The following is a 115,343-nucleotide window of genomic DNA, read 5'->3' as shown; positions in this document are numbered from 1 at the left end:
GGAGACGCTCACAGTAAGAATTGAAAGAAAACAAATAAAAAACCCATATTATTTGTTAATATTGCGTGATATTAAGTAAAAGTAGATTTTTATGTGTCAAAAACTTGTCAATTTCTGCAAATAGTCCAAAAAAAATCAAAATTATGACATTTAATCAACATATTACCTGAAAAAGAAATAGCCAGGTTTTGCGTAGGAATGGTTTTAGGATGTCAGTGGCAAGCAGTGAAGCGTTTGGGGTAGGGCAGTACGGTGCTCTTCAGAAAAACCCCATGGAAAAGCAGAGCATCCGGGACGTTATTTCATCGTTGCGCGGATGGCTTCTGAGTGTCGCCGGCATCAGTCTCGTGGTGAACCTGCTCGCCTTTACGGGGCCGCTCTTTATGCTTCAGGTGTACGACCGTGTGCTTGCCAGCGGCTCGGTGCCGACCCTTCTCGCGCTCGGTTTTCTGACTCTCGTGCTTTACTTGTTTTTCGGTGTCCTGGAAGGTTTGAGATCGAGGATACTGCTGCGTATCGGGCAGCAGGTCGACGTCGATCTTTCCGCTCAAGCATATGCCTTGTCTACCAGGGTTCCGGTAAATTACGGGGCGAGGGGGCATTCTGTCAGACCAGTGCAGGATCTGGATAGCGTCACGGCGTTCATGTCCGGCAGCGGACCCTCGGCGGTTTTTGACGTTCCCTGGCTGCCTGTTTATCTCAGCGTGATCTTCCTCTTTCACACGACGCTTGGAGTGGTCGCGCTTTTGGGCGCGATCGCTATTTCGCTGCTTGTCGTGCTCAACGAATTTGTGTCCCGCACCGCTTCCGCGGATGCAGCGCAAACGAGGACACGGCGCGCGACGCTGGTCGAAGAGAGCAGGACCAACGCCGAGGTCGTCACGGCGATGGGCATGCAGAATGCGCTTTCGGAAAGGTGGAACGCCGAAAACGACATTTACCTTGCCGGGCAGCGTGCCGCCGCCGATTGGAGCGGTTTCTTTGCAACGGCTATCAAGACAGTCCGGTTCGTTCTGCAATCCGGCATTCTGGCCGTCGGCGCATGGTTGGCGATCAAGCAGGAAATCTCCCCAGGTGTAATGATCGCATCTTCGATCATGATGTCGCGCGCACTGGCGCCTGTCGAGCAGGCCGTCTCGCATTGGCGCGGGTTCATCGGGGCTCGGCAAAGTTTCCGCAGGCTGAAGGAGTTTATGGAGCTTGCTCCGAACGTGGAGCAGGTTACGCAGCTTCGCACGCCGAGCAGTAACTTGAAGATTGACAAGCTCTACTGTGCACCGGCTGGTGTGCGTGAACCCGTAATTATGGGTGCGTCGATGGCCCTGAACGCCGGAGAGGGGATAGCCGTTCTGGGGCCTTCAGGCTCCGGCAAATCCACGCTCGCCAAAGCGATTGTGGGGGCTGCAACGATTTCCAATGGCGAGGTCCGGCTGGATGGTGCCGCACTTGACCAGTGGGACGACGAAGCCCGCAAGCGCTTTGTGGGATATCTGCCGCAGGACCTTCAGTTGTTCGATGGAACGGTGGCCCAGAACATCTCCCGTTTCGATTCCGGCGCAACATCCGACGAGATCGTTGCGGCGGCGACGCAGGCAAATGTGCATGAGCTTATCGTCGGGCTGCCGAAGGGGTATGACACCCTGATCGGCGCGCAAGGCGTCGCCCTTTCAGGCGGCGAGAAACAGAGGATTGCGTTGGCCCGCGCCCTTTTCCGAAACCCGTTCCTGCTGGTTCTTGACGAACCGAATTCAAATCTTGACGCAGACGGCGAGGCCGCGCTGGCGGACGCGCTTTTGGCCATGCGGCAACGCGGATCAATCATCGTGCTCATTGCGCATCGTCCGCGGGCGTTGGCTTCGGTCGACAAGGTGCTTTTGTTGAAGGAAGGGCGGGTCGCCGCAATTGGTCCCAAGGAAGAGGTCCTGCGGAGTTCGATCGCGCCGGTAAAGGCGAGCCAGCAATGTTGAATGCACTTATTTCGAGATTGGGGCGTTCGAGCCCGGGCGCGACGACCAATGCGGACAGCATACGAAATCATGTCCGGATTGCCGGCGCGGTTGTCCTGATCCTGGTTTTCGTCGGCGGGGGGTGGACGGTTTTCACCAGAATCTCGGGCGCCGTCATCGCAACCGGCAATATTGTTGTTGAGAGCGAGGTCAAGCAGATCCAGCACCGCGAAGGGGGGATTGTGCGTGAAATCCTCGTCCGCGAAGGATCGGAAGTCGAGGCAAGCGACCTCTTGATCCGCCTTGATGACACCACGGCAAGGACGAACCATTCGATCATTCGCAACCAGCTTGCAGAGCTGAAGGCGAGGCAGGCGCGGCTTCTGGCGGAGCGTGACGGCAGCGAGAAAATCGAATTTCCCGAGCGCTCTGAAAACCTTCCCGCCGAAGAATATGCGAAAATCGAACATACCCAATCTTTGTTGTTGAGTGCGCGTCGCGGCAGCCTGGAAAAGCGCAGGGAGCAATCAGAGGATCAAGTTGCGCAATTGACCAAACAGATCGAGGGGCTTGAAGCGCGCCTTGGCACAAAGAACGACGAGCTCGCACTCGTGGACGATGAATTGTCGGGTGTGGAACAGCTGTTTGAGAAAAAACTGGTCACGAAGAATCGCGTCACGCAGCTCAAGCGCGACAAGACCCGCGTTCAGGGGGAAAACAGCGAACTCCTGTCGCAGATCGCCGGCGTGCGGGAAACGATCAGCGAGCGGCAAATGCAGATGCTCCAGGTGGAAGAGGATACACGCGAGGAAATCCTGCAGGAGCTGCAGGACGTTACCTTGAATATCTCGGAACTGGAGCTCCAGAAAGTCAAGGCTCAGGATGAGCTCCGGCGATTGGAGATACGAGCCCCGCAAGCAGGTTTTGTGCATCAACTCGCCGCCCATACCGTCGGCGGGGTTGTGCCGCCCGGCGCCACATTGCTGCAACTTGTACCCAGGAACGACACGCTTGTTGTCGATGCCAGGGTGACGCCGACCGACATCGATCAGGTGCAGGTGGGGCAGTTAGCTGAAATCAGGTTTCCGGGCCTTGACCATCGCACGACACCAAAACTGTCGGCGCGGGTCCGGACCGTTGCCGCAGACCAGACGCATGATGAAAACACACAGCAACGCTATTATCGGATCAGGCTGGGGATACCGAAGGATGAGCTGCAGAAACTGGCTGGGCAAGAACTCGTGCCCGGAATGCCGGTCGAGGCATTTGTAACGACTGAGGACCGCACCGTTCTGAGTTTTCTTACGGAACCGATCGTCGATCAGATAGCCCATGCGATGCGCGAGAGCTGAAGCGCAGGCAATTGAGGAACGAAGGGGAAGGGCCCCCGGCAATGTCGACCATTGAAACCGGGTTGCGCGAACTTAGCCGGCAGTCACCAAAAGACCTCCGGTGCTGTATGCTTCAGAGTGTCACGACACCGAATGGTGCGATCGAAACGATCTTCATGGAAAAATAGAGCCTCCGATTCCCGTCTCATTCCATACCGGGTTCCCGGTCAGCCGACGGTGAAATTCGTCATCATTCCTGAATCCTCATGTTCAAGATTGTGACAATGCGCCATAAACGGCGCCTCTTTGCCCGCAGGGTGGTCAAATCGAATCTGGATTGTGCACGACCCGCCCTTCAGAACAGGTGCAATATCCTTCCACCCCGCCATGTGTGCCGGAACCGCGGCACCATTCAACTCGAGTATTCGAAACTGACATCCGTGGATATGGACCGGATGGTACATGCTGTCCGTTCCTTCGGAGATTTTCCAGCGTAGATCCGTTTTCAGCGGAGCCGAGAACGGAACGGTGCCGAGTTCGAAAGGCTGGCCGTTGACCGCGTTGGCGCTTAGTTGCGTCTTGAGCGGAAGTGCCGGTCCATCTGTGATCAGGTTGTTGACGGCCTTGATGATATTCGGATCAGCCTTTCCTGATTGCGTCATTTCCATCAGACCTGCCGCCTTGAACGCGCCCATGCCCTGGTCATCCATATTCATCTCCATAACGAGTTCCTGGCTGACCGGCGGCTGGTTTTTGACCAATGGAGGAACCTCAACCAGCGTGTCCGGCAGCGCGCCCGCAATGTCCACGCCTTCGGGATTGACGGTTACCAACCGGAGCGGGGCATGGAAGGGAGGCAGGCTCATGGCCATCTGGTCGACCGGCAGTGTCATCATGTCGAATGGAACGCCATCACGAGCATCGACCATCACCTCGTAACGCTCGCCGGAATAGATCGTCAGTTCCTTCAGTTCGACGGGTTCCGCCAGCAATCCTCCGTCTCCCGCAATCACAAACATCGATCGTCTGTCGCTGGCGGCCAGGCGGTATGTCCGGGCATTTGAACCGTTGAGAAGGCGCAGGCGCAACCAACCGCGCGCGGTCCTTGCGACCGGATCGTGGGCGCCATTGACGAGCATGGTGTCGCCGACATAGCCGGTTGTCACTGCGGCAAGGTTAAAACGGTGAAAGAAGGTTCCGTTGGAATTGAAACGCCGGTCCTGGATTATGATCGGAATATCGTCGACGCCCCATCGCGACGGCAGGCCAAGAGTATCGGTTTCATCGTCGTCAATAATGAACAGGCCGGCAAGGCCTTTGATGACCTGCTCAGCGGTGGTCGGGTAGAAGTGCGGGTGGAACCAGCATGTGGCGGCCGGCTGGTCGATATTGAGTGTCGGTCTCCAGGTGTCGCCGGGTTTGATAACGGTGTAAGGACTTCCGTCGACATCGCCTGGTATTTTCAGACCATGCCAGTGCATGGTTGTATTCTCGTCGAGACCGTTGGTCACATTCATCGATATCTGATCGCCGCGCCGCACTCTTATGGCCGGACCGAGAAAGGGTCCATTGATACCGTAGGTCGGCGTCGTGATGCCGGGGAGAAACTGACCTGTGCCGGCTTCGGTCCGCAGCGCGATTGATCCGCTGGAGTCTGCCCGCAATTCGGGGGGGACTGGCATGGTAGGGCGGTCAGATGCGCGGGCCGCTGATACAAGCGAAAGGCCCGCCAAGCTCCCAAATCCCGCTGCAACCGACAAAAAGGCCCGCCTCGAAAGTCCGTACATCTTCCGGTACCCTCCTCGTATTGCGAACGTGACAATCGGAGCCGTATTGACAGTCAACTCGGGAACAATTTTTTCAAAACTATGAAAGTTTGATTCTACGGCTTAGGGAGTTACGCATTCTCCAGACAATAGCACGAACAAGTTCCGTAAAAATTTGAAATATAAAATATAATGTGACCAGCGTATCGAACTTCACATGACAAATGTCTCATCGGCTTGTTTCTGAGCCTCCCGCATTGAAGTGGTCCGCGGTTATGGCTAGGCAACGGGGCAATGGAGGTGGTTTGCATCTTCATTTGAAATTCCGGTTCAGGGCGTCTTTTCTTCGAGATATTGACATCGTTGGAGGAACCGCATGCTTGAAGGTGCAATGATCACCTGGTTTGTGCTCTCGGTTGCCAGCCTTGCTTTTGTTATCTGGGATTCCGTATTCAACGGTGTCACGAGTTGGGTTCAGCGCGCCGCATGGATACTCGTGGTCGCATATACAGGTCCAATCGGCTGTTTTCTGTATCTGATGGCCTGCCGCAGGCCATTTCCGGGTGCTCACGATGCATTTACGAACAAGCCCTGGAAACAGGCGCTTAACAGTGAAATGCACTGTCTTGCGGGCGATGCGACGGGCATCTTGATTGCAGCGTCAATCGTTCCGGTGCTCGGCCTTACGAATGGATGGGACAGTATCCTTGAATATACTGCCGGTTTTGTTGTCGGTCTGTTTGTTTTTCAGGCTATGATGATGCGCGGCATGTATGACGGAGACTACTGGAAAGCGGTTCGAAAAACCCTTTTTGCGGAAACGGTTTCGATGAACTGCGTGATGGCCGGAATGCTGCCGACAATGGTGGTTTTGGCAAGTTTGTGGCCAAACTCCACCGATCCCTTGTCTGCGGAGTTCTGGTTTCGCATGAGCCTGGCATCTATTGTCGGCTTGGTCACCGCTTTTCCGGTGAATTACTGGCTGGTGGCATCGCATCTCAAGCACGGCTGCATGACCCTTCCCGGCAAGGATGTGCCCCACCTGGGTCATCGATCTCCCGAGATAAACCCGGAAATGTCCGGGACGGTGAGCAAGGCTCATCTTGACGAGCAGATGTCTCATCAAGGGCACTCCGGCGGGCATGATTCAATGTCAATGAAGAGCTTGCCGCTTGCTGTGCAAATAATTCTGGTCGCGGTTTCGTTTCTGTTGCTGCTTCTCGCGGGGACCGTCACGAACGTATTCGTGCCGATCCATTTCTGAGTGTCTGCGGGCAATAGAACAAAATGCACAAAAACCAGGCTTAAGATCACCACCGGGAACACTGTCATCGCAACATCTGCCGCCCAAAGTATTGGACGGGCAAGCGTTGGGCGTTTGGCGACCCTGTCCGCGCAAGTTGGTGTGGCAGACGTCAATAGCGGTCGGAGGAATTTGCGGCCGGCTGCAACACGTGGCTGAACTCAGCTGATCGGACGTTTTTTCAGGTTGTGACCATTTCAAGGACCTGCTGCGGTTTTTTCAAACCGGATTGCGATCTGAAACCCGTCGATCATCTCCGTTGCCAGTGGTTCAATCGAGGCGGCTGGAACGCTTTCAATCTCCGTCGCCAGGGTCTCGCTGGCGATCTGCTCGGCATGTTCTTCAAAGGCCTCGACCAATCCGTCGGCAAGCCCGAGTTGCAAATGTATCCGGTCCGAAACGTCGAGCCCGGCATCCTTGCGTGCCTGTTGCACACTTCGAATTATGTCCCTCGACCATCCCTCGCGCTGTAATTCGGGCAGGATGACCGTATCGAGGGCGACTGCACCGCGGCCGCCGTCGATAGGTGCCGCCGCTATGCCCTCATTGACCGCGATCCTGATCTCATACTCATCCGATGCAACCTTCACTCCGGCAATTCGTAATGTGCCATCGTCGGATATCTCGTAAAGGTTGTTCTTTTGAGCGGCCAGAACATCCTTCATGCGTGCCCCAAGCCTTTTGCCCAAACGCGGATCAACACGAACTTGCGGAACACCAAGTTTTTCGATCTCCGTTTGCAGTTCGACCTGTTTGACATTCACCGCCTCCTGCATGAGAGAAAGATGCTGCCCAAGCGCGTCTGCCTCAGCATGTGCCACGACAAGCTTTGCGAGTGGCAGACGCAACCGAAGCCTGGCGTTCTCTCTGATGCTCAAGGCGCCCGCGCAGGCTTCGCGCGCGAGGTCCATCGATCGCACGAGCGTTTGATCCCGCGGCAGATCCTCCGTATCCGGCCATGGTGCCAGATGAACGCTTTCATCGTCGGTGAGGGACACATAAATATGCTCGGCCAGAAGTGGCATCAGCGGCGCTAGCGCCCTTGCTGACGTGGTCAACGCGGTGAAGAGGGCGTCGAAGCTGCCTCGATTTTTCGGCCCGGCTTCCCAAAACGCGCGCCGCTTGCCACGAATGTACCAGTTATTCAGGGCATCAACGAAACCGGGAACGACGGCATAGGCACCCGGCAGGTCGTAATTGTCGAGGCAGGCCTCCAGGTCGGTCACGAACTCGCGGGTTTTTGCAAGAATGTAGCGATCAAGAACGTCATCGGCGTCTTTGACGATCTCTCCCCGCATTGCTCCGGCGTTGGCATAAAGTGAAAAGAAGGAATAGGCACTCCAGAGGCGAATAATCGCAGCGCGCATCGATTTGGCAATGTCCTTGCCATCACGCCGCATGCTCAGATTGCCGCCTGTCATCAGTGGAGATGCAAGTATATGCCACCGCAGCGCATCTGCACCGTAGGTATTGAACACGTCGACGGGATCTGGATAGTTGCGCAGTCGCTTGGAGAGTTTTTGTGAATTTTCGTCGAGAACCACGCCGTGGCAGATGCAGTTCCTGAACGGTGCGCGATCAAAAAGGGCGGTTGCCATTACCATCATGGTGTAGAACCAGCCACGGGTCTGAGCCACGTATTCGACCACGAAATCGCCCGGAAAATTGCGATCAAACCGGTCCTTGTTCTCGAAGGGATAATGAAGTTGCGCAAAGGGCATCGAGCCGGATTCGAACCAGCAATCCAGCACTTCCGGCACCCGGCGCATTGTGCTTCGACCGGTGGGATCATCCGGGTTCGGGCGCGTTAACGCGTCGATTTCGGGTCGATGAAGATCGGTCGGCCGAATGCCAAAATCACGCTCGATCTCATCAAGGGATCCGTAGACATCTGTCCTTGGATATGCAGGATCGTCGCTTTGCCAAACAGGGATGGGCGATCCCCAGAAGCGGTTCCGGCTGACATTCCAGTCACGCGCATTGGCAAGCCAATTGCCGAACACGCCATCCTTCACGTGGGCCGGTGTCCAGTTGATGTGCTGATTAAGTTCGACCATCCGGTCGGCAATCGTGCTGACTTTGATGTACCAGGATTGGACTGCCATGTAGATGAGCGGTTCATCGGTGCGCCAGCAATGTGGGTAGGTATGTCGGTACTGCTCGTGACGTACGACTTTGCCCATGGCCTTGAGATCGCGGATGATAGCGGGATTAGCCTCATGAATGACGTTTTGCCCCTCGTAGTCCGGCACAAGGCTCGTGAACGCACCCTTGGCGTCAACCGGCACGATCAGGTCGATGTCGTTTTCCTGGGCGACCTCCAGGTCTTCCTCACCGAATCCAGGCGCAATATGAACGATACCTGTCCCGTCCTCGGCTCCGACGAATTCACCAAGCAGAACGCGGAACGCATTTTCCTGCTTTGCGAAATAGGGGAACAACGGCTCATAAGTCCTCCCCGACAACTCGGAACCACTCATTTCGCCGACAAGCGAATAGGCCTCCAGCTCACGCTCGTAGCGCGGCACGGCATCCTTTGCCAGGACAACAAGATGCTCATCGTATCGCATGAGCGCATAGGAAATGTCCGGATTGACACAAAGGGCCAAGTTTGAGGGCAAGGTCCATGGTGTTGTCGTCCAGGACCATATCTGCGCCTTCAAACCGTCGATCGGGTCCATGAGTGCAAAGCGGACCGTCAATGCGGGGTCATCGCGATCACGGTAGGAATCATCCAATCGCGTTTCGAAGTTGGACAGTGGCGTTTGGACGGCCCAGGAATAGGGGACCACACGGTAGCCTTGATAGACCAAGTCCTTGTCCCACAGGGTCTTGAACGCCCAGATGACACTCTCCATGAACGACAGGTCCATGGTCTTGTAATCGTTGTCAAACGAGGCCCAACGTGCGGCGCGCGTGACATACCACTCCCACTCTTCGGTATAGCGCAGGACCGATTCCCGGCATTTTTCGTTGAACGCGCGCATGCCATAAGCAAGAATTTCTTCCCGGCCGGACAAGTCCAGTTCCTTTTCAACTTCCAGCTCGGCCGGAAGCCCGTGACAATCCCAGCCGAAACGGCGTTCGACATGCCGTCCGCGCATGGTCTGATAGCGGGGAATGAGATCCTTCACGAAACCCGTGGCCAGATGACCATAGTGGGGCAGGCCGTTCGCGAAAGGCGGCCCGTCATAGAAAACGAATTCGTTTGTCCTGCCGTCCGGTGTTGCGATGGGTCTTTCGCTGACGGAGCGCTCAAAAATACGGCTCTGTTTCCACCGTTCGAGGACCGCCTTTTCGATCTCCGGAAAACTCGGGTTGGGATTGACGAGCGGATATATCGTATCTGATGCCATAACCTTCAGCCGGCGGATGCCGCTCCATGCACGCCACGCTCTGAGGCGGGCTCAAAGGTCCTTGGTGCCGCGTCTTTTGTGAAAACTATTGGCGAAAGTTGACCGTTTCAGCTCAGGCAGGAATTCCTGAACTGGCTCGGTGTGATGCCGTAGGTCTTCTTGAAGTGCTTGTTCAGTGCACTTTGGTCGTAGAAGCCGACAGCCAATGCCGCCTCTGCGAACGACACGCCCCGTTTGAGATGTCTGCATGCCGTCTTCAAACGGATTTGCGTCAAATAGGCGTAGGGCGAGATTCCCATCTGCTTGGTGAAAACGCGAATCAAATGGAAAGGCGTCACGTCCAGATCGTCGGCAATATCGTCCAGTGAAACCGGTTGGCTGTAGTGCTCGTTCAGCATTTCGACCGTTCGACGAACAATCAACGGCTCTTTTCCTGCCCGTTTGCTGGGCAACTCCGCGTCGGAATGGCGGTCAAACAAACGGGCGAAAGATGTATAGATCAGCTGTCGCGTCTTGGACGGTTCCGTGCCCTCATCCATGGAGCGGTGCAAATCGAGAAAACGGCGGGACAAGTCGGGATCCGATAGGGCGTTGCGGGTAAAGAATGGCAGACGCTCGGAGCCAAGACCTTTGCAAATGGCCATCATGGCACGGTCGGTCAGATAGAAGGAACGGTAACGCCAGCGTTTGCTCGCTCCCATCCACCCGGAATGCGGTTCTCCCGGATTGAAGACGAGGAGACGTGACGTCTCGGCATGATCGACAACGCCCCGACTTTTGAACTCAGCACCGCCTGCAACGGTCGTTGCAATTACGTAAGCATCATGAACATGGGGTGCGTATTCGTGAGTCGTGAAGTCTGCCCACAAACAGGACAATCCCGGCACGGAAGGATCCTGCCAGTAGCGTGAATTGTTTCTCGTGTCCGATCGTGCCATGTAAATTAAATTTACGTATTATTTATGTGAAGTCAGGCGTTTAAGCGCCAATCTTTGAGCCGCTTCAAGGGTGGACACGTTCCATTGCTCGGCAGCAAGAAAAACCTGCTTCAGTGTTTTCCCGATCGACCGGACTTTCTGTTCCACCCATTCGGGGTCAAAACCGCGGCGTTCAGAATCCACCCGGATCAGTCCGGCGGCATTTATTATATAGTCCGGTGCGAACAGAATACCACGATCCTGCAGTGCCTGTGCATGACAGTCGCGGGCGCATTGATTATTGGCTGCACCGGCTATGACCCTGGCCTTGAGGCGATTGACCGTCGAGTCATCAATGATCCCGCCAAGCGCGCATGGTACAAAGACGTCCATCGGCTCATCGTAGATCCGGCCGGGTTCAGCGACACTGGCGCGAAACTCGACAACCGCCCTCTCGATCCGTTCCGGGATCGTGTCGCTGACGATCAATTCGGCACCCTGCCGTGCAAGGCTGTCGGCGACGTGCCAGCCGACATCGCCGAGACCCTGCACGGCAATGCGCGCATCGCGCAGGTCCGTGGTCGCGAATGCATGGCCTACCGCCGCGCGAATGCCAATAACGGTTCCCTCAGCGGTGGTTGCCGAGGGATCGCCGCTTCCGCCTTCTGTTTCGCTAAGTCCTACGACATACCGGGTCGCCTTGCGTATCTCGCTCATATCCGCCACTGACGTGCCGACATCCTCCGAGGTGATGTAACGTCCGCACAATCGGTTGACGGCCCGACCCATGGCCTGCAGCAGTTCAGGCGTCTTGGCCCGACGCGGATTGCCCATAATCACGCTCTTTCCTCCGCCAAGATCAAGGCCTGCCATGGCCGCCTTGTAAGTCATCGCGCGTGACAGCCGCAGCGCATCGACAACGGCTGCTGTTTCGTCAGCATAGGCCCACATGCGGCACCCTCCGATCGCGGGCCCTAGGCGGGTGTCGTGGAGTGCGATAACGGCCCGTAGTCCGGCGCTCTCCTCGGAACAGAACACCACTTGCTCGTGATCGTCGAAATCCGGTAGCGCTGCCATGCCCTCTTTGCCGGGAATGCGCGCTGATATCTCTCGCGATTGGTGAAAGCGCTCAGTCATTAAAAAGGTCAGCGATGCCCACGCGAAGTCTGCGGTTCTGTCGCCCCTTGTTTTCGACCTTCAGAATGCGAATTGAACGCGCAAGCCCCGTGTGAAACAGATGCGTGCCGCCGCAAGCTTGCCGGTCGAGCCCGACAATATCGACGATGCGGATCGTTCCATCGGGTTGTGGCGGCGGCGTGACGGCCTTCGAGCGGATAAGGCCGGGTTCCGATCCCACTGCCTCTTCGGACAGATACTCCTGCCGCACGGGAAAATCCTGACGCAGAGCATCGTTGATCTCGTCTACCATGCCACGAAGACGGTCGTTGTCAGCGCCTGGCAGATCGAAATCGATGCGAAAGGATCCATCTTCGGCCATCTGAACCCCAGTCACCAGAGCACCGCCAAATTCTTCGAAAACGAAGTTGTTGACGACATGGGATAGGGTATGGAGCTCGCTCATCAGCTCGCGAAAGGGCTGATCGATCCGGACTTTGATCGCGCCATCGATCTCATCGTTAGCGGAGAGCAAGTGCCAGAGCCCGTCGGCTTCGGCTTCGAACCCGGTAATGGAAACGTCTCCATTACGCCACGACAAGTGGCCGCGATCGGCCAATTGCCCGCCACCTCCGGGATAGAATGGCGAGCGGTCGAGGCGAACGCGGCCGGGGCGCCAGTCAACGACCGACGTCTCAAGTTCGGATAGTTGGGGCTGGTCGTGGCAAAGATATCGTGACATGCAGGCCTCTCAAGCAACTCGGGTGCGCCTGATGACACCCCTTAATCGGGCATCCGCCGGCAAGCTCCCGAACGCGCGGTTTGGCAGATTGCCAAGGCGGCTCTCGATGAACAGTGCAGCCGCGTCCGTCGAAGAATGGCGCAGAAACAGCAACCCCTCATAGGCCGTTGCCATTGCGATCGTCAGCTGGCGCATGCGGCCTTGAAGCGGCCCGATGGCGAGATCTCCGATCTTGTCGACATAATGATCGAACGTCGCATTGCTGCCCCGCTCGGTTCTCAGCTCTTCCATGAAGGCATCGAATGCATCAGGCTCGCGGGTCAACACACGCTCCACATCCAGGCAAACCACATTGCCCGTACCTTCCCAAATGCCGTTGAGCGGTGCTTCCCGATAAAGCCGTGGCATCGGTTGTTCTTCGATAAAGCCATTGCCGCCATGGCACTCCAGGCATTCGGCAACAAAAGCCGGCGCACGTTTGCAGTTCCAGAACTTTGCCGCAGGGGTAACAAGGCGCTCCAACAGCCGGTCACGTTCCACAAGGTCAGCGCGATCGATGTGACCAGCCAATGCGAAACCGAGAAGCGTGGCCGCCTCGACCTCCAGGCAAAGGTCTGCCAACACGTTCTCCATTAGCGGCTGTTCAGCGAGGGTGCGTTGAAAGACGCGACGGTGGTGCGTGTGGTGCAAGGTCAGATTCAAGGCCCATCGCATCAATCCCGCTGAGCCGATTGAAAAATCGAGACGCGTCAGGTGCGCCATCTCCATGGCAGCGCGAATACCACGACCTTCTTCACCAATGAGCAGGGCAAAGGTGTCCTCATATTCGATTTCGCTTGAAGCATTTGAACGGTTGCCAGCTTTATCCTTCAAGCGCTGAATGAAGAAGCGGTTGCGGGTTCCATCGGGAAGCGAGCGCGGAACGAAAAAGAGCGACGGACCGTTGTCCGTCTGTGCAAGGGTCAGGAACGCATCGCTCATCGGTGCGGAGCAAAACCATTTATGGCCGGTGAGGCGATACTCCTGGCCCTCGCCACGCAGCCCTGCAGGCATCCCAAATGTCGAATTGGCCCGCAGGTCTGATCCGCCCTGTTTCTCCGTCAGCGCCATACCAATCGTGCAGGCTTGCTTTTCACCGACCGCGATGGGTCGGGGATCGTAGTCTTGCGCGATAATCTTGTCCGTCCACACACGATCGATTTCAGGAACCTTCCGTAAAGTGGGCACCGAAGAATAGGCCATACCTGTCGGACACCCGATTCCGCTCTCAATCTGGTTCCAGACAAAGCTGAGCGCCGCACGAGCGACGTGGGCACCCTCCCTGGGTTCCGTCCAGGATAGGGCATGCACGCCGGAGCCGAAGGCAAGCTGCATCAGCGCGTGATAGCTGGGGTGAAAATCAACCGCATCGATCCGGTTGCCGAAACGGTCGTGCGTTCGCAGAACCGGGCCGTGTTTGTTGGCAAGGTATGAATGTTCCTGTACTTCAGGATCGCCCGCCGCTGCACCGAGGGCAGACGCACGTTCAGTCACCCATCCACCGCCCTCTCGCTCAACGGCCGCGGATAATATGGCATCCCCGTCGTAAATGTTTACGCCCACAAAGGGACCGCTTTGGTTCAGCACCTCATGGGTGGTGATCGGAAACGAACCGGAATCCGTCGTCAAAGCGTGATGCATCTCGATCCCGATCTCCTTAGCTGCTGCGAAACGGTTGTTTTCATCTGGCTAGATGCTCACCAAGCGCATCCATGAATCTTGCGGCGATGGAAAACTGTTCGAGAGACAGATTTTCGTCGGGCTGATGCGCTTGCTCTATACCGCCCGGGCCGCACACGACGGCTGAAAAACCGGCATTTTGAAAAAAGCCCGCTTCGGTGCCGAATGCGACCGGATCGCCGACCGCATTGCCGGACAGCTTGGATGCAACGCGGGTCGCCTTTGCATTGTGCTCCGGTGACAGGGACGGGCACCAGATTATGCGTTCCAGATCGACCGGTGCCTCAATTCCCGCTGCGCGCAAATCGCGCGCGATGTGTATGTCGGCCAAGGTGCGCACGTCGCGCAAAATTTCGTCCGGATCATCGTCGATCTCGCGGAATTCGAAATCGAGGATCGTCTCGGCCGGGACGATGTTGACAGCGTTGCCGCCCGCAAGACATCCAGCGTTGAATGTCGTTGCATCGTCGTTTGTGCCGCGGGCTTGCTGGTGCGTTCGTTCGTCGAAGTAATCAGCGATCGCGGCCACAAAGCGCGAGACCGGCACGATTGTGCCCGCACCCAGGTCCGGATTTGAGGAGTGGGCGGCCGCTCCTCTGGCACGTAGCCGCAATATGCTTATTCCCTTGTGCCGATCGACCGGCTGCATGGATGTCGGCTCGCCGACAACAACGATATCGGGCGTGCCTGCCTGTCTGGCCAGCGTCGTCGCCGCCTCTTCGGCCGCCAGGCAACCGATTTCTTCATCATAGGTCAAAACAAGCCAGAGCGGACGAACCAGGCGCGCACTGTCGATCTCCGAGGCAAGCGCCATGGCAAGTGCCACGAAGCCCTTCATGTCGCAGGTTCCGCGCCCGTATAGCTTGCCATCCCTTTCGGAAAGGCAAAAGGGATCGCTAGACCACTTCTGTCCGTCGACCGGCACGACATCAAGATGTCCCGACAGAGCGATGCCACCCGGTTCCGCCGGACCAAATCTGAGGAGCAGGCTGCTCTTTGGCTCAATGCGATGGGGTATCGGTAATGCCATCGACGCCGCGGCGCCAAGCGTTTCCTGAATCCAATCGACACATTCGAGATTGCTGTTGCGCGAAACCGTATCGAATTGAATCAGGCGATCCAGAAATTCGCGCGCACGATCATACATTGACTATTGCCTCCTGCAGACGTGAATAGCCCATCTCCGGAAGCACCTATTGGCGATCCTTGATGCGCGGTTTGCAAATCGCTTCCGCTCCATCGGCATCGCATCAGGCCAGCACAGGATCGGCCAATACCGGCGGTTGGCCGCGTGGTGTGGTGGGCACCTTATTTGGCGAGCTGAGGGAGTTCGGCCGGTTCAGGGTGACCGAAAAGGGGCTGATTCCAACGGTTTGACCGCCGTCGGGAACAGTCCGCTGCCGATGGCGTTGGTTGCGAGCCTTTGTTTGAACCTGTAGTGCCTGCCAAAGAGGCCGGAGAAGGTCTTCGATTATGCGTTTGGCGATTCTCCATATGTTTTCATTCGAAGTATGAACAAATAACGCAAGCAATTTCAGAAGCTTGGAATGTTGAAGGTGTGTGCGGGTGGTTGCAGATAAATTTGTCATGAAATCAGGGGCTTATCCGCCAAATCGATCATCGAACGCCCTGAGAGCTGTGCTCGAAGGGCTGGGACGTTGCGACGAACGCGCGGAGCCACAGCGCAACGCTGGAGCGATCGGCCTGGCCGGCCAGAAGGTCCGGTAGGCCCTTTGGGTCGCGAACGCTCCGACCTTGGCGTTCCGCGTCCCGAACCGGCGACCGCCGGTCGCCATCAAAGTGATGCGCTGCAGGCCAAGGTAAAGACGCAGGACCGCAATATCGTAAGGTCCCGTGGATTGGCGCGCTGTCGTTTCATCTGAATTCGGGCTTTGGCCGAAACCTCGGTCGTTTTGCCTCGGTATGATGGCTTCATTCAGGGTTGGTGCACCGATTTGCCAACGCGCTTGCAGGCGGCCGGTCACCTCTATTCTGGTGGGCTGTGAATAATATAACCTGAATGCTTGTACAAAAATCTTGAAATTTTGTATAAATTATGGTCATTAATGCATAATGAAAAATCTGCTGTGCACACAAGCCGGAATTCCGGAACGCTGCACACGCAGGTGCAGCGGGGTTTATCCGCACGGCGTCTGGCGACGTTTGGGAGGCACGCAATGATTGGGAAAAGTGACGCGGTGCCCTTTGATCGCGCATCTTTTTTACCGGCTGCGACGTGGTGCGCCGGCGATGCGAACTGGCTGACCGCCGACCTTGTCAATCCGTTGCGTGATTTCGGGGGCATATCTGGCGCATTTGCCGGATCGTCGGGATCGAGGCGCCCGGCGCGCCGGAAGATTGCAAAATTCCAAGAAAGTCTAAGGAGGAAGACATGAAATCAACGCGTAAAATCGGGTTAGCATCGCATCTGAAGAGGTCGATCCTGGCGGGAGTGGTTCTCGGCGCAATCGGCGGCACAACGGCGAGTGCGCAGGAGTTGCGTTATGCGGTCGGCCTGCCGGAAAGCAGCTACAATTACGACAACGCGGTGTTTTTCTCTGAGGAGCTTGCACGCACCAGCGACGTGGACGTCAAGGTCTATGCGCTGTCTTTGCTCGGACTGAATGAGATACCTGGCGGGATCCGGGACGGGTTGGCCGATTTCGGCTTTTCTCTCTTCCCCTATTTCCCGGCCGAGTTCTCGGAGCTGAACCTCCCGGCGAGTCTTTCGTGGCTGGCATCGACCGGTTCGGAGGCCAAGTGGCCCGGCCCGGCAATGCTTGGCGCGTCGATGGAATATGTCATGCTGAACTGCCCCGATTGCCTGAAGCAGCTCGAGGGGTTCAACACGGTTTTCCTCAGCGGCGGTGTGGCGGTGGATTACGGCCTGGTATGCAACAAGCCGGTTGAAACCATCGAAGACATAGCGGGCAAAAAGGTGCGCACCGGCGCGGCCGATGTCTCGCGGTTCGTCGAATATTTCGGCGGCACTCAGGTATCGCTCTCCGGCAATGAGATCTACGACGCTCTCAACACAGGAAATGTGGATTGTTCCACGGTGCCTCCGGAAACCCTGACCGGTCTGCGACTGATGGAAGTCGCGGATTTCTACAGCCATCTGTTGCCCGGCAACATGTTCTCGGGAATCGGCATAGCCAACATGAACCGCGATACGTGGAAGGGCATGACGGACGAGCAGCGGCGTGCAGTTCTGAATGCGGCTGCCAAGACATCCGCAAGCAGCTGGGTTACGGTCAAGAACCTCAATGCGTCCAGCCTCAAGACATTCAAGGACGCAGGCAAGACCGTATTCAACACCTCGGCCGAGGACCGTGCGAAGATCGGCGAGTTCGCAAAGCAGGACACCGCCGTCGTGCGCAATCAATTTGTCGACCAATACGGCATCGACGGCGTTGACGAGAAAATCGCGCTGATATCCGAGCTGATCGAGAAGTGGAAAGGCCTCACCAACCAGATCGACGAAATGGATGTCGATGCCTTCGCCAATCTCTATATCGACGAAGTGCATTCCAAGGTCGATGTCTCCAGTTACGGAATCGATTGAGTAAAGACATCGGGTGCCCCGTTCTTCTCCCCGGGGCATCCCTCTCCTGCAGCCCTGGAAAACTGGTAAAAGAGGTCGACCCGGTCGACCGGGACAAATCAAACGGCATTGACCGCCGATCATAGGCGCAGCCGCCTCGATGGGTGCGTTGACCTGCATCGATCAATGGCTGGGGAGATGAATACCTACCATGAAACCGGTTCTGAATATCATTGACAGGGTCATCCTTGCCCTTGGTTTCCTCGCCGCCTGCGCGGTGGTGCTGATGATGCTTCACGTCACGCTGGATGTTGTCCTGGACATCCTGTTCAACCGGCCGCTGCCGGGGACACTGATCATCGTCTCCAACTACTACATGCCGCTCGTTACTTTCCTGCCGCTTGCCTTCGTGGAGCGACTGGAAAACCACGTTTCGGCAGATGTGCTGACACAATTCCTTCCGCAGCGCGGACAAACGCATATTTTCGGCTGGACCTTTCTGCTGTGCTTCACGGTATGCGCCTTGCTGACATACGCAACCTGGCTGGAGGCCGTGGACAAGTTCCATATCGGTGCATTCAAGATGGAGCGGGGCATGAAAGTTCTGACATGGCCAATCAGGTTTGCCGCTCCGATCGGTTATGGGATCCTGACACTCTTGTTCCTGTTCAAATTTGTTGCCTACACCATCAGAAGCAATGTTCTGAGGGAAGGGAAGAACATCCTCGGTATCCTGGGTGCCAATAGCGGAGTAAATGAATGAGCGAAGTTGAAATCGGGTTGGCAGGAATCGTCGTTCTGCTGATCATGATCGGGCTTCGAGTGCCCATCGCCATTGCTCTGTTTACTGTGCCGTTTGTCGGAATATACGCAATGTTCGGATGGCGTCCGGCCCTCGGAGCGTTGAAGATCATTCCTTTCAACTTCGCCGCAAGCTGGGAATTGAGTTCGGTCCCGATGTTCCTGCTGATGGGTTATCTGGCTTACCATACGGGGATAACGGCGGGGCTGTTTGCCGCAGCGCGGGTCTGGCTTTCGCGATTGCCCGGGGGGCTCGCGGTTGCGAGCATATTCGGTGCCTCCGGATTTGCCGCGGTGACTGGCTCGTCGGTCGCGACGGCCGCCGCCATGGGGCGCATCGCGGTGCCGGAAATGCTGCGCCACGGTTACGACCCGAGGCTTGCCACCGGCACCGTTGCCGCGGCCGGAACGATCGGGGCGCTCATTCCCCCGAGCATTCTGCTGATCCTTTATGGCGTCATCGCCGAGGTTCCCATCAACCAGCTTTTCATCGGAGGCGCAGGGGTGGGGCTGTTGTCGGCGCTGGCCTATGTCGTGCTGGTCATCCTGTGGGCCAGCGCCAAACCCGGGGTCGCGCCGCGCTCGGACGATAAATTCACTTTGGCCGAACGGTTCCGCTCGCTGCGCAAGGTGTCTCCGGTGCTGCTGCTGGCGGTTCTTGTTTTCGGCGGGCTGTTCGCCGGCCTGTTCACCCCGACCGAGGCGGGCGCGGTGGGCGCGTCGCTCTGCGCGCTCATAGCCGCCGCGCAACGCCGTCTGACCTGGAACAGCTTCCGGGTTTCCATAACCGAGGCCTTTACGACGACGTCGGCACTTCTTTTTATCGTCATCGGGGCAAATCTGCTGGCCCGTTTCGTCGCGCTCAGCGGTGTCGATGCCTACATCTCGGATGTGATCGCCTCGGTGGGCTCCTCCACCTATCTTTTCCTCGCCGGAGTTGTGGTGGTCTACATTATCCTGGGCATGTTTCTGGAGCCGACCGGCGCGATGATCATCACCTTGCCGATCGTGTTGCCGGTCGCCGCCTCCCTCGGCGTGAACGAGCTGTGGTTCGGTATTTTCCTCGCCAAGCTGCTTGAAGTGGGGATGATAACGCCACCGATCGGCTTGAATGTTTTTGTGCTGAACGGGATTGTCGGTCGAGGGATAACCCTTGGGCAGATATTCAGAGGCACAACATATTTCATTGCGGCGGATATTGTCGTGCTGCTGCTGATCATTGCCGTACCGGCAATTGTCCTGTTCCTGCCGGGCCTGATGATATGAGCCCTGTTGCGGTCGAGCGAATAAAGCGCGTGAGACCCTGCGGTGAAGGCTCATGAGGGTCGCAGTCTATTCCGCGACCGGTGACCAGGGCATCGCGCAAGTGCGCAGCCTGATCGAACTGGGGCACCAGGCCGTCGCCATCTCCCGACGCCCGGAGGCGGCGGACCTGCCGGACAGCGTCGAACGGGTCGCGGCGGATTATGGTCGGCATGAAAGTCTGCGGGCAGCGATGGACGGGGCGGACGCGGTCTTGCTGAACCTGCCCTCGACTTCCTTTCAGGAAGCCGCCCCTTTAATCGAAGCCGCCGAGGTGATCGCGAAGGCGGCCGCCGCGTCGGACACGGTGAAAATACTCGTCTTCAATACCAGCATGCCGGTACCCGGCCATGAAATGGGAATCGCCGCACAGGATGCGCGGCTCGAGATGCGCAGGCGTATATTCGCGACGGGTGTCCCGGCAATTGTCATCCAGCCCGTGGTCTATCTCGACAATCTGCTCAAGGCCTGGGCCTGGCCGCAGATCGCGCGCGAGAACATGATTTACTATCCCCATCGGGAAACCCTCGATGTCTGCTGGATTTGTCACGACGACCTTGCAAGGCTCATGGTCGCGGCCGCGGAAAGGCCGCAGCTTGCCGGCCGCATATTTCCCGTCGGCGGGCCGGAGGCCATTCGCGGCCCGGACCTTGCCCGCCGTCTCGGTCAAGTCTGGGGAAGGCCGCTGACATTCAAATCCATGCCCCTGGAGACCTGCGGCGAGATCATGGCCGACGTGTTTCGGTCAAGCGCGACACTGGACCGGGACGTCCTGGCTCGCGAGATGGCCCTGAAGTACCGGTGGTACAACGACGAAAAGGATCGCCCGTTCTTTGTTGATATGGGGCCGGTTCTGGATGCGCTTCCGGTCTCATTGACATCGTTGGAAGACTGGGCCGCACGGCAGACCCTTCCGGCAACCACGGCCTGAAGCCGCCCGGAAACGGCGGCGGCCGGCTATTGCGTTGCTGCCGCGCAAATCGTCGGCAAATCGAGCGGAGGACAAGCTTTGCCAAAGGAACCGGCAAACAAGCGGGTGACGCTTATCATGCCAAGGGCAGACATGCCCCTTTCCCATTTCCATGCCCATTGGTCGGGTCCGCATGCGGCAATTGCCCGCGATCTGCCGGGCCTCGTCTGGTATGTGCAGAACCACGTGATGCGACAATTATGGTGCGCCCCCGGGCAGGTCCGCGATGTTCACGGCATCGCGGAGATTGCCTTTCGCGACCCGGGCGCGCTGCGCAACACCATCGAATCCTGGGTGCGCCTCGATGAACTTCGCGAGGATGAAAACCGCTTTGTCGGCGGGCGCATCGGCAATTGGTCCCGTCTTGTGGATGGCCCGCCCGAACTGTCGCAAAGGCGGATCATCGTCCTGTTGAGCCGGCCTGACGGCGCAACCGATCCCATCCCGGTTGAGAAGATTTCCGCGGCCGTCGAGGTGATCGGCGCGGTGGTTCCCTGCCATGCGGAAGAGACCGCAAACGAGCCGCCTGAACCCGGTGACGCGGCCGGTCCGGAGTGGTTCATATTCGCCGAGTTGCCCCTGGCGCAAAATTTCGACGAGCTGTCGTCGCCGGAGGGTCCGATCCTGCGTCACCTGGACGGTGTCGGCGCTTCGACAGCCGCTTACCTCGTCTATTCCGAGGCCAAGGTGCTGCCGGCCGATGTGCCGGAGGACAGCGCGTAGCGAATGCCGGATCAGCCGGTGAAGTGCTGTTCCCAGTTGTTATAGCTATCGAAGCTCTCGGGATAATCCGAAGGGCGATGGTCACCATAGGCCCGCATGCGCAGCTTCGAGCCGAGCGCCTCGCTATATTCCTCGACCGGGACATAATAGAGGAACTTCAAGACGCGGCTGGAGAATTGCCACACGCCGTCAACACGCCGATATTCGTCGTCGTAGCGAAGGCTGCCGACAAGCGTTTCGCCGTTGCGATGCGTTTCGGCATGGCAAAACACCTCACCGGTCGCACGGTCCGGATCGGATTCGTCGAACGTGATAATCGTGTCGTGGGTCCAGTGAACGGAGATATCGAGCACCGCAAAGCGCACGCGGTACATTTGCATGATTTCGTCGCGTCCCTTGCCGACCATCATGCCGTCCAGAGAGCGGACCTCGGCATCCTCGGCAAAGATTGAACTGAGAAGCGGCATGTCGCGGTCGTCGCAGGCTTTGCAGTACTTCGCGATAATCTCCATGATTGCATTGCGGCTCTCCAGCCGGTCGAGCCGTTTCAGTATGTCATCGTTCATGGTGTCTTCCTTTCAAAACGCGTTTCAAAGGGTCGCCTCGGTCCCGAAAACCAGCGTCGCCTGGCTCGACAGCAAGCCGCCATTGCCATGGCTTACCGCGATCTCGGCGCCTGAAACTTGCCGGTCGCCCGCGTCGCCGCGCAGTTGGCGAACGGCCTCGACCATGGTGAAGAGCCCGTACATGCCGGGATGATTGCATGACAGCCCGCCGCCATTGGTATTGACGGGCAGGGCACCGCCGGGGGCAATGGCGCCCGATTCCACAAAGCGTCCGCCTTCACCCTTGGGGCAAAAACCGAGGTCCTCCAGAAACAGGATCGTGTTGATCGTGAAGGCGTCGTAAAGCGCGACCAGATCGACATCGCTCGGGGAAATCCGCGCGCAGGCCATGGCCCGTGGGCCGGAAATGGCCGCGCCAGTGGTCGTCAGGTCCGGCATTGCCGCAATTTCCTTGTGTGTCACCGTCGCCGCGCCGCCGAGCAGTGGCACCGGTGCCCGGCAGGATCGGGCCTTGTCCATTCGCGTCATGACAATGGCCGCGGCGCCATCGGTGACAAGGCAGCAGTCCGATACGGAAAGCGGTGAGGAGACGATGCGGGCCGACAGAAACGCGTCCAGCGTTGCGCTTTCCCGGCGGAATGCCTCCGGATTGAGTTTCGCCCATTCGCGTGCGGCCAGCGCCACATGGGCGAGCTGTTCGCGCGTCGTACCGAAATCGTGCATGTGACGCGCGGCCGCCAGGGCATATCCGCCGACCGGCATCCGCGCTCCATGGGGCGCTTCGTAGGGCGAGGCCGTCAGCGCCGCGACCAGTTTTCCGGCTCCCGTACGCTGGTTCGATCCGTATGTGACCAGCGCGACGTCGATCAGGCCGACATCCAGCGCCAGGGCCGCATGGATGGCGTGGCAAAGGAAGGCCGAGCCGCCGGGGCGGTTGTTGTCGACAATGGCCGGCTGGATGCCGAAATATTCCGCCATGGCGAGCCCGCCGAGATAGTCGTCCGGCAGCGCCACGAACAGCCCGTCGACATCCGCGATGGAGAGCCCCGCATCGTCAAGGGCGCGGTAGCCCGCCTCGGCTGCCATCTCGAGCGACGAGACTCCGGGGCATTCGCCCAATCCATAGGTGGCGGCGCCCACGACCGCCGTGCGGCCGCGCGGAAAGGCGTCCTGCCAACTCACGGTGCGGGATCGAAGACGACCATCGGCGTCTCGCCTTCCGTCACGATGCGGGCGATGACCTTGTCGCCGATCGCGACATTCTCCGGATCGGCATTGGGCATGTGCGACAGCATCCGCGCACCTTCTTCAAGGTCGACAAGAACAATGACCCTGTCCGGATCCGGAGGCCTCTTCGGTTGAACGGTCACCGAATACACAATGCCGCGCCCGGATACCGGGAAAAAGTCGGTCAGCGTTCCGCCGTGACCGGGTGCGCGCAGCCGCGGCGGAAACACCGCGCGATCCGATAGCGGGTCGCGTTGCAGCATGAAGCGGCCCTGTGAGAGCTGCGCCAGGAACCTGGCCTGCGGATCGTTTATCGCTTCTGCCACAGCGCCGCCTCAGACGACTTTCTTTGCACGCAGGCCCTGGATGTCCTGATCGGTCAGGGTCAGGCGTTCCTTGAGAATGGTTTCTGTATCTTCGCCGGCAAGCGGTGGAGCCTTGGGATAGATCACCGGTGTGTCGGAAAACTTGAGCGGGCTTCCCACCACGCGCACCTCACCCATGACCGGGTGCTCAAGGGTCACGAACATGCCCCGCTCGAACAGCTGTTCATCACGCTCGATGTCGCCCATGTCGTTTATCGGTCCGCACGAGACCTTGGCGTTGTTGATCGCGTTCATCCAATGCTGCTTGTCGTGGTGCGACAATGCCTCCGTCATGTCGCGGGTCAACTCCCTCCGGTTCGCGAGCCGATCCCGGGAACGCGCATATTTCGGATCCGTCGCCCATTCCGGGTGCTCCAGCACCTCGGCCAGTCTCGCAAATTCCCGGTCATTGAAGGTGGCGATCAGGATATGGCCGTCCTTTACCGCGAAGACGCCGTTGGGAACCGCCGTCGGATGATCATTGCCGGTGCGCGGCAGGGGAGCGCGAGCGTTCAACCAGGCGGAAAGGGAATTCAGAAGGAGGGCGACCTGCGAATCCAGCAGAGCGATATCGATGTGCTGGCCGGTTCCGGATTTTTCACGATGCAGCAGGGCGGACAGAATGCCGATGACCGCATTGTTGCCGGCCGTGATATCGGCGATCGGAACGCCGACCCGCATCGGGCCGGCGCCGGTCATCCCCTCGGGCAGTCCGGTCACCGCCATTTGACCTCCCATCGCCTGCACCAGATAGTCATAGCCGGACCGGTCCGCATAGGGTCCGCTTTGTCCGAAGCCGGTGATCGAGCAAAAAATGAGCCCGGGGTTGATGGCCTTCAGGTCACCGTAGCCCAACCCGTAACGATCCAGGGTCCCGGTTCGGAAATTCTCGATGAGGACATCCGCTTCCTTGGCCAGTTCCCTGAGGATTTCCGCGCCTTCCGGCTGGGAAAAGTCCAGGGTCAGAGAATGCTTGCCGCGATTGACTGTCTGGAAATAGGTCGACTGTTCCAGGTCGGTCGTTGGAGACGTGACCCAGGGCGGCCCCAGTGTTCTGAGATCGTCGCCATCTCCGACCCGTTCGATCTTGATCACATCGGCGCCCAGATCTGCCAAGGTCTGGCCGGCGAGCGGCCCGGCGACAACCCGTGAGAGGTCCAGAACCTTGATCCCCGAAAGCACACCTTCGGCGCTCCCGTCCGCCTCGTCGGCCGAAGCCGCAGACTGATAAGACCTGTCGTCCACCTCGATACTCCCAATGATCCGCAACGCACCCGGAGCGGTGCTTATTTATGCGTATACGTCTTTTTTTATATACAATACAATATCCACGATATACAAGTAAAGATGGTCGTGAGGCGTGGACAATTCACCGGAATGTGTGAACCCTGTGCGCACAATTTGTGAGGAGCAAATCGATGGAGCTGGGCCTGAAGGGTCTCAAAGCGGCTGTTTCGGGCGGCTCACGCGGGATTGGCCGTTCGATTGCATCGCTGCTGGCCGAGGAGGGCTGCCACGTGTCGATCTGCGCAAGGGGCCAGGAGAACATCGACACCGCCATCGCGGAATTCGAAAGCAAGGGCGTACGCGCCATGGGACGGGCGCTGCAGGGGCGTGAAGGCGATGCCGTACGCGGATGGGTGCGCGACACGGTTGAAGAATTTGCAGGGCTGGACATTCTGATTGCCAATCTTTCCGCAGGTGGAGGCACCAACGAGGAGCGATACTGGTACCGCAATTTCGAGATCGACCTGATGAGCGCGACGCGCGCCGTCGAAGAAGCGTATCCGGCGCTCAAGGAAAGCGAGAACGCCTCCATACTGATCATCGCCACAATGGCCGCCAGCGAGACTTTTGTCGCCCCGATGGCCTACAATGCGATCAAGGCCGCGCTGGTTACCTGGTCCAAGCAACTGGCCGAGTTCTATCTGCCCAAGGGTATCAGGGTGAACTGTCTTTCGCCCGGCCCGACCATGTTCCCGGGATCGAACTGGGAAATGATCCAGGTGGCGCGTTCACGCACATATAGCGCGGCGATCCGCAAGCAACCGACCAGACGCATGGCCGAGGCCGAGGAAATTGCGCGCTCCGCGGTCTTCCTGGCAAGCCCGGCGGCAAGCTGGTGCGTCGGAACCCACCTTCTGGTTGATGGCGGATTTACCAAGGGTGTCCAATTCTGAGGATGATCGATATGGCAGTGAGCCGCATCAAGCCGGGTGATTTTACCAAGACACCGATCGACAAGACCGACGATCCCGATTTCGGGACAATGATGATCCCCAAGGAGCGGTATACGTCGCCGTCGTTCATGGCGCGGGAATGGGAGCGTTTGTGGTCGAAGGTCTGGCTTTGGGGGTGCGCCTCGGAGGATATCGAGGAAACGGGAGATTACATCGTCACGTCGATCGGCAGGGAAGAGATCATTCTCACCCGGCAGGCGGACGGCAGGGCCCGCGGGTTCTACAATGTTTGCCAGCACCGCGGAAACCGGATCATGATGGGGCAGGGCAACGCCACCAGCTTCCGGTGCAACTACCATCATTGGGAATACAGGATTTCGGGCGAATTCGAGAACATTCCCGACCTTGAGACGTTTCCCCAGGGCGCACCGCCCTGCGGCGGGCTGACCGAGGTTCGTGTCGAAGAATGGAACGGGTTCGTCTTTTTTAACCTCGACCCCGAGGCGGAGCCGCTCCTGGCATTTCTGGACCCGCTGGATGAACATCTCGGCCCCTATCATTTCGATCGCATGGTGAAAGTGACCGACTGGACCGCCGAATGGGACTGCAACTGGAAAACCAGTGTGGACGCGTTCAACGAAAGCTATCACGTACAGGGCATTCACCCCGAGCTCCTCTATTTCATCGAGGACAAGCATATCCAGATCGATACTTACGAGCGGCACAACCGCTATCTCATTCCGTTCTCGACGATCTCGCACCGGGTCAACGAGACCACGGAAATCCCGCATCTGATCAAGAATGCAATGAAGGACGCGGGTATGGATCCTGCGGATTTCGACGGACGGGTCAGCGAGGTGCGGGAGGCGCTCCAGAAGTTCAAGCGGAACCATGGGCCGGAAATGGGGCTCGACTATTCGGACCTGAATGACGAGCAGCTAACGGACGATTATCACTACATGATCTTTCCGAACATCACGATGAACATCCATGCCGATGATCTGATGCTGTTCCGCCAGCGGCCGCACGAAACCGATCCGGACAAGATGTATTTCGACGTCCAGATGTTCAAACTCCTGAAGAAGGATGAAGAGCGGCCCCGCAAGCCCCGCAACGAACGGTTCAAACATGGCGAGCGCAGTATGGGCCTTGTTATCGACCAGGACGCGGCAAATCTGCCGGGCGTTCAAAGAGGGATGCATTCGGAAGCCTTCGACGGCCTGTGGCTGGGCGACCAGGAACTTCGCATCCGGCACTTCCACAAGGTTTTGATGGATTACATCGGTGACGACTGATTCCCGCCGCCTGAAAAAATGGGAAGAACTGGAAATCGGCGAGGAAACGTGTTCCTCGCCACGCACGGTGACGCAAGCCGACATGATCGCCTTCGCGGATCGCTATGATCCGCAGTTCTTCCACAACGACCCGGTGGCGGCAAGGGACTCGCTCTTCGGTGAACTGGTCGCCAGCGGTATCTACACGGCCGCGCTCTGGCGGATCATGGATCACGAGGTCAATGGCGACATCGACTGGGTCTGCGGCGTCCAATGGGACCATGTGCGCTGGCGGCGCGCGGTGCGCGCCAGGGACACGCTTGTCGCCCGTTCGAAGCTGACGTCCAAGCGGCCGTCCGAAAGCCGGCCCGGCGTCGGACTTGCCGTTCTGGACCACTGGGTGGAAAACCAGGACGGAGAGGTCGTCTTTTCGTTTACTTCCACCGATCTCGTCTACAGGCGGACGGCATGAGCAAGCGCATCGCGGTTCTGCTCATAGTCGGCGGGCGATGGCACGACATGGACCATGCACGCCTGGAGCTTCTGACGTTCCTTGCCGAACATGACCGGCTGCGCGTGACCGTTCGCGAAACCTATGAGGCCGACGACATTCGCAATGCGGCGATGATCCTGTCCTATACATGCGACGTTGTCCCGGACGACACCGCGCTGGCGGCGCTCGGGGACTTTTTCGACAAAGGTGGGCGCTGGTTCGCCCTGCACGGCACCAACAGCCGAATGATCGTCGAGGCGGACAAGGCCGTTGTCTGTCCGCCTTTGCCCCAGGCGATGCTCGACATGCTGGGGAGCCAGTTTGCTGCCCATCCCGCGCCGGGAACCTTCAAGGTCGAGCCGACGGGCAGTGGCCACCCGCTCATCGACGGGATCGGGCCGTTTCGGGTCTCGGACGAGCAATATCTGCAACACCATCTGCCCGGCAACGAGGTCCTCTTGACGACGCGATTTGAAGGTCCGACCCCGTTGTTCGAGGTATCGGACTGGCCGGAAACGGACCATCAGGTCATGTATCTGCGCAAGGTGGGCAAGGGAATGGTTCTTTACTTGACGCTTGGGCACACGCGCGGGCGCTACGATATGCGTCCGATCACGGAAGATTATCCGTTTGTCGAACGCGGGTCTTGGCCGCATCCCGACTTTCGCGAACTGCTGCGGCGGGGCATTTGCTGGGCGATGAAGGATCCGCGATACGCATGAAGCACAGCCAGTCCGATGCCACGCCACGGCGGATGGCGTTTTCCATGGATGACGGGGTGCGTCTGCTTGGCGAGGCCTATGGCGATGCTGAAAAGGCGGGTGTTCTGCTTGCCCATGGCGGCGGTCAGACACGGTATGCCTGGAGCCGCGTGGCGCAGCGCCTCGGTAAGGCGGGATGGCATGCGCTGGCGCTTGACTTGCGCGGTCATGGAGAAAGCGACTGGGACAAGGCACGGAACTACACTTTGGAGCGCTACGGGCTGGACCTTGCGGCGGTTGCCGCGAGCTTTTCCACGCCACCTGTGCTCGTCGGGGCTTCGCTGGGCGGCAATGCCGGCCTGTTGACCGCAGGACGGTTTGCGGCCGGCGCAATCAGGGCCCTCGTGCTGGTCGACATAACGCCGAAGCTCGATCAGGACGGTGTCGACAAAGTCCTTGGTTTCATGGGTCGTCATCTGGAGGACGGGTTCGAAAGTTACGAAGAGGCGGCAAAGGCGATCTCCGACTATCTTCCGGAACGAAAGGGGCGGCAATCGAATGCCGAAAGCCTTGCCCGGTACCTGCGCCCCCGGCCGGACGGGCGTCTTGCCTGGCACTGGGATCCGGCTTTCATCATCGGACGGCGCTCTTCTCGCCTGCAGGAAGACACCGTCAAGTCACTTGAGTCCGCGCTGGCGGCCATTCAGGTGCCGATCCTCCTGGTACGCGGCTCGAACAGCGAACTCGTCAACGACGAAAGCGTCTCTCATTTTCTCGAGCTTGCACCGCATGCCGCGTTCCGCGACGTGACCGGCGCGGGCCACATGATTGTCGGCGACCGCAATGATGTCTTCGCCGAGATGCTGGATGACTTCCTCGGCTCGCTTTAGCTGGGCCGCACGAGAACCCGCCGTCCGTCGATCTTCACCTCGAACCTGGGCAGGTTGGGACAAGCGTTCTTCGCCTTTCCGGTCCGAATGTCGAACCGGGCGCCGTGGTGCGGGCAGGTGATTTCATTCCCCTCCACACGACCGCCCTCGAGCTTGCCCATGCTGTGGGTGCAAAAGCCGGAAAATGCGACAATATCGCCGGCGCTGTCACGGGCAAGCATGATCTCCTGCGACCCGATGGATGTGAAAAAAACACCCTTCAAGGGCACCTGCATGGTCGAACAGGCGTCCTCGAAGTTCTTCTGACGTGCCGCCGCCAATGCCGCTATCCCGCCCGCTGGTTGAACCGCCGCCCGACCATGGCCGAAGCGATGTTGATTTTCTGGATATCGATCGCACCGCCCGCAATTCCCCAGCCCCAGCTGTCGCGCAGCCGGCGTTCCATCGGATATTCCTTCGAATAACCATAGCCGCCCATGAGCTGGACAGCCGCGCCCGTCACCTCGCGGCTGATCTCGTTTGCAAAGCACTTGGCGAGCGAACTGTCGAGGATTGATGGCATGCCGTCCTCGGCGTTCTTTGCCGCACGGTGAATGAGCAAGCGGGCCGCCTCGACCCGCAGCTTCATCTCCGCGAGCTTGATTTGAACGGCCTGGAACTCGACGATGGGTCGACCGAACTGCTTGCGCTCCTGGACGTAGCCCAGCACGTCCTCCAGCGCGCCGGAGGCCTGGCCGAGCGACATGGTCGCATTGCCGCACCGTTCCAGGTCGAACGCTTCCATGAGTTTCTTGAACCCGCCGCCCGGCACAATGACCGCGTCCAGGGGAAGTTCGACATTGTCAAAATACAGGTCGGATGACGGCACGCCCCGAAAGCCCATAAGCTCTTCCTGCGGGCCGAAACTGAGGCCGGGATTGTCCTTTTCGACGTAAACCGCTCCGATTCCCTTGGCGCCCGGTACCGCGTCAAAGCGGCAATAGACAACATAGCCATCCGCGTGGCCGCCGCCCGAGCACCAACGCTTGGTTCCGTTCAAAATGACCTTGTCGCCGTCAATGCGGGCATTGGTGCGAAGGTCGGTCAGCGCCGAACCCGCATCGGGCTCGGACATGGACACGGCCACAACGATATCTCCGGAGCACATGCGTGGAATGACCCGCCTGCGAAGGCTTTCGGGGGCAAAATGCTCGATGGCGCGGACCGGTCCGACGCAGGATTCGAATATCGGGAACGCGACCGCCGAGCTGATCTTGGCGAATTCCTCGACGACCAGCAGCGCTTCCAGGTTGCCGAGACCGAGCCCGCCATACTCCCGTGAAACGTTGATGCCCAGGAAACCCATTTCTGCAAACCGTTTGAGCCAATCGTGCGGAACCGGCGTGGATTTTTCCTCCAGTTCCCGGGCAAGGTCGCCCAATTGTTCCTTTGCGAAACGGCTTGCGGCAGCCTGCAGGCTCTTCTGGTCATCGGTCAGTTGGAAATCCATCTGGCCACTCTCCTACCGGTCTGTGAATACAAAAACATGTCTTTACATATACAATAAAACCTGAGATTAGTATTGAAAATCACGCGATGAGCGAAAAAAGTTTGGCCCGGCGCGGGCACAAAGGGAAAGCCCATGCAACAGAATCCTGACCAGATACGCCGTTCCTACCGGCAGATGCGGTTGATCAGGGAATTTGAAGAGCGGCTGCATATCGAAAACCCCAAGGGAGAGATCGCCGGGTTCACCCATCTTTATTCAGGTCAGGAAGCAATCGCGGTGGGGGTTTGCGAAAACCTCCGAGAGCACGACTACATCATATCGACCCACCGCGGACACGGTCATTGCCTGGCGCGCGGATGCGACCCTAAAGGCATGATGCACGAGATTTACGGGCGTGCCGACGGGCTGTGCAAGGGGCGCGGCGGCTCCATGCATATCGCTGATCTCACCAAGGGCATGCTCGGCGCAAACGGGATTGTGGGTGCGGGCCAGCCGATTGCCGTCGGCGCCGCGGTCGCCTGCAAGGCGCGGGGCGACGGTTCGATCTCGGTGAGCTTCACCGGCGATGGCGCGTCCAATCAGGGCACGGTATTCGAGGCGATGAACATGGCGGTGGTGCTGAAGCTGCCAAAGCTTTTCGTGCTCGAGGACAATGGCTATTCCGAGCACACGGGATCTTCCTACGGCATCGGCGGAGATCTCAAAACCAGAACCGAGGGCTTTGGCATTCCCGTCTGGGAAGCGGACGGATTTGACTATTTTTCCGTATACGAAGCGGCGGAAAAAGCTGTCGCCCATTGCCGGGCTGGCGAGGGACCGAGCGCGGTCCTTGCGACCGCGACCCGCTATTTCGGCCATTTCGAGGGCGATCCGCAGCACTATCGCCACAAGGATGAAGTGGCGAATTTTCGCGAAACCGTCGATGCGTTGAAGCAAGTCCGCGAGAAGGTGACCGAAGCGGGGATACTCAGTTCCGGCGAACTGGATGAAATCGATGCCGAGGTGCTTTCGCTCATCGATGACTGTGTCGAAAGTGCGCGCACCGGGCCGGCGCCGGGCGCGGACATCATGATGTCTGATGTCTATATCGAATACTGAGGAATTTCGACATGGGTGAAATGACAATGCGCGATGCGCTGAACGCGGCTCTCAAGGAGGAGATGGAGCGGGACGACAGTGTTATCGTCATGGGTGAGGACGTATCGGGCGGTGCCGGCGGCACGTCCGGCAAGCGCGATGCGGCAGGCGGGATTTTCGGTGTGACCAAGGGCCTGTTGCCGCAATTTGGCGAAGACCGCGTGATCGACACGCCGATCTCTGAAAGCGCCATCGTCGGGCTTGCGAACGGAGCCGCCCTGGCCGGCATGCGCCCGGTGGCCGAGCTGATGTTCGCCGACTTCGTTGGCGTATCGTTCGACCAGATCTTTAACCAGATGGCCAAGTTTCGGTACATGTTCGGCGGCAAGGCCAAGACACCGGTGGTGCTTCGCATGGCCATGGGAGCCGGCATGAACGCCGCCGCGCAGCACAGCCAGACCATCTACCCGATCCTGTCGTCGGTGCCGGGCCTCAAAGTGTGTGTGCCCTCGTCGCCGGCAGATGCGAAGGGTATGTTGAAGCAGGCGATCCGGGACGACGATCCGGTCGTCTTTTTCGAACACAAGGCACTCTACGCCCGCAAAGGTCCCGTGCCGGACGGCGATATCGTTGTACCGTTCGGCGAGGCCGCGCTGCTGCGCGAGGGGCGGGATGTGACTGTGGTCGCCATTGCGCGCATGGTGCAATTCGCGGCCAAGGCCGTCGACAAGCTCGCCGAGGAAGGCATTACCTGCGATCTCATTGATATGCGCACGACATCGCCCATCGACGAGGAGACGATCCTTGAGAGCCTGTCCCAGACCGGGCGTCTGGTCGTGGTCGACGAATCGAACCCGATCTGTTCGATCGCCTCCGAAATTGCCGGGCTGGCGGCGTCCGAGGGCTACCACGATCTGATGGCGCCGGTTCAAAAAGTCACGGCGCCGCACACGCCGGTTCCTTTCGCCCGCGAACTGGAGCGCATGTATGTGCCGGGCCCGGCAAACATCGAAGCTGCCATCCGATCCGTCCTGGAAAACGAGTAGCATGACAAAGATTACCCCGGTCACGCTCCCCAAGTGGGGGCTTGAAATGTACGAAGGCACGGTAACGGCATGGCATCTTGCCGAGGGCGACAATGCCGAGAAAGGTGCGGAACTCGTCGACATCGAAACGGACAAGATCGTCAACAGCATGGAGGTCGAGGTTCCGGGGACGTTGCGCCGGATTATCGTGCCGGAGGGCGAGGTCGCTCCGGTCGGCACCCTTATCGCGGTGCTCGCCGATCCATCCGTCGACGACGCAGAGATTGACGGCTTCATTTCCGCGTTTGAACCGGTCGATGCGGGTTTCGAACCCTCCGATGAGGCACCGCAAGAAAACGCCTCCCAAGGCACCGCAGCGGCGACGCCCGTCGCGCCGGACGTGAAGGCGTCGCCGCTGGCCCGCAGAGCCGCCGAACAGGCCGGGATCGACATTACGACGATCAAGGGCACCGGACACGGCGGCAAGGTGTTGCACGACGATGTTGCCCGCGGCACGGGTCCGTCGAAATCGGCGGAGGAAATCCGGGCGGAAAACGAGACCGTCAATGCAAGCCCCAACGCGCGAAAATTTGCCAATGAAGTGCGATTGTCCCTGGCCGGACTTTCCGGCACCGGGCGAAGGGGCCGGATTTCCCTGGGCGATGCTGAAGAGGCGGCCATTGCGGCGGGCCTTTGGTCCCGTCCGGTGAAAACAGAACGTCGATCCGCACGCAGGGCATCCCGGCTGCGGGCCGGCGTGGAGCAGCCTTTTACCGGCATGCGAAAATCGATTGCGACCGCACTCGTCGCCTCGAAACAGACGGTGCCGCATTTCTACACGATCGTCGACATCCGGATCGACGCTCTCAAGGATCTCCGTCAGCGCATCAACGCCTCCGGCGATGCATCGAAAGTCTCGGTCAACGATCTGCTGATTCGGGCAACGGCACTGGCGCTCAAGGAGCATCCCGAGGTGAACGTCCACGTCTCCGACAACGGTGTGACCGTATTCGAAGCCGCGGACATTTGCATCGCGGTTGCTGTGCAAGGCGGGCTGATCACGCCGGTCCTGCGCGATGCCGGAAACCGGACGCTTCAGGACATCGCCGTCATGTCGGCCGATCTCGCGGCCCGCGCACGCTCGCGCCAGCTTGAGGCGCCCGAACTGAAGGGTGGCACTTTCACGGTGTCCAATCTGGGCATGTACGGTGTGCGCGAATTCGATGCGATCATCAATGCACCGCAAGGCGCCATTCTGGCTGTTGGCGGCCCGCGGCGCGAGGCGATCGAGGATCCAAACGGAGGTATCGGATTTGCCACTGTTATTTCGGTGACGCTATCGGCGGATCATCGTGCGATCGATGGGGTGCTGGCGGCGCAATTCCTGGCAACGCTCAAGCGGCTGCTGGAAAATCCCGGTCAACTGGAAGACTGACCGCGGATCGGCTCAACGAGATATCAAGGTGCCTTGCTGTCCTTCGACATTGATGATGCGCAGATTCAACCCGCCGCGTTCAGCTGTTTCGCCTTGTGATCGCCGATGGCGATATACTCGGCAAGAACGTCACCTTGTACATTGGTATGCTTGCGGAACAGATCGGCGGCCAATTCGAAATCGCCGGCGACGATTGCTTCCATGATCGCCTCGTGATCACGCAGATTGTTTTCGCTGCGCCCGGGATAGTTCAACTGGAAGCGCCGATAAGGCACAAGTTTGATGCCGAGCCTGTTGGTCGTATCGATCAATTCCTGGTTGTACGTGCCTTCGATCACCATGAGGTGGAACTTGCGGCTGAGGGTGTAGTATTTGTCATGGTCCCCGGCCTCGTAGGCAACGACCGATTGCTCGTGCAATTTGCGCAGCGCCGAACGTTCTTGCGTTGTCATCCGCCGGGCAGCGAACTTCGCGCAGATACCTTCGAGCTCGGACATGACTTCGAAGAGACGTATCATGTCCGGCAGGTCGATTTGTGTGACGATTGCACCGTGGCGCGGTTTCTTTTCGACCAGACCCGACTGGATCAGCTGCAGCATTGCTTCGCGCACCGGTGTCCGGGAAACCGAAAAGCGTCGCGCCAGGGCTTCCTCATCTAGAGATGTGCCGGGTGGAAGCCGCCCGGAAAAAATGTCGCCCTCAAGCGAAACCCGTACGGATTCAGCATGTGTTTTTCCAGCTGTCTTTACCATGCGGCAGTCTTCCCTCAATTGCACCTGAATGCGGTGCGTATTCTCGTATATAGTCAATAGCATTATGGATAATGCAATTTCCAGCCCGAAATATTCCAGTTATGTCCACAGGATCAGCAGTTCGATCCCCATTTGCAGACTCTCCCATCGTTAAAAGGCGCACATACGGACTATCGAAAACCCACCAATTGTATTATTAATAAGCTATTAATGTATACGGGAGGTTTCCTATGAGCCGGATTTTCGACGATGTGCGCCAGATCGCATATGTGACCGACGACATGGACCGTACTCTCGATTTTTTGCACAAGACGGCCGGGATCGGGCCATGGTTCGTGGCCTGGGACATTCCGGTTCTGGAATGCAGCTATCACGGCGCACCGATCGCGTTGAAAATCGACGCGGCATTGGCGAATTCAGGCGACATGCAGATCGAGATTATCCGGCAGAACAGCCCCGCTCCATCGTTGTTTACGGAGCTTTCGGACCGGCACGGATTTGGCCTTGTGCCGCATCACTATTCTTCGTGGAGCGCGAATTATGACACGGTCATGCGCAAGGCGCTTGCCAATGGATTCACCAAGGCACAGGAGGGTCGTTCGCGCTACGGAAATTTCGTCTATTACCAGCATCCGGACCAGACGGACTTCATATTCGAAGTGACCGAACTGACTGCCGAGCGGGCATCGATATTCGATCAGATCAGGCAGGCGGCGATCAACTGGGACGGGCAAAAACCGATACGCGACGGCTGGCCGGAACCGCAACTCTAGGAGGCCGCGATGCAACTGAAAGGAAAACGCGCCGTCATTCTCGGGGCTGCGGGCGAGGGTAATCTCGGGCAGGTCACAGCACGCCGGTTCGCAAAGGAGGGCGCCACGGTTCTGGTCGCCGGGCGCAATGAAGCGCCGCTTGCAGCGCTGTCGGAAGAGATCGGTGGGCACGCAGCGCTTTGCGATATCACACGGGAGAAAGACCTGGCGGCACTTTCCGCTAAGGCGGTTGAGTGGATGGGCGGCGTCGACATTGCCGTCAACACCACCGGCTGGGGACTGCTGACGCCGTTTCTCGACACCACGCGGGCGGAGCTTGAGCGCATGACGGCGTTGCAGTTCATCGGGCCATACCAGTTCTTTCAGGCGATGCTTCGCGTGATGAACGATGACGGTTGCGTCGTGCAGGTCTCCAGCGCGACAGCGACGATCATGATGGAAGACCACGCCGCCTATATGGGCACCAAGGCGGGGATGGACCATGTGATCCGGTGCATCGCCAACGAGTTCGGCACCCGCGGCATCCGCGCCAACTGCGTTGCGCCGGGCTTCACGGCTTCACCCATGACGGCAAGGGCGGCGCGCAATGCTGCGGTGGTTGGCGCGTTTGCGCGTGAATATCCTCTGGGCCGGGTCGGCACGCTTGAGGATACGGCCGAGGGGATTACCTGGCTTTGTACGGACGGGTGCTTCGTGACCGGCGAGGTTCTGCAGGTCAATGGCGGGCTTACGCTGCGCCGCAACCCGACAAATGCAGAGATCGTCGCCGCCGCAAAGGCAGCGAAGGAGCAGCCGGGTCAGGCCTGATCGGCCGGTTTTCCGGGTTCGATCTTCTCGCTTTGGGAGAAGTCTCGCGGGAGTTTGAATTTCTGTATCTTGGTCGTCGACATCGGCCAGCTATCCACGAAGCGCACATAGCGCGGGATCTTGTAACGCGCGATCCTGCCGACGCAGTGGTCGACCAACTCCCGCGGTGTCATGCGCGCGTTTTCGGCCAGTTGCACATAGGCGGCCGCGACTTCAACCAGATGGTCGTCAGGAACACCGATGACCTGGGCGATCCGGACATACGGATGGGAGCAAAGCCAGGTCTCGATCTCCAGCGCGGCGACATTCTCGCCGCCGATTTTCAGCATGTCCTTCAGGCGCCCCTCGTAGACGATGCATCCGTCCGCCCGGACATGCCCCATATCGCCGGTTCGCAGCCAGCCGTCGACCAGGGCACGATCCGTTGCCTCGGCATCCTTGAAATATCCCTCGAAAACGGGCCAGCCCGATAGCCAGATTTCACCGCGCTCACCGGGTGCAAGGTCGCATAGGGTTTCAGGGTCGACCGCCTTCGCGGCGACGCCGGCAAAGGGCCGGCCCGATACGTTCAACGCCTCTTCGGGCGGGTCTGCCGGATCGGTGAAGCAGGGCACGCCGGTCGCTTCGGTCAATCCGTAGGCATTGATGTATTGCGCCGATGGAAAGGCGCGCGTGTATTTCTCCATGGTCTTTGCCGGGCCCACGCAGTGCAGGAAACGAAGCGCGGAACAATCGCGCCCGGCGAAGTCCGTGTGGCCGATCAACTGATTGACCAGCGTGGGGAAGCTGAGATAGCCGAAGGTGACGCGTTCCTCGTCCATAAGCCGCAGCACCTCGCCGGGCTCGAAATGCGCTGTCGAAAACAGGGCCGCACCCGAGGCGCGGCTGGCCGACATCGGCAGCATTGCGGACATATGGAAGAACGGCAGCGGATTCATGACGCGGTCGCCGCAGGACAGGTCAAAACGCTCGGCAAAGGCCGCGCCAATCATGCCGAGTGAGCGATGGCTGATAAGACATGCCTTGGGCCGCGACGTGGTTCCGGATGAATACATCATCAAGGCTGGCGCGTCCGGTGATGCTTCATCGCCAAGCCTTTCGACGAGCGCCGGATCGATGGTGTCGGCTGCCTCCAGGAAAGCCGCTTCGGTGTGCCATCCGGTCTCGTGCGGATACGCAAGCGCGTAGATCGCCCGCAGGCGAGGCGCGTCGGTCAGGTGGAGGCGGCCCGCCCGCCAGTCTCCAAGATCGGGATAGATGCGGGTGAGCATGGCGTGGAAATCAAGATGCGGCAGCGCATGACCGCCGATGAAAAGCACGTCCATGTCGGAGTGCCGGATCGCATAGGCGAGTTCATCGTCCCTGAACCGCGCATTCACCGTCAGGGCCGTCGCGCCGATGAAACCGCAGGCATAAAACAGCCGCGCATAGTCGACGCAATTGGGCATGAGAATGCCGACATGGTCACCGGATTTAACCCCGGCGGCGATCAGTCCGCGCGCCCATAGCCGGGCGTCGTCAAGAAGCGAGCGCCAGGAGAGCCGTGTGCCGTCGATCAGCAGGGCAGTTGCGTCGGGCCATTTGTGTGCGGCATCGGCAAGCGTTTGCGCCGACGTTTTCCGGCCGGCCGCAACAACCCTCGCAGACGGGCCGGTCATGCGGCGTTTCTGGCCCAGCGGGCAGCCTCGTCGCTGGTAACCCAGTCGACGGCATTCCTCACAAGGGTCCGGAAATTTTCATTGCCGAACGTCTTGCCGTCATTGCCCATCTGGACGGTCACGGTCGGAGCGTTTCCGGAACGTTTGGCCCAGGCCACGAGATTGGTGCCGGGACCGTGTGTCCAGCCATCGCGGGTCCACATGCGGGCCTCAAGCGCGTTTTTTGCGGAATAGAACTCATCCATCGTGAAGCGGTGTTCCGCCGCAAGAAGCGGGATCAGATCGTCGCCCGTCTCGAGCATCTCGAAAAGATAGAGCTCGTCGGTGACCTCAAATCCATCGCCGAGCCCCGAGGTGACGGGGTGCTTGGCCAGCACCTTGGCGCGATACGTCGCCGGGAACAGGTAGCCGCTGTCGGGGTAGGGGCGATCCTTGTAGGTTCCGGGTTGATAAAAGAAGCGGGCGCCGATCGCCTCGGCATAGGGATCCCAGGTCGGCCAGCCCGCCATAGCGTGGTGGAGGAAGATCATGGGTTTGCCGGCATCGAGCAGCGCCGTGAACCCTGCCTTCATCGTCTCCGGCGGGTCGAACAATGCCGGGGGCTCCGGCGTCCGGAATTGCAGGCCCGGCACGTCATAGAAAAGAATGGCATCGAAGTCGGCGCAGCCCTCGGGCGAGAGCAGGGCCGCTGTCGCAGGCTGTTCGATATGCGTCCAGGTCATGCCCCGCATCGCATCGAACATGTCGCTGAAGGCGTTTCGGTCAAAGGGGTGCCCCTTGGTCGAAACGAGCAGGTTCAAAGGTGAGTCGTAGCGGATAACCACCCGTGCCTCAGAACTGCACGCGCTTCGTAAAGCCGCCATCCACGATCATATTGGTTCCGGTGACCCAGCTTGCAGCGTCGGATGCGAGGAAGGCGATACAGCGCGCGACTTCGTCGGCTTCGCCCATGCGTCCGTCGGGCTGTTGGGCGAGGATCGAATTGAAGAATGCCTCGTCGCTCTGCCGGATCTGGTCCCAGCTTCCGCCTTCTATGAGGATCGGACCTGGCGAGACCACATTGAACCGCATACCGCGCTTGGCGTGGGCCTGCGACATCTGCTTCGCATAGGTAATGAGCGATGCCTTGATCGCATTGTAGGGCATCGGCGCGATGAACGTTTCCACTGCCGCTGTTGTCGAGATATACACGATGCTGGCGTTGCCCGATTCCTTTAGCACCGGAAAAAGAGCGTCGGTGCCGCGCACGCACCCCATGAGGTCGATCTCAAAGGCCTTGTACCAGGATTTTTCACCCTCCATGCCGCCGCCGGCCGATACGCCGGGCACGAAAATGTCGCAGCCGCCGAGTTCCTCCGCGGCATCGGTCAACCATTTCTGGTAGCCCTCAACCTCTTTCACATTGGCCGTACCGCCGATGATCCTGGTGCCATGGGATTTCAGTGCTTCCGCCGTCGCCTCCACATCGTCCTGGCTGCGTGCGCAGAAGGCGATGTCGCAGCCCTCTGCCGCCAATATCTCCACAAGCGCGCGGCAGATGCCCTTCGTGGCGCCCGTCACAATGGCTTTCTTGCCCTTAAGGCCCAGGTCCATGGTCTTCTCCCAATGTCTTTGGCTGGTTCATCATTCGGTATCGATATTGCAGCTAAATTGTATACAGGATAATCGATATGCTGTCCATTGTTGAGAAGAGAAGCCAGCCGCCAATTCGATGAGGAAACGGAAACCCCTTGTTTCAAAGAAATTCGGTACGCCCTTCTCGATTATCTGTTGTATGAAAAAGTGTGCTTGTTTACACACACAGAAACCGCTCAATCTTCCAAACTCGCGAAAAACGTGCGGATAAACATGTTTTCGAGCCAAAATCCGAAACCCGGAGGACAACAGAATGGCTGATTACGACGTGCTTGTCATTGGCGGCGGGCCGGGCGGCTACACCGCGGCGATCAGGGCTGCGCAACTCGGACTGAAAACCGGGCTTGTCGAGCGCGAGCACCTTGGAGGCATCTGTTCGAACTGGGGCTGCATTCCGACGAAAACACTTCTCCATTCAGCCAGCATGCTGGATCAAAGCCGCCGGTTCGGCGACTACGGGCTCGACCTTGAGGGGCCGGTATCGCCCAACATCGATGCGATGATCGAAAGGTCGCGCGGGGTCGCGGAGCGCATGGCGGGCGGTGTCGCGGTGCTGCTGCGCAAGAACAAGGTCGATGTCATCTGGGGAGAGGCAAGGCTCGTCGGAGCCGGCGAGGTAGAGGTTTTAGCGATGCAGAAGCCAGCGGTGAAACCGCAGGCGCCAAAGCCGAAAGGGGTGAAGCCCGCGGGGCGGTACACGGCCGATCACATCGTCCTGGCAACCGGCGCGCGGCCTCGATCGCTGCCCGGACTGGAGCCGGACGGCGAGCGTATCTGGACGTATTTCGAGGCCCTGAAGCCGGCCGCCATTCCCGACAGCCTGATCATTGTCGGTTCGGGCGCAATCGGTATCGAATTCGCCAGCTTCTATGCGTCGGTCGGCGCCGAAGTCACCATTGTCGAGCTGGAAGAGCGGATCTTGCCTGCCGAGGACGCGGAGATTTCGCTATTCATGCGAAAGGCTCTTGAAAAGCGGGGGATCGCCGTGCGGACAGGCGTTGCCGCGGAGGCGGTCAAAAACGGCAAATCAGGTGTTTCCATCACGCTTGCAGCTGGCGATACCATCACGGCTGAGCGGGTGATCAGCGCGGTCGGTGTGGTCGCCAACACCGAAGGGCTCGAACTTGAAGGGGCTGGCGTCGATCTGAGCGATGGTGTTGTGGCGATCGATGAGTTCGGCCGTACGACCGCTCCCGGTATCTGGGCCATTGGTGACGTCACCGGCGCACCGATGCTTGCCCACAAGGCCGAACACCAGGCGAGGTCATGCGCCGAGGCCATTGCCGGACAGGCGGCGCACGGGCTCGAACGCGGCCGGATACCGCGCTGCACCTATTGCGATCCGCAGGTCGCGAGTGTCGGACTGACGGAGGCGCAAGCCGTCGATGCCGGCCGTGATATCCGCGTCGGAACGTTCCCCTTCCTTGCAAACGGAAAAGCGATCGCAATGGGCGCGGACCAGGGCTTGGCCAAGGTCGTTTTCGATGCGGGCAGCGGGGAACTGCTGGGTGCGCATCTTGCCGGACCGGAAGTAACGGAGATCATCCAGGGTTTCGTGACGGCGATGCAGATGGAGGCGACGGAGGCCGAACTTTTCGACGTGGTCTATCCGCATCCGACAATCTCCGAGGTGCTCAAGGAGGCGGCGCTTGCGGCATTCGGCAGGGCCGTCAATATCTGACGGAATTCGCTCCGGCAACAGCGGGCGTACGAGTCTCCGGCGCGCCGCTCCAGGCCGGTGCGTTATGATTTCTCCAAATCCGCCGGCGTCCGTATGCATAAACCTGGCACTTGGTATATGAGCGCGTCACCCGGTATCGGCATCATCATCATCATCATCATGGATCGCATCAAGGTCGGATTTCCCATCCGACAGAACCAGGCGACCCTCGCTGTCGAGATAACCGAGAATTCCGGTCGGCAGGAACCTGGCGGCCTCGAAGGCTCTTGAACCGCTGGCGTAGCCCGTCATGAGGCCTTTTCCCCTCAGCCAGACTTCGCCGGCCTCATAGAGCAATCTGTCCATTCCGGTCCGGGGATCGACGATCATCACTTCCGTACCACCGAGAGGGCGGCCAAGGGTCGTGCTGACGGTGTGCGGCGGGTCCCTCGGGTCCGAACAGATCGGCAGGCCGCAACCCTCCGGCAACGCGAGACCGTTGACCAGCGTCAGTTCCGGATGCCGCCGGTGCATATCCGCGAAGGTTTCGGAGGTTGTCCGAAGGTGAAGAACGCGCGTGCGCGAATCAACGACAGCGTCCGAGCCGTCGAGAATCCACAACAAGGTCGCGCCTTCCGGATCAAGCGATATGGGGGTTCCGGCGTAGATCGCCGCGACCAGGGCAAGCCACGTTCCGGGATCGTCAAATGGACCGGAGAGATAGATGCGGTCATCACGGCTGAATTCGTACCGCTTCGCCAGCGCCATCGCCATGGCGATCAGCCGGTTCTGCGGCATCCGGACAAAGTCCGTTTCTTTCAGATCGCGCCGAACCGGGAACAGCAGTTCGCCTGGCGACGGATTCCCGGCAGGGGTTTGCGCCGAGAAAGCCACGGCGCCGTCTGCAAGGCCGATCAAGGTGCTCGGCACCGCCACCAGCGGATCGTGCGATTCAACGGTCGTCAGCGCAGCCGTATCACCGTCATGCGTGCTCTCGTTACGCAGGGCAGCATAATCGAGCGCACCCAACGCAGGCGCGCCCGGGAAAGCCTTTGCCCAGTGATCGATCAGGCTCAGCAGCGTATCTGTTCGAGCGGGCAATCTGTGCGCCAGCGCTGCCGTTTCACCCATCGTACTCTTTCCAGTGACCGATAATTGTGTTTATATAACCTAACTAAAGTATACAATGGAGGAAGGCAATGCCACTGGCATTCATTACGGGAGGCGGAGGCGGGCTCGGCTCCGAAACAGCACTGCGCGCGCACGAACTGGGCTGGGACGTTGCCATCTTCGACCTGTCGCGGGACCGGGCCGCGCAAGTCCTCGAAAAATTGCCGGATGCTCACTTTTTTGAAGGGGACGTCACGGACGAAGCCAGCGCCGTGGCGGCGCTTGATGCGCTTGACCGTGTGCCCGACCTGCTGGTCAACAATGCCGGCATCGTGAAATTCCAGCCGCTTCTGGACACGTCAACCGAGGATTTCGCGCGGATGATTTCGATCAACCTGACCGGCGCCTTCACGATGGCGCGGCTTTTCGCGGAACGCATGATCAAACGCGGTTCGGGGTCGATCATCAACATAACGTCAACCGGCGGTATCGCGACCTCACCGGGAACGAACGCCTATGCGTCGGCCAAGCGGGGACTGGCTGCGATGACGGAAATCATGGCACTGGAATGGGGCCCGCTCGGCCTGCGAATCAATTCCGTTGCTCCCGGCATGATCCACGGCGGCATGTCCTCGGGCATTTATGATGATCCGTCGGTAGCGGAACGCCGGAGCAAGGGCGTGCCGCTGAGGCGTCTGGGAACGGAACGCGATATCGCTCACGCGGTGATGTGGCTGGCGTCCGACGAAGCTTCCTATGTCAACGGTCACGAACTGGTTGTGGACGGCGGCATGACCAAGGCCGCAATGGCAATGATCCCGCGTTAGCAAGAGCCCGATCGCTCACTTCCGAATGGGCTCTAAACCTGGAAATGCTCCGGTACGCCGGCAGGCCATACCGTGCCCCACATGCGCATACCGCCATCGATTGTCAGGATTTCGCCTGTGATGAAGTTCCCGGACGGAGCCGAAAGATAGACGACGCCTTCGGCCACGTCCCAGCCGCTGCCCATCCGGCGCATCGGGTTGACATTGCCCAATCTCCTGGTCGCTTCCGGCGGATACTGTGACAGCCCTTCCGTGGCAATGGCGCCCGGCGCAACGCAGTTCACCCGGATGCCGAGCGGAGCCCACTCCGTCGCAACGGTGCGTGTGAGGTAAATGACGCCGGCCCGGGCGGCGCAGGTATGGGCGGCTTGCGGCATTCCGCGCTCGACATGGGCCACGTTCGAAACGATATGGCCGCCTTCGCCTCGGTCGCGCCAGCGCTGGGCGGCGCCCTGCATCATCCACCAGGTTCCATTGAGATTGAGATCGATAACGGCGGCCCAGCCCTTGCGCGTGAAGTCGATCGCATCCTGCGGAAACTGGCCGCCCGCATTGTTGACCAGCGTGTCGAGACCGCCGAATTCCTCGAATGTGGCGTCCAGCAGCGCGTCAACCTGGTCGGTGTCGCGGATCGACATTGCCCGATAGGAGATATCGGCGCCCAGAAGCTCCTTGACCTCGCTTTTGGTTCGCGCCAGTTTTTCCTCGGTCCGCCCGCAGATCATCACTTTCGCACCGAGCCGGGCCAGCAGGAAAACCATCGCCTTTCCCATTCCCTGCGATCCTCCGGTCACGAGAAACCGCTGCCCGGAAAGAAGGTCTGGCGAAAATACGGTGGGGAGCGTGGCCATTTCCTGCGGTGTCAAACCCCATTTCGCGGGATGCTTGTCGCTCATGACCGGTTGTCCTTCTTGAAATCGGCGTCGCGGTGTTCCGCATAGGCGGCAATGCCCTCGCGGCTGTCCTCGGATCGCATGAGCCGGTCGGCATTGGCGTGCCCCCGCGCAATCGCGTCGGGGAGCGGCTCGTTCATCGCGTGATTGAACAGTTCCTTCCCGAAGCAGACGGCATTCCAGGAATTCTCAAGCATGGCGTCGGCAAGCGCCACGGTTTCGTCAAGCACACGCTCACCCGGGACCACCCGGTTCACGATGCCGAGGGCTTCCAGGCGCCGGGCGGGCAACAGTGTGCCGACGGTCACCATCTCCATCGCGATCTGACGGGGCAGTTGCTGGGCGAGACGCTGGACACCGCCGCTGAAGGCGACCATGCCGCGCTTGACTTCGGAAAGTCCGAACACGGCATGCTCCGCCGCGACCAGCATGTCGCAAGCCAGCGCGATTTCAAAACCACCGGCCACCGCCGCTCCGTTGATCGCGCCAAGGACCGGTTTCGCAACCACCCGTTCGGTCAGGCCACAGAACCCTGCGCCCGGCACCAGCCCACCGCCGGCACCGCGTCTCGCGGCCTCCTTCAGATCCATGCCCGCGCAGAAGGCGCGTTCGCCCGTTCCCGTCAGAACGATGGCGCCGACTTCGGGCGCTGCCTCGGCCTCTCTTATGAAACGGTCGACAAGATAGGACCCTTCCGCGTCCACGGCATTTGAAACGCCGGGTCTGTTCAAGGTGATGACCTGGACCGCACCGCGGCGCTCGGTCAGGACGGGCCTATCCGTGTTGTTCGACATATTGCAGCAATCAGGTTTCGGCCATTTCAGCGGCGGATTGAGGCGCTTGGGCCGCTTCGGGAGTGGTCACCCAGCTACCAAGCCGTTCACGCACGCGCAGCCGATCCGGAATGTCTGCTGTCCCGATGCGGCGGTCGAGTTCCTCGTGCCAATGGTAAATGCGCCGTTCCTGATAGTTCAAAGGAAATCCGCGCAGCCCTTTGCTCTCAACGGACTTTTGGATCTTGTCGGCGAATTGCAGGTCTTCGTCGAGAATGGCGAGGAAATTCTCAAGCCGCGTGTCCCACACCTCCGGGCGCGGCCCGTCGCCCCAGGACGGTGCGAACCAATGCACCTCAATGGTCATCGTATCGATAGTGTCAGGCCAGAAGCACAGGACAGGTATTCCGGCATTCGCGACCGGCGAAACAAGGTTCGGATAGGCCAGAACCGAGTAATTCGTTTCCTTGAACCATGGGTCCATTCCTTCGACTTCGGGAAGCCCCTTCACTCCGGGGTCGGTCCAGCCCGCGCGCTTGTAGGGCGTAACCATACGGCTGTGGCCGTCCGGCCAGAGCGTGATGGCGCTGCCCCGGTGATCGAGAAAGCGGTCGACGGTGTTCTGGTGAATGGACTTCAGGTGATAGACTTCAAGAAAGGCATCGAGCAGCACTTTCACGTTACAGTCGACCTTGATCGCGGTCTTGTCGATCAGCATCAAGGTGTCCGGCCGGAATTCGTCGAAATTGGCGGCGATCGGTCCGAGATAGTCGCGCAAGGGTTCGGCATCGTCGTCGAGGTTGACGAAATAAAGGTTGCCGATGTTTTCGCAGCGCACCTCGATGAGCGACCGGCAGGTCAGGTCAAGGTCGACGAAATCGCGCCGGTCCCTCAGGTTGATGAGTTCGCCCCGCGTATTGTAGGTCCAGCCGTGATATTTGCATGACACGCCACGGGATTTTCCGGACGCTTCGGTTACGACCGGCGCGCCACGGTGGCGGCAGGTGTTGTAAAAGCAACGGATGGTTTCATCTTCTCCGCGAATGAAGAAGAGCGGTTCGCCGAGCCGTGTCCATTGCACGTAGGAGCCGACATCCGGCACTTCGTCGGAATGAATGGCATAGACCCAGGACCTGTGCCACATCCGTTCGATTTCAAGTCGATTGAACTCCGGGTCCACATAGCGGTCACCGGGAATATCGGGCAATGTGGGAAAACCTTCGGGCGGTCCGCTCCGTTTGGATTCATATGCCTGTTGATCAAGGATCCCCTGAATCTCTTCGGAATTCATTGCAACCTCCTTCTCCCGGTGGACATCGAGAAGCGTAATTTTTCCATGTGCATTGTATTTTATATAGCCTTCTCGTATATGGAAAGTGCAAGTTTCGTATTTTTTAAGGGCCGGCCAATGGCAACAGGTTTTGGCGACATCGTTCAACTGGGTTACGTCGTGAAAGACATGGACGCCGCTATCGAGCATTGGGTGCGCGTTCTCGGGGTCGGCCCCTTCTTTGTTACAAGGAATGTGCCGTTTGCCGAGGTCCATTATCGGGGCGAGCCGTGTGATGCGCAAATCTGCGCGGCGCTCGCCAGCCACCGCGGCATCCAGATCGAGATTATTCAGCAAACAGGGGGCGGGGTGTCCGCATATTCCGACTTTATCTCGGAAAAAGGTGGCGGTCTGCACCATGTCTGCGCTCTGAGCGACGATCTCGCCGCCGATCTCGCAAGCTGGCAGGAACGCGATGTATCCGTGTTGATGGGCGGGTCCACGGCTGCCGGGATTCCGTTTGCCTATCTGGATACGGATCCCGGCAACCATGGCCGTGTTCTCGAGCTGGTCCAGCCCTCACCGGGGCTGCTGCAGTTCTTCAAGAAAATCGAATCGGCTGCGGAAAACTGGGACGGCGCAACGGCCCGGATCGCGTTGGATTGAATTTTCTCGTGAAATTGTATACTGATATCAAATTATAATAATGCAATTATCGGGAAACGGAGGGAGCCCGCATGCCGAAAATCCATGCAGTCGACCGCAACGGGACGGAAACGGTGATCGAAGGCGAATCCGGCATGTCACTGATGCTGAACCTGCGCAATGTCGGCGGACTCGATATCGCGGCGATCTGCGGCGGAATGTGCTCTTGCGCGACGTGCCATGTCTATGTGGATCCGGCCTGGATGGAAAAGCTGGAAGAACAGTCCGCGGACGAGTTCGAACTGGTGGAATTTTCGGAACACTACAAGGAGAATTCGCGCCTGTCCTGCCAAATCGAAATGACGGATGGGCTGGACGGAATCCGGGTCACGCTGGCCCCGGAAGACTAGGCGTACCGAACCTTGGAATGGTCCCAGCCTGATTATTGCGCTGGTTCACCCTCCAGCATTTCCTGCAGCCTGAATTTTTGAATTTTTGATGCCGACATCGGCCATTCCTCTATAAAGCGTACATCGCGCGGAACCTTGAAACTCGCGACCTTGCCCTTGCAGAAGTCGATGATGTCGTCCCTGGTCGTGCTCTTCCCCGGCTTCAGTTCGACGAAAGCGACCGGCACTTCCTGCAATCTCGGGTCAGGGCGGCCGACCACCTGGCAAAGCTTTACGGCTTCGTGTCCGCCGATGAGGGATTCGATTTCCTGCGCGGCGACATTTTCGCCGCCGACCTTCAGCATGTCCTTCAGACGCCCGTGAAACATCATCGTTCCCTCCGCATCCATCGAGCCGAGGTCCCCGGTGTGGAACCAGCCGTCCCGCTTTGCCTCGCGGGTCTTCTCGGCGTCCTTGTAATATGCGATAAAGACGGAAAAGCCGCGCACGCAGATTTCGCCGACTTCGTCCCGGGCGCATGTCGACCCGTCGGGGCGGCGGATTTCAACTTCGAGACCGTCAAACGGTTTGCCGAGCCTGCGGGTCCGCGATTCGTAGCTGTCGCTGGGAAAACTCGTGGACACCGCGCCAGAGGTTTCGGTCATTCCGTAGGTTCCCACCTGGATAATGCCCGGAATCTTGTCCTGGATCGACTTTGCGAAGCTGGCGGGCTGCATGGCCATGTTCGAATTCATGATCCGGATGGAACCGAGGTCGCGCCGTGCGAAATCCTCGTGGTAGATCATGTCGGCGATGAATGTGCTGAACGTCGGGTAGGCGATGGTGGCCCGGTCGCGTTCGATCATCTCCATGGCGGCGCCGGCCTCGAAGTGCTGCATCGACAGATAGGTCGCTCCCACGGAGTAGGCGGCGCACAGCGGGAACATCGCTCCGATATGGTACATGGGCAGGGGCGACCAGAAGACGTCCTTTTCGGTCATCTCGTAGCGCCGCGCCATGGCCTGGCCGGTTCTGACAATGGCCTCGTGGGCGATGAGGCATCCTTTCGGGTTCGAGGTGGTTCCGGATGTGTAGAGAATGAGCGCCGTGTCTGAAACGCGCACACGGGCCCTCAAATGTGAAATCTCGTCTTCCCGGACCGCGTCAGCGCCCCTGGCGAAAGTGTCCGCCGAAGTAAAACCCGGCGCATGGTCCTCGTTTATCAGGACGATCCGCTTCAGCCGGCGCGCGCCATCCATATCGAGTTCAGCGTCCATGGGTTGATGCGCGAGTTCCGGAAAGCTCTCGTTCAACCGCTCGACGAAGTTGACGCTGTCAGCCACCTTGCCGCTTGTAACAATGGCGACGAGGTCGGCATTGTCGGCGATATAGGTGAGTTCCCGCGATCTGAAGCGGGCATTGATGGGAACCGAAACCGCACCGAGGAGCGCAATGCCGAAAAAAGCCTCGGCCGTTTCGATGGATGAGGGCAGAAGTATACCCACATGATCGCCGGGTCTCACGCCCATCGCTCTCAGCCCGCGTGCCATCCTTGTGGCGCCAGCCTGCAACTCCTTGAAACTGCGCTGACGGTCCGGAAAAACCAGCGCCTGTTTTTTCCCGTGCGTCCGCGCGGCGTGCATTAGCAGATCGCCTACGGTCGTGACCGCCGTATAGTTCTGAAATTCCAGCATCGCTGTCCTCCATCAGAGGTCCGGGCCTCTGCAGCGTTTCATATGAATATGAAAAACGTGGTATCTGTATACAAGAAAAAATTTGCTTATTGCAGAGGAAATTGAACAGCTTTGCTGAGAAAAAAGTGCGGGATTGACGCCGACTGACATCGTTTGAGGAAATTTTGCATATTTAGAAAACGAAATTATAATACAAAACCAAATAGGCTGCGAGCCGCGGTGGTCTGTGGCAGCGCGGCTTGCGAGGGAGGAGAGATTTCGCATGTCACCAGGCCGTACCGCCACGCGCGACTTGAATCTCCGGTTTGTGCCCCGTGCGCGCCATTTGCCGGCAGCACCGGTCAGAGAGTTTGCACAGTCCTTATGCCATTGCCGGGACACCTGACGTGACGCATCCGCTGGCCCTGCACCAACTTTGCCTTATGGATGTCGCGCCCGTGGAGCTGCCCGGGATCGCGCGGGAAGCCGGTCTTTCGCGTGTATCGGTATTCGTTACTCCGCCATCGGCCGATCTTGACGTCTTCCCGCTGGTCAAAGCCGGGCGGGAAAGCAAGGAATTCGTCGCGGCCTGCCGAACCCATGATGTCCAGGTTCACAACATCGACTGTTTCTCCATAGGTCCAGAGACCGATTTCGCCGATTTCGAGCAGGCGCTCGACGTCGGAGCGGAAATCGGCGCCCGGCGCCTGACGGCGCTGGTGCAGGACCCGGACCCCGGGCGCGCCGCGGCGCGGATGGCGCAATTCGCGGAGCTCGCGCAGGCGCACGGCATTGCCGTGTCCATCGAGTTCATGAAGTTCTCGAAGTTACAGTCCATCGAGGCTGGCGCGTTGTTGGTGACCAAAAGCGGTCACAACAACCTCAGCCTGCTCGTTGATGTGCTCCACCTCATTCGCACGGGCGGCAATATCGCGGATCTCAAGGCGACGGATTCGCGGCTGATCGGCGCGGCACAGATATGCGACGGTCCGCTTGACGTACCCGAGGGCGGTTTCGGGGAAGCTCTGCACAATCGCGGTATTCCCGGCGAGGGGGAGTTTCCGTTGCCGGCCTTTCTGGCGGCGCTCCCGGCCGATTGTCCGGTCGACATCGAGGCGCCGCTCAAACGCCTAGCCGACAAGGGCGTTTCACCGCTCGAGCGGGCGCAGCGTCTTGTTCGCGCCACCAACGTTTTGCTCGCCGAAGGCTTTGACGGCGGATAGGCGTGGCTCCGTTCAGGCCGCGACCATCTCCTCGACCGCTTCACGCACAATCTTTCCCGAAACCGAGCGCGGCAGGTCCTCAAGCGCGACGAAGACGACCTTCTTCGGGCATTTATATCCGGCCAGCTCGGTCCGGCACATCTCCATCACCAGTTCCTCCGTCAGCGCGTCCGAGTTCCGTGCGACGACAGCAACGGGAACCTCGCCCCAGCGCGTATCGGGTTTCTTGACGACGATGGCGTCCGCCACGCGCGCATCGGCCAGGAGGATGCGTTCTATCTCGGCCGGGTAGATGTTTTCGCCTCCCGACTTGATGAGGTATTTCGACCGTCCGGTGAATTCGTAACCGTGCGCGGTCACGCGAAACATGTCGCCCATGTGGAACCAGCCTTGGTCGAAATCCCTGGCATTCGCCTCGGGATTGTTCCAGTAGCCGGAGAACAATGTCGGTCCCCGAACCCACGCTTCCCCGGCCTCACCGTCGGCAACGTCCCGGCCGTCAGCGCCGACAAGGCGCAGTTCGGTCAGAACCGACAATCGCTTGGCCAGCGATTCGCGCTCGCTCCCCGGTGCTATCAGGTCGCCCGAAAGGGGCGGCAGACCGGTTTCGGTCGAACCGAAGGAATTCAGGAAGGGGGCATCGAGTAAGGTGGAAATCTCATCCATCACCGAACGCGGCACGAGATCCGCCATGCAACCGACGGCGCGCACTGTCCTGATACGCGGCTGGCGTTCCCGCAGGCGCGCGATCAGCGGTTCGATGGTGGCCGGAACCAGCAACAGCCAGCCGATGTGGCAGGCTTCCAGAGCGTCGATAATCTGATCGGCATCAAAGCCGTCAAAAACGTAACCGGGGCCGCCGCACATGAGGGTCGACACGAGATGCTCCGTTCCACCCATGTGGAACATGGGTGCCCATGAGATATATCCGTCAGACTGGCGCATGCCGAGGTCGAGCCTGGACCCGGCCATGCGCGTAAGCTGGGCACGATGCGAGATAACCGCCGCTTTTGGTCGGCCGGTGGTTCCGGAGGTGAAGATGATGAACAGCCCGTCTTCCGGTTGGGCGGCACACTCCGTTTGTCCATCCGCGTCGAAACCGTCCATGCGGCAGACCGGAACATCTCCGGCCGTTTCGGCTGCAAGATCGAGATATCGGTCCGAGGCCGCGACAAGGCGCGGCTCCACCAGCTCTATGCAGTAGGACAGTTCCCCGGCGGCCAGACGCCAGTTCTGGCAGGCGGTTATCACTCCGAGCTTGGCGGCGGCGAGCTGCAAGATTGTGTATTCAATACAGTTCTCGGAAATGACTGCGATTCGGTCGCCGCGCGCGACTTTACGCCCCGCAAGGTCGGCAGCGACCCGGTCGACCTTTTCGACCAATTGCCCGTAGGTCAATTTCCGGTGGCCGTCCATCAGGGCAGAGGCGTCGGGCGATACCTTCGCGCGCATGGCCACGAGCGGATAAACGGTGCTTTGCGAGGCTTCGAACGGGTTCATCTTTTTGTGCCGAACGTCGCGGTCACCAGCGCCGAACCGTCGCGCGCCAGCACCGCCCTTTCGCCTTCGAGGGTGGCGCTCAGATCATCGCCCTCAAGGACGACACCGGCGTAATGGGCGTCGACATCGGTCAGTGTTTCCTCGGCCTCCGGGGGCAGGCACGAAAGCAGATAGGAGAGATTTGCAGGGCCGGGGTTAACTCGGTGCGGCCCGTAGCCGGCCGCGCTTGCGGCTTCCCTTGAAAGGTGTATGGCATTGTCATCCGCCAGAAGTTCACACCATTGCGCCATCTCCGGTCCGGATATGTTGTCGAATGGTCTTTTCATTCCTGTCTCCCGGGAAAAATTATATGCAGCCGCGCGGTGCTGTGCAGTTTTTCGGTGCTTAAACGGATGGCCAGATGGAGGTGATCCGCGGTTCCGTAGGTCCGGCTCGGCTTGTTGACGAGCATGTCGATGTCGGCATCAACGGCATAGACCCGGTCCACCAGCAGCGGGGCCGCAAAGCTCAACCGGCTGCGCGCCAGTACCGGACCCAGGTCAAACGCCAGGCCGAGCGCTTCGGACAGATCCTTGATTTTGAGCCCCATCCCGCCCAGCGCGCCGACAAAAGCGAAGATTGGAAAAGCAGTCTGATTGACGCGGGGCTTTGCCCGCGAAAGCGCCCGCACCCTGTCATCCAACCGGGCGGTGATTTCATAGCGGCCTTGCGGAATCCGAAACGCGTTCATCGCATAAATGTATACGAAAAAATCCTGAAAAAATACAAAAAACCTGACCGCGCGGCTTAGCCCGACGCAAGACGCGTCCTTCCAGAAACGCCCTCGCTATTGCGGCTTCTACGGTATTTCTGATGGTCTGCGCGGCAGACCACACGCTCGGTGCACTTTTTGAACCAGCGAAAGCGTAGTGATTTATGTAGAAAGGGGGAACTGCGGCAAACGCCTCGTGCCTTGATACGCGTTCCAGTGATCACATCCGCCAAATATGCGTGGCGCTAGTCTCCGGAAAAATCATGACAACGGGCGGAATCCGTGGCGGTTTTCCGTATTTGGAACGGGTCCCGGCCCACCCGGGGGCCGGGACGGAGAGTTTGGGCTTTCTCAGCGCGGGGGCAGTGGCATCCAGTCGGACATGGCCACATCGGCATGCCGGAACTGGGGCATCTTTTCGCCCAGATCATCCATGTTCTTGATATCCTGTTCGTTCAGGAACGACTGGGTGATCAGCGTGGGCGGAACGATAACCGAAGCACCCGGGTCTTCGCCCGCCAGCATCAGGGCAAGGGCCCGTACCGAAGCCTCACCGACGACCGCCGGGTTGGTCGCCACGGTCGCAACCCAGGCCGAACCAGGCTCGCGCATGGCCGAAATGTCGGCGGTGGAAACGTCCGCCGAATAGATGTCTATGTCATCGGTCAGCCCGGCCTCATCCACGGCAATTTTCACACCCTTGGCAAACTCGTCATACGGGGCGAAGACCACATTGATGGTCGGGTTGGCCTGAAGCACGGCCCGCGCCTGGTTTGCGATCGAGTTGGCGATCGGATTGTCCAGCGTGCCGAACTGCGCAGCCTCGGTGATGCTGGGATTCGCGGCCTTGACCTCCTCCCAGGCGACATGGCGGCGGTCAAGCGGTGCGATGCCGGGCACATAGACATAGCCGGCGGTAAATGCGTTGCCATTGTCCTCGAGCGCCTGATCCAGAGCCATTTTGCCCAGCAGATAGTCCGACTGTTCGATCTGCGGGATCGCCTCGTTTTCAACGTTCACGTCGAAGGCCACGACCTTGATGCCGGCGTCCACGGCCCGCTGTGCCGCTTCCTTCATGGATTCGGTCAGGCCGTGCTGGATGACGATGCCGTCCACGCCGAGCGCGATGGCCTGGTCGACCATATCGGCCTGAAGTGCCGCGTCCTGACGGCTGTCGAAGACGCGCAATTCCACGCCCAGCGCTGCGGCCTGGCTCTCGACGCCCGACAGATAGGCCTGGAAGAAATCGCCGGTGGAAAGGTAACGCACCAGCGCGATGGTCACATCCTCGGGTTTGTCGAAGGGCGCCGGCATGTCCGATGCCATGGCCGGAAGGCCTCCGAGCGCCATTGTGGCGGCGCCCGCCAGCGCGATAAAGTTACGTCTCAGCATGATTGAATTCCTCCCTTGCTGTTGATCGATCAGTGTCCGGCCCCGGTGCGGCGCGAGGACAGGTAGAAAGTGAATACAAGCGCCGCGACGAGCACGGCGCCCTTGACGAAATCCTGGGTGTAGTAGGGCGCGTTCATCATCGTCATGCCCTGCAGCAGGATGCCGACGAAGAGGGCGCCGATGGCCGTTCCGAACGCATTGGGCCGTGCGGCGCCGAGGACGGCGAAACCGATGAGCGCGGCAGCGACACTGTCCAGGAGCAGGTTGTTGCCGCTGGCGATATCCCCACGGCCCAGCCGCGCCGCCAGCAATATGCCGCCGATCGAGGCGGTCACGCCGGAGATCATGTAGGCAACGACCTTGTAGGTGTTCACCGGTGCGCCGACCAGGCCGGCCGCGCGCTCATTCGATCCGATCGCATACATCAGGCGGCCATGGCGGGTGAAGCCGAGGAACAGCCAGATCAGCACCGCAATGACCAGAAAGATCACCACCGGCATCGGCACCAGCCGCTCGACGAAGAAATCGAACCGGTGACGGCCGATCCACAGGAAGGCCTGGCTGAATGTCCCCTCCGCCACCACGCCATTGCCGAGGGACATGCCGGTTGCGATCGAGTTGCCCTGCGTCGGGATGCGCTGCAATCCGATCAGCAGGAACATCATGCCAAGCGTCGCCAACAGGTCCGGCACCCGGAATTTCACGATGAGCAGACCGTTGATCAGCCCCACAAACGCGCCTATGAGGAGGCACAGAAGCACCGCCACGAAGGCCGGTTGCTCCAGAATGACCATGGAATAGGCCGACAGCATCAGCGCCGAGGTCGCCACCGCTCCGATCGAAAGGTCGAAGCCGTCCACCACCAGCGTGCAGGTTACGCCGAGCGCGAGGATCCCGGTAATGGCGACCGACTGCAGCACGAACACGGCCGAGCGCGGACTGGAAAACCCGGGCGCGGAAAGGCTGAAATAGATCACCAGCCCCACCAGCAGGATCAGGAATCCGTATTTGATTGCGAAATCCAGAATACGGTCGTTCATGCGCTGTGTCCTGCAAGGCCCGCTTCGGTGCCGGAGATGTCCGAAACCAGTGCGGCAAGGTCGATGTTTTCGTTGATGTGTTCGCCGGCAATGGTGCCTTCGGTCATGACGACGATGCGGTCCGCGATCTCCAGTGCCTCGTCGATCTCGGTCATGAAGACCAGTGTTGCCCGCCCCCGGGCCGAGGCGCGGATCTGCCTGCCGATATCGCGCCGGGCGCCGATATCGACACCCTGAAAGGGCTCGTCGAGCAAGAGGACCCGGCACGGCTCCATCAGCCATCGCGCGATCATGACCTTTTGCTGATTGCCGCCGGAAAGCGTTCCGATGCCATCCGTTTCGCTCTGGCAGACGACGCCGAGCCGCTCGTTCATCTCGCGGGAACGCGATCGCAGGCGGCGTGACTGAAGAAACGAGCCGGCGCTGAACCGGGACAGAAACGGCAAAGTCATGTTGTTCGCGATGTCGAAGGCCGGGATGACCGCGTTGGACCCCCGGTCCTTGGGCGACATGAAAACACCATGCGCAATCGCGTCGTGTACCGAGGCCGGACGGAATGGCTTTCCGTCTATCCGCATTTCTCCGCCTTCCAGCCGGGCCATGCCGTAGATGGTTTCGGCGAGGCGGCTCTTGCCGCTTCCCAGAAGGCCGACCAGCGCGATGACTTCGCCGTCGCGCGCGGAAAGGTCGAAGCGGTTTCCATCTGTCGAAAGCCGTATCCCGTCCAGTTCCAGAACCGGTGCGCCGCCTTTTTCAACACTGATATCCACTTCGGTCATGCGGTGGCCGAGCATTGCCGTCACGGCGGCTTCGTAGTCGAGCGGCTGTGTTTCGAAAACGCCCGAGATGGAGCCGTCCCGCATGCACAAGATGCGATCGGCCACGCGGCGGATGTCCGACAGGCGGTGCGAGATGTAAAGGATCGCGACGCCCTGGTCCCGCAACCGGTCGATCAGCGCGAAGAGCCGGTTTGCCTCAGCCGCCGAAAGCGACGAGGTCGGCTCGTCGAGGATCAGAACCTTGGGAGCGCGCGCCATGGCCCGCGCGATGGCGATCATCTGCCGGTCCGCGACCGAAAGATCGGCGACGCGCGCCTTCAGATCGACATCAATGCCCATGGACGCGGCCACCTTTTGCGCTTCCTTGCGCAATTTGCCTTCATGCACGAAGAAGCCCGATCCGGTTTCGACCAGCCGGTCCAGCATCAGATTGTTGGCGACGTCCAGCTCGGGGATCACGCCGTCGTCAATCGACTGGTGCACCGTCACCACGCCCTTCGAGATTGCGTCGGAAGCGTCCGCCGGCGAGAAGGGCCGTCCCGCCAGCATGAGGTCGCCGCCATCGGCACGGTGATGGCCGCAAATCACTTTGACAAGTGTGGATTTGCCCGCGCCGTTTGCGCCCATGAGCACCGTTACGGTGCCCGATTCCAGCGACAGGTCGATGCCCTTCAGGACCTGGTTCCTGCCGAATGCCTTGAGCAAACCCCTTATTTCGAGCGCTTTTTCGGGCACATTTCTCCTCCCCAGGCGGTGTGCAGTGTTACGTTTCTCACCATTTTACGCATAAGTCAAGTCAATTGACTTTTGACAATTCGACTGCTAATGCATGGCGGGAACAGTCACATATGGAAAATGGTCGATGAGCCCCAGCGCAGAATACAAAGCCTTGAGTGTCGAGACGCTGCCCGCGCGGCTCGGCGGGATCGATGCCATCACTTCGGGGGTGGGCGCCGATCCATCCCAATGGTCGGTTCAGGAGGTCGGTGACGGCAATCTCAACCTTGTTTTCATCGTCAGCGGCCCGATCGGCAGCGTCATCGTCAAGCAGGCGCTTCCCTATGTGCGGCTGGTGGGGGACAGCTGGCCGCTGCCGCTGTACCGGGCTTACTATGAATACCACGCATTGACGCGTCAGGCGGCGCGCGCGCCTGGCTCGGTGCCATCGGTACTTCATTTCGACGAAGATCAGGCCCTGATTGTGATGGAATTTCTCCAGCCGCACGTGATCCTTCGCCGAAAGCTCATCAATGGCGAGCGTGTGGAGGGGCTGGCGGCATTCCTGGGCGAATTTTGCGCACGCACGGCATTCCGTGGCTCGGAGCTTTCCATGGCAAGCGCGGACAAGAAGTCGGATGTGTCCTTGTTCGCCGGCAATGTGGAAATTCCGGCGATTACAGAAGCGCTGGTCTTTACCGACCCTTACTATGACGCGGAGATGAACAACCACACCAAGGGTCTCGAACCGGTCGTGTCCGCACTGCGCGGGGATGTGCCGCTGAAGGTGAAGGTGCAGCAGATGCTGCAAAGTTTCGCGTCGAACACCGAAACGATGGTGCATGGCGATCTGCATTCGGGTTCGATCATGTCCACGCCGTCAAGCTCGCGGATTATCGACCCGGAATTCGTGCAGTACGGGCCGATGGGTTTCGACATCGGCATGCTGTGCGCGAACTTCCTGATGGCTTATTTCAGCCAGCCGGCTCATCGCGGTGCCGACGCCGAGACCTATCAGGGCTGGATCCTGAGTGTCATTGAGGAAACCTGTGCGGTCTTCGAGGCCGAATTCAGGCGGCTGTGGGCGAGCGAGCGCACCGGCATGCTCTACCCCGCCGCGCTGTTCGAGGATCAGGGGCAGGACAGCGTGCCCGCCTGCGATGCCGTGTTGGCCGGAATCTGGCGCGATGCCTGGTGCGTTTGCGGCATCGAGATGCATCGCCGCTGCCTGTCGCTCGCCCACAACGCCGATTTCGAGGAGATCGGGGACATGACTGTGCGGGCCCGTCTTGAGGCCCGGAACCTCATGTTGGGGGCCGATCTGATCCGAATGTGCGATAATCTGTCGGGCGCCGGGGCTGTTTGCGATATGGCCCGGGACTTCAATGGGAGGGATTTCCTGTGAAAATCAACGGCACGCACTACCGCTCCCTTTGGTGGAACCACGAAAACAACGTGTTGGAGATCATCGACCAGCGCTGGCTGCCGCACGAGCTGCGTATCCAGCAGATCGCCAGGTTGCAGGACCTTGCTACCGCCATCGTCGAGATGCGGGTCCGCGGCGCGCCGCTTATCGGCGCCACGGCCGCCTACGGCATGGCCCTTGCCATGGCCGAGGATCCGTCCGACGCCAATCTGGATGCCGCCTGGGCGTATCTGGAAAAGACCCGCCCCACGGCAATCAATCTGCGCTGGGCGCTCGACCGGTGCCGCCGGGCCCTGCAGCCGCTGGCCGAAACGGATCGCGCCGAAGCCGCACTGACCCTCGCGCATGAGATTGCCGATGAGGATGTCGAGGTCAACCGCCGCATCGGCGAGAACGGACTGGCGCTGATCCGCGAGATCGCGGCGAGAAAACCGGCGGGCGAACCGACGCGCCTGTTGACCCATTGCAATGCGGGGTGGATCGCGACGGTCGACTGGGGCACAGCGACCAGTCCGATGTATCAGGCCCACGACGAAGGCATTGCGCTGCATGTGTGGGTGGACGAGACACGGCCGCGCAACCAGGGTGCGCTGACGGCCTGGGAACTTGGCAGCCATGGTGTTCCGCATACCTACATCACCGACAATGCGGGCGGACACATGATGCAGCATGGCCTTGTCGATATGGTGCTCATCGGAACAGACCGGACGACACGGCAGGGCGATGTCTGCAACAAGATCGGCAGCTACCTCAAGGCGCTGGCCGCCAGGGACAATGACATTCCGTTCTATGTCGCCCTGCCGTCGTCGACGATCGACTGGACCGTCAGCAACGGTGTGGCCGAAATCCCGATCGAAGAACGCGACGTGCGCGAGACGACGCATGTCCAGGGCAAGACGGAGGCCGGCGCGATCGAGTCCGTGCAACTGACTCCCGATGACACGCCGGGCGGCAACCCGGCCTTCGATGTCACGCCCAACCGGCTTGTCACCGGACTGATCACGGAACGGGGCATATGCCCCGCCACGCCCGAAGGGTTGTCGGACATGTTCCCCGAACTGGCGCGCGGCGTGGAGTAGACAGCGTGTCAGGAAGCGCGCCCAGCAAGCCGCGAAAGAGCGGTGCCGAGCCGGCCCGCATGACCTATCGCGATGACGCGCCGTTCATCGAGGCGGCCTGGCTGTACTACCACAACGGCCTGAACCAGAACGAGATCGCCGACCGAATGAAAATCAGCCGTGCCTCGGTGGTGAATTATCTGAGCGAGGCAAGGACGCGCGGCTGGGTCCGCGTCTATCTGGACAGCAGCGTTTTCCTTGGCCACCGCCTGTCGGAAGACCTGTGCGCCGCTTACGGCTTGTCGGAAGCGCTTGTCGTGCCGGATGATCCGGCCGATGCGGAAGCCGAGGTCGCAAGAGTCACCCGCGCCGCCGCCGATTGGCTGCCGCGGCTGCTCGTGCCGGGCGACCGGCTCGGCGTCTCCTGGGGCGAGACGGTCTACCAGATGGCGCACCAGATGACCGCGACCCCGATCGAGGACCTCACGGTGGTCCAACTGCTTGGGTCGCGTCCCGCATCGCTGGGCTTTGCCGCGGAAGCCTGTACATCCGTGCTGGCACAAAAACTCGGCGGGCTTTGCATCAACCTGCACGTTCCTCTTTTGCTGACCAGCAAAGCGCTCCGCGAAACGCTTTGCGAGGAACCCGTGGTTGCCGCACAACTGGCCGCGCTGGCGAATTGCAACAAGACCGTTCTGGCCTGCGGCACCTGCGATGCCGAGGCCCATATCGTGCAGACCGGTCTTGTCGGACCGCAGGAACTTGAGCATCACGCGCAGCAGGGCGCTGTCGGCGTGATCTGCGGGCGCCTGATCGATGCCGAAGGTCAGCCGGTCAAAACGGCGACAGAAGAGCGTATGATCGGCGTTTCCCTCGAAAAGATGCGAAACAAGGAAATGGCGCTTCTGGTGGCGGCGGGAAAGGGCCGCGCCGTGTCAGCCCGCGCCGCGATACGCGGTGGCTATGTGACCCACCTGACCACGAGTTCACGCATCGCCCGGCAGTTGCTAGAAGTGGCTCCCTGACCGGATTACCCTATCGCAGCCCGTTGGCGATCTTTGCGGCCTCCGGCAAGCGCCGCAGGGCAAGCATGCTGACAACACCCAGAAACGGACCCGGAACCAGGACGAGAAAGGTCCACCGCCAGCTTCCGGTCATCTCCGCCAGGACCGGAACCAGCCATATGGTAACGGTGGTGATGGCGAAGCCCACACCCATCTGGAAGGCGAGGGACGATCCGACATAGCTGGCATCGGAGAGCTCGCTGACGGCCGCCGAAAACTGGGCGGAATCGGCAACGACGGTAAGCCCCCAAATCAGCGCGACGGCCAGAAACAGGATTGCCGGGCCGTCGAACAGGAAGCCGATCGCCAGCGCGCACAGGCCCGACACGGCCATCATCAACGCCGTCGTATGGCACCGACCGATCCTGTCCGACAGGAAACCGCCCAGCAGGCATCCGGGTGCCCCCATGGCGACCACGGCGAAAGCAAGCAAAGATGCGTTGCCGAAAAAGGCGCCTGACTCCGATGCGGCGGCCACATAGGCCAGGATCCATCCCCACATGGCGTAGAGCTCCCACATATGGCCGAAATAGCCGAAATTGGCCAGCATGACCGGGCGGTTGCGGATGATCGCGGCAACCTGTCTCGGATCGACCCGGGCCCGCGCGAAACCGTGCGGACCTTCGCGCAGAACCAGGAAAATCGCCGCCGACAAAAAACAGCAAATGGCCGTGACGGCAATTACGGTTTCCCAGGGCAGAACCTGCCCGACCGCCCGCACCAGATGCGGCCCGGCCGAGCCCAGCGTCAATGCACCGACCATGGCGCCCATGGCGACACCGCGGCCGGTCCTGAACCATGTGGCGATGAATTTCATCGCCGGCGGATAGACCCCGGCAAGGGCCGCCCCGGTGACAAAGCGCGCCGCAACGGCGCCGGCAAAGCCCGGTTCGATCAGCAGAACGGCGCTTGAGATCGCCGCAAGAAGCGCCGATCCCGCCATCAGCCGGGGCAGGGGAACGATGTCGGAAATCGCCAGCAGGCTGGACAGGATGGCGCCGGTCACGAATCCCAACTGCACTGCATTCGTCAGCCAGCCGGCCGTCGCCGTATCCAGGTTCCAGGCGCGCGCGAGATCGTTGATGACGGCGGTTGCTGAAAACCAGCTCATCAGCGACAGGACGACCGCGACCGCGGTGATAGCCAGGACACGCCATCGCCGTTTTGCCTCAAGTGGTTCGGTATCGTTTGAAGAGATGCTGTTCGATGTCACTTCGAAACAGTACAGGACCAATTGCCGAAGCGAAACCTTGCAATCGATAGCGCCGCTTCGTCTAGAGTGAGCGCCCTAACGCAGGCGCTTCTGCGCAACCGCAATGGCCAGCGCGCCGACCAGTATGAGCCCGGACAGGGCGTCCTTGGTGTTGAAATCCAGCCCCATCAGATTAAGCCCGTTGGCCACCATGCCCAGAAACAGCACGCCGATCAAAGTGCCGGGCACATTGGGCCGCCCATGCGGATGGATCGAGGCGCCGATGAAGACGGCCGCGATTGCGTCGAGCAGGTAGGAAAAACCGGCGAGCGGTGTGAACATGCGCAAATTGGCCGAGCCGATCATGCCACCGATGGCGCAGGTGGCCGCGGCGATGATGAAACCGAGGGCAATATATTTGTTGACCTTGATGCCGGCGACCAGCGCGGCGGTTTTCTGCAGTCCGATGGCATGGATGCGCTTGCCGAAAATCGACCGCTCGAGAAAGATGAAATAGATCAACAGCACGACGGCGGCAATGATCACCTCGGAAGGAATGCCGAACACGTCTCCGATGGCAAGGTTGCGGTACTCCATCGGCGCCTGGCGATGGGAGATCGGCCCGCCGCCGCCGGTGAAGATCCGCTGCACGGAACTGCCGATGAAGAATGTGCCGAGCGTCGCCAGAAACGGGCTGACCGAGAGCTTGACCACCAGAAAGGCATTGAGCAGCCCGACCAGCACGCCGCCGCCGATGCCGATCAGGATGGCGACATACCAGGCCGCGTCATATTCCTTCATGGCGACGATCGCGAAAGCGGCGCCCATGTCGAAGGCGATGCCCACCGACAGGTCGATACCCCCGAGCGCGACGACCAGCGTCATGCCGAGCGCAAGGATCAGCAGGATGGACGATCCCTCGATGATGTTCAGCAAATTGGTCCCGCTGAGGAAACTGCCCGTATAGAGCGAGAAGAACGCGAAGAACGCGGCGATGATCACCAGGAAGCCATAGCGCACCAGGAAGCTGCGCAAAGAGAATGTATCGCTGTCGCTCACGAGACTCATCCCGCGCTCCCCCTTGCCGATGCCTTCAGCGACAGCGAGGCGGAGGCGACGACGACAAGGATCAGCGCGCCCTTGATGCACCCGGTCCAGAAGACATTGACCCCGATGGACTTGAAACCGATGGAAAGCGCCGTGACCAGCACGGCGCCCAGGACAGCGCCCCACAGGGTGACGACGCGGCGCGGCGAGAAGGCAGCGCCCAGAAAGGTCGCCAGCACCATCTCAAGCAGCAGGTTCTCTTCCGTCCCTGGCGTTGAGCCGGAGCCGCGCGCCAGCACGAACATCGAAGCCAATCCGCCGGCGAAGGCCGCCACGACGAAAGACTGCGACAGAAAGCGTCCCGTCGGAATGCCGGAAATTTCGGCGGCATCGCGGCTGCCGCCGACGGCCTGCAGATTCATGCCCCAGCGGGTCCGGTGAACCGCAAAGAAGAAGATGAGGAAAATGAGTGTCGTCAGGATGACGCCGACGGAGACGCCGGCGATAGACCCGTCACGCAGCCACACGACGGCCGGATGGTCGACATTGATGCGCCGGCTGGATGTGATCACCTTGACGATTCCGACAACGGCGACGGAACTCGACAATGTCGCCAGCAGCGGCGTCATGCCGATCCGCACGACAAGCACCGCGTTGGCCGCACCGACCAGCAGCGCCGCAATCAATGCCATGGCGAGGGCGAGCGCGATCGGCGTGCCGTGGTTGGTCACCTGGTCGGCGATAATCGCAGCCGACAGGACCGCGGTCGCCGGTATCGAAAGATCGATCCCTCCGGAAACGACGTCGTTTCCACCGGCCATCACCACCGCGGAAAGGCCGAGGCACACGACAACGGTCGGGATGGCCTGTCTCAGGATCAGGTCGAGGCTTTGGAAACTGAAGTAATTCGGCGCCGTAAAGCTCAGATAAACCAGGAGCACGACGAAAATCGCCAGCGGCAGATAGCCGACCAGCGCCGCCCGTCTCAGGGTCGCGGAATGTCCCGCCGCGATTGTGCTGTTCACGCTCAAGCCGCATCTCCCGTCGTTTCGAAACCGGTGGTCAAGGCGATCAGGCTGTCAATGTCGAGCGATCCCGTGGGCCGGTCGGCGATCAGCTTGCCGCGCATCAGCACGGCGACCCGGTCGCAAAGGCCAAGCAGTTCGGCGGGGTCGGATGATGAAACGATAATGCCGGCGCCCTGGGCGGCGAGATCCTCGATCAACTGGTAGATCTCCACCTTGGCGCCGATATCGACGCCCACGGTCGGTTCATCGAGAATGAAGAGTTTCGAGCCCGTCGCCAGCCACCGTGCCAGCACCACTTTCTGCTGGTTGCCGCCGCTCAGAAAACGCGTGAGGGCGCTCGAATTGCGTGGTCTGATATCAAGCTTCTCGGACAGCTCATCCGACCGCCGTGCGGCCGATTTGCGGTCTTCCAGCCACAGATTCGCGATCTCTTCCAGGGAGGCGAGATTGATGTTGTCGCCAACGCTCAAATCCAGCACCAGCCCGTCGTGGCGCCGGTCGCGCGGGACCAGCACGATCCCGGCTTCAACGGCGGTCGACGGCGCGGTTATGCTCAGCGCCCGGCCGTCAAGCTCAATGCTGCCGGATGTCGGTTGCCTGAGGCCGTAGATCGTATCGGTCAGTTCCTCCCTGCCGGATCCGATAAGGCCGCCCAGCCCGACGATTTCGCCTTTGCCGACCGTCAGGTCGATGTCGCTGAACTGCCCGTCGCCGGAAAGGCCGGTCAGTTTCAGCAGAGGAGTTTCGACCGCATGATGCTTGTTCGGATAAAGTGCGGCAAGCTCGCGCCCGACCATGTGCCGGATGATGCTGTCGGAGGAGCCTTCATCGATATTGCTCTCGACGGCAACGTCCTTGCCGTTGCGGAAAATGGTCACCCGGTCGCAAAGCTGGGTGATTTCCCCGAGATAGTGCGAGACATAGATAATGGCGATTCCGCGTTCCTTCAGGTGTCGGATCGCCGTAAAAAGCTGCTCGATCTCCGCCATGGCGAGCGGCGCGGTGGGCTCGTCGAAAACCACGATGCTGGCCTTGTTGTCGATCAGCGCGCGGGCAATCTGGACCAGCTTTCGCTCGGCAATTCCAAGATCGCGAATGAGCGTGTTCGGCGCGATGTCGATATGCAGCGTTTCGGACAGGAACGCCGCGGCCCGGTCGTTCATCGTTTTGCGGTCAATGCCGAATATGCCGGTGATTTCCTGGCCCATGAACACGGATTCGGCCACCGTGAAATGGGGGACGAGATGAAGTTCCTGGTGGATGAACCTTACGCCCGCCGCATGCACCGATGCGGGAGTGAGCGTTTCATAGACCGTGCTGTTTATGGTGACCGTTCCGCTGTCGCGCTCATAAACGCCTGCGAGAACCTTGATGATCGTCGATTTTCCGGCGCCGTTTTCTCCCACCAGCCCGTGGATTTCACCCGGGGCGACAAAAAGGCTGGCCCCGTCCAGCGCCTGAACGCCGGGAAAGGATTTCGATATTCCAGCCATGGAAAGAACGTGCGCGTCATCGTTCTTTGGCATGTTCATGGGCCGATGCTGCTCAAAGGGACATCAGGAGACTATAACCGGAAGGCCCGGGGCGAGCCACGGGCCTTCCGGCTGTCTTTCCGCTGAAATGGCGGGGCGGTCCTAGTTCAGGTCGCCGTAGCCGAGTTCCTTGTAGACGGCCTTGGCCTCTTCCGGGCCGTTCACCGGCTTGACGTCGACAAAGGTCTGCGGCAGCAGCTTTTCGCCGGCAAAGTGACGGGCGACATTGGTGGCGGCAGTCGAGCCGATCTTGCGCGGCTGTTGTGCGACATTGGCCACGAAGGGGCTGTTTTCCTCGGCCATGATCTCGAGCGTTTCCGGTCCGCCATCAAGGGCCGTGACCTTGATTTCCGTGCGGCCGGCTTCCTCGAGCGCCTGGACGATGCCGATGGCGGGCTGGTCCCAGCAGCCGACATGAATGGCGTCGATCGTGCCTTTCGGATTGGCGGAAAGCAGGTCCAGCGTCTTCTTGCGCGCATCCTCGGGAGCGTTTGCGAATGCTTCGGCGAGTTCCGGCTGCATGATTTCAATGCCCGGATAGTCCTGCATCACATATTTCCACAGGCCTGCACGAATGCCACAGATCCGCAAGGCGCCCTCGAAGGCGTTAAAGATCGCGACCTTGCCTTCGCCGCCGATCGCATCCGCCATGTAGCGGCCGATGGTGGTGCCCATATAGTAGTTGTCGGACGTGGTGTTGTTGATGCCATGCGGCGAAAGGTGGTCGACGGTAAAGACCGGTATACCGGCGTTTTTCAGCGCCTCGAACTTCGGCTCCACGGCACCGTCGCCGAGAATGGAAATGACGGCATCCACATCGCTGTTCAGCAGGATGTCGTGATTGTCCGCATGGACCTGGTTGTCGCGCCCGCCATCGACCGGCACGACTTCGCCGCCGAGTTCCTTGACCCGGTCAATCGCTCCGTTGAACGCCTCGCGGTCCCAGAAGTGCTGGGTGCCGACGACCGCCACGCCGATTTTCTTTCCGTCCAGGGACAAATGTCCGTCCGCCAAGGCGCCTGTGGCGAACAGTGTCGCGGCCACGATGCCCAGGCCAAGCGCGCGAACGCTTGAACGCAAACTTTTGCTCATTGCTAGTTCCTCCCTTTTGCAGCCGCAGGATGGCTGCATTCGAAACAACGTTTTCAACCGGTCTGCACGGGTCCGGATACCAAGTCTCTTGGTGCAGGATCGGACCTAAAATCGTGACTGCCGTCTCAAAACGGACTTAACTTATGTAACATGAAATGTCATAAGTCAAATAGAGTGCGAGGCTTTCAATGGCGGTTCTGCGTGTCCCGAGTTGCTTCCATCCTGCGGTATTTGGTGTCCGAGGCGCAGGCGATTTGACTTAACTAATGTAAAAATATATGGCATATGTAAAACAACGGTAACGATGTGTTGGCTGTGTGAATGACTGGTAATCTCCATCTCGGATTGGATGTGGGAACAACCGCCATCAAGGCGGCGGTTTACGATTCGCGCGGCGTGATGAAGGCATCGAAAGTGTGCGATAGCGGCTTGATCGCAGACCATCCCGGATGGTCGTCTCAGTCGATGGACGCGATCTGGCAGATATGCGCCTTGGCGCTCGCATCCGTCGTGTCGCAGGTTGGCGCCGAGAATATCGGAACGGTCGGCGTGTGCGGGCAGGGCGACGGATTGTGGCTGCTCGATGAAGATGGCAATCCCGTTCGCGATGCCATTCTGTGGAATGACCAACGGGCTGTCGACTATGTCACCGGATGGATCGAGGACGGAACGGCGGACCGGCTGGCCCGCTACAGCCGCACCGCCATCTGGCCGGGTACCTCCGGCGCGGCCTTCCGCTGGCTGAAGGAGCATGAGCCGGATAGTGCGGCGCGCGCCAGCCATTCCATCAACTGCAAGGACTGGGTCAATTTTAACCTGACCGGCGAACTGACGACGGACATCACCGACGCGACCATTCCGTTCATGGATCTGGACACGGGCGACTACGCCCCCGCAGCATTTTCCATGCTCGGGGTCGAGGAGCTTCGGGAAAAAATGCTTGATGCCGTGCGGGCGGTCGAACTGAACGGCATGGTCAGCGAAGCGGCATCGCAGAAGACCGGCCTCGCTGTCGGAACCCCGGTCGCGGCGGGCTGTATCGATGTCGCGGCGATGATCAGCGGAATGGGCCTTGCGGAGACGGGCGATATCTGCCTGATCCTCGGCACGACCGCCGTGGTGGCGGTTATCGTTGAGGCCGAGCCGTTCAGCGGCCCCCAGCCCGGAGCGACGCTGGCGCATCCCTATGCGGAAAAATGGATCAAGGTGCTGGCCCCGCTCAGCGGCGCGTCAGCGCTCGACTGGTTCTCCTCCCTCGACACCATGTCCTATGGCAGCGCGGATGCGGGCGAAAGCGCGCAGCGGCTCAATGCTGCGGCATCGTCGGCGCCTGCCGGTGCCAATGGCGTCGTCTTCCTGCCGTTCCTGTCGGGCGAGAGGGCGCCGATCGTGGCGCCGCACGCAACCGCATCGTTTCTCGGCATCACAAGCGCAACGACCCAGGCGGACCTGGCGCGCGCCGTTATGGAAGGCACCGCGATGAGCCTGCGTCAATGTTTTGAGGCGACGGGCGCGGCAAAACCTGGTCAGATCTTCATGACGGGCGGCGGCGCGCGCAATGCCCTTTGGTGCGACATCATCGCCAGCGTCATGAACACCATGATCGTGGCAAGCGACTCCAGCGATCATGGAACCTGGGGCGCGGCGATGCTCGGCGCTTGCGCTGCCGGGACGATGGATGTCGGGCGGCCGCCGAAGCGCGACGAGGCGCTGCGGCATCACGGGCCCGACCCCGATCTGATCGCATCCTACGACCGGCTCTTTCGGCTCTATGAGCGCTACGTGGCATCCTCCGGTGAATTGTGGAATGCGCGACGGGATATTATGGGGGATCAGCCATGACTGACAACAAACCGCGCTTCGATGCCGTATTTGCCGGATTGACGATCCTCGATATCGCCGGGCGGCCTGTCACGGCCATTCCCGATGGCGGCGGGATCGCCTTTCTGGAAGAAATCCGGATGAACCCCGCCGGCACGGCGTCGGGGGCGGTGATGAATGCCGCCAAGCTCGGCGTATCATGTTCAACATCGGCCTGTCTGGGACAGGACGAAAAGGGCGATTTCATCGAAAACCGGTATCGCGCCATGGGCATTGACTGCTCATTGCTCCAGCGCACCGACACCATGGCGACATCGGCGACCATCCTGCCGATCCGGCCCAATGGCGAGCGTCCGGCCCTGCATTGCCGCGGCGCTTCGGATGAATGGTGGTTGGATGAAACGAAGTTCGATGCGGTCTGCGATGCCCGTTTTCTGCATCATGGCGGCACCGGTTTTCTGGCGAAGATGGATCAGGGACAAAGCGCCAAACTGCTCGCGCACGCCAAGAAGAAAGGATTGACGGTCACTCTTGACCTGATCGCGCCGACCGATCAGACGCTGGGCCAGTTGAAAGCTCTGATGCCCAATGTCGATTATTTCATGCCGTCCATGGAAGAGGCCCTGTTCATCTCCGGCATGTCCGATCCGGCAGACGCAGCCCGCTTCTTCAGGGATCTCGGCGCCGGTGCCTGTATCTTCAAATGGGGGGCGAGGGGATCGTTCATCAGCACCGCTGACGGCGATCGGCGCATGCCCGCATTCAAGGTGGACGTTTCCGACACGACCGGCTGCGGCGACAGCTATTGCGGCGGCTTCATTGCCGGTCTCAGCATGGGCTACGACCTTGAGGAAGCGTGCCGGCTGGGAACTGCGGTTTCCGGCCTCGTCGCGACAGGGCTTGGTTCCGATGCCGGCGTGGTTGACCTCGAAACCACGCTCGAGTTCATCGCAACCGCTTCGATACTGGATGGCGACAATGGGTGAACAGGCCAAGAAAAGTGATATCCGCCGGGCGTTGCATCAGGATAGTGTCCTGGCGAATACGGCGATCCTTTATTACAAGGAAGGGCTCACCCAGAACGAGATCGCGCTGCGCCTTGGCGTGTCGCGACAGACCGTGATCAATTATCTGCGCCTCGCGCGCGAGCAGAACATCGTCGACATCCGCATCAACGGCGCGTCTTTTACGGTGTCCAACACATCCCGCGATCTGCGCGCCAAATACAAGCTGGCGGATGTCTATATTGCCGGGCTCACCGCCGATGGAGATTCAGCCGATGTCGCCTACAAGGCGCAGATCAACCGCCAGGTGGCGCAGGTGGGCGCCATGGCGCTGCACGAAATTTTGCAGCCCGGCGAACTGGTCGGCATCGCCTGGGGCGAAACGATCTATCATCTTGCCAATGAGGCGCCCTACCGCATTATCGAGGACCTGACGGTCTGCCAGATCATCGGCTCCATGACGACGCCTTTGGTAATGACCGCCGAAGGCTGCGCCATCAGCCTGGCATCGCGCCTCGGCGCCGAATGCCATACCTTGCATGCGCCGGCCATTTTGACCTCAGTGGACCTTGCGGAGGCGCTGCGCAACGAGCCGGTTATCAGAGAGCAGCTTGAGCGGCTCAAGACCATCGACCGCTCTGTTTTCTCGGTCGGCAATTGCGATTCGGATACGCCCATCGTTCAGTCCGCCATCACGACGGATGAGGAATTCGACTGGTATCGCGCACGCGGTGCCGTCGGCGTGCTGTGCGGCCGTTTCATCGATTCCTCGGGAACCCACATCAAGGGCCCGATGGATGGCCGGATGATCGGCATTGATCTTTCCTGCCTGAAGGAAAGGGCGAACGGGATACTCGTTGCCGGCGGGCCGGCAAAATTCGATGCGATAAGCGCAACGCTCAATGGTGGTTATGTCTCCCACCTTGTCACCGACGAGCGGACTGCGCAGGCACTGCTGGAAATCTAGGACGCGTAACCATGGCCGAAATAGCAATCATTGGTGATCTTTTCATGTTGCCGGAGGTTTTCGCGCAGAAGATCGAAACCGTATGCGGCAACGACCACACAATCCGGACGATGCAGCAGCCCTGGCCGGATGTGCCGATGGAACACGGTTACGCCGTGGCCGGCATGGACGGGCTGAAGGAATATTTCGGAACCGCCGAGGAGGTGCTGGACTTCGTCGGCGATGCCGACATCTTTGTCACCCATCTGGCGCCGCTGTCACGCGCCATGATGGAGCAACTGCCCAATTTGAGACTGGTCGCGGTATCGCGCGGCGGGCCGGTTTCCATAGACATGCAGGCCTCACGCGACAACAATATCCTGGTCGTCAACACGCCCGGCAGAAATGCCACCGCGGTGGCCGAATTCACCATCGGCGCGATCCTTGCCGAAACCCGGCTCATTCGCGAAGGGCACGAATCCTTGCGCGCCGGCGACTGGCGCGGCGATCTCTACCGGGCCGACCGGACCGGAAGGGAACTCAATGAAATGACCGTTGGCGTCATCGGCTACGGCAATATCGGCACCAGGGTCGTGCGCCTCCTGCGCGCATTCGGGACCAACGTTCTTGTCTGCGATCCCTATGTGCAATTGTCGGAGCAGGACCGCCGCGACGGCGTGCGGCATGTCTCGCTCGAGGAACTGCTCGCAGGCAGCGACGTGGTGACGATGCATCCGCGGGTCACGCCGGAAACGCAGGGCATGATCGGCAAGGACGCGTTTGCCGCCATGAAGAAGGGCGCGATATTCATCAACACCGCACGAGGTCCGTTGGTCGACTACGATGCGCTTTACGATGCCCTGCATTCCGGGCATCTGGGCGGTGCGATGCTGGAGACGTTCGCGGTCGAGCCGGTCCCGCCGGACTGGCCGCTGTTGCAGCTTCCCAACGTGACATTGACGCCGCATATCGCGGGCGCGTCGGTGCGGACCGTGACCTTTGCCGCCGAACAGGCGGCCGAAGAGGTCCGCCGTTTTCTTGCCGGCGAACCGCCAATCAACCCCAACTGAGCAGGGATGGGCGCAACCGCGTTTCTCCCCCTGCCTTGATAGAGATTTCAGAACCGGCAAAGAATGATGATGATTGAGAACCGTTACAATCGCGACGAGGCAATGCGCTGGCGCCGGCAGGCCGGCGATGATCCGGCGGACCAGGAACTGGCCGAGCGCGTCTACACATCGCAGCTGATCGGCCAGGACCCCGATCTGGTCATGCATGGCGGCGGCAACACGTCGGTCAAGGTCCGGCGCCGGGACCTCTACGGCGAGGAGCAAGCCGTTCTCCACATCAAGGGGTCCGGCTGGGACCTGGGCGCGGTCGAGGCGGAAGGCATGCCGGGTGTCTGGCTCGACCCGCTTCTGAAACAGCGCCAGCTCGACGGTCTCAGCGACGTTCAGATGATCAGCGCCCAGCGCGGCGCGCTGCTTGACGCGAGTTCGCCGAATCCGTCGATCGAAACGCTGCTGCATGCCTTTCTGCCGCACACCTATGTGGACCATACCCACGCCACGCCCTTTCTTGTGCTCGCGAATCTGCCGAACGCGAAAGAGGTATGTCGTGAGATTTTCGGCGACCGGGTTGGCGTCGTTCCCTACATGATGCCGGGATTTGGCCTGAACAAACTGGCGGCGGAGATCTTCGATGAAAATCCGGACGTGGAAGGTCTGTTGCTGCTCAATCACGGCCACGTGGCTTTCGGTGACACGGCGCAGGAGAGCTACACACGGGCTGTCGATCAGGTCAATGAAGCGGCTGCCTATTTCGGTTTGACCGAAGCCACGGAGCGCGGGGGCGACGAGCCGGCAACGGATCTTTCGGTTCTGCCGGTGTTGCGCGGTGTCATTGCCGCGCAGCGCGATGACCCGGATGTGCCGATGCCCGTTTTCGACGTGCGCGGCAATGCGGCCGCGCAAGCAATCTGGGCCAGATCCGATGTCGAGGCGCTGTCCGGGCGAGGGGTCTGTTCGCCGGATCATGTGCTGCACATCAAGGGCTCGCCCCTGGTGCTTTCCAGGCAGACCTGCGCGGCGGGGCGCGATGCGATTGAAAAAGCCGTTCACGCTTTCGAAGCCGATTATGCCGCCTATTTCGAGCGCAATGCCGCAAGGTCGGATGCGTCAAGGACCATGGTGACCCCGGACCCCAGGCACGCCTGGATCGAGGGCATCGGCATTGTCGGGATCGGCAGCGACGCGCGCTCCGCCGCCATTGCCGCCGATCTTGCCGAACAGAACATGGCGGTGCGGATTGCCGGCGAGGACGCCGGCGGGTTCCACCCGATTTCCGAGGAACGCCGGTTCGAGTGCGAATACTGGCCGGTCGAGCGGGCCAAGCTGGACCGGCTTTCAAAGCCGTTGCTTCAGGGCAGGGTGGTCATGGTCACCGGCGGGGCGGGCGCCATCGGCCTGGCGACGGCGAGGGCTTTCGCGAACCTTGGCGCCAATTGCATTCTGGTCGATCTCGATGCCGAGCGGTTGGAGAGCGCCGTCGCGGAACTCGGGCAATGGCACGGCACATTCGCCTGCGACATCACCCGGGACGACGCGGCGCAGGCCGCCATGGACCACGCCGTGGCGACCTTCGGCGGGTTGGATATCCTCGTGTCGAACGCCGGTTCGGCGACCGGCGGGGCGATGCTCGATCTCGACGACGCGGCGTTCCGCAAGGCCTTCGAGCTCAATTTCTTCGCGCACAAGAATTTCTCGACCGCCGCCGCCTCGCTGATGCTGCGCCAGCAGCGTCCGGGGCAGATCCTCTTCAATATTTCCAAGCAGGCGATCAATCCGGGCAAGAACATGGGCGCCTATGGCATGCCGAAGGCGGCGACAATGTTCCTCATGCGCCAGTTGGCGCTGGAACTCGGCGGCGACGGCATCCGGGTCAACGGCATCAATGCCGACCGCATACGCTCGGGGCTTTTGACGGATGATTTCATCAAGGAACGCTCGGCCGCGCGCGGTGTCAGCGAAGCCGATTACATGGGCGGCAATCTTCTGGGAAGAGAGGTTGAGGCGCGCCATGTCGGCGAGGCCTTTGTGGCGCTCGCCCTGTCGGAACGCACGACAGGTCATGTGCTGACCGTCGACGGCGGAAACACCGCGGCGGAACTGAGATAGACAAGGGTTGAGGGAGGTAAAGATGTCGGAAACATGTTGCGGTCCCGGCTACGCTTCACCGGCGGAGGCGATGAAGGCCCCGCGGGAAAAAGTGCTTTACACAATCGCCATTTACACAGGAACAGGTATTCAAAAGCCGGATTACCTCTGCACGATCGATGCGGATCCGGACAGCCCGACCTACTCTCAGGTAATCTCCCGACTTGAGATGCCGGGCATTGGTGATGAACTTCACCACATGGGCTGGAATGCCTGTTCCTCCTGCCATGACGACGCCAGCATGGAGCGCAAATACCTTATTGTGCCGGGCGTTCGCTCGACCAATCTGCACATCGTCGACTGTGGCACGGACCCGCGCAATCCGAAGCTCCACAAGGTGATCGACGGCGCCGAGATCAAGGCGAAGACCAATCTCAGCGCGCCGCATACCGTCCACTGCCTGGGGTCGGACATCATCATTTCCATGCTCGGCGATGCGAAAGGAAACGCGCCGGGCGGCTATCTGCACCTCAACAAGGATTTCGAGATCGTCGGCCGCTGGGAAGAGTCCATGGGTGACATCAAGTTCGGCTACGATTTCTGGTATCAGCCCCGCCACAATGTGATGGTGAGTTCCGAATGGGCCGCGCCCAACACCTTCATGCCGGGTTTTGATCTGGAAGAAGTGGGTCACCTGAAATACGGCCGCGAAATCCATCTGTGGGATTTCGAAAAGAAAGAACCGAAACAGACCTTCTATCTCGGCGAAGACGGCCTGATACCGCTGGAAGTGCGGTTTCATCACGATCCGGATTCCTCGCACGGCTTTGTCGGCGCGGCCCTTTCGGCCAACATCATCCACTGGTGGAAGGACGCGGCGGGCGAATGGCAGTGGGAGAAGATCATCGACGTCGAGAACGAGCCGCATCCCGAATGGCCGATCCCGGTGCCGGGTGTGATCTCGGTGATCCTGCTGTCGATGGATGACCGGTTCCTGTATCTGTGCAACTGGCTGCACGGCGATATCCGCCAATATGACATTTCCGATCCGCACAGGCCCGTACTGACAGGGCAGGTGTGGATGGGCGGCCTGCTGGGCAAGGCGCCCGAGGTCAATGGCGTGAAGGTGACCGGCGGTCCGCAGATGATCCAGCTGTCGCTCGACGGCAAGCGGCTTTACGTGACGACGTCGCTGTTTTCGACCTGGGACAATCAGTTCTACCCTGAAATCCGGACCAATGGCGGCTGCATGCTGATGGTCAATTGCGACACGGACAACGGCGGCATGGAGATCGACCCGGACTTCGTCGTCGATTTCGGCAGGGAGCCGAACGGCCCGTCGCGCTGTCACGAGACGCGTTATCCCGGCGGCGACTGCACGAGCGATATCTGGATATGACGACCCGCACCATCACCATTGCCAACCGCGGCAACGCGACCTACGCGGTGGACGCGAAGAAGCCGCTGCTCGACAGCCTGCGCGACCAGGGTGTCGACCTGCCCTATGGCTGTAAATATGGCGGCTGTATCACCTGCGCCGCGAAGCTGATCGAAGGCGAGGTCAATCAGAAGGCGCAGGTGGCTCTCAACAACAGGCAGATCAACGACGGCTATGTGATCCTGTGCGTTGCGCGTCCATTGTCGGACTGCACCTTCGATATCGGGGTCGAGAGCCACGACAGGCTCTACCGCAATCCGTTTCTCGACCCGCTGGAGCCGCACGAACTCAAAGCCGACATCGCCACGACGAAGGACCAGTAGACATGCCGGACGCCGATATTGACCGCAGATACGACTATGATCCCGAATATCTGGCCGACATTCTGAGATCCGTCAAAACCATCGCCATGGTGGGGGCAAGTGCCGACAAGACCAAGTTCAGCTACGGCGTGCTGCGGGTGCTGCACGAGACCGGCTACGACATGGTGCCGGTCAACCCCAATCCGGAATTGAAAGAGATCCGCGGCATCAAGGTCTATCCGTCGCTGAAGGCGATCGACCGTCCCGTGGACATGGTGGAGGTGTTCCGGCGCAAGGAAGAGCTTTACGGCATCGCGCAGGAGGCCATCGAGATCGGCGCCAAGGTGCTGTGGGGCCAGATCGGCGTCTATGACGATGAAGCGGCGAAGCTCGCCGAGGACGCGGGCCTGAAGGTCGTCATGGACCGGTGCCCCAAGATCGAGCTTTTCAGACCGTTCTGGAAACCGAGACTCGACTTGGGAATTTGACTGACAAGGCGGCAAACGGAGATCTTATGTGACTGGAAACACGATAGAATCCTTGAAGGAGCGTTGCCGCGGCATCAGTCTTGGCATCTTTGCCGGGGACCCCGGCAATTTGCGCGGCGACGCGCAGGCGTCGGCCGGCTGGGGATGCGGCATCCTGCATTTCGACGTCATGGATGGTGTCTTCGTACCGCAGATCAGCGGCGGGCCGGGCTTCGTCAAGGCCTTGGCGGGCAACATGATCCGGGATGTCCACCTCATGGTGCAAAGGCCGGCGGATCACGTCACGGACTTTGTGGCGGCCGGTGCCGACATCGTCACCGTCCAGGCAGAATCGGAAGCGCCTGCCGAAGCCCTGCGCGCGATCCGTAAAGCGGCCGAAAGCGCGGGACGGCCGGTCCTTGCCGGCCTGTGCCTGCTGCCCGACACGGCGATCGACGATGCCGGCGAACTGCTGGCGATGGAACCCGACCTCCTGCTTGTTGCCGCGCTCGATCCGCGCGGCAAGCAGCCGCCGGACGTCACTCGCGCTTGCGGGCGCGTTGCGGAGTTGCGGCAGCGTTTCGGGCCGGGCGGCCCGCTCATTCAGTTCGATGGCGGCGTTACCGCCGCGACGATCGGCGAGATCGCCAATGCCGCCCCCGACATGGTCGTCAGCGGCAGTGCAGTGATGCGTGCCGACGATCCCGCGGCGGCGTTCCGCGGCATGAAAGAGGCGCTTTGATTTTTGAGTTACCCCCGGCCGGCCACAGGGCACAACGGCCGCGGCAGATTGCGAGACAATTAGGAAGGACAGATTATGGCTGACATGGACGGCATTAAGGACGGCAAGGATTTCGGGCTCGACCGGCCGCAGGACAAGGAAGGCTTCATCATCAAGGGCAACGCCCATTACGATTGGGGGCTGAAAAACCGCCTCAGCCGGCTGTTCAATCCCAAAACCGGCCGCACGGTCATGCTTGCCTTCGACCACGGTTATCTACAGGGTCCGACCAGCGGACTGGAGCGCATCGACCTGTCGATCGTTCCGCTGATCGAACATGCCGATGTGCTCATGTGCACCCGTGGCATTTTGCGCGCCACCATTCCGCCGACGATCAACGTTCCCATCGCATTGCGTGCAACGGCCGGCAGTTCCGTGTTGACGGAGCTGTCCAACGAGGCGGTATCCGTTGATATCGACGATGCGATCCGCCTTGGTGCCTGCGCCATGGCCTCGCAGATTTACATCGGCGCGGAATACGAACACAAATCCATCATGAACGTCTCAAAGCTGATCAACGAGGGCCAGCGCTACGGCATTCCCACGCTTGCCGTTACCGGTGTAGGCAAGGAAATGGCGCGTGACGAGCGTTATTTCTCCCTGGCGACCCGCATTGCCGCTGAAATCGGTGCCCACTACGTCAAGAGCTATTTCGTCGAGGAAGGGTTCGAGCGCATTTGCGCCGGCTGTCCGGTCCCGATCGTCATTGCGGGCGGCAAGAAGTTGCCGGAACTTGAAGCGCTGGAAATGGCCTACAAGGCCATCGACCAGGGCGCGGCGGGCGTGGATATGGGGCGCAACATCTTCCAGGCCGATGATCCGGTCGCCATGATCCAGGCGGTTTCCCATGTGGTGCACACGCTGGAAGCGCCCGAAAAGGCACTGCAGATGTACAACGATCTGAAGGGCGGAAATTAGGCGTCAGGTCCACGGCAGCACCGTCAGCCGAGTGGAGACGATAGTGGCGAAGCGTTACACCGCAGCGCATTGGGGAACCTACCAGGTGGCGGGTGAGGGCGCTTCGCTGCGTCTCGAAGGGATCGAAGACGATCCGGCGCCGTCGAAAATCGCTGATGGCTGGATCGATGCCGTTCGCGACACCGGTGTGCGTGTGCAAAGGCCGGCCATCCGAAAGGGCTGGTTGGAAAACCGCAGCACGGCCGACCGCTGCGATGACAGCTTTGTGGAAACCGACTGGGAAACGGCGCTCGACCTTGTTGCCGCCGAACTGAACAGGGTTCGCACGACTCATGGCAATGAGGCCATCTTCGCCGGCTCCTATGGCTGGGCAAGCGCCGGCCGGTTTCATCACGCACAGTCGCAAATGCGCCGCTTCCTCAACACGATCGGCGGGTTCACGGCCTCGCGCAACACCTATTCGCATGCCGCCGCCGAAGTGCTGCTGCCTTACATTGTCGGCATGCCCCATCGCGCGTTTCAGGACAATATGACCAGCCTGGCGCTGGTCGCGGAACATTGCGAGTTGCTGGTGGCCTTTGGCGGTATTTCCGCAAACACGGCCCAGATAACATCGAGCGGCACCTCCACGCATGAGGTGGAACACTGGATGGACAGGGCCGGCAGGAACGGCATGGTCGCTGTCAGTATCTCTCCGCGGCGTTCGGACTTTTGCGGTACCGGCCGGTCCGAATGGCTGCCGGTCCGCCCCAACACCGACACCGCGCTGATGCTCGGTCTTGCCCATGAGCTTTACCGCAACAACTGGCACGACCGGAATTTTCTGAACCGCTATTGCCATGGCTGGGAGGTGTTCGAGTCTTATCTGAACGGTTCCGTCGACGGTATTGAAAAAACGGCACAATGGGCGGCGAGGATATGCGGCATCGAAGCCGGCGCGATCACCGATCTGGCTACCCGGATGGCGCGCAGCCGGACCATGATCTCGGTCGCCTGGAGCCTGCAGCGCAGCGACCACGGAGAACAGCCGATCTGGATGGGACTGACGCTGGCGGCCATGCTCGGCCAGATCGGCCGCCCGGGAACGGGCTTTGCGTTCGGCTATGCATCCACGACCCCGGTCGGCCGGCCCAGGAAACTGATGAACTGGCCGTCTTTCCCGCAAGGACAGAACCCGGTGTCACAGGCCATTCCCGTCGCCCGTATCGCCGACATGCTGCTTCATCCAGGTGCCGGGTATCGCTATGATGGCGGGCATCGGACCTATCCTGATATCAAGCTCGTTTACTGGGCCGGCGGCAATCCGTTCCATCACCACCAGGATCTTTACCGGCTGGAGGAGGCGTGGACACGCCCCGAGACGGTGATCGTCAATGAGCAATGGTGGACGGCGACCGCCCGCCGGGCCGACATCGTCCTGCCGGCAACCTCGCCGCTCGAGCGCACCGATATCATGATGAACCGGCGTGACCCCTGCCTCGTATGGATGGACCGGTTGCTCGAGCCGATGGGCGAAGCACGCGACGATCACGACATATTCCGGGCGCTGGCGGAACGGCTCGGCACGCACGCCGAGTTCACTGAAGGCAAGTCCAAGGACGACTGGATCCGTCGGTTGTGGCTGGAGGCCGGCGAGGTGGCGCGCTACAATGGCTTTGAACTGCCGGATTTCGATGCATTTCGCGAGAACGGGATTTTTGAATGCCCGGATTGCGACGAGAACCGGATCCAGTTGGAAGCCTTTGTGAAGGACCCGGCCGGGGCGCCGCTTCAGACCGCCAGCGGCAAGATCGAGATCGTCTCGGAGCGGATTGGCAGCTTCGGGCTACAGGACTGTCCCGCGCATCCGTTATGGGTGGAGCCGGTGGAATGGCTGGGCCAGGACGGGGTTGCCGAAGGCGCGCTGCATCTCATATCCGGACAGCCCGCAACACGCCTGCACGGACAACTGGACAATGGTTCCCATTCACGCAGTCAAAAGATCGGCGGATGCGAGGCGCTCTACATTCATCCCGAAACGGCTGGGGAAAGGGGCATCGCGGACCACGATCTCGTCTGCGTTTCCAATGCGCGGGGAAAATGCCTTGCCGGCGCTGTACTCACAGACGACATACGGCCGGATACCGTAGCGCTTGCGGCAGGCGCCTGGTTCGATCCGCAATATTTCGACGGAGCGCGCATTGAGGTGAGCGGTAATCCGAATGTCCTGACCGGAGACAAAGGTTGTTCCGAACTCAGCCAGGGCAATATCGCACACACATCACTTGTGGAGGTGGCCAGATGGACCGGCCCGGTGCCACAACGCAGTATGCTCAAAACTCCGCTTGTGAGACAAGCGGAAGCGCCTTCCGCTGTTTGAGAACCCGCGTGTCGCCTGTCGGCCGCCGCTGATCGAATCGACCAGGAGCGGCAGCAAAATGGCCCGATCCTTCCTGCCACCACAGGGTGGATCACCCGGCCTGTCGAAAGAGGTAAACCGGACTTGACCAGGCCTGGAACCCATCTTCGGTGGTGACGCAAATCCAGATCGGGTTGTCCCCCGTGGGCTTGAGCGGGACCGTCCGGCGAAATGTCAGTTCGCGCTTCAATTCTTGATCAGGCAATCTGAAAACCCGTATTTTTCGATCCAGCCCGCCCGCTTCGCGCACGACGTCCTGCAGCCCGACAGCGTCGAGATCGAGACTGAGGTTACCGTGGTTGGTGTTGACCATAAGGTGGCCGCCGCGGCGGCTCAGCCACGCATCGAAGCCCATGAAGTTTCCGGTGGTCACAGATTTCCACACCACCGTATCCGAACCGCGCTGCTCGAGCAGCATGTCGGGATTCCATCTGTTGATGGTTTCGAAACGCGAAATCGTTGTCCCGGAAAACTGCGCCCTTCCACCCCAGTTTGTGTTGCGGCCGCGGCCGCGATACTCCGCACCGCTCCACAGAACACGGATGCGATCGCCCAGATCGGCTTCGGTGTAGGGCCTGATCGTCTCCAGAACCCGGACACCGTTGCGGATTTCGACACGTTCAATACCTGCGTGGGCACAGATCTCGACCGCCAGTTCGACTTCCGATGCATCCGTTTTGACGATGTCGCCCATCATCGCACTGCCGGTGCGGTATGTGGCGGTATAGGGCTCCGCGTCCGGGTTGCGCTCATAAAGCGTGCTTAACTGCGGCAATGCGACCCGTACATCCATGTGCATGCGACAGCCGGTAGTGCCGTAGTGGTGGCGACGCCTTTGAGCCTTGAAGATCCAGTCGCGGTCGTTCTCCTCGGTCAAGAAGCATGTCAGGCCGCCATAGGCACCGAAGACCGACGCCCCCGGATAGCTCGCGCCCGGCCGTCCCTTGTGGCCGTCGCTGTTGCAGACGATACCGACCCGGCGGCCCAGGTCGAAGCCGTCCGTCAGAATCCATTCGAAAGTGCCCCAGGCCGAATGGATCTCGACCGCCGTTTCGAACAACGGGTCGTGGTCGTAGTGGATGTTGGCATATCGGCCACCGACATGGGCGTACACCACCACGTCTTCATCCGTCTGCCTGAAGGCATGAAAAAGGTCGCTGAGCGTATGGGCGTCGGTTTCGATCCCGGACCGGTCTTCCAGCAGTGCGTGTGAGCAGCGGCGAATGGGACGCCCTTCGTGGCGGAAGAAAACGTTGTGGTCCCCACCCACTGCCGTGTTGCCCGACCATTCGTAACCGGGAAAAACGGTGAACCGGCCTGGTTCATCATATTCGGCGGTGAGCTGATTGAGGTGCGCCCAGAAGTCAGGTGTGATCTGAAAGTCGTTCGCCTGGTGGCTGGTCACATCGAGAAAGGCCTTGTTGCGTGCGAAATCCAGGTAGCTTTCAACCGTATTGGTGCCGACGGTCTCACCGGTCTGCCCATGCAAATCGCCCCAGTAGCCCGCGACCTCGCCCTCCCTGACGACCAAGGGGCCAGCCTCGGCGACTGTCCGGCCATCGATGGCGATCCCGATCCTCAGCAAGCCCGGTTCCATCACCCGAAGACCTTCCAGGGTCATGGCCCGGTCCTCCGGTTCATAGTGCAATTCCTCAGGAAGTCCCTCGACGGGGACGGACGGGTGAAGGGTCAGCCTGGCCTTCGCCTGTGCGGTCGGATTGCCCCATTTGTCTTCCGCCTTGATGCCGAAATGAAATGTCTCGCCCGGCCGGCGCAGGCTCGGAAGGACTCCGTGCCAGCTCTGCGGGGGGCCGGCGACGATCGGAACCGCCAGTTGGGTATCCGGCAGTTCGACGAAATTTCCGGTTGCCTGGACGTCAGCCATGATGCGGAATTCGCGGCCGCCCTCGGCAAAGGTCTGAGCGAGCATACCGGGCGAGCCCCCTGTGGTATCGCCGAAGATGACGGTTATTTCGTCGCCCTGCCGAAGATAGCCGCCGCGCTGGTACACAGTCAGAGTTTCGTTCCATGGTCGCTGTCCGCCATTGACATCGTATTTGAGTTGGAGACGGCCGTCTCCGCTGCTCGTTGCCGAGACAAAATTGGGGACCGCCGGATCCACCGTTTGCGGCCGTCCGGAATCGCTGACCAGGCGCCAGGCGATGCGGATCGCACCGGTGTCGTCAAGGCCGAGACTTCCGACGACATAGACAAGTTTGAGCGTGTGAAAGCTGCGCGCCTCGACGGGGGTGACCGGTTGCAACGTGGCGGTTCCATAGATCGCCGGGTCCTCGCCGGGCGTTGCTGACGGATGGTTGTCGCCAACCAGGTCGCGTCGAACGGGGCCATACGGACTCAATGTTTTCATAAGTGAACGTTCCCGGGAAAGTTGCCGACTCGACAAGCTTATTAAAACTATATAGTTTTGTAAATCATGGTTTGCTGCTCAGGCGTCAAATCGGGCGGGAATGCAGCGTTACTCGGGAGGAAAACATGAGAATCAATTTTGCACGTCGGAAGTGCTTGACCACACTTGCAACGTTTGGGCTGGGGATGGCGACCGCTCTGTGGAGTGTTCAGGCGCGCGCTGAATTTCCCGACAAGCCGGTGACCCTGGTTGTGCCCTACAAGGCCGGCGGAAGCACGGAAACCATGGCCCGTGTATATTCGGTCGCTCTTGGCAAGGCATTGGGCGCGAAGGTCATTGTCAAGACACGGCCGGGAGGCGGCGGAGCGGTCGGTGCGACGGAAGTGGCGAAAGCCGCTCCCGATGGTTATACCTTGCTCTTCGCCGCCTCCACATCATTGCTTTGGCCGCCTCTCACGCAGAATGTCGAATACGATCTGGACAGCTTCACCTATATCGGTCAGATCACCGAATATCAGCAGGCCATCGTCGCCAGGGCCGATGCGCCGTTCGACACGCTGGACGAGCTGATCGAGCATGCAAGGACGCATTCGCTCAACTACGCCGACCAGAGCGCCATGTCGCGGCAGTACATCAACTACATCGGCGACAGCGAAGGCGTGAAACTGACCGGCATACCAACCAAGGGCGGTGGCGAAATGGTGCCGTTTCTGCTCGGCGGCAAGATCGATTTTGCCTGGAGTGGCGGCATTCACAACCGCTATGGCGACAAGATGAAGGTGCTGGCGTCAATGAATGCCGGTCGCCTGCTGGCCGCGCCGGACGTGATGTCTATCCGGGAGAAATACAACGTATCGATGCCCAGTCAGGCGGTCATCGTCGCGCCCAAAGGCACGCCCGCCGACATTGTCGCAAAGCTTGAAAGCGCCATGGAAGCCGCCACCAGGGATACCGAATTCGTTGAACTGGTGTCGAACAAACTGAAGTTTCCGGTGATGTTCGTGGGCTCGCAGGCACTGACGCAGGATATTGCCGACACGGTCACCGGGCTGAAACAGGTCATCGACGCAACCAACTAAGACTTATAAAAATGGCTGACCTCCAACCAAAAACCAGGCTGGCAGCCATCGACATTGCGGCGGGACTGGTTCTTGCTGCGATGTCGGCCATTTGCCTGACCTGGATCATCCCCAATCACGTCGGAACCGGCGCCAGCGAAAACGACTTGTCGCCGGCGTTCTTTCCCCGACTGACCGCCTGGCTTTGTCTTGCGCTGTCGCTTTGCCTGGTTGCAGTGCAGGCCGCCCGCATCAACAGCTTGTCGGCACTGCGGACGGGCCTGGCCAAAGGGCGGTCAGTCCTTTTTGAAACCGTCGCCTGGGCAGCGGTTGCCAGCCTCGCCTGGTTCGCAATGTCGGTAATCGGTTATATGCCGACGGCGGCTGCTCTTCTGGTTCTTGGCGCCATTGTCTGCAGGTTTCGCCACGCGCTGGCCATTGCCGGACTGGCCATCGTCCTGCCGGCTGCCATCGATCAAATGGCATGGCTGATCTTCCAGGTCGACCTTCCATGATGCTGTCGGGAGGGTACGATGCTTGAGCAGTTGATCGCCGGCTTCGGCGCCGCTTTCACGCTGACCAATCTGTTGTTCATTGCGCTGGGCATCGCGCTCGGCATCGTTATCGGCGCGATCCCCGGGCTTGGCAGCGTGACCGCGCTGGCTGTCCTGGTGCCGATCAGCTACTACATGTCGCCACTGACGGCCATCGCCTTCCTGGTCGGCGTCAACAAGGGAGGAACGTCCGGCGGCGCGATTCCGGCAATCCTGTTGAACAGCCCCGGCACCCCGGAAGCCGCGGCCACCGCGCTCGATGGCCATCCCATGGCCAAAAGGGGCGAAGCCCGGCGGGCAATGAAATTTGCGCTCTACTCGTCGGTCACCGGCGACATGATTTCCGACATGCTCCTTATCGTTCTGGTGGTTCCGGTGGCAGCCATCGCGCTGCAGTTCGGTCCGCTCGAATTTACAGCCGTGCTGGTTTTTGCCTTCGCGCTGCTGGCTGGAATTTCCGGCGGATCGATGATCAAGGGTCTCCTTGCCATATTGCTGGGTGTGTTCCTTTCGACCATCGGGCTTGATCCGATGGACAGCTCGGCCCGCATGACGTTTGACAATGTCAACCTGTTCGACGGGCTGCCGCTGACGGCGGTCGCGGTCGGTTCGCTGGCCCTTGCGTCCGTGCTTGAACAGATTTTCGACCTGTGGCGGTCTGGCGGCGAGCGGTCGGAGGAGAACGACGGACCGACGGTGACGATCAGTTCGGCGCTGCCAGTGGCTGAATTCTTCAGCCACTGGCGAACCATCATACGCGGCGCGCTGATCGGCTCCGGTGTCGGTATGCTGCCGGGTCTCGGCGTGACCCTGGCGGCGTTTCTCAGCTACGGTGGAGCACGACGTACCTCGCGTGAACCGGAGAGTTTCGGCACCGGCAACCCCGACGGGATCGTCGCTACGGAGGCTGCAAACAGCGCCGTCGTCGGCGCCAACCTCGTCCCCACCATCGCACTCGGCATACCCGGCAACATCGCCGCCGCACTGCTGATAAGCGCATTCATCATTCACGGCATTGTGCCGGGCCCGTTCATGATGACCATGCATGGCGATCTGATCTATGCGCTGTTTGCCAGCATGTTGTTGGCGAACGGCATTCACCTGATAATCGGCAAGGCCGGGATTCCCGTCTGGGCCACCTTCGCGAAAGCGCCGCGGGGACTGATTTTGCCTGCGGTCGTCGTTCTGTGCATGGTCGGCGTTTATCTTCCCGGCCAGTCGATGTTCGACGTTGCGGTGATGCTGGCCTTCGGCGCCGTGGGGCTCGCGATGCGCCGCACCGGTTTCTCTGTGGTCTGCATGGTCATTGGGTTTATACTTGGCGGCATGTTCGAAACATCCTTGCGCCAGTCACTCTTACTTTATAAGTCAGATATCAGCGTCATAGTGGAAAGCCCCATCGCAATTGCGTTTTTCGGGCTGACGGTAATTCTGCTGCTTCGGTCCGCGTGGCAAGAGAGCAAGAGTGGGAACAGCTGAAAACATCGGCAAGGCACAGGCGGGCGATCTTCCGAATGCCGAGGAGCTGAAGGTCTGCCACGTGCTTGCGGCAGAGATGAAAGCCGTTTTGGCTTCTCAACGCTGCACCAAACGGACGGCCGCACGTTTGGCTATTTCAAACGCGATCCGTTCGAAGGTACTGAAACCGGGCGACTACCTTCCGTCCGAACTGGCGCTCACGAAAGTTTTCGACGTAAGTCTGGGCACGGTTCAGGCAGCCCTGCTGCAGCTTCGTGACGTCGGCCTGATCATTCGCCGGCGCGGCGACGGCACGCGTGTTGCGGCGCAAGAGCCCTTGGCCGAAACCGTCTGGCACTTTCGCTTTCAGTCCAGGGAAAGCGGAAAGCCTTTGCGCATCGCGGAGGAGAGCATTCAGCTTGAAACAGTCGACGATGCGGGCTTCTGGTCGGACCATCTGGGCGCTGACCGTGCCTGCTACAGGATCACGAGGCGGCTCCAGATGCTCGATGGAACCCGTGCGGGCGCCGATATGTACCTTCCATGTTCTCTGGCGAGCGGACTGGACACAGTCGACATCAATGAACTGATGATGACCAATATCCGGCCGTTTCTCGAGGAACGCCTGAATCTCAAGGTCACCGGGCGCGAGCACCTGGTGACCACGGTGATGCCGGATGCACAGACGCTGAAAACCTACCAACTGACGTCAGATGGGCCCTATTACGAGATCCACGCCAGGACTTGGTCCAGCGACAGCGCACCGGTTTACCACCAGCGTATCCTGGTCGCTGTCTGCGACTGCAATCTCAAATTCTAAAGCGCATTGCATCAGCTTTCGCGCAACGCATGTCCCGGGCATCGTGCACGCCCGGGACATGCTCAGAACCCACAGCGGATAGGGTCAGATCCGCGATGAGGTTCGAAACGCCCCTAAATTCATGCGGTTTCGATCGGCATGGATCCGAAAATCAAAACCTGCTGCCGATCGTGAAGCCAACGACAAGTGCGTCGTCCGCATCGAAAGGTCCGTCTGGATTGATAACGTATTGAATGTCGGTTCAACAAAGACGGCGGGCAGGACTTGTGCCCGGTAATTGGCTTCGGGGATCGTCTCCGAGCCTTGGCCGGTGAGCCGGATCGTGTCAGATATCCGGACCGGCTTGATTTGACTGCTAATCGGTTTCAACGAACCGCACCGGCTTTTCGTAAATCAGCAATGCCACGCAGCCGCCTCTGCTGCCCGGCGAATGTGCGGTTCCGGGCGGGTTGATGACAAAGCAGCCTTCCGGATAGTCGCCATATTCATCGAATTGATCGCCTTCGAGAACAAAAAGGTGCTCGTAGCCCACGTGTTCGTGCAGGGCGACCCTGGCTCCCGGTTCATAGCGCAGCAATACGGCAGCAGGCCCGTTGTTTTCCTCTTTGTAGAGCCAATGTGCGGTCACTCCCGGTCGGAAAGGGGCCCAATCTTCCGTGTCTCGTAACTGTTTTGCATAGTTGATCAGTTGGGGAAGTACTGTTGCTGTTTTGGGAGAAGTCATGTGTCAGTTCCCTGCCTGCGTTTTTGGTGATGCAATCGAATCCGTGGTTGGGCCGTCATTGTTGTTGCTGCCTTTGTTTTCCTGGAACCAATTGACATCGATCCAACCCAGAAGGAGCAGCAGCCAAGTGGTGAAAACAAACGGGGCGGACAGCGACTGAACACCGAAATGGGCAACGGCCGGTATCAGGATTGTTGCAAGAATTGCACCCAGGACGGCCAGGCGCAGCTTGGCGCCGCATGTCACATAGGCAGCCACGGCTGCCAAGACACCATTGAAACCATACAGACCCAAATTGACGCTCACAGGATCAACATCCCGGTAATAGTAGGACACGGCCGTTCCGATGACCGCGCCCATAACGGCGATCACCGCATGTCGCCAATTGCTCAAGAGAATGCCGGCAAGAAACAGCACCCCTGACAGTATCGTCGGTGAAAACAGCGCTTGACCGAGGCTGAACAGCACGGCCACCCAAGGTCTGAAAAGTTCCGTAGGTTCTGCCGAAAACTTCACCGGTTCCAGAATTTCGGTATACGGCGCAATGGCAGCAAGAACCCAGAATATGATCAGGAACGGGAAAACCAGAATTGGAAAGGGCAGGATTGCCAGCAACAGTTTCACCAGCAAGACTGCCCAGATCACGCACAGGATCAGCACGCCCCACATTTCGAGATTTGTCCAGCCGGTCTGGTAAAAGGCAGGAAGTGAAACCGCGATAAGGCTGGGATTGAGGCCCGGCAACCCGGTTTCGAGTGTTACACCCCGGTCTCCAAGCAGCATTCGGGCGCCGGGTGCAATGATTGCCGCGGCCAACATGTACGCCGCGGCAATCGGCGATGCAACGAGGACAGCTGCAAGGAAGAGTAATCCCGTTAACTCATTTGTCTGAAAGCAAAGTTGCGAACAGCCGCGCAATGCCAGGCGCCAGTAAGGAACTTTTCCGGGTTCGACGTGCGGAAACAATAAGTCAACCGGTTGGGTCATTGGCTGGTGTACGACATGCAGGTGACGTTCTGACGGAAGGGAAACCGGTCAAAGCCGCCTGCATGCTCCTCCTTTAGAGTGTTTCCAGCAGATCGAGAATTTTGTCCGACGTGCAGGTCCATCCGACGATACCGCCCTGAGCCACAACGGCTTTCAAAGTGGATTCCTTGAATTCGGGGAAGAAGCTGTCGGTTCCGTCCTCGACCAGGAGGCAGTCATATCCGCGGTCGTTCGCGCACCGCATGGTGGTCTGAACGCAAACTTCCGTCGTCACGCCGGTGATGATCAGGTTGGTGATGTTGCGTTTCATGAGATACTCATGAAAATTCGTTCCGTAGAACGTGTCCTTGCCAGGCTTGGCGACAACCAGTTCATGCTCCAGCGGCGTGCAATCGGGAATGAAATCCGAGCCTTCTTCTCCATCAATCAGTATTCGGCCCATCGGTCCGGGATCACCGATCTTTATCTTGGGATTGCCGCGATTGCGCTTTGCGGTCGGAAGGTCGGAAAGGTCCGGCTTGTGGCATTCCTTTGTATGGATAACCGGCAGGCCTGCTTTGCGAAACGCAGCCTGGAGCTTGGCGATTACCGGGATGCATGGCTGGATGTTGCCAAGATTGTTTCCGAGCGATTCGGCGAAGCCGCCCGGCAGGCAAAAATCGCGCTGCATATCGATGCAGACCAATGCGATGTGATCAATGTCGAATTGATATGGAAACGGCTTCGCATCTATGGTTGTCATTGGACCCACTCCTCGTGTTTCAAGGCACGATCGCCCCAAAGCCCCGGTCGACCTGGATTGCAACGCAAACAACCTTTCGTTTCGCTCTGATGCCGTCACGAAACGTCGGGCTGGTCGCGAATCAATCGACCAGAATGCCTGGGCTGATTGTCGGAATTACCCTGTCTTGCTTACAACCACATTGTATTGAACAGCAGTCTCAAATTATCATTGCTTTTTGTTTCGGTGAGACATTGGTCAATATCGGTCAAATGCAATTGAACCAGTCGCTTAGCAGAGAGGTGTTGAGCGAGGAAGCGTTCTGATCTGACGGCTGGCGGTGTGCCACTGCAAATCGCCGGTCTGTCATGACCATTCCGGGTGTTATGCCGAAGCGCTTGCGGAAAAGCCTGCTGAAATGTGATGTGTCATTGAACCCGATCCGGTAGGCAATTTCTTTGACGCGCCCGTGTGAAGGGCTTGCGGAAACAAGCTGATGAAAGGCGCGATCGAGACGACGCCCATTAATGTAAGCCGTTACTCCACCAGCATCGCCGAAGTCGCGATAGACTGACGGCCGCGAAACACCAAATGCGTCCAACAGATCATCGATTCCGAGGTCGGGATCCGATAGATGCCGGTCCAGATAAGATCGCATGGCAAGGCGCCGTTCAGTGGCGAATTTTTTCGCTGGAGTCGACTGCTTTGTCGTTCTGGGATTGATGATGCCGCGCACCAGTCCGCAAAATCCATTCGCCAGGGCTGCAGCTTCCTCCAGGTTGAGTTCCGGCAGGCGGCGCTGAATCGCGTAATAGCTCTCCCTCAAGACACTGCCAATGGCAGAACTGCCACAGAACATCATGTGCGCCGGGTGTTTTGCCGGATCATATCCGACAGCCTCATGCGGGATTTTAACACCCGAAACGACAGAATTTTCTGCCGCTGAGTGAAACTCTCGCGAAAAATCATAGATGTGCACTTCGCCTGGCTTAATGGCCCAGGATTGATCCACCAGGACACCTGCTGAACTCCCGGACCTGTATATCTGCAAGCTCAGGTAGTTGGCGTCCTGCAGGTGGTGGGCATGATGGCTGAAGGTCTGTCTCGAGAAGGAAACCTCAGTGAATATGAGATTGTCCACCAGCCAACCGTTCATGTTTTCCAATGCGCCGGCATCGTCCTCCAGAGGCGTCATATCGTAGACGCATCGAAGGGCTTCACGCCATGCATCGAAGCTGTGCTTGCTGCCCAATGACGTGCCATCGAATTTGAGAGCGGGAACCAGGTCATCTTGTCTCATCATGTCTGCGATTCTATCGAACAACGGATTGGATGATAGCTCCCAAAAGTCACAATGACCCGTTTTCCCCGTAAAGTTGTCCGGGAGACGGCTGTCACGACGCTGATCGCCACCGACAAGAGCAAAGGATTGAGCGGTGTCGAAATCCTCAATGCCACTATCGTGGCGTCGCGTTATACCGGAAGCCACAAACGTCAAATTCAGAACGGCCAATTGAGCGGCGACACGCGTTGGATGATTGCAGTGCATGCATTCGGCCACAATAACGACGTCGTCGGGATAGCAGAGGCTGTGCGGCTTCGCCTGACGTCGCAGACGGGCAGATTGTCGAGCCCGGTGATACGTTTGACCTACGAAATTTGAAACTGCTGTCTTGCTATAGTTCCTTGCGTTTTACACCCAAACTCTCGATTTTTTTTATCAGGTTTTGGGCGCGAATCGCGCCGCACAAAGCCGGGAGAGACGCCACCGGAGAGGGGCAATCGAGATGGATAGGGTAACACGTCGGGAAGTCCTCGGCGGTTCACTCGCGGCGGTGGCTGGCGTTGCGGGCACGTCGTCTTTGGCCAAAGCGGAAAGTGATACTGCATCCGTCAGCGGAGACGATTGGATTGTGCTCGAATGCGCTATCAAGGAGACGGTCCTTGACGGCAATCGGGTGAGGCTCAGGGCATACAATGACCAGATTCCCGGCCCGACAATTACAGCGACACCGGGAACGACGCTGCGAATTCGAATGAAGAATTCGTTGCCGCCCTACGATTCGTCCGCCTGGGGCGGCGACCACAATGTACCCCATGGCCTCGACCACACGGCCCTTCATCTTCACGGCATGGATGTGCTGCCGCATCTGTTCGTTCCAATTGGGACCTCCGAGCCGCTCGCGCCGATGATCAAGATCCCGCCCGGCGAACATCTCGACTATGTCTTCGAAATTCCGGAAAATCACCCTCCCGGGCTCAATTGGTATCATCCGCACAAACATGGTGCGACGGCGGTCCAGGCGGCAAGCGGAATGGCGGGGCCCCTCATCGTAAAGGGCGCTCTCGACGAAGTCCCGGAAATCAAAGCTGCTCGTTCGATCCCGCTCGTGATTCAGGACATCGGCCTGTTCCCAAGCGAGGATGACCCGGATTTGTGGACCTACGAGCCGGTTCAGAACGCCATCTGGCAGACTTATGGCGGATACGTCACCATTAATGGCGAAAGGACATCCCTGAACGGCGGCTTCACCACCGGCGATTACAAACTCCGGTACTACCTTCTCAATGGCGAGCCGTTTTTCAGAGAGACGCACAATGACCGTCCCAACGAAGATACAAGCCCGGTCCCAGCACAACTGACGCCGCAGCGCTTCACCCTTGCACCGGGTGAGGTGGTTCGTTTCCTGATGCTCAACGGCAGTTCGGACAATCTCATGCCGATTGTCGTCGACGGGCATGAGGTCCACCTGCTTGCCATGGATGGGGTGAATTTCCCGCAGGTGCGCAGCATTCCGGCGACTGGTTACAGTGAAACCGACGGACAGCTTCTCCTGGCGCCAGCCAATCGGGCCGAATTTCTGATCAAGGCAAACGCAACGCCCGGCGTCTATCAGATACGCCAAATCCCTCACGATCGGCAGTTCCTCGAAAGTGCGGCCAAGGTGGTCGCGGAAATCGAGGTGAAGGGTCCGGCACAGGATATGGCGCTGCCAGACGAACTGCCGGTTCCCTCGCGCGAATATCCGTTGATCGAACCCGAAGAGGTGAGTCGTGTCCGCCAGATCGTCTTCACCGGCAGCGTTCCCGGGATCATCAACAAGGTCGTCGGTGGTGATTACCTCATCAACAATGCGATCTACAGCGAAATGGAAGTGCCGACCGTCGTCGATCTGGGCGGCGTGGAAGAATGGCATTTGTCGCTTGAGGACACCCATCACGGGGGTATCGAGGGACATCCCTTCCATATCCATGTCAATTCATTCGAGGTGGTATCGATTGGCGGCATCGAGCAACCGCCGGGCCTGATCCAGGATACGATTTGGGTCCCCGTAAATGAAACCGTTGTCGTGCGCATGCGCTTCAAGGAGTACGTCGGCAAGGCCGTCTACCACTGCCATATCCTGCCGCACGAAGACACGGGCATGATGCAAAACTTCCTGATCGTCGATCCGGCGTCCAGACATGACCACTCATAGAAAAAGGGAACGATAGCCATGAGACTGACCAACATCCTCAACCGATCAGTATGTCTTTGTTTCCCGGTTTTTTGCATTTTCACGATTGGCGCACCTGTCAGCGCGTTGGCTTCATCGGATGATGAACGCAACGCCCATGCGAAACAGGGCTGTGTGCGGGGCGAATTCAAGGATTACTACCTGCAAGGGGAGGGTGGCGATCCGCCGGCCGACTATACCGGTCGGGTTTTCAAGTTAAGCCAGGACTACCCTGACAAGCTGCCACCCAAGGAAGACTATCCGTGGATGGCGATAGAATTCGAGAACGGCGCTCCCTCCGATCCGAAAACCTACCTGGCTGAACTCCTCAAATATGGTCTGGAGGGTAACGTCGAGGTCGATTTTTATGTTGAAGACAACAAGGTCCGGTCCTGGTACTCGATGCCCTGGATGGATTGGAACTCCGAAGTCGCAGCCGACTGGCCGGGGACCGACGGCCGCGAGTTCGTCCATGGCCTGACCCACGAATTCGATTCCAATCCGAAGACACTGTCGACACTGCAGACCAAATCGGTCGATACCTGGTCGGGCGCCTACTACAACGACAGAGGCGCTTTCGGTATTGGCCAGGTTTATTGCGATCCCAATTCGCCTGACCCGTCGGCGCTCAATCCCGATCCCGCCGGACTGAACAATTTTGCCGACGGTTCCTACATCATCAAGCTTCTGTTTTCGACAATCGAAGAAGCCCAGCTTCCGACCATGAAGGATGCTCTCGAGTGGCAGGCGGATATATATGTCGAAACAGAGCCGGCTGTCCGCAATCAGGGGCCGATCTCGCGCTATGAGAGGAAGGTCCAAAGCGTCCGCCTGTTGCAGATCGATGTTGCCGTGCGCGATGATCGCAGCTTTTCCGGCTGGCTTTTTGGAACGTTCGCCTATGACGGCACCCGCAGTGGGGCAACGGTCTGGGATCGCATGGTGCCCCTCGGTCTCCAGTGGGGAAACAGCCCCAAAGTCACATATTCGCAGACGTGTGATGCCGACGGAAACTGCAGTCAGGAAAAACTGACGGAGCAGTGGATTGACGAGGAAGCGCTCAAGGAACTGACGACCGCTCCCGTCACACTCGATCATCTCGGCTACGGTGGCCGTCTCGCCGGTCCGGTCGACAATCCGCAGGCTTCCTGCATGGGGTGCCATCAGACCGCCGGCTTCCCGCCGGTCGCGATCTTGCCGGAGTTCTCGACCCTCGGCCCCATCCTGGGCCTGGACGATTCGAAGACAGCCGGCGATCATCAGGATTTTCGTATGACGTTCTATCGCAACGTTTCCGCCGGGGCGGTGTTCAGCGACAGTCAGCTGTATTCGTCGGACTTTTCCCTGCAACTTTCGATGAGCCTGAACAACTTCGTATCGCTGCGTTGCTCCGTCGACGTCGCGGACAAGCCGGCGATTTGCAAGACGTTGACGGACTGGGCGGATGCGATGCGCACTTATGTCAACAACGTTCTGACATTTGGGACCCCCGGACCCGGCGGTGCGCCTCTGGCTCCGAGAAGCGAGTAGAAACCATTTTGGGACGAGCAGGATGCAGAAACGCATAAGGCGTTGCCGTACAGACAGGATCGGCGTTTGCAATATTCGAACGCCGGAACCCTGCGGTGTGATGAAGACGGCGTTGGAAACGCCATTCAAAACCGGTTCGCATTGCCGCTTCTCCAGGCTTGCAGCTTCCTGTTCATGAATCACAAATCGCCCGCGACCCTGCCACGGCGTACGGCAAGACGGGTCACCGGGCAAAAGAAGGGCCAGAGTAGTCCAATGTCGGCACATTTGCAGAAACTTCGTTTCCGGGCCTTCGGCTCCACACTGGCGATCATGGGATTAACGGCCGGGGTGACCCCTTCCTGGGCGGATATCAATCCCTGGATAAAATCCAGCCAGTTTAATCCCGCAAGATGGGACACGGCAGGACCGGAAACGGCGACACCCTGGCTGCACCCCGGGACGTGGACGCCCGGGCAGGATTGGGGGTGGTTCTCCGGCAATCTGCAAGCTCCCAATGTATTCGGAAGCTGGGGCGGCCTGCGCGACGATCTGGAACTGATGGGTATCTCGTTTGCTGCGGCTTACTCCGGCCAGTTTGCCGCAAATCCCATCGGTGGGCAGACACCGGACGGGGCAAGCTGGATCGGCAGCTGGAACTTCGGGACGTTCGTGGATTTCTCACGCCTGCTTGACATTGACCAACGGACATATTTCACGGCCTCGTTCAATTTGGGTACCGGCAATATCGGCCTGACGCCGAACTACATCGGCAACCACTTTCCGGTTCAATTGTCGTCATCAGGAGAGGCCGGGCCTTCGACGCGTCTCGTTCATCTCGCCCTTGGCACACAATTGTTCAACAACACCACGGAACTGGTTGGCGGCCGGATCATCACGGGCGAGGATTTCGCCACGCTTGCCACAGCCTGTACATCCCTCAACCAGGGGATCTGCGGCAACCCGATTGCCGGGGCGAGCAGTATTAACTTTCCAACCTATCCGAATGCTGTCTGGGGCGGCCGGGTGAAGGTGAAACCTGGAAACAGCTGGTATGCACAGACTGGCGCATATCTGGTTTATCCGACCCTGGGAGATCCCAGCGAACACGGTGTCGAATTTGGCGTGCCCGACGGGTCGGGCGTTCTGGCCATTTCGGAGGTTGGTGTGAATGTCGGTAACAGGGCATCACAAAGCGGATTGCCGGGCACCTACAAGGTCGGCGGCTATTTCGATACCGAGCGCCTGACCAATCTGGAGACGGGTGACAGCGAGCGCAACACATGGGGCATTTACGCGATGGGCGAACAGATGCTCTACAGCGCGGACGACAGCTATTCCAGGGGATTGTGGGCGTGGCTCGCACTCAGCTACGCGCCGCCCGACCTCAATGAAATCATGTTTATGGCCGCCGGAGGCCTGAGCTATGTCGGACCTTTCGACAGCCGCCCGAACGACAGCCTGTCCTTTATTGCCGCCACGGGCGTGTTCAGCGAGCACTTGGCCGGCCAGACTGCGGAAACCATCCTTGAAGTCAACTATCGCGCCCAGCTCCTGCCGGCGTTCTATGTGCAGCCGGATGTGCAGTTCGTTATTAATCCTGACGGCAAATCCAGCATCGACGACGCCGTGGTGGTAGGCTTTTCCGTCGGCGCGACATTTTGAACCCAATTGCGTTTGGTCCAAATTCAGTAGATCGTCAACGCCGGTACGTAGCTCACGAGGACGAGCACCAGTACGGATACGAGGTAGAAGGGCCAGAGCTCGACCACGACTTTGCCGATGGTCGTTCGGGCGATGGTCGCCGAGATGAAGAGCGTCGTTCCGACCGGTGGCGTATACAGCCCGATCGCCAGATTGATGACCATCATCAGGCCCAGCTGGACCGGGTCCAGTCCGATCGCCTGCGCAATTCCGATAAACAGCGGTCCAAGCAGCAGCATGGCTGCCGGCAGGTCGAGGACGGTTCCGACAATCAGCATGATGATGTTCATCGCCAGAATGACCATCCAGGCCTTGTCGAGATTGCCGACAATCCAGTCGGTCAATGTCTGCGGCACCTGCTCCAGCGTCAGAATCCATTGAACGACCGACGACGCCATGATGATCAGGAGCACGGCGCCGGTCATCACTGCGGTCTCGGTCAGCGCGCGAAGGATTGTTTTCGGATCCAGGTCCCGATAGACGACCGATCCGATGAAAAGTGCATAGGCTACCGCCATTACGCTGACCTCGGTTGGCGTCGCCACCCCGAAACGAAGCGTCCCGATAACAAATACCGGCATGACCAGAGCCGGCAGGGCTTTCAGGGCCTGGCCGCGCCACACCGAGAAACCACCAAGAAGGGGTGACGGCGGCAGGCCGCGACGCACGGCCGTCAGCCAGCACGCCCCCAGCAGCCCTGCGCCGAGCATGAGGCCCGGAATGATGCCGGCGACAAAAAGATCGATGATCGACGTCGATGTCACGAGGCCGAACAGGATGAGGGGAATGGAGGGCGGAATGAGCAGCGAGATCGTGGCAGACGACGCGTTGATGGCGGCGGCAAAGGCCGGCGGATAGCCTTCCTTGACCTGCACCGGGATCAGCGCGTTTCCGAGCGCGGATGCGTCCGCAACGGCAGACCCGGACACACCACCGAACATGACGGAACCCAGGATGGAAACCTGGCCCATGCCGCCGCGGACGCGGCCGATCACCAGCTTGGCGAAGGCGATGAGGTGGTCGCCGATCCGCCCCGACATCATCAGGCTGCCCGCCAGGATGAAAAACGGGATGGCCAGCATCGGGAAACTCTGGGTCGGCGTATAAAGACGCTGCATGATGACCGCCAGCGGCCGCCCCTCGACGATAAGGGCAATTGCCGCGCCGCCGAGCAGGGCGAATGCAATCGGCATCGAGAGAACAACAAGAACTGCGAAGGCCCAGCCGACGATTATTGACATCGTGTCAACTCAGGCTCTTTTCGGGGGCGTTGCCGTCCAGGTAAGGCGCGCCAAGGAGGAGATGCACAAGGTCTATGGCCGAGACGATGGCAACGGCGACAAAGGCGACAACGAGACCCGACATGCCGTAAAATTGCGGGATACCGGTTTCCGCCAGCCGCATGAATTTCGATGCGTTGAGGATGGGCGTGGCCGTCCAGACCACGACCAGGCAGATCAGCAAGACGAGGCCATTGACGCAGGTTCCGATCAGGCGCCGGGAGCCGAGCGGGACGAGATTTGCAAACAGATTGATTTGAATGTTGCGGCCGAGGCAGCTGGCAACGATGATCGCGCCGCCGACGGCCCAGGGAAACAGGATGTAGGGAATCTCGTAAGCCCAGGATATGCCGCGATCAAAGGCATAGCGCAGCACGACATTGACGAAAAGCGCAACGAAAAGCGCCGAAAGCGTCGTGGAGAAGATAGCGATGCCGGCATAGAGGATCAGCCGCCTTGCGGCCGACAAAATGCGCTCGACGGGGCCGGCGGACCCCGTCGCTTTGTCGTTGCCGTCATTCATGACACTCAGTTGCCGCGCAAAAGGTTGACGATGTCGCCATATTTGTCGCTGTAGAGGTCATAGACCGATGCCGTGGCCTCGGCGAAAACCGACTGGTCCACATCGAGGAATTTGGCACCTTCAGTCTCCATCTTTGCCCGCAGCGCCTGATTGTCGAGCTGCGAGCGGCCGCGCTGGTACCATCCCGCCTGGGTGACTGCGTTGCTGATACAGTCGCGGTGCGCGTCAGGCAAGCCATTCCACCAGCCAAGCCCGGCAACGACCGGGGTCGTTTCGTATTTGTGGCCGGTCATGGAGATAAAGGGCGTGATCTCATGCAGCTTGGCTGAATGGATGTTGGTCAACGGGTTTTCCTGGCCTTCGAACGCGCCGGAGCGCAGAGCCGAGGGCAGTTCCGACCAGGCAAGCGGTGCCGGATTGGCGCCGAGCGCATTGAACATCGCCAGGGTGACCTCGTCCGGGGGTGTGCGTATTTTCATACCCTTAATGTCATCAGGCGATGCGATATGCTTGCTGGTGTGTGTGACGTTGCGGATCCCGTTGTCCCAATATCCGACGACCTTCATCCCGGCGGCCTGGGCTTTCTGGTCTATAAGCGCGCCGGCCTCGCCATCCAGTGCCTCCCAGGCATCATTGAGACTGGAAAACAGGAATGGCAGGCCGAGCATGCCGACTTCGGGCACGACCTGACCCATTGCACCCTGGGAGTTGGCCGACATTTCGATAACGCCCGACTGCACGGACGTGATCATTTCAGCGTCATTTCCCATCGTCGCGGACGGTGCCACATTGACCGTGAGCTCTCCGCCGGTGCAACTGGAAACGAGCCCCGCGAACATGTTCGCGGCGTCATAGCGCGGGTTACCGGCGTTGGCGCCGTGGGCAAAAACCAGTTCGGCGGCATTGGCTGGAGCCGCCAGGCCGATGGCGACTGCCACCGCCGCGGCGGTTGACTTCAAATGGACATTCATTGCTTCCTCCCTTCAGTGTAAGGCTCCTGGAGCCCGATCAATTCCTCTTTCGCTGGACCGCTAGTGAATAAGCGAGCCTCCGTTTACATCGACCTCTGATCCGGTCACGTAGGACGAGAGATCCGACGCAAGAAAAAGGCAGCACCCGGCCACATCCTCGGCGGTGCCGACACGGCCCATCGGAATGCCTTGCAGGATCTGTTCGCGCATCGCGTCCGTCAGTTTTCCTTCGGTGATATCCGTCGCGATAAAGCCGGGGCAGACCGCATTGGCGCGAACACCCTCTGGCGCGAGTTCACGTGCGATCGCCTTGGTCAGGCCGAGAATTCCGGCCTTTGCCGCCGAGTAGTGCGGCCCGCCGAAAATACCGCCGCCGCGCTGCGCGGACACCGAAGACAGATTGACGATTGAACCGGATCGTTGGCGGCGCATCTGCGGGATCACCGCCTGGCTCATATAGAGTGTTCCGCGGAGATTGACGTCGAGCACGGCATCGTAGTTCTCCGGCTCGATCGTCATGATTTTCAAAGGTTGCGTGATGCCGGCATTGTTGACCAGGATGTCGATCCGCCCCCAGGCCGAAAGCAATCGTTCGGCGGCCGTTTCGCATGCCGCCTTGTCGGTGACGTCGCAGGCGAGGCCGACATGCCCGTCACCCAGCTCCCTTGCCACGTTCTCAGCGGCCGTGGCCTCCAGATCCAGAACGCCGATGGTCGCTCCATGGGCGGCCATAAGCGTGGCGGTCGCCTTGCCCAGCCCGCGCGGCGAAGCCGCACCCGTAACGATGGCAAACTTTCCCGAAAGCAGCTTCATGACGCTGACCCCTCGTTTAACCAGGCCCTGGTCCGCGCCACGATGCGGTCGACGGAAAGGCCGTATTGATCATGCAGGGTCGGCAGCGCGCCGGCATCGAGAAACTCATCCGGAAGTCCGATCTGGCGGAACGGTTTGCTGACGCCCGCGCGCATGAGGCAGGACGCGACCGCTTCCCCGAGGCCGCCGATGATTGAATGGTTCTCCGCCACGATCACAAGCTTGCCGGCAGCGCGCGCCGCTTCGACAATCGTGGTGACATCCAGGGGCTTGATTGTCGGCGAATGCAGGACAGTACAGTCTATCGCCTCGGCTTGCAGGCGCTCGGCCGCGTCCAGAACCCGCATGGTCATGAAGCCGCTTGCGATGAACAAGACGTCCTTGCCGTGCCGCAGGTGTTTCGCTTTGCCGATCTCGAACCGGTAGTCATACGACGACAGAACGTCCGGCACCTTGCCGCGCAAAAGTCGAAGATAAACCGGACCCGGATGTGCGGCGACGGCCGGTACGGCCTGTGCGATCTCCGTCGCGTCGCACGGATCGACAATGGTCAGATTGGGCATTCCACGGAAGATTGCCAGATCCTCGGTCGCCTGATGGCTGGGTCCGTAACCGCTGATCAGTCCCGGCAGGGCGCAGGCGATCTTGACGGGCAGGGCCTCTTCCGCAATGGCCATGCAGATGAAATCATATGCGCGCCGCGATGCGAAGACCGCATAGGTGGTTGCAAAGGGTGTGAAGCCTTCGCGGGCCAGGCCTGCGGCCGCCGAGAACAGCAATTGCTCCGCCATTCCCATCTGATAGAAACGATCGGGGTGTGCTTGGGCAAAGACGTGCAGGTCGGTGTATTTCGCCAGATCGGCGCTCAGGCCGACAATATCCGGGCGGGATGTGGCCAACCCGGCCAAAGCATGTCCGAAAGGTGCCGAAACCGACTCGCGGCCTTCCGCGTCGAGCGATGCGATCATGGCGGATGTGGTCAGCCTTTCGCCGTCGCCACGGTCGGGTGCAAGCCGCGGTTCGTATTTGGGTTTGCGCCTGGAATGCGGCGGAGCCTTCGTAATCTTCATTGCGGCATCGCCTCATCCAGAACGGCAAGAGCCTTTGCCCACTCGTCCGGTTCCACGCGGACGAAATGCGTTATCTCGCGATCTTCAAGGAAGGGGACGCCCTTGCACATCCTGGTCTGGCAGATGATGACGCGGGGCCGGGAATCGCCAAGGTCGCGTGCCCTGTCGAAAGCCGTGACGAGTTGGCCGATGTCGTTGCCGTCGACACGCTGCGCATGCCATCCGAAGGCCGTCCATTTGTCTTCGATCGGCTCGGCGCACAGCGCGTCCGTCGCCCTGCCGTCGGCCTGCTGGTCGTTGAAATCGACAATGGCGATGAGATTGTCCAGCCCGTGCTGGACCGCCGACATGACCGCTTCCCAGGTCGATCCTTCACCGAGTTCGCCGTCGGACAGGAAATTGTAGACAATGGCCGGGTTTTTCTTGCGTTTGAGGCCCAGTGCCATTCCAACGGCGATGCCCAGGCCATGGCCGAGCGAGCCGCCGGTGATCTCCATTCCCGGTGAGTATGCCGCCATGCCCGACATGGGCATGCGACTGTTGTCCATGCCGTAGGTCCCGATCTCTTCTTCCGGCAGAACGCCGGCTTCGATCAATGCGGCATAGAGGGCTATGGCGTAGTGCCCGATGGATAAAAGAAACCGGTCGCGCCCTTCCCATTCCGGATTGTCGGGGCGATAGGTAAGGACGCGGAAATAGGCGACGGCCAGAATGTCGGCTGCCCCCAGCGCCTGGCCGATATAGCCCTGACCCTGAACCGCGCCCATGCGTATGGCGTGCCGGCGAATATTCCAGGCACGTTGCTGCAGGCTCATATTGGCGCTCAAATGCCCTGCGGGCGGCGTTGTCACCTGCCTTTCTCCTTCCCTTGTTTTCGCGCGATTGTGCTTTTCCGGCCGGCGGCGCGCAAACGCGAAAATAACATTCATTGATGAATCAGAGTCATGTTACTGTGTCGGACGAATGAATTTTTGTTGAAAATCAAGCAGGCCGCGTGTTGGCAAAGGTCAAGAAGATGACTTCATATCTCGACTGTCCCGCACAGAGCCGGAGCAGGGTGTTGTGACGACACAGAAGATACCCATATCGCTTGTCCGGTCATTCGAGGCCGCTGGCCGAACCGGATCCTTCAAGGCGGCCTCCCTGGAACTGGGCCTGTCGCCAAGTGCAATCAGCCATTCCGTGCGTCGGCTGGAGAATTTCCTGGGTACGGCGCTGTTTGAGAGAAACGGCCGCGGCATTCGGCTCAATCCCGATGGGGAGGAGCTGTTGCGTCATGTCGGCGGTGCGTTCGACAGCATCCGCCACGGGTTTGAAGTGGTTTCGACACGCACCCCCGGTTTGCTGCGGTTGCATTGTGCGCCGAGCTTCGCGGCCCAATGGCTGACACCACGCCTGCCGCGTCTGGTCGATGATATCCCGGAAATCGACGTGCGCCTGTCCGCGGATACGGACTATGCAAGCTTCGAGACCGACGAGTTCGACGCCGACATTGTCTACGGACAGCCGCAACAGACGGGAAACATCGTCATGCCTCTGGGCGAGGAGGTCGTGACGCCGCTTTGCGCTCCCGCACTGGCGGGAACGATCACGAAGCCGGAGGACCTGCTCGCGCACAGTCTGATCGAAAGCGACAACAAACAGATCCGCTGGTCGCATTGGTTTTCGGCGAACGGGCTCGATGCGCCGCCTCCAAATGGCTCGCGGTTTGACCGGAGCTTCCTGGCGATCGCCTTTGCCGTTGACGGGATGGGTGTGGCGCTTGAGTCGACCACGCTGGCCGAGCGCGAGCTCGAGAACGGCCGGCTGGTCGCGCCGCTCCTGGGCCGTTCCGAGAGCGTTTGCTACATCGGACATCATCTGGTCATCCCGCAGTCCACGCGGCAGCGGCAAATCGTGCGCCGGTTTTCCGCCTGGATGTCAAGGGAGCGCGGTGTGGACGCCGCATAACTTTTCCAGCCAGCGCGTTCAAAGTCTCGAACCGGTTGCCTTCTTCAGACCGGTGTGGCGCTGTGGTGGTTCCGCTGGACATAGTGCCCGAATTGCCCAGGGCGATTGCAAGAATGCAGGCAAGCGAGCGACTGATTCTCGATCCCGCGCGCAAACCGGATTTCGACTACGCCGCCTTCGAGCAGGCATGGGCTGCTTTCGAGAAGGCGCGCGTCTGAAGTCGGTTTGGTAAGAAGCTGTAGAAAATTCTTTTAAGAATATGATTTAATTAGCTTAAATTACCAAATTATTTGGCAGACTCATTGCGGCTCGCCGGGTGCATTCTCCGTGGGTGACTGGTCAAGGATCAGCCCGTCCGCCTTCAACCGCTCCCACAGCGCATCGGGGATGGACCGGGACATGTGTTCCACATTCTGCCGCACCTGCTCGGGTGATACCGCGCCCGGTATCACGCTTGTCACGGCAGGATGCAGCAGGGGAAAGCGCAGCGCGGCGGCGGCAATCGGCACGCCGTGTCGTTCACAGACGGCCTCGATGGCCAGCGCCTTGGCGCGGATGTCCTCGCCGGCGGCCGCATAGCCGTAGGTCGCCTGCGCCGCGCCGGGGTCTGCCAGCAGCCCGGAGGCAAAGGGAGCCCCGATGACGACCTTGATGCCGCGCTCGATACAGGTCTGCATCGGGCCGGTGAGCGCCGCCTGGTCTAAGAGCGTGTAGGGCATCGCCACGATAAAGAAATCGACATCAACCATTGGCGCAAAATGGGCGAAATCCTCGGTCGCATTGGTGCCCATGCCGATCGCTGAAATCTCGCCCCGCCGCTTGAGGTCGTGCAGATAGGGCAGGCCGCTCTCCACAAGATCCTCGGCATGTGCCGCGCGGCCGTCACCGTGATGACCCGTATCGAGGTCGTGGATGACAAGCGCATCGATCCGCGGCACACCCAGCCGCAGACGGCTTTGCGCCAGAGAAGCCGCGAAGCCGTGGGCCGTGTAGTCGTAATGCATGGCGTAGGGCAGGCCGCCGGTCCACGGGGCGATATGCTCCATGCCTGTCTGGCTGGAATCGTAGACGCGCCCCACCTTGGTCGAAAGGAAAAAGTCTTCCCGCGGATGATGCCTTAGCAGACCGCCGAGACGCAGTTCGCTCAGCCCGTGGCCGTACCAGGGCGCGGTGTCGAAATAGCGGACGCCCGCATCCCACGCGGCCCATAAAGTTGCGGCAGCAACCGGTTCTTCGACGGTTGTGAACAGATTGCCGAGATGCGCGCAGCCCAATCCGAACTCGGGAAAAACAGGTGATTTCATCGTGTGCAACCCTTTCGATGCCTTTATAGGCGAATTCGGTCGCAACGCAGAAACCTTGGCGCACTCCTGATCCTGGCGCTATCGGTCCCGCATCTGATAACGAGACTCGCAAATCGCTGCAGTCCGGCAAAGGCGCTGGATAAACTGGATGAAATCCAAAGCGCGCGGATGCGCCGGGAGGCACCGCAATGAACAATTCGGCCGCCCCTGTCTCGTCCGTTTACGCGGCGGCCTGCGGTTCGGTGAAGGAACGAATTGTCTGCAGTGCGCCGTCAAGCGCCTCGCCCTTCTCGTCCTGAAGCGCGGCTTCGCGCAGCCGCCGCACCCAGTCGGCGGCGTCCGGCCTGCCCGCGACGATCGATGCGCCTTCCATCACCTTGTCGAATTTCGACAGGCCGCGCGCATGCGTGTCCGAATACCCCTTGATCAACCGCCTGTTGCGTATGATCTCGACCGCCAGATCATAGTCCCCGGAAACATATCCGAGCGCCGTATCAAGCCAATTTTGCAGGTGATTGCGTTCAATGGCATGGCGGAATGTGGCGCGGCGCCAGCGGCGGATGCCGCCCAGCACATAGAGTTGCAGGAACGGCCAGAGCCTGTCGGACCGCAGCCTGCGGCCGCGATTGACAAGCCGGTCGATCATCTTCATCGCGCCCGGACGCCCGTTCAAATAGCGGCCGAGCCTGGCCGGCAGCATACCGACCATCTCCTCGGCGCGGGGATGCATGAATTCCGTGATCTTCATGCGGGTTCCCTCTTGCGGGTCCATATAGCGCCGCACTCTTTCAAAGCGGCTGGATCGCGTTTTCAGGTCGGCAACCCGGATGACATCGTCATAGGTCATGGCGCGCGCGATATATTTGGCGGCCTCGCAAGCGAGCGCGTGGTCCTTTGCCGGATCGTCCCGTTCGAGCACCTTGTCCAGCCGGTCGAGATATTCCTTGCCGTAGCGGATGTCCTGAAAGTCGACCACCGATTGCAGGCCGCGCAAAGCCATGTCCGCGACCGGTTCGGGCATGTTTGCAACCCGGCTTTCCAGTGTGCGATAGGCAGACAACAGACGTTCGGAACCGCTGGCTTTTGTTCCCGGTTCCAGACCGTCTTGGCCTGCCGGTTCTTCAGGCTGCCCGTTTTCCACCGCATCGACGGCCGCCGAGAATGCGGCAAGGCTTTTCTCGACCCCGCGCCCGGATGCCTTGATGGCGGCTTCAAAGGAATCGCGTGAAAACGGCAGGGTCCCGGAGCCGGCCAGCGCGCCGAACAGGCTCGCTGATATGACAGTGCCGTTTTCTACGGCGATCTTGTTCATGTCGAACAGGACCAGCCTCTGGGCGGCGATTTCGGCGGCGGCCGCCACCTCGTCGGAATTGGCCATTCCGTCGCCCGGAACCGTTTTTTCGGAAACCGCCAGGGCCCGGTGAGACGAGGCGATCAGCGTCGTGCGATCGGGCGTCACAAATCCGCGCATGATGGCGCGTCCCGCCTCCATCATTTCCGCTGCGATCAGGATGTCCACGTCGCCTGCCGCCGGCATCAGTGAAAACACCGGCTCCATCTCACCGGCCGGCGCCATCTCGATATAATAGATCGTGGCGCCGGTGCGCTGCGCCACGCCGGCGACGGATGTTGCCTGTACGGCATAGCCATTGGCGCGCGCGCAATCCTCGATCCAGTTGGTCAGGACACTTCCGCCCTGTCCGCCGACGGCCATGATGGCGAGCTTTATGATGCTGACGAGACGCGGATCGGCCTGCTTCTTGTGGAGCTTGTTCATGAAAACTCCAGCCGTTTTTGCGATCGTCTTGCCTGCAGCCAACCGATGATCGCCTGCGACAGGTCGGACATCATTTGCTCCAGGCGGCCGGGATTGTGCACGATATCGGCCCGGTAGAAGGACGGGCACAGTACAGCCGCGTCCGCGACCTCGCCGCAATTTCCACAGCCGACGCAGCTCTCGTCGATGCTAGCGACCGGATCGTCGCGCAGCGGATCGTCGAGCTTCTTGAGCGACAGGGAAGGGCAGCCCGAAAGCCGAATACATGCATGATCGCCCGTGCACACATCCTCGTCGACACCGAAGCGCGGCTTTTCGACCCGGCGTCCGTCCTGGATGGCCTTCGCGGTGAGCGGCCGCTCCCGGCGTTGCCGGTTGAGCATGCATTCGGAGGACGCGACAATGACTTTCGGCCCCACATGGTCTGTGCTGAGCGCCTCGTCGAGGATCTTGCGCATCTTCGGCACATCGTAGGTCCGGTCGATCTGGCGCACCCATTTGACGCCGACGCCTTTCACGGCCTCGGCAATGAGATGGCCCGTCGATTTCGTTTCATTGTCCGCGCGCGATGACAGGATATCCTGGCCGCCCGTTGCGGCGCTGTAGTAATTGTCGACCACCACAATGACGCCGTCGGACTTGTTGTAGACCGCGTTGCCGATCGACGACGACAGGCCGTTGTGCCAGAAACCGCCATCGCCGATGATCGAGATCGGCCGCCGCTCGCCGCCTCCGTCGAAAGCCGCGTTGGATGCGGGACCCAGACCATAGCCCATGGTCGAGCCGCCGATCTCGAAGGGCGGCAGGCTGGCAAACAGATGGCAGCCGATATCGCCGGTGATCTGGTGCTTGCCGTGTTCCTGCTCGGTCATCTTCAGCGCCGCGAAGATGGGCCGCTCAGGGCATCCGGTGCAGAAGCCGGGCGGCCGGATGGGGACCGTCTTCGACAGATCCGGAATCTCGATCTTTTCCTCACTGTTCGGCGCGCGCCGTTGCGCCGGCAAGAGTTCGGGCGCCTCGGCGCGCAGGAAAGCCTCTATGCCGTCCAGCATGACCTGGCCGGTATATTCTCCGGCCATCGGAAGCATGTCCTTGCCGTGAAGTGATATGTCGGAACCGGCCTTGTAGAGCGCCGCGCCCAGCGCCTGTTCGATGAATTCCGGTTGCCCTTCCTCGACCACCAGGATGGACGATTTGCCCTCGCAAAAATCGGCGAATTCCTCCGGAACGATGGGATAGGTGACGTTCAGTACGTATAGCGGTACCTCGCTCTTGCCGTATATGTCGGCGAGCCCCAGACGTTGCAGTGCGCGGATGACGCTGTTGTACATGCCGCCCTGCAGGACGATGCCGATCTCGCCATCCGCCGGGCCGAAGATCTCGTTGAGCCTGTTTTCCGTGATGTATTTCTGCGCCGCGGGCCAGCGATTGTTGATCTTGTCCTGCTCCTGCACGAAGGACATCGGCGGCAGGACGACCCGGGCATAATTGCTCTGCGGATTGGAAAGCGCCTCGCGCACGCTCAGCTCCGGCGGTCTGTTGTCCCTGGCGACAAAGCTGCCCGTCACATGGCAGGAGCGTATCCGGACCATCAGCATTACCGGCGTGTTCGATGCCTCGGACAATTCGAAGCCCTGTTCGACCGCCTTGACGATGGAGGGAAGGTTCGGGCGTGGATCGAGCAGCCAGACTTGCGATTTCATCGCAAAGGCGTGGCTGCGCTCCTGCATGATCGAGGAGCCCTCGCCATAATCCTCGCCCACGATGATGAGGGCGCCGCCGGTCACGCCGCCGGAGGCAAGGTTGGCCAGGGCGTCGGAGGCGACATTGACGCCGACCGCGCCTTTGAAGGTGACGGCGCCGCGGATGGGGTAATGCACAGATGCCGCGAGCATCGCCGTCGCGGCAGCCTCGGATGCGTTGGCCTCGAAGCGAACGCCAAGCTCGTCCAGTATTTCCTCCGCGTCGGAAAGAACATCCATGAGGTGGCTGATGGGCGCGCCCTGGTAGCCGCCGACATAACCGACACCGTTCTCCAGCAGCGCTTTCGTGATCGCAAGGATGCCCTCGCTGGTGAAGGTCTCGCCTTCGCCGAGTTTCAGTTTCTGGACTTCCTTGGCAAATGAACGTTCCGCCATTCGAATGTTCCGTTGCTGTTAGTATTTCGGGCTTGCCTGATGTGACACAGACCTGCCAGGCCCGTTAGAGTTCGTGCTTTCTGACGTTGCTCAGCATCTTCTGCAGCGTGGCGACGAACTGTGCGTGTTCTTCGTCCGAAATATTGTCGAACATCCTGGAATAGATTGCCGACATGGACGGCCAGAGCCGTTCGAACGATGCCCGTCCTGCCTCGGTAATGAATATGCGGGTCGCGCGGCTGTCCTCGGCGTCGGGCGCCTTGCGAATGAGGCCATCCGCCAGCAACTGGTCCAGGGCGCGGCTCAGCGTCGATTGTTCGACCACCGCATAAACCGCGAGGTCGCGTATCAGCAGGCCGTCGATTACGGAAAGCACCGCGAGCGAACGCATCTTTGGCGTCGTGAGGCCCATCGATGCCATCTCGTCGCGAAGATCCGCATTGTATCGGCCCATGATGCGGTTCATCAGGTAAGGCGCAAAATTCGCAAGCCCGATCTCTCCCAGCCGCTGCAGCGCTGCGCCGTCGGATCCGGTTGAATTCTGCACCACCTCGTTCATGCGCCCAGTTCCTTTGCTACCAGATAGCCCGATCCGCCACCCAGTCCGGGCCCGGGATGTGTCGAGGCACCGATGTGGAAAAGGTTCTTGACGCCGGTGCCGTGATTGACCGACCCCGAAAACGGCCGCCACAGGAAGAACTGGTCCAGGTTGCACGACCCGCCATAGGGATCGCCCCCGACCAGATTGATGTTCAGCGCCTCGAGATCGGCGGGCGAATAGGCCCGGCGCGCCAGCACCGATTCCGCGAAGCCGTCGATATGTTGTGCGAGGATCGCCTCGATACGGTCGGCAAAGGCCTCGCGCGTGGCTTCGTCCCACGTTTCCCGGGTTGAGATCTCGCCCGCGGCATCACCCTTGAGGATGCGCGGTGCATCGGGAATCTGCAGCCACAAAATGGATTTGCCGTCCGGACACCGGGTGGGATCGAGCCGGTGCGGCTGGCCAACGCAGATGGTCGGCGTTTCGGGCAACATGCCCCGCTCGGCCTCGTTGGACGATTTGGAAACGGAGTCGATGCCATCGGCAAGATGGATGAGGGCGACATCGTCAAGCCCGTCCTGTTTCCATCGAATGGGTCCGTCCAGCGCGTAATGAAGCTGGAAATTGCCGCGTCCGTGGCGGAACTTGCGCAAGCTCTCCTTCCGGGGCCCGGCGTGCTGTCCAAGGAACCTGTCGTAGAGCTGCCCCGGCGCCACGGAGCAGATCACGCTTTCGGCGGTGATCGTCTCGTCCTCGGCGGTCACGACACCCGTTGCGCGATCGTTGTCGATCACGATGCGTGCGACATCGACACCGGTGCGCACCACGCCGCCGCGCTCTTCGATCAGCCCGACAAAGGCCGCCGCCGCCTGGCCGGAACCGCCCTTGATCACCGGTGCGCCCGCGGCTTCAAGCGCAAAGGCGATGACCTTGCCCATCTGGCCGCCATAGGCGGCTTCCGTGGTCAGGCCCGTATGCAATACCCAGGGAGCCCATAGTGCCTGGACATCGGGAGACGCATAACTTGCCTCGAGCCAGGCGCGCGCCGGCGTCAGCGCTTCGCCGAACCAGGCCGCGAGCCCGCGCGCACCACGCTTCCACGCTTGCTGTGTCAGCAATTTTGCCACCGGCCAGCTCCACAATTTGCCGCCAAGAAGCGCGAACAGGAACGGTGCATCGGCCTCGACCGCGCCAACATCGCTGGCATGTCGTTCGCCATCGCCGGGTGAGAGGGCATTGAATGCGGCCACGTTTGCCGCGCGGTCCGTGGTTAGCACGAGCGCCGATCCGTCCGGACGCAATACGGCGGTCGGATTGGGCGTATGGCAGAATTCCAGCCCGTGGCGTGCCAGATCGGCGCCGAGCGCTTCATGGGCCGGTGATGTCAGGAAGAGCACGAAGGTTGCCGCCATCACGTCGTGATGGAAGCCGGGTGCGGTGATCTCCTCGGTCCGCATGCATCCGCCGGCGCGGTCGGACCGTTCAAGCACGGCGACACGCTTGCCTTTTCCGGCAAGCAGCGCGGCGCAGACCAGCCCGTTAATCCCGCTACCGACGACGATATGGTCGAAATCGGCCATGTGCCAATACCGGCTTTAGCGCGCGACCAGAGCCATCGCGCGGACCGGGCTGCCGGTGCCGTTGACCAGCTTGAGCGGCGCGGCAATCAGGATGGCGCCCTTCGGCGGCAGCTTGTCGAGATTGGCGAGGGACGCCAGCCCGTATTTGTTGGCTGCGTGCAGCAGGTTGTGTGCGGGGAAGGGGGGCTCCATGCCGCCGGCCTGTCCCGCATCGGTGCCGATGCACTGGGTGCCCCAGCCAATCGCGCCTTTTGAGAGAATGTACTTGATGCAGTCGACGGTGGGGCCGGGCGAATGCGGCCCGGTCTCGTCGGCGTTCAGGTAAAGTTCCTCGCTGTGGGCACGGCTGTCCCAGTCGCTGCGCATCAGAACCCATTCGCCTTCGCCGATCGCGCCATGCTCGGCTTCCCAGGCCTTGACGCCGGCTTCATCGAGCAGGAAATCCGGATTTTCGGCAACCTGCGCCGAGCAGTCGATGACATTCACCGGTGCGACATAGTTCTGCGGTGGAATGGTGTCGGTATATCCGTCGGCATAGTCCTTGCCGGTGATCCAGTGATGCGGCGCATCGAAATGCGTTCCGGAATGTTCCCCGATTTTCAGCCAGTTCCAGGCCCAGAACGGACCATCGTCGTCATATTCGGAGATCTTGTGGACTTCGATCTTGGGCGTGTCCTTGGCCAGTTCCGGCGGCAATTTCAGAAGCGGCGTATCCGGGCCAAGAGGTCCAGAAAGGTCTACCACTTCGACTTCGCCGGAAAGCAGAAGCCTGCCTACGTCTCCCAATGCGTCAGCGGCACTCATCATTCGTCCTCCCTTGCTATCGCCTGGAGCGCTGATCGCCCCGTTTAAATTCATGCTAGACAATTAAATATGCATTTGCAATTATCTTTGCGACGGAAGGACGCAAATATTGCAAGAAGAGTTTGACGCCGCCATTATTGGTTCCGGGCACAACAGCCTGGTTTGTGCCGCGCATCTGCAGCACAAGGGCTGGCGCACACTTGTACTTGAGCAGGCGAGCGAGCCGGGCGGCGCGGTCAAGACGCTCGATCTGACCGAATCCGGTTTCCGGCACGACTGGGCCGCGATGAATCTCAGCCTGTTTGCCGGATCGGCATTCAACAAGGATTATGGAGAAAAATTAGGCGCTTGCGGGCTGGAATTCGTTCCGGCCGCCAACTGTTTCGCCAGCGTGTTCCCCGATGGCAAATGGCTCGGGGTCGGAACCGACCTCGAGGCGACCGCGAACCGCATCGCCGCCCTTTCAGAAGCCGATGCCGAGACCTGGCGCAAATTGGTCGAGGAGTTTCCCGGCAAGGCGGAATACATCTTCGCGTTGCTGGGTAATCCCATGAAAACGCATATACAAGGGCGGTTGTTCGCAAAGGCGCTCTGGAAAAAAGGGGCGGCCTGGACGACGGATCTTGCGCGGCTGATGATTGCGTCCCCGCGCGCCTGGCTCACCGGAACCTTCGAGTCCGACCGCCTCCGCGCGACCCTGGCGGCCTGGGGCATGCATCTTGATTTCGCGCCCGATATCGCCGGCGGCGCGATCTTTCCCTATCTGGAGTCCATGGCGAACCAGAGCTTCGGCATGGTGATCGGAAAGGGCGGCGCCGATACGCTGACCCGTTCCCTGATCGGTCTCATAGAAGAAGGTGGTGGTGAAGTGCGCTGCGGTTCGCCCGTCACCCGCATTACCATGGATGGCGCAAGGGCGAGGGGTGTGGAACTCGCCGACGGAACGCGGATCGGCGCAAAGCGCGCCGTCATTGCCAATGTGTCGCCGAAAAACCTGGAAAAGCTGACTGGCGGCGGAACCGGCAATGCCGATTTCGACCGCGCCATGGCGGGCTTCTCGCACGCACCCGGAACCATGATGATGCATCTGGCGCTGTCCGATCTGCCGGACTGGAAAGCGTCGTCCGAACTGCGCGAATTCGCTTACGTCCATATCGCCCCCTCGCTCGACCAGATGGCGAGGACCTATCAGCAGGCCGTTGCCGGCCAACTGCCGGATGAGCCGGTCATTGTCGTCGGACAGCCGACTGCGATCGATCCGAGCCGCGCGCCCGATGGCAGGCATGTTCTGTGGGTGCAGGTGCGCATGGTGCCGGCTGAAATCGCCGGTGACGCCAAGGGTGAGATCACGCAAAGCGATTGGGATGTGGTCAAGGAAGCCTATGCGGAGCGTGTTCTCGACATCATCGAGACGCACGCACCCGGCCTGCGCAACAGCATTATCGCCCGGCAGGTCGTCTCGCCGCTTGACCTGCAGTCCGACAATCCGAACCTCGTCGGTGGCGACCAGATCTGCGGCAGCCACCATCTGACGCAACATTTCGTCTTTCGCCCCGCGCGCGGCTTTGCCACGGGCGACACGCCGGTCAAGAACCTGCACCTGACGGGCGCGGCGGTCTGGCCGGGGGCGGGAACCGGAGCCGGACCGGGTTATCTTCTGGCAAGGAAACTGGCCGGTGCTTGAGATCGTGCAAGCGCCCGCAAGAAAGAGAACAAGGTCTTCATAGGGAGGAAATCATGAGTGAACTTTCCAGACGCACAGTACTGAAGGGAACGACGGCGCTTGCCGTTGCCGGCATGATCGGCACGAAGGCGTATGCACAGGGGATAGACGAACTCGTCATCGCCTATAACGTCAACCTGCCATCCTGGGATCCGACAGTCGGCCTTTCGGCGGTCAATCCGACGCTGCAGGGGATTTATCAATCCGTCTTCGATCAGTTTATTTTGCAGCAGCCGGACCTGTCGCCGGCGCCCGGCCTGATAACCGAGTGGGGCTGGAACGATGACAAGAGCCAAATCTGGATGAAGGTCCGCGAAGGGGTGACCTGGCATGACGGATCGCCCTTTACCGCCGAGGATGTCGCGTGGTCCCTGACCCGGGCGGGCGATGAAGCGACCGGCAACCCGATCCAGTTCATCTGGTCGACGATCGGCAATATCAAGGCCGACGGCAACATGGTCACGGCCGATGTCGTGCGGTTCGAGCCGACCATCTTCAAATGGATGTACTTCCTGACCGGTTATGTCCTGCCGAAGGCTTACTATGAAAAAGTCGGGCCGGAAGGCTTCGAGGCGGCACCGATCGGCACGGGCCCCTATATGGTCGACAAGTTCGAGCGCAACGCATTCGTGCGTCTGAAAGCGAACCCCAACTACTGGGGCGGCAAGCCGGAATTCGAGACGGTGACGATCAAATTCGTGACCGATGCGGCCTCGCGCGTCGCCGAGATCGAATCCGGCAACGCCCATGTGACCATCGAGATGCCCTATGAGGAGTATGACCGGCTGAAGGCAAACGCCAATATTGAAGGCACCTCCGCGCCCATCTCCGATATCGGCATGATCTTCCTCAACGATGTCGAGCCCATGCTGGATGAGAATGTGCGCAAGGCGGCGGCGCTGGCGATCGACAAGAAGCTGATCATCGACCGTCTGCTGTCCGGATACGGCGTTCCGATCGATACGCTGCAGACGCCGGACTACATCGCCTATGATCCGTCGATTACCGTCGGCTACGATCCCGACAAGGCCATGGAACTCCTGGCCGCATCCGGCTTTTCTCCGGACAATCCGGTCAAGTTCAAGATCCAGACCACACGCGGCTTCAAGCCGAAGGATTACGAGATCATCCAGGCGATTGTCGGCCTGTGGCGCAAGGTGGGCATCGAGGCGGAGATCGAGGTCTACGAGATCGCCAAGCACTTCGAACTGCGGGCCGCCGACACGCTGGCGCCCGCCGCCTTCTACAACTGGGGCAACTCGGTCGGCGATCCGACGACCTCGACCGGCTTTGCCATGTTCGGGCCTTCGCCGCACTCCGTGTGGGACGGCGAGGACCTTGTCGGCATGATCGGGCCGCTTTGGGGCGAGGCGGATGAAGAAAAGCGCATCCAGGGCTGGAAGGACGTGGATCGCTACATCGCCGACAATGCGCTGGTCATTCCGCTTATGCAGTATGTTCAGCCGATCCTGCATTCGTCCGACGTTCAGGTTACGCCGCATGCATCCGGTGCATTGCTGCCGCACTTGATGAAACGCTCGTAACCGACGAGACTTTGTTGGAGAGCCGCCGCTTGCGCGGCGGCTCTTGCACGCCGGGAGACGGATTTGAGGCTGCTGCAGACATTGCTGATGCGATTGGCCATGATGGCGATCACACTGTTCGGAGCGGCAGTGATCGTCTTCGTCGTCATACGCGTCGTGCCGGGCAATCCCATCGCCATGATGCTGCCTCCGGGTGCGTCCGATGAGGACATTGCAAGGCTGACGGCCCATTACGGGCTGGATAAATCCATACCCGAACAATTCTTTGTCTGGCTCGGCGGGGTCCTGCACGGCGACTTCGGCACATCGATCTCCCTGCGGCAGCCGGTCATGCCGCTTGTTCTCGGCCGCCTGCCGGCGACGCTGGAACTGTCGATCTTCGCGCTGGTGTTGGCGGTTATCATCGGCGGTGCCATGGCCCTGACCGGAACCCGCTTCCGCGGCGGGCGGACGGAAGCCGTCATCGATGTCGCCAACGGCGCGGGGCTCTCCATACCGGATTTCCTGTGGGCACTGGTCCTGATCCTGACGCTCGGGGTGCTTTATCCCGTGTTTCATATTTCAGGGCGTATCTCGCCTTCGCTGGACCTGCCTTTCACGACACAGTTTTACGTCTTCGAGAGCATCCTGCGGCTGCGCTTCGACCTGTGGTGGGATCTCCTCAAACACATGTTCATGCCCGCTCTGGCGCTGGCGATCCCGCTTGCCGCCATCATCGGGCAATTGCTCAAGCAGTCGCTCAAGGAAACCATGCATCTCGATTACGTCGTGCTTGCCCGGACCAAGGGCTACGGCGAAAACCACGTCATCCTGTTCGATGCGCTGCGAAACGCGGTTCTGCCGACCCTGACGCTGATTGGCGTGCAGTTCACCTTCCTCATCGGCGGAACCGTGATCATCGAGCGGCTGTTTTCCTATGAAGGGCTCGGCAATATGGCGATTGACGCCGTGATCAACCGGGATCTGCCCCTGATACAGGGCATCGTACTGGTCTTTGCCTTGCTCTTCACCGTGGTCAATCTCGTCGTTGACCTGACCTATGCCCTCCTGAACCCGAGATTGCGCCATGCGTGACGGCCGCGGCACGATCAAGAGGAAGGCAGGGCTCAAGCTCTGGCTATCGGGCGGCTGGCTTGCGGTCGTCGCCGTGCTGACCTTGTTCGCCGGCTGGATCAGCCCGCACGATCCGCTGACACAGGATCTCTTCGCATCAAGACTGCCGCCGTTCTGGGCCGCCGGCGCCGAACCCGGCTATCTGCTGGGCACCGACAGTCTCGGGCGCGACGTGCTCTCGCGCATCATCTATGGCGGGCGGGTCGCGCTGACCGTCGCCATCATCGCCGGCCTGGCAACGGCGATCGTCGGATCGGTGCTCGGCCTGATCGCCGGCTATTACCGCGGCTGGGCGGATGCGGTGATCTCGCGGCTGGTCGACATCTGGATGGCGTTCCCGCCGGTCCTGTTCGCCATTCTGCTGATCGCGGTTCTGGGCACCGGCCTGTGGTCGATCGTCATTGCCATCATCGTCATCGACTGGACCCGCTTCTGCCGGGTCGTGCGCGCGGAGACGATGAACCAGTCGCAGATGGACTATGTCGCCAGCGCCGTCGTCGCAGGCCATGTGCGCTCGGCCATTCTGTGGCGCGAAATCGGCCCGAATGTGCTGCCGACAATCGTGGCCCTGTTGTCGCTGGAGATGGGAATAGCGGTGATCGTCGAGGCGATCCTGTCCTTCGTCAATCTGTCGATTTCGACGGACGCGCCGACCTGGGGCGGGATGATTGCCGAGGGGCGCATATCCATCCACCAGGCCTGGTGGGTTCTGGTCTGCCCGCTGATCGTTCTGTTCCTGACCGTGCTGGCCTTCAGCCAGTTCGGCGAGGGTCTGAAAGACCGTTTCGATCCGGTGCTGCGATGACGGCTTTTCTGGAAATCGAGAACCTGAGCGCCGCCATCAAGGGCACACCCGACAGGCTGCTGCGTTCCGTTTCGCTGCACGTCAATTCCGGCGAGGTCTGCGGGCTCGTCGGCGAAAGTGGCGCCGGAAAGAGCATGATCGGCAAGGCGGTTCTGGGCATTCTGCCGTCGGCGGTGGAGATTGTCGAAGGGCAGGTGCGGCTCGATGGCGAAGATCTGCTGGCCATGCCGCAACGCGAGCGTCGCCGGCTGATCGGCGCGACGGCGGCGCTGATTCCGCAGGACCCGCTCACCGCGCTCAATCCGTCGCGCCGCATCGGACCGCAGATAACCGACAGGCTGGTCGATATTCTGGGTTGGACGAAGCACGACGCACGAACCCGCGCGGCCGAGCTTCTGGACGAGGTTCACATCGAAAACCCGCAGCGGGTGCTCGCCAGTTATCCGCATGAACTGTCCGGCGGCATGCGCCAGCGGGTGCTCATCGCATCCGCATTCGCCGCCAATCCGAAACTGGTCATTGCCGACGAGCCGACGACGGCGCTCGACGTGACGGTGCAAAAACAGATCCTGCGCCTCATCCGGGAGATGCAGGAACGCCACGGAACGGCGATGCTGTTCGTCACCCACGATCTCGGCGTGGTTTCCAAGATCTGCCAGCGCCTGGTCGTCCTGTTTGCCGGCATGGTCGTCGAAAAGGCGGGCGTCTCGGACTTCTACGCAAACCCCGCCCATGCCTACTCGAAGGCGCTTTTGTCGGCCACGCCCAAATTCACCGAGCCGTTCACCTCGCTGACGCCGGTGGACCAGACGG

Annotated in this window: 101 protein-coding genes (1 of these 101 running past the window's edge); 51 read left to right on the top strand and 50 right to left on the bottom strand. The window is 60.1% G+C overall.

The features are described 5' to 3' along the window. The first annotated feature begins 272 nt into the window (after nucleotides 1-272). On the top strand, nucleotides 273-1,967 hold the full coding sequence (locus OOZ53_RS07195; RefSeq protein WP_271088699.1) for a type I secretion system permease/ATPase: 1,695 nt from the start codon (nucleotides 273-275) through the stop codon (nucleotides 1,965-1,967). Further along, nucleotides 1,961-3,298: an HlyD family type I secretion periplasmic adaptor subunit gene (locus tag OOZ53_RS07190; protein WP_271088698.1), complete on the top strand. Its 1,338-nt coding sequence runs from the start codon at nucleotides 1,961-1,963 to the stop codon at nucleotides 3,296-3,298. Before OOZ53_RS07195 ends, OOZ53_RS07190 begins: the two co-directional genes overlap by 7 nt. 206 nt (nucleotides 3,299-3,504) lie before the next feature. Here the strand turns inward: OOZ53_RS07190 and cueO are convergent, their stop codons facing one another. Further along, nucleotides 3,505-5,064 (bottom strand): multicopper oxidase CueO, encoded by a 1,560-nt coding sequence (cueO, locus tag OOZ53_RS07185; RefSeq protein WP_271088697.1) that lies wholly within the window; start codon nucleotides 5,062-5,064, stop codon nucleotides 3,505-3,507. A gap of 355 nt (nucleotides 5,065-5,419) precedes the next feature. Between cueO and OOZ53_RS07180 the strand changes: the two genes are divergently transcribed. Next, a complete protein-coding gene (locus OOZ53_RS07180) occupies nucleotides 5,420-6,307 on the top strand; it encodes a DUF4396 domain-containing protein (RefSeq protein ID WP_271088696.1) in 888 nt (295 codons plus the stop codon). Nucleotides 6,308-6,543: 236 nt separating this feature from the next. On the opposite strand, the gene ileS is transcribed toward OOZ53_RS07180, so the two are convergent. The 6 genes from ileS to argE form a co-directional block, all read right to left on the bottom strand. Continuing rightward, the gene (gene ileS, locus OOZ53_RS07175; RefSeq protein ID WP_271088695.1) at nucleotides 6,544-9,702 is read right to left on the bottom strand and encodes an isoleucine--tRNA ligase; all 3,159 of its coding nucleotides are present in this window, start codon (nucleotides 9,700-9,702) and stop codon (nucleotides 6,544-6,546) included. 107 nt (nucleotides 9,703-9,809) lie between these two features. Further along, entirely contained in the window at nucleotides 9,810-10,589 is a 780-nt protein-coding gene (locus OOZ53_RS07170; RefSeq protein ID WP_271088694.1) for an AraC family transcriptional regulator, read from the bottom strand. A gap of 69 nt (nucleotides 10,590-10,658) precedes the next feature. Next, complete coding sequence (locus OOZ53_RS07165; protein WP_271088693.1) at nucleotides 10,659-11,696, bottom strand: Leu/Phe/Val dehydrogenase; 1,038 nt, start codon at nucleotides 11,694-11,696, stop codon at nucleotides 10,659-10,661. Between the two features lie 52 nt (nucleotides 11,697-11,748). Continuing rightward, a complete protein-coding gene (locus tag OOZ53_RS07160) occupies nucleotides 11,749-12,477 on the bottom strand; it encodes an alanyl-tRNA editing protein (protein ID WP_271088692.1) in 729 nt (242 codons plus the stop codon). Nucleotides 12,478-12,486: 9 nt separating this feature from the next. Next, nucleotides 12,487-14,157 carry an acyl-CoA dehydrogenase family protein gene (locus OOZ53_RS07155; RefSeq protein WP_271088690.1) on the bottom strand — a complete coding sequence of 557 codons (1,671 nt, stop codon included), beginning with the start codon at nucleotides 14,155-14,157 and terminating at the stop codon, nucleotides 12,487-12,489. A 40-nt stretch (nucleotides 14,158-14,197) separates the two neighbouring features. Then, entirely contained in the window at nucleotides 14,198-15,343 is a 1,146-nt protein-coding gene (argE, locus tag OOZ53_RS07150) for an acetylornithine deacetylase (RefSeq protein ID WP_271088688.1), read from the bottom strand. A gap of 1,245 nt (nucleotides 15,344-16,588) precedes the next feature. Here argE and OOZ53_RS07145 point away from each other — a divergent pair. The 5 genes from OOZ53_RS07145 (at nucleotide 16,589) to OOZ53_RS07125 (ending at nucleotide 21,536) form a co-directional block, all read left to right on the top strand. Further along, nucleotides 16,589-17,761, top strand: coding sequence for a C4-dicarboxylate TRAP transporter substrate-binding protein (locus tag OOZ53_RS07145; RefSeq protein ID WP_271088687.1), 1,173 nt, complete (start codon nucleotides 16,589-16,591; stop codon nucleotides 17,759-17,761). A 190-nt stretch (nucleotides 17,762-17,951) separates the two neighbouring features. Beyond that, nucleotides 17,952-18,503, top strand: a complete 552-nt coding sequence (locus OOZ53_RS07140) for a TRAP transporter small permease subunit (protein WP_271088686.1) — start codon at nucleotides 17,952-17,954, stop codon at nucleotides 18,501-18,503. Beyond that, nucleotides 18,500-19,807 (top strand): TRAP transporter large permease, encoded by a 1,308-nt coding sequence (locus tag OOZ53_RS07135; RefSeq protein WP_271088685.1) that lies wholly within the window; start codon nucleotides 18,500-18,502, stop codon nucleotides 19,805-19,807. Before OOZ53_RS07140 ends, OOZ53_RS07135 begins: the two co-directional genes overlap by 4 nt. Before the next feature lie 52 nt (nucleotides 19,808-19,859). Next, nucleotides 19,860-20,774 (top strand): SDR family oxidoreductase, encoded by a 915-nt coding sequence (locus OOZ53_RS07130; RefSeq protein ID WP_271088684.1) that lies wholly within the window; start codon nucleotides 19,860-19,862, stop codon nucleotides 20,772-20,774. A gap of 78 nt (nucleotides 20,775-20,852) precedes the next feature. Further along, nucleotides 20,853-21,536: an EthD domain-containing protein gene (locus tag OOZ53_RS07125; RefSeq protein ID WP_271088683.1), complete on the top strand. Its 684-nt coding sequence runs from the start codon at nucleotides 20,853-20,855 to the stop codon at nucleotides 21,534-21,536. A gap of 11 nt (nucleotides 21,537-21,547) precedes the next feature. Here the strand turns inward: OOZ53_RS07125 and OOZ53_RS07120 are convergent, their stop codons facing one another. Genes OOZ53_RS07120 through OOZ53_RS07105 form a run of 4 tightly spaced genes read right to left on the bottom strand, consistent with a single transcriptional unit; the run spans nucleotide 21,548 to nucleotide 24,939 of the window. After that, entirely contained in the window at nucleotides 21,548-22,102 is a 555-nt protein-coding gene (locus OOZ53_RS07120) for a nuclear transport factor 2 family protein (RefSeq protein ID WP_271088681.1), read from the bottom strand. Nucleotides 22,103-22,126: 24 nt separating this feature from the next. Next, on the bottom strand, nucleotides 22,127-23,284 hold the full coding sequence (locus OOZ53_RS07115; RefSeq protein WP_271088680.1) for an acetyl-CoA acetyltransferase: 1,158 nt from the start codon (nucleotides 23,282-23,284) through the stop codon (nucleotides 22,127-22,129). Next, nucleotides 23,281-23,655: a Zn-ribbon domain-containing OB-fold protein gene (locus OOZ53_RS07110; protein ID WP_271088679.1), complete on the bottom strand. Its 375-nt coding sequence runs from the start codon at nucleotides 23,653-23,655 to the stop codon at nucleotides 23,281-23,283. Before OOZ53_RS07110 ends, OOZ53_RS07115 begins: the two co-directional genes overlap by 4 nt. A 9-nt stretch (nucleotides 23,656-23,664) precedes the next feature. Further along, entirely contained in the window at nucleotides 23,665-24,939 is a 1,275-nt protein-coding gene (locus OOZ53_RS07105; RefSeq protein ID WP_271088678.1) for a CaiB/BaiF CoA transferase family protein, read from the bottom strand. Between the two features lie 173 nt (nucleotides 24,940-25,112). On the opposite strand from OOZ53_RS07105, the gene OOZ53_RS07100 reads away from it, so the two are divergent. From OOZ53_RS07100 to OOZ53_RS07080, 5 genes are read left to right on the top strand one after another with little or no spacing between them, the layout of a single operon-like run. Beyond that, nucleotides 25,113-25,874, top strand: coding sequence for an SDR family NAD(P)-dependent oxidoreductase (locus OOZ53_RS07100; protein WP_271088677.1), 762 nt, complete (start codon nucleotides 25,113-25,115; stop codon nucleotides 25,872-25,874). Between the two features lie 11 nt (nucleotides 25,875-25,885). Then, entirely contained in the window at nucleotides 25,886-27,169 is a 1,284-nt protein-coding gene (locus tag OOZ53_RS07095; RefSeq protein WP_271088676.1) for an aromatic ring-hydroxylating oxygenase subunit alpha, read from the top strand. Continuing rightward, the gene (locus OOZ53_RS07090; RefSeq protein WP_271088675.1) at nucleotides 27,159-27,620 is read left to right on the top strand and encodes a MaoC/PaaZ C-terminal domain-containing protein; all 462 of its coding nucleotides are present in this window, start codon (nucleotides 27,159-27,161) and stop codon (nucleotides 27,618-27,620) included. Before OOZ53_RS07095 ends, OOZ53_RS07090 begins: the two co-directional genes overlap by 11 nt. After that, nucleotides 27,617-28,363 (top strand): ThuA domain-containing protein, encoded by a 747-nt coding sequence (locus OOZ53_RS07085; protein ID WP_271088674.1) that lies wholly within the window; start codon nucleotides 27,617-27,619, stop codon nucleotides 28,361-28,363. Before OOZ53_RS07090 ends, OOZ53_RS07085 begins: the two co-directional genes overlap by 4 nt. Further along, on the top strand, nucleotides 28,360-29,232 hold the full coding sequence (locus tag OOZ53_RS07080) for an alpha/beta fold hydrolase (protein ID WP_271088673.1): 873 nt from the start codon (nucleotides 28,360-28,362) through the stop codon (nucleotides 29,230-29,232). The genes OOZ53_RS07085 and OOZ53_RS07080 overlap by 4 nt, the downstream gene beginning before the upstream one ends. Here the strand turns inward: OOZ53_RS07080 and OOZ53_RS07075 are convergent. Beyond that, on the bottom strand, nucleotides 29,229-29,552 hold the full coding sequence (locus OOZ53_RS07075) for a Rieske (2Fe-2S) protein (protein WP_271088672.1): 324 nt from the start codon (nucleotides 29,550-29,552) through the stop codon (nucleotides 29,229-29,231). The genes OOZ53_RS07080 and OOZ53_RS07075 overlap by 4 nt on opposite strands. Nucleotides 29,553-29,557: 5 nt before the next feature. Beyond that, complete coding sequence (locus OOZ53_RS07070; protein WP_271088671.1) at nucleotides 29,558-30,721, bottom strand: acyl-CoA dehydrogenase family protein; 1,164 nt, start codon at nucleotides 30,719-30,721, stop codon at nucleotides 29,558-29,560. Nucleotides 30,722-30,853: 132 nt separating this feature from the next. On the opposite strand from OOZ53_RS07070, the gene OOZ53_RS07065 reads away from it, so the two are divergent. From OOZ53_RS07065 to OOZ53_RS07055, 3 genes are read left to right on the top strand one after another with little or no spacing between them, the layout of a single operon-like run. After that, nucleotides 30,854-31,819 carry a thiamine pyrophosphate-dependent dehydrogenase E1 component subunit alpha gene (locus tag OOZ53_RS07065; RefSeq protein WP_271088670.1) on the top strand — a complete coding sequence of 322 codons (966 nt, stop codon included), beginning with the start codon at nucleotides 30,854-30,856 and terminating at the stop codon, nucleotides 31,817-31,819. An 11-nt stretch (nucleotides 31,820-31,830) separates the two neighbouring features. After that, the gene (locus OOZ53_RS07060) at nucleotides 31,831-32,844 is read left to right on the top strand and encodes an alpha-ketoacid dehydrogenase subunit beta (protein WP_271088669.1); all 1,014 of its coding nucleotides are present in this window, start codon (nucleotides 31,831-31,833) and stop codon (nucleotides 32,842-32,844) included. Nucleotide 32,845: 1 nt separating this feature from the next. Beyond that, entirely contained in the window at nucleotides 32,846-34,258 is a 1,413-nt protein-coding gene (locus OOZ53_RS07055) for a 2-oxo acid dehydrogenase subunit E2 (protein WP_271088668.1), read from the top strand. 65 nt (nucleotides 34,259-34,323) lie between these two features. Here the strand turns inward: OOZ53_RS07055 and OOZ53_RS07050 are convergent, their stop codons facing one another. Next, nucleotides 34,324-35,010 (bottom strand): GntR family transcriptional regulator, encoded by a 687-nt coding sequence (locus OOZ53_RS07050; RefSeq protein ID WP_271088667.1) that lies wholly within the window; start codon nucleotides 35,008-35,010, stop codon nucleotides 34,324-34,326. Between the two features lie 230 nt (nucleotides 35,011-35,240). Between OOZ53_RS07050 and OOZ53_RS07045 the strand changes: the two genes are divergently transcribed. Next, entirely contained in the window at nucleotides 35,241-35,783 is a 543-nt protein-coding gene (locus OOZ53_RS07045) for a VOC family protein (protein WP_271088666.1), read from the top strand. Nucleotides 35,784-35,792: 9 nt separating this feature from the next. After that, nucleotides 35,793-36,590 (top strand): SDR family oxidoreductase, encoded by a 798-nt coding sequence (locus tag OOZ53_RS07040; RefSeq protein WP_271088665.1) that lies wholly within the window; start codon nucleotides 35,793-35,795, stop codon nucleotides 36,588-36,590. On the opposite strand, the gene OOZ53_RS07035 is transcribed toward OOZ53_RS07040, so the two are convergent. Genes OOZ53_RS07035 through OOZ53_RS07025 form a run of 3 tightly spaced genes read right to left on the bottom strand, consistent with a single transcriptional unit; the run spans nucleotide 36,581 to nucleotide 39,841 of the window. After that, on the bottom strand, nucleotides 36,581-38,248 hold the full coding sequence (locus OOZ53_RS07035) for a class I adenylate-forming enzyme family protein (protein ID WP_271088663.1): 1,668 nt from the start codon (nucleotides 38,246-38,248) through the stop codon (nucleotides 36,581-36,583). The genes OOZ53_RS07040 and OOZ53_RS07035 overlap by 10 nt on opposite strands. Next, a complete protein-coding gene (locus OOZ53_RS07030) occupies nucleotides 38,245-39,072 on the bottom strand; it encodes a ThuA domain-containing protein (RefSeq protein ID WP_271088662.1) in 828 nt (275 codons plus the stop codon). Before OOZ53_RS07030 ends, OOZ53_RS07035 begins: the two co-directional genes overlap by 4 nt. 7 nt (nucleotides 39,073-39,079) lie before the next feature. Then, a complete protein-coding gene (locus tag OOZ53_RS07025; RefSeq protein WP_271088661.1) occupies nucleotides 39,080-39,841 on the bottom strand; it encodes an SDR family NAD(P)-dependent oxidoreductase in 762 nt (253 codons plus the stop codon). A gap of 295 nt (nucleotides 39,842-40,136) precedes the next feature. On the opposite strand from OOZ53_RS07025, the gene lpdA reads away from it, so the two are divergent. After that, nucleotides 40,137-41,564: a dihydrolipoyl dehydrogenase gene (gene lpdA / locus OOZ53_RS07020; protein WP_271088660.1), complete on the top strand. Its 1,428-nt coding sequence runs from the start codon at nucleotides 40,137-40,139 to the stop codon at nucleotides 41,562-41,564. Between the two features lie 126 nt (nucleotides 41,565-41,690). On the opposite strand, the gene OOZ53_RS07015 is transcribed toward lpdA, so the two are convergent. Continuing rightward, the gene (locus tag OOZ53_RS07015; RefSeq protein WP_271088659.1) at nucleotides 41,691-42,674 is read right to left on the bottom strand and encodes an AMP-binding protein; all 984 of its coding nucleotides are present in this window, start codon (nucleotides 42,672-42,674) and stop codon (nucleotides 41,691-41,693) included. 68 nt (nucleotides 42,675-42,742) lie between these two features. On the opposite strand from OOZ53_RS07015, the gene OOZ53_RS07010 reads away from it, so the two are divergent. Continuing rightward, entirely contained in the window at nucleotides 42,743-43,480 is a 738-nt protein-coding gene (locus OOZ53_RS07010; RefSeq protein ID WP_271088658.1) for an SDR family NAD(P)-dependent oxidoreductase, read from the top strand. 32 nt (nucleotides 43,481-43,512) lie between these two features. Here the strand turns inward: OOZ53_RS07010 and OOZ53_RS07005 are convergent, their stop codons facing one another. Genes OOZ53_RS07005 through OOZ53_RS06995 form a run of 3 tightly spaced genes read right to left on the bottom strand, consistent with a single transcriptional unit; the run spans nucleotide 43,513 to nucleotide 46,437 of the window. Continuing rightward, a complete protein-coding gene (locus OOZ53_RS07005; protein WP_271088656.1) occupies nucleotides 43,513-44,376 on the bottom strand; it encodes an SDR family oxidoreductase in 864 nt (287 codons plus the stop codon). Beyond that, nucleotides 44,373-45,167, bottom strand: a complete 795-nt coding sequence (locus tag OOZ53_RS07000; protein WP_271088653.1) for an enoyl-CoA hydratase-related protein — start codon at nucleotides 45,165-45,167, stop codon at nucleotides 44,373-44,375. The genes OOZ53_RS07005 and OOZ53_RS07000 overlap by 4 nt, the downstream gene beginning before the upstream one ends. Before the next feature lie 10 nt (nucleotides 45,168-45,177). Beyond that, nucleotides 45,178-46,437: an aromatic ring-hydroxylating oxygenase subunit alpha gene (locus OOZ53_RS06995; protein ID WP_271088651.1), complete on the bottom strand. Its 1,260-nt coding sequence runs from the start codon at nucleotides 46,435-46,437 to the stop codon at nucleotides 45,178-45,180. Between OOZ53_RS06995 and OOZ53_RS06990 the strand changes: the two genes are divergently transcribed. Together OOZ53_RS06990 and OOZ53_RS06985 are read left to right on the top strand one after the other, a co-directional pair. Next, nucleotides 46,402-47,082 carry a VOC family protein gene (locus OOZ53_RS06990; RefSeq protein WP_271088650.1) on the top strand — a complete coding sequence of 227 codons (681 nt, stop codon included), beginning with the start codon at nucleotides 46,402-46,404 and terminating at the stop codon, nucleotides 47,080-47,082. The genes OOZ53_RS06995 and OOZ53_RS06990 overlap by 36 nt on opposite strands. Nucleotides 47,083-47,153: 71 nt before the next feature. Continuing rightward, nucleotides 47,154-47,471 (top strand): 2Fe-2S iron-sulfur cluster-binding protein, encoded by a 318-nt coding sequence (locus OOZ53_RS06985; protein ID WP_271088648.1) that lies wholly within the window; start codon nucleotides 47,154-47,156, stop codon nucleotides 47,469-47,471. Between the two features lie 32 nt (nucleotides 47,472-47,503). Here OOZ53_RS06985 and OOZ53_RS06980 read toward each other — a convergent pair whose 3' ends face one another. Continuing rightward, the gene (locus tag OOZ53_RS06980; RefSeq protein WP_271088647.1) at nucleotides 47,504-49,144 is read right to left on the bottom strand and encodes a class I adenylate-forming enzyme family protein; all 1,641 of its coding nucleotides are present in this window, start codon (nucleotides 49,142-49,144) and stop codon (nucleotides 47,504-47,506) included. A gap of 386 nt (nucleotides 49,145-49,530) precedes the next feature. On the opposite strand from OOZ53_RS06980, the gene OOZ53_RS06975 reads away from it, so the two are divergent. Further along, entirely contained in the window at nucleotides 49,531-50,346 is an 816-nt protein-coding gene (locus OOZ53_RS06975) for a sugar phosphate isomerase/epimerase family protein (RefSeq protein ID WP_271088646.1), read from the top strand. 12 nt (nucleotides 50,347-50,358) lie between these two features. Here OOZ53_RS06975 and OOZ53_RS06970 read toward each other — a convergent pair whose 3' ends face one another. From OOZ53_RS06970 to OOZ53_RS06945, 6 genes are all read right to left on the bottom strand, one after another. Further along, nucleotides 50,359-51,846 carry a class I adenylate-forming enzyme family protein gene (locus tag OOZ53_RS06970; RefSeq protein WP_271088645.1) on the bottom strand — a complete coding sequence of 496 codons (1,488 nt, stop codon included), beginning with the start codon at nucleotides 51,844-51,846 and terminating at the stop codon, nucleotides 50,359-50,361. Further along, the gene (locus tag OOZ53_RS06965; protein ID WP_271088644.1) at nucleotides 51,843-52,172 is read right to left on the bottom strand and encodes a hypothetical protein; all 330 of its coding nucleotides are present in this window, start codon (nucleotides 52,170-52,172) and stop codon (nucleotides 51,843-51,845) included. Before OOZ53_RS06965 ends, OOZ53_RS06970 begins: the two co-directional genes overlap by 4 nt. Further along, on the bottom strand, nucleotides 52,169-52,516 hold the full coding sequence (locus OOZ53_RS06960; protein WP_271088643.1) for a hypothetical protein: 348 nt from the start codon (nucleotides 52,514-52,516) through the stop codon (nucleotides 52,169-52,171). Before OOZ53_RS06960 ends, OOZ53_RS06965 begins: the two co-directional genes overlap by 4 nt. Before the next feature lie 432 nt (nucleotides 52,517-52,948). After that, nucleotides 52,949-53,989 carry a substrate-binding domain-containing protein gene (locus tag OOZ53_RS06955; protein ID WP_271088642.1) on the bottom strand — a complete coding sequence of 347 codons (1,041 nt, stop codon included), beginning with the start codon at nucleotides 53,987-53,989 and terminating at the stop codon, nucleotides 52,949-52,951. Between the two features lie 29 nt (nucleotides 53,990-54,018). After that, nucleotides 54,019-55,029 (bottom strand): ABC transporter permease, encoded by a 1,011-nt coding sequence (locus OOZ53_RS06950; RefSeq protein WP_271088641.1) that lies wholly within the window; start codon nucleotides 55,027-55,029, stop codon nucleotides 54,019-54,021. Continuing rightward, the gene (locus tag OOZ53_RS06945) at nucleotides 55,026-56,543 is read right to left on the bottom strand and encodes a sugar ABC transporter ATP-binding protein (protein WP_271088640.1); all 1,518 of its coding nucleotides are present in this window, start codon (nucleotides 56,541-56,543) and stop codon (nucleotides 55,026-55,028) included. The genes OOZ53_RS06950 and OOZ53_RS06945 overlap by 4 nt, the downstream gene beginning before the upstream one ends. Before the next feature lie 127 nt (nucleotides 56,544-56,670). Here OOZ53_RS06945 and mtnK point away from each other — a divergent pair, with 127 nt between their 5' ends. Genes mtnK through OOZ53_RS06930 form a run of 3 tightly spaced genes read left to right on the top strand, consistent with a single transcriptional unit; the run spans nucleotide 56,671 to nucleotide 60,034 of the window. Next, complete coding sequence (mtnK, locus tag OOZ53_RS06940) at nucleotides 56,671-57,930, top strand: S-methyl-5-thioribose kinase (protein WP_271088639.1); 1,260 nt, start codon at nucleotides 56,671-56,673, stop codon at nucleotides 57,928-57,930. After that, nucleotides 57,927-59,030, top strand: a complete 1,104-nt coding sequence (mtnA, locus tag OOZ53_RS06935) for an S-methyl-5-thioribose-1-phosphate isomerase (RefSeq protein WP_271088638.1) — start codon at nucleotides 57,927-57,929, stop codon at nucleotides 59,028-59,030. Before mtnK ends, mtnA begins: the two co-directional genes overlap by 4 nt. Before the next feature lie 5 nt (nucleotides 59,031-59,035). Beyond that, the gene (locus OOZ53_RS06930) at nucleotides 59,036-60,034 is read left to right on the top strand and encodes a sugar-binding transcriptional regulator (RefSeq protein WP_271088637.1); all 999 of its coding nucleotides are present in this window, start codon (nucleotides 59,036-59,038) and stop codon (nucleotides 60,032-60,034) included. Between the two features lie 10 nt (nucleotides 60,035-60,044). Here OOZ53_RS06930 and OOZ53_RS06925 read toward each other — a convergent pair whose 3' ends face one another. The 5 genes from OOZ53_RS06925 to OOZ53_RS06905 all read right to left on the bottom strand — a co-directional run bounded on the left by OOZ53_RS06925 (nucleotide 60,045) and on the right by OOZ53_RS06905 (nucleotide 65,964). Continuing rightward, nucleotides 60,045-61,286: an MFS transporter gene (locus OOZ53_RS06925; protein ID WP_271088635.1), complete on the bottom strand. Its 1,242-nt coding sequence runs from the start codon at nucleotides 61,284-61,286 to the stop codon at nucleotides 60,045-60,047. 75 nt (nucleotides 61,287-61,361) lie between these two features. Next, nucleotides 61,362-62,333, bottom strand: a complete 972-nt coding sequence (locus tag OOZ53_RS06920; RefSeq protein ID WP_271088634.1) for an ABC transporter permease — start codon at nucleotides 62,331-62,333, stop codon at nucleotides 61,362-61,364. After that, nucleotides 62,330-63,337, bottom strand: a complete 1,008-nt coding sequence (locus tag OOZ53_RS06915) for an ABC transporter permease (RefSeq protein WP_271088761.1) — start codon at nucleotides 63,335-63,337, stop codon at nucleotides 62,330-62,332. The genes OOZ53_RS06920 and OOZ53_RS06915 overlap by 4 nt, the downstream gene beginning before the upstream one ends. A gap of 2 nt (nucleotides 63,338-63,339) precedes the next feature. Next, entirely contained in the window at nucleotides 63,340-64,872 is a 1,533-nt protein-coding gene (locus tag OOZ53_RS06910; protein WP_271088633.1) for a sugar ABC transporter ATP-binding protein, read from the bottom strand. A gap of 102 nt (nucleotides 64,873-64,974) precedes the next feature. Then, nucleotides 64,975-65,964, bottom strand: a complete 990-nt coding sequence (locus OOZ53_RS06905) for a sugar ABC transporter substrate-binding protein (RefSeq protein ID WP_271088632.1) — start codon at nucleotides 65,962-65,964, stop codon at nucleotides 64,975-64,977. A 321-nt stretch (nucleotides 65,965-66,285) separates the two neighbouring features. On the opposite strand from OOZ53_RS06905, the gene OOZ53_RS06900 reads away from it, so the two are divergent. The 11 genes from OOZ53_RS06900 (at nucleotide 66,286) to OOZ53_RS06850 (ending at nucleotide 79,155) form a co-directional block, all read left to right on the top strand. Next, the gene (locus tag OOZ53_RS06900; protein WP_271088631.1) at nucleotides 66,286-67,806 is read left to right on the top strand and encodes an FGGY-family carbohydrate kinase; all 1,521 of its coding nucleotides are present in this window, start codon (nucleotides 66,286-66,288) and stop codon (nucleotides 67,804-67,806) included. Further along, nucleotides 67,803-68,771 carry a carbohydrate kinase family protein gene (locus tag OOZ53_RS06895; protein ID WP_271088630.1) on the top strand — a complete coding sequence of 323 codons (969 nt, stop codon included), beginning with the start codon at nucleotides 67,803-67,805 and terminating at the stop codon, nucleotides 68,769-68,771. Before OOZ53_RS06900 ends, OOZ53_RS06895 begins: the two co-directional genes overlap by 4 nt. Beyond that, nucleotides 68,764-69,756, top strand: coding sequence for a sugar-binding transcriptional regulator (locus tag OOZ53_RS06890; protein WP_271088628.1), 993 nt, complete (start codon nucleotides 68,764-68,766; stop codon nucleotides 69,754-69,756). The genes OOZ53_RS06895 and OOZ53_RS06890 overlap by 8 nt, the downstream gene beginning before the upstream one ends. Nucleotides 69,757-69,767: 11 nt before the next feature. Then, nucleotides 69,768-70,805 carry a 2-hydroxyacid dehydrogenase gene (locus tag OOZ53_RS06885; protein ID WP_271088627.1) on the top strand — a complete coding sequence of 346 codons (1,038 nt, stop codon included), beginning with the start codon at nucleotides 69,768-69,770 and terminating at the stop codon, nucleotides 70,803-70,805. A 66-nt stretch (nucleotides 70,806-70,871) separates the two neighbouring features. Next, complete coding sequence (locus tag OOZ53_RS06880; RefSeq protein ID WP_271088626.1) at nucleotides 70,872-72,911, top strand: bifunctional aldolase/short-chain dehydrogenase; 2,040 nt, start codon at nucleotides 70,872-70,874, stop codon at nucleotides 72,909-72,911. A 22-nt stretch (nucleotides 72,912-72,933) separates the two neighbouring features. Then, nucleotides 72,934-74,289: a selenium-binding family protein gene (locus OOZ53_RS06875; protein ID WP_271088625.1), complete on the top strand. Its 1,356-nt coding sequence runs from the start codon at nucleotides 72,934-72,936 to the stop codon at nucleotides 74,287-74,289. Beyond that, complete coding sequence (locus OOZ53_RS06870; protein ID WP_271088624.1) at nucleotides 74,286-74,651, top strand: 2Fe-2S iron-sulfur cluster-binding protein; 366 nt, start codon at nucleotides 74,286-74,288, stop codon at nucleotides 74,649-74,651. Before OOZ53_RS06875 ends, OOZ53_RS06870 begins: the two co-directional genes overlap by 4 nt. A gap of 2 nt (nucleotides 74,652-74,653) precedes the next feature. Beyond that, nucleotides 74,654-75,118, top strand: coding sequence for a CoA-binding protein (locus tag OOZ53_RS06865; RefSeq protein ID WP_271088622.1), 465 nt, complete (start codon nucleotides 74,654-74,656; stop codon nucleotides 75,116-75,118). A gap of 28 nt (nucleotides 75,119-75,146) precedes the next feature. Further along, the gene (locus OOZ53_RS06860) at nucleotides 75,147-75,839 is read left to right on the top strand and encodes a ribulose-phosphate 3-epimerase (protein WP_271088621.1); all 693 of its coding nucleotides are present in this window, start codon (nucleotides 75,147-75,149) and stop codon (nucleotides 75,837-75,839) included. Between the two features lie 75 nt (nucleotides 75,840-75,914). Continuing rightward, nucleotides 75,915-76,796, top strand: coding sequence for a 3-hydroxy-5-phosphonooxypentane-2,4-dione thiolase (gene lsrF, locus OOZ53_RS06855; protein WP_271088620.1), 882 nt, complete (start codon nucleotides 75,915-75,917; stop codon nucleotides 76,794-76,796). A 43-nt stretch (nucleotides 76,797-76,839) separates the two neighbouring features. After that, complete coding sequence (locus tag OOZ53_RS06850) at nucleotides 76,840-79,155, top strand: molybdopterin-dependent oxidoreductase (protein ID WP_271088619.1); 2,316 nt, start codon at nucleotides 76,840-76,842, stop codon at nucleotides 79,153-79,155. A gap of 91 nt (nucleotides 79,156-79,246) precedes the next feature. On the opposite strand, the gene OOZ53_RS06845 is transcribed toward OOZ53_RS06850, so the two are convergent. Next, nucleotides 79,247-81,562, bottom strand: a complete 2,316-nt coding sequence (locus OOZ53_RS06845; protein WP_271088618.1) for a DUF3604 domain-containing protein — start codon at nucleotides 81,560-81,562, stop codon at nucleotides 79,247-79,249. Between the two features lie 155 nt (nucleotides 81,563-81,717). Between OOZ53_RS06845 and OOZ53_RS06840 the strand changes: the two genes are divergently transcribed. From OOZ53_RS06840 to OOZ53_RS06825, 4 genes are read left to right on the top strand one after another with little or no spacing between them, the layout of a single operon-like run. Further along, the gene (locus OOZ53_RS06840; protein ID WP_271088617.1) at nucleotides 81,718-82,641 is read left to right on the top strand and encodes a tripartite tricarboxylate transporter substrate binding protein; all 924 of its coding nucleotides are present in this window, start codon (nucleotides 81,718-81,720) and stop codon (nucleotides 82,639-82,641) included. A gap of 11 nt (nucleotides 82,642-82,652) precedes the next feature. Further along, a complete protein-coding gene (locus tag OOZ53_RS06835) occupies nucleotides 82,653-83,135 on the top strand; it encodes a tripartite tricarboxylate transporter TctB family protein (protein WP_271088616.1) in 483 nt (160 codons plus the stop codon). Nucleotides 83,136-83,153: 18 nt separating this feature from the next. After that, nucleotides 83,154-84,653, top strand: a complete 1,500-nt coding sequence (locus tag OOZ53_RS06830; RefSeq protein WP_271088615.1) for a tripartite tricarboxylate transporter permease — start codon at nucleotides 83,154-83,156, stop codon at nucleotides 84,651-84,653. After that, the gene (locus OOZ53_RS06825) at nucleotides 84,640-85,452 is read left to right on the top strand and encodes a GntR family transcriptional regulator (RefSeq protein ID WP_271088614.1); all 813 of its coding nucleotides are present in this window, start codon (nucleotides 84,640-84,642) and stop codon (nucleotides 85,450-85,452) included. The genes OOZ53_RS06830 and OOZ53_RS06825 overlap by 14 nt, the downstream gene beginning before the upstream one ends. 355 nt (nucleotides 85,453-85,807) lie before the next feature. On the opposite strand, the gene OOZ53_RS06820 is transcribed toward OOZ53_RS06825, so the two are convergent. The 4 genes from OOZ53_RS06820 to OOZ53_RS06805 all read right to left on the bottom strand — a co-directional run bounded on the left by OOZ53_RS06820 (nucleotide 85,808) and on the right by OOZ53_RS06805 (nucleotide 89,187). Then, nucleotides 85,808-86,176: a cupin domain-containing protein gene (locus OOZ53_RS06820; RefSeq protein ID WP_271088612.1), complete on the bottom strand. Its 369-nt coding sequence runs from the start codon at nucleotides 86,174-86,176 to the stop codon at nucleotides 85,808-85,810. A 3-nt stretch (nucleotides 86,177-86,179) separates the two neighbouring features. Then, on the bottom strand, nucleotides 86,180-87,163 hold the full coding sequence (locus OOZ53_RS06815) for an urea transporter (protein WP_271088611.1): 984 nt from the start codon (nucleotides 87,161-87,163) through the stop codon (nucleotides 86,180-86,182). 73 nt (nucleotides 87,164-87,236) lie between these two features. Continuing rightward, the gene (locus tag OOZ53_RS06810) at nucleotides 87,237-87,905 is read right to left on the bottom strand and encodes a cysteine hydrolase family protein (protein WP_271088610.1); all 669 of its coding nucleotides are present in this window, start codon (nucleotides 87,903-87,905) and stop codon (nucleotides 87,237-87,239) included. 247 nt (nucleotides 87,906-88,152) lie between these two features. Beyond that, the gene (locus tag OOZ53_RS06805; protein ID WP_271088609.1) at nucleotides 88,153-89,187 is read right to left on the bottom strand and encodes a helix-turn-helix domain-containing protein; all 1,035 of its coding nucleotides are present in this window, start codon (nucleotides 89,185-89,187) and stop codon (nucleotides 88,153-88,155) included. 51 nt (nucleotides 89,188-89,238) lie between these two features. Here OOZ53_RS06805 and OOZ53_RS06800 point away from each other — a divergent pair, with 51 nt between their 5' ends. The 4 genes from OOZ53_RS06800 to OOZ53_RS06785 all read left to right on the top strand — a co-directional run bounded on the left by OOZ53_RS06800 (nucleotide 89,239) and on the right by OOZ53_RS06785 (nucleotide 94,555). Next, nucleotides 89,239-89,547, top strand: a complete 309-nt coding sequence (locus OOZ53_RS06800; protein ID WP_271088608.1) for a hypothetical protein — start codon at nucleotides 89,239-89,241, stop codon at nucleotides 89,545-89,547. Between the two features lie 124 nt (nucleotides 89,548-89,671). Continuing rightward, complete coding sequence (locus OOZ53_RS06795; protein WP_271088607.1) at nucleotides 89,672-91,363, top strand: multicopper oxidase family protein; 1,692 nt, start codon at nucleotides 89,672-89,674, stop codon at nucleotides 91,361-91,363. A gap of 18 nt (nucleotides 91,364-91,381) precedes the next feature. Beyond that, nucleotides 91,382-92,911, top strand: coding sequence for a hypothetical protein (locus tag OOZ53_RS06790; protein ID WP_271088605.1), 1,530 nt, complete (start codon nucleotides 91,382-91,384; stop codon nucleotides 92,909-92,911). A gap of 255 nt (nucleotides 92,912-93,166) precedes the next feature. Further along, nucleotides 93,167-94,555: a carbohydrate porin gene (locus OOZ53_RS06785; RefSeq protein WP_271088603.1), complete on the top strand. Its 1,389-nt coding sequence runs from the start codon at nucleotides 93,167-93,169 to the stop codon at nucleotides 94,553-94,555. 23 nt (nucleotides 94,556-94,578) lie between these two features. On the opposite strand, the gene OOZ53_RS06780 is transcribed toward OOZ53_RS06785, so the two are convergent. From OOZ53_RS06780 to OOZ53_RS06755, 6 genes are read right to left on the bottom strand one after another with little or no spacing between them, the layout of a single operon-like run. Then, nucleotides 94,579-95,835, bottom strand: coding sequence for a TRAP transporter large permease (locus OOZ53_RS06780; RefSeq protein ID WP_271088601.1), 1,257 nt, complete (start codon nucleotides 95,833-95,835; stop codon nucleotides 94,579-94,581). Between the two features lie 4 nt (nucleotides 95,836-95,839). Further along, a complete protein-coding gene (locus OOZ53_RS06775) occupies nucleotides 95,840-96,397 on the bottom strand; it encodes a TRAP transporter small permease (protein ID WP_271088599.1) in 558 nt (185 codons plus the stop codon). A 5-nt stretch (nucleotides 96,398-96,402) separates the two neighbouring features. Then, a complete protein-coding gene (locus OOZ53_RS06770; RefSeq protein ID WP_271088598.1) occupies nucleotides 96,403-97,368 on the bottom strand; it encodes a TRAP transporter substrate-binding protein in 966 nt (321 codons plus the stop codon). A 60-nt stretch (nucleotides 97,369-97,428) separates the two neighbouring features. Further along, nucleotides 97,429-98,181: an SDR family NAD(P)-dependent oxidoreductase gene (locus tag OOZ53_RS06765; protein WP_271088597.1), complete on the bottom strand. Its 753-nt coding sequence runs from the start codon at nucleotides 98,179-98,181 to the stop codon at nucleotides 97,429-97,431. Further along, nucleotides 98,178-99,251 (bottom strand): transketolase family protein, encoded by a 1,074-nt coding sequence (locus OOZ53_RS06760; RefSeq protein WP_271088596.1) that lies wholly within the window; start codon nucleotides 99,249-99,251, stop codon nucleotides 98,178-98,180. The genes OOZ53_RS06765 and OOZ53_RS06760 overlap by 4 nt, the downstream gene beginning before the upstream one ends. Then, complete coding sequence (locus OOZ53_RS06755; protein WP_271088760.1) at nucleotides 99,248-100,066, bottom strand: transketolase; 819 nt, start codon at nucleotides 100,064-100,066, stop codon at nucleotides 99,248-99,250. The genes OOZ53_RS06760 and OOZ53_RS06755 overlap by 4 nt, the downstream gene beginning before the upstream one ends. A gap of 247 nt (nucleotides 100,067-100,313) precedes the next feature. Here OOZ53_RS06755 and OOZ53_RS06750 point away from each other — a divergent pair, with 247 nt between their 5' ends. Beyond that, nucleotides 100,314-101,201 carry a LysR substrate-binding domain-containing protein gene (locus tag OOZ53_RS06750; protein WP_271088595.1) on the top strand — a complete coding sequence of 296 codons (888 nt, stop codon included), beginning with the start codon at nucleotides 100,314-100,316 and terminating at the stop codon, nucleotides 101,199-101,201. Between the two features lie 299 nt (nucleotides 101,202-101,500). On the opposite strand, the gene OOZ53_RS06745 is transcribed toward OOZ53_RS06750, so the two are convergent. The 6 genes from OOZ53_RS06745 to OOZ53_RS06720 form a co-directional block, all read right to left on the bottom strand. Further along, nucleotides 101,501-102,505 (bottom strand): aldo/keto reductase, encoded by a 1,005-nt coding sequence (locus tag OOZ53_RS06745; protein WP_271088594.1) that lies wholly within the window; start codon nucleotides 102,503-102,505, stop codon nucleotides 101,501-101,503. Nucleotides 102,506-102,725: 220 nt separating this feature from the next. Then, complete coding sequence (locus OOZ53_RS06740; protein WP_271088593.1) at nucleotides 102,726-104,282, bottom strand: indolepyruvate oxidoreductase subunit beta family protein; 1,557 nt, start codon at nucleotides 104,280-104,282, stop codon at nucleotides 102,726-102,728. Next, the gene (locus OOZ53_RS06735; RefSeq protein WP_271088592.1) at nucleotides 104,279-106,420 is read right to left on the bottom strand and encodes an indolepyruvate ferredoxin oxidoreductase subunit alpha; all 2,142 of its coding nucleotides are present in this window, start codon (nucleotides 106,418-106,420) and stop codon (nucleotides 104,279-104,281) included. The genes OOZ53_RS06740 and OOZ53_RS06735 overlap by 4 nt, the downstream gene beginning before the upstream one ends. A 64-nt stretch (nucleotides 106,421-106,484) precedes the next feature. Next, complete coding sequence (locus tag OOZ53_RS06730; RefSeq protein ID WP_271088591.1) at nucleotides 106,485-106,979, bottom strand: MarR family winged helix-turn-helix transcriptional regulator; 495 nt, start codon at nucleotides 106,977-106,979, stop codon at nucleotides 106,485-106,487. After that, entirely contained in the window at nucleotides 106,976-108,541 is a 1,566-nt protein-coding gene (locus OOZ53_RS06725; protein WP_271088590.1) for a phytoene desaturase family protein, read from the bottom strand. Before OOZ53_RS06725 ends, OOZ53_RS06730 begins: the two co-directional genes overlap by 4 nt. Nucleotides 108,542-108,556: 15 nt before the next feature. Next, a complete protein-coding gene (locus OOZ53_RS06720) occupies nucleotides 108,557-109,345 on the bottom strand; it encodes a cyclase family protein (protein ID WP_271088759.1) in 789 nt (262 codons plus the stop codon). Nucleotides 109,346-109,454: 109 nt separating this feature from the next. Here OOZ53_RS06720 and OOZ53_RS06715 point away from each other — a divergent pair, with 109 nt between their 5' ends. From OOZ53_RS06715 to OOZ53_RS06695, 5 genes are all read left to right on the top strand, one after another. Beyond that, nucleotides 109,455-111,029, top strand: coding sequence for a phytoene desaturase family protein (locus tag OOZ53_RS06715; RefSeq protein WP_271088589.1), 1,575 nt, complete (start codon nucleotides 109,455-109,457; stop codon nucleotides 111,027-111,029). 113 nt (nucleotides 111,030-111,142) lie between these two features. Then, nucleotides 111,143-112,612, top strand: coding sequence for an ABC transporter substrate-binding protein (locus OOZ53_RS06710; protein WP_271088757.1), 1,470 nt, complete (start codon nucleotides 111,143-111,145; stop codon nucleotides 112,610-112,612). A gap of 63 nt (nucleotides 112,613-112,675) precedes the next feature. Continuing rightward, complete coding sequence (locus OOZ53_RS06705; RefSeq protein ID WP_271088588.1) at nucleotides 112,676-113,686, top strand: ABC transporter permease; 1,011 nt, start codon at nucleotides 112,676-112,678, stop codon at nucleotides 113,684-113,686. Then, nucleotides 113,679-114,530 (top strand): ABC transporter permease, encoded by an 852-nt coding sequence (locus OOZ53_RS06700; protein WP_271088587.1) that lies wholly within the window; start codon nucleotides 113,679-113,681, stop codon nucleotides 114,528-114,530. Before OOZ53_RS06705 ends, OOZ53_RS06700 begins: the two co-directional genes overlap by 8 nt. After that, nucleotides 114,527-115,343, top strand: the 5' portion of a protein-coding gene (locus OOZ53_RS06695; protein WP_271088586.1) for an ABC transporter ATP-binding protein. 62 nt of this gene lie beyond the right edge of the window; the window shows 817 of its 879 coding nt (coding positions 1-817); the start codon lies at nucleotides 114,527-114,529; the stop codon falls past the right edge of the window. The genes OOZ53_RS06700 and OOZ53_RS06695 overlap by 4 nt, the downstream gene beginning before the upstream one ends.

Source organism: Allohoeflea poritis (assembly GCF_027889715.1).
GTDB lineage: Bacteria > Pseudomonadota > Alphaproteobacteria > Rhizobiales > Rhizobiaceae > Hoeflea_A > Hoeflea_A poritis.
The sequence above is the reverse complement of the archived record's forward strand: the minus strand, read 5'-3'. Positions and strand labels throughout refer to the sequence as shown.

Coding starts and splice junctions, on each gene's coding strand:
- OOZ53_RS07195 (WP_271088699.1), top strand. CDS start 273: ATGGAAAAGCAGAGCATCCGGGACGTTATTTCATCGTTGCGCGGATGG.
- OOZ53_RS07190 (WP_271088698.1), top strand. CDS start 1,961: ATGTTGAATGCACTTATTTCGAGATTGGGGCGTTCGAGCCCGGGCGCG.
- cueO (WP_271088697.1), bottom strand. CDS start 5,064: ATGTACGGACTTTCGAGGCGGGCCTTTTTGTCGGTTGCAGCGGGATTT.
- OOZ53_RS07180 (WP_271088696.1), top strand. CDS start 5,420: ATGCTTGAAGGTGCAATGATCACCTGGTTTGTGCTCTCGGTTGCCAGC.
- ileS (WP_271088695.1), bottom strand. CDS start 9,702: ATGGCATCAGATACGATATATCCGCTCGTCAATCCCAACCCGAGTTTT.
- OOZ53_RS07165 (WP_271088693.1), bottom strand. CDS start 11,696: ATGGCAGCGCTACCGGATTTCGACGATCACGAGCAAGTGGTGTTCTGT.
- OOZ53_RS07160 (WP_271088692.1), bottom strand. CDS start 12,477: ATGTCACGATATCTTTGCCACGACCAGCCCCAACTATCCGAACTTGAG.
- OOZ53_RS07155 (WP_271088690.1), bottom strand. CDS start 14,157: ATGCATCACGCTTTGACGACGGATTCCGGTTCGTTTCCGATCACCACC.
- argE (WP_271088688.1), bottom strand. CDS start 15,343: ATGTATGATCGTGCGCGCGAATTTCTGGATCGCCTGATTCAATTCGAT.
- OOZ53_RS07145 (WP_271088687.1), top strand. CDS start 16,589: ATGAAATCAACGCGTAAAATCGGGTTAGCATCGCATCTGAAGAGGTCG.
- OOZ53_RS07140 (WP_271088686.1), top strand. CDS start 17,952: ATGAAACCGGTTCTGAATATCATTGACAGGGTCATCCTTGCCCTTGGT.
- OOZ53_RS07135 (WP_271088685.1), top strand. CDS start 18,500: ATGAGCGAAGTTGAAATCGGGTTGGCAGGAATCGTCGTTCTGCTGATC.
- OOZ53_RS07130 (WP_271088684.1), top strand. CDS start 19,860: ATGAGGGTCGCAGTCTATTCCGCGACCGGTGACCAGGGCATCGCGCAA.
- OOZ53_RS07120 (WP_271088681.1), bottom strand. CDS start 22,102: ATGAACGATGACATACTGAAACGGCTCGACCGGCTGGAGAGCCGCAAT.
- OOZ53_RS07100 (WP_271088677.1), top strand. CDS start 25,113: ATGGAGCTGGGCCTGAAGGGTCTCAAAGCGGCTGTTTCGGGCGGCTCA.
- OOZ53_RS07095 (WP_271088676.1), top strand. CDS start 25,886: ATGGCAGTGAGCCGCATCAAGCCGGGTGATTTTACCAAGACACCGATC.
- OOZ53_RS07085 (WP_271088674.1), top strand. CDS start 27,617: ATGAGCAAGCGCATCGCGGTTCTGCTCATAGTCGGCGGGCGATGGCAC.
- OOZ53_RS07080 (WP_271088673.1), top strand. CDS start 28,360: ATGAAGCACAGCCAGTCCGATGCCACGCCACGGCGGATGGCGTTTTCC.
- OOZ53_RS07070 (WP_271088671.1), bottom strand. CDS start 30,721: ATGGATTTCCAACTGACCGATGACCAGAAGAGCCTGCAGGCTGCCGCA.
- OOZ53_RS07065 (WP_271088670.1), top strand. CDS start 30,854: ATGCAACAGAATCCTGACCAGATACGCCGTTCCTACCGGCAGATGCGG.
- OOZ53_RS07060 (WP_271088669.1), top strand. CDS start 31,831: ATGGGTGAAATGACAATGCGCGATGCGCTGAACGCGGCTCTCAAGGAG.
- OOZ53_RS07055 (WP_271088668.1), top strand. CDS start 32,846: ATGACAAAGATTACCCCGGTCACGCTCCCCAAGTGGGGGCTTGAAATG.
- OOZ53_RS07050 (WP_271088667.1), bottom strand. CDS start 35,010: ATGGTAAAGACAGCTGGAAAAACACATGCTGAATCCGTACGGGTTTCG.
- OOZ53_RS07045 (WP_271088666.1), top strand. CDS start 35,241: ATGAGCCGGATTTTCGACGATGTGCGCCAGATCGCATATGTGACCGAC.
- OOZ53_RS07040 (WP_271088665.1), top strand. CDS start 35,793: ATGCAACTGAAAGGAAAACGCGCCGTCATTCTCGGGGCTGCGGGCGAG.
- OOZ53_RS07035 (WP_271088663.1), bottom strand. CDS start 38,248: ATGACCGGCCCGTCTGCGAGGGTTGTTGCGGCCGGCCGGAAAACGTCG.
- OOZ53_RS07025 (WP_271088661.1), bottom strand. CDS start 39,841: ATGGACCTGGGCCTTAAGGGCAAGAAAGCCATTGTGACGGGCGCCACG.
- lpdA (WP_271088660.1), top strand. CDS start 40,137: ATGGCTGATTACGACGTGCTTGTCATTGGCGGCGGGCCGGGCGGCTAC.
- OOZ53_RS07015 (WP_271088659.1), bottom strand. CDS start 42,674: ATGGGTGAAACGGCAGCGCTGGCGCACAGATTGCCCGCTCGAACAGAT.
- OOZ53_RS07010 (WP_271088658.1), top strand. CDS start 42,743: ATGCCACTGGCATTCATTACGGGAGGCGGAGGCGGGCTCGGCTCCGAA.
- OOZ53_RS07005 (WP_271088656.1), bottom strand. CDS start 44,376: ATGAGCGACAAGCATCCCGCGAAATGGGGTTTGACACCGCAGGAAATG.
- OOZ53_RS07000 (WP_271088653.1), bottom strand. CDS start 45,167: ATGTCGAACAACACGGATAGGCCCGTCCTGACCGAGCGCCGCGGTGCG.
- OOZ53_RS06995 (WP_271088651.1), bottom strand. CDS start 46,437: ATGAATTCCGAAGAGATTCAGGGGATCCTTGATCAACAGGCATATGAA.
- OOZ53_RS06985 (WP_271088648.1), top strand. CDS start 47,154: ATGCCGAAAATCCATGCAGTCGACCGCAACGGGACGGAAACGGTGATC.
- OOZ53_RS06980 (WP_271088647.1), bottom strand. CDS start 49,144: ATGCTGGAATTTCAGAACTATACGGCGGTCACGACCGTAGGCGATCTG.
- OOZ53_RS06970 (WP_271088645.1), bottom strand. CDS start 51,846: ATGAACCCGTTCGAAGCCTCGCAAAGCACCGTTTATCCGCTCGTGGCC.
- OOZ53_RS06965 (WP_271088644.1), bottom strand. CDS start 52,172: ATGAAAAGACCATTCGACAACATATCCGGACCGGAGATGGCGCAATGG.
- OOZ53_RS06955 (WP_271088642.1), bottom strand. CDS start 53,989: ATGCTGAGACGTAACTTTATCGCGCTGGCGGGCGCCGCCACAATGGCG.
- OOZ53_RS06950 (WP_271088641.1), bottom strand. CDS start 55,029: ATGAACGACCGTATTCTGGATTTCGCAATCAAATACGGATTCCTGATC.
- mtnK (WP_271088639.1), top strand. CDS start 56,671: ATGAGCCCCAGCGCAGAATACAAAGCCTTGAGTGTCGAGACGCTGCCC.
- OOZ53_RS06920 (WP_271088634.1), bottom strand. CDS start 62,333: ATGAGTCTCGTGAGCGACAGCGATACATTCTCTTTGCGCAGCTTCCTG.
- OOZ53_RS06910 (WP_271088633.1), bottom strand. CDS start 64,872: ATGAACATGCCAAAGAACGATGACGCGCACGTTCTTTCCATGGCTGGA.
- OOZ53_RS06905 (WP_271088632.1), bottom strand. CDS start 65,964: ATGAGCAAAAGTTTGCGTTCAAGCGTTCGCGCGCTTGGCCTGGGCATC.
- OOZ53_RS06900 (WP_271088631.1), top strand. CDS start 66,286: ATGACTGGTAATCTCCATCTCGGATTGGATGTGGGAACAACCGCCATC.
- OOZ53_RS06895 (WP_271088630.1), top strand. CDS start 67,803: ATGACTGACAACAAACCGCGCTTCGATGCCGTATTTGCCGGATTGACG.
- OOZ53_RS06890 (WP_271088628.1), top strand. CDS start 68,764: ATGGGTGAACAGGCCAAGAAAAGTGATATCCGCCGGGCGTTGCATCAG.
- OOZ53_RS06885 (WP_271088627.1), top strand. CDS start 69,768: ATGGCCGAAATAGCAATCATTGGTGATCTTTTCATGTTGCCGGAGGTT.
- OOZ53_RS06880 (WP_271088626.1), top strand. CDS start 70,872: ATGATGATTGAGAACCGTTACAATCGCGACGAGGCAATGCGCTGGCGC.
- OOZ53_RS06875 (WP_271088625.1), top strand. CDS start 72,934: ATGTCGGAAACATGTTGCGGTCCCGGCTACGCTTCACCGGCGGAGGCG.
- OOZ53_RS06870 (WP_271088624.1), top strand. CDS start 74,286: ATGACGACCCGCACCATCACCATTGCCAACCGCGGCAACGCGACCTAC.
- OOZ53_RS06865 (WP_271088622.1), top strand. CDS start 74,654: ATGCCGGACGCCGATATTGACCGCAGATACGACTATGATCCCGAATAT.
- lsrF (WP_271088620.1), top strand. CDS start 75,915: ATGGCTGACATGGACGGCATTAAGGACGGCAAGGATTTCGGGCTCGAC.
- OOZ53_RS06845 (WP_271088618.1), bottom strand. CDS start 81,562: ATGAAAACATTGAGTCCGTATGGCCCCGTTCGACGCGACCTGGTTGGC.
- OOZ53_RS06835 (WP_271088616.1), top strand. CDS start 82,653: ATGGCTGACCTCCAACCAAAAACCAGGCTGGCAGCCATCGACATTGCG.
- OOZ53_RS06830 (WP_271088615.1), top strand. CDS start 83,154: ATGCTTGAGCAGTTGATCGCCGGCTTCGGCGCCGCTTTCACGCTGACC.
- OOZ53_RS06820 (WP_271088612.1), bottom strand. CDS start 86,176: ATGACTTCTCCCAAAACAGCAACAGTACTTCCCCAACTGATCAACTAT.
- OOZ53_RS06815 (WP_271088611.1), bottom strand. CDS start 87,163: ATGACCCAACCGGTTGACTTATTGTTTCCGCACGTCGAACCCGGAAAA.
- OOZ53_RS06810 (WP_271088610.1), bottom strand. CDS start 87,905: ATGACAACCATAGATGCGAAGCCGTTTCCATATCAATTCGACATTGAT.
- OOZ53_RS06805 (WP_271088609.1), bottom strand. CDS start 89,187: ATGATGAGACAAGATGACCTGGTTCCCGCTCTCAAATTCGATGGCACG.
- OOZ53_RS06800 (WP_271088608.1), top strand. CDS start 89,239: ATGACCCGTTTTCCCCGTAAAGTTGTCCGGGAGACGGCTGTCACGACG.
- OOZ53_RS06795 (WP_271088607.1), top strand. CDS start 89,672: ATGGATAGGGTAACACGTCGGGAAGTCCTCGGCGGTTCACTCGCGGCG.
- OOZ53_RS06790 (WP_271088605.1), top strand. CDS start 91,382: ATGAGACTGACCAACATCCTCAACCGATCAGTATGTCTTTGTTTCCCG.
- OOZ53_RS06785 (WP_271088603.1), top strand. CDS start 93,167: ATGTCGGCACATTTGCAGAAACTTCGTTTCCGGGCCTTCGGCTCCACA.
- OOZ53_RS06780 (WP_271088601.1), bottom strand. CDS start 95,835: ATGTCAATAATCGTCGGCTGGGCCTTCGCAGTTCTTGTTGTTCTCTCG.
- OOZ53_RS06775 (WP_271088599.1), bottom strand. CDS start 96,397: ATGAATGACGGCAACGACAAAGCGACGGGGTCCGCCGGCCCCGTCGAG.
- OOZ53_RS06770 (WP_271088598.1), bottom strand. CDS start 97,368: ATGAATGTCCATTTGAAGTCAACCGCCGCGGCGGTGGCAGTCGCCATC.
- OOZ53_RS06765 (WP_271088597.1), bottom strand. CDS start 98,181: ATGAAGCTGCTTTCGGGAAAGTTTGCCATCGTTACGGGTGCGGCTTCG.
- OOZ53_RS06760 (WP_271088596.1), bottom strand. CDS start 99,251: ATGAAGATTACGAAGGCTCCGCCGCATTCCAGGCGCAAACCCAAATAC.
- OOZ53_RS06755 (WP_271088760.1), bottom strand. CDS start 100,066: ATGAGCCTGCAGCAACGTGCCTGGAATATTCGCCGGCACGCCATACGC.
- OOZ53_RS06745 (WP_271088594.1), bottom strand. CDS start 102,505: ATGAAATCACCTGTTTTTCCCGAGTTCGGATTGGGCTGCGCGCATCTC.
- OOZ53_RS06740 (WP_271088593.1), bottom strand. CDS start 104,282: ATGAACAAGCTCCACAAGAAGCAGGCCGATCCGCGTCTCGTCAGCATC.
- OOZ53_RS06735 (WP_271088592.1), bottom strand. CDS start 106,420: ATGGCGGAACGTTCATTTGCCAAGGAAGTCCAGAAACTGAAACTCGGC.
- OOZ53_RS06730 (WP_271088591.1), bottom strand. CDS start 106,979: ATGAACGAGGTGGTGCAGAATTCAACCGGATCCGACGGCGCAGCGCTG.
- OOZ53_RS06725 (WP_271088590.1), bottom strand. CDS start 108,541: ATGGCCGATTTCGACCATATCGTCGTCGGTAGCGGGATTAACGGGCTG.
- OOZ53_RS06720 (WP_271088759.1), bottom strand. CDS start 109,345: ATGAGTGCCGCTGACGCATTGGGAGACGTAGGCAGGCTTCTGCTTTCC.
- OOZ53_RS06710 (WP_271088757.1), top strand. CDS start 111,143: ATGATCGGCACGAAGGCGTATGCACAGGGGATAGACGAACTCGTCATC.
- OOZ53_RS06700 (WP_271088587.1), top strand. CDS start 113,679: ATGCGTGACGGCCGCGGCACGATCAAGAGGAAGGCAGGGCTCAAGCTC.